This window comes from Streptomyces sp. DSM 116793 (assembly GCF_057320905.1).
In genome coordinates this window covers 6269910-6385252 of record NZ_CM170494.1, presented here as the reverse complement: position 1 = coordinate 6385252, position 115343 = coordinate 6269910, and the positions used below count along the sequence as shown (strand labels likewise).

At 73.6% G+C, this 115343-nt stretch carries 94 protein-coding genes (2 of these 94 cut by a window edge); 43 read left to right on the top strand and 51 right to left on the bottom strand.

Annotated elements, in window-relative coordinates:
- The 7 genes from moeZ to ACSMXW_RS25070 form a co-directional block, all read right to left on the bottom strand.
- Positions 1 to 426: the 5' portion of an adenylyltransferase/sulfurtransferase MoeZ gene (gene moeZ / locus ACSMXW_RS25100; RefSeq protein WP_485799561.1), read on the bottom strand. It extends 753 nt beyond the left edge of the window; the window shows 426 of its 1179 coding nt (coding positions 1–426); the start codon lies at positions 424 to 426; its stop codon lies off the left edge, out of view.
- 163 nt (positions 427 to 589) lie between these two features.
- Positions 590 to 1336 (bottom strand): spherulation-specific family 4 protein, encoded by a 747-nt coding sequence (locus tag ACSMXW_RS25095; RefSeq protein ID WP_485799559.1) that lies wholly within the window; start codon positions 1334 to 1336, stop codon positions 590 to 592.
- On the bottom strand, positions 1324 to 2301 hold the full coding sequence (locus tag ACSMXW_RS25090) for an NAD-dependent epimerase/dehydratase family protein (protein WP_485799557.1): 978 nt from the start codon (positions 2299 to 2301) through the stop codon (positions 1324 to 1326). Before ACSMXW_RS25090 ends, ACSMXW_RS25095 begins: the two co-directional genes overlap by 13 nt.
- A gap of 102 nt (positions 2302 to 2403) precedes the next feature.
- Positions 2404 to 3696, bottom strand: a complete 1293-nt coding sequence (locus ACSMXW_RS25085) for a hypothetical protein (protein ID WP_485799555.1) — start codon at positions 3694 to 3696, stop codon at positions 2404 to 2406.
- Between the two features lie 313 nt (positions 3697 to 4009).
- Positions 4010 to 6280, bottom strand: a complete 2271-nt coding sequence (locus ACSMXW_RS25080) for a DUF3492 domain-containing protein (protein WP_485799553.1) — start codon at positions 6278 to 6280, stop codon at positions 4010 to 4012.
- Positions 6281 to 6545: 265 nt separating this feature from the next.
- Entirely contained in the window at positions 6546 to 7994 is a 1449-nt protein-coding gene (locus tag ACSMXW_RS25075) for a DUF3152 domain-containing protein (protein ID WP_485808289.1), read from the bottom strand.
- A 167-nt stretch (positions 7995 to 8161) separates the two neighbouring features.
- Positions 8162 to 9133 carry an alpha/beta fold hydrolase gene (locus ACSMXW_RS25070; protein WP_485799551.1) on the bottom strand — a complete coding sequence of 324 codons (972 nt, stop codon included), beginning with the start codon at positions 9131 to 9133 and terminating at the stop codon, positions 8162 to 8164.
- A 334-nt stretch (positions 9134 to 9467) separates the two neighbouring features.
- Between ACSMXW_RS25070 and ACSMXW_RS25065 the strand changes: the two genes are divergently transcribed.
- From ACSMXW_RS25065 to ACSMXW_RS25050, 4 genes are all read left to right on the top strand, one after another.
- Positions 9468 to 9710, top strand: coding sequence for a hypothetical protein (locus tag ACSMXW_RS25065; protein ID WP_485799549.1), 243 nt, complete (start codon positions 9468 to 9470; stop codon positions 9708 to 9710).
- A gap of 504 nt (positions 9711 to 10214) precedes the next feature.
- The gene (locus tag ACSMXW_RS25060) at positions 10215 to 10856 is read left to right on the top strand and encodes a TetR/AcrR family transcriptional regulator (protein WP_485799547.1); all 642 of its coding nucleotides are present in this window, start codon (positions 10215 to 10217) and stop codon (positions 10854 to 10856) included.
- A 538-nt stretch (positions 10857 to 11394) separates the two neighbouring features.
- The gene (locus tag ACSMXW_RS25055) at positions 11395 to 11622 is read left to right on the top strand and encodes a DUF3107 domain-containing protein (RefSeq protein WP_485799545.1); all 228 of its coding nucleotides are present in this window, start codon (positions 11395 to 11397) and stop codon (positions 11620 to 11622) included.
- A 350-nt stretch (positions 11623 to 11972) separates the two neighbouring features.
- Positions 11973 to 12236: a hypothetical protein gene (locus ACSMXW_RS25050; RefSeq protein ID WP_485799543.1), complete on the top strand. Its 264-nt coding sequence runs from the start codon at positions 11973 to 11975 to the stop codon at positions 12234 to 12236.
- Positions 12237 to 12486: 250 nt separating this feature from the next.
- Here the strand turns inward: ACSMXW_RS25050 and ACSMXW_RS25045 are convergent, their stop codons facing one another.
- A complete protein-coding gene (locus ACSMXW_RS25045) occupies positions 12487 to 13263 on the bottom strand; it encodes a ferritin-like fold-containing protein (protein ID WP_485799541.1) in 777 nt (258 codons plus the stop codon).
- Between the two features lie 504 nt (positions 13264 to 13767).
- On the opposite strand from ACSMXW_RS25045, the gene ACSMXW_RS25040 reads away from it, so the two are divergent.
- Positions 13768 to 15432, top strand: coding sequence for a DEAD/DEAH box helicase (locus ACSMXW_RS25040; RefSeq protein WP_485799539.1), 1665 nt, complete (start codon positions 13768 to 13770; stop codon positions 15430 to 15432).
- 475 nt (positions 15433 to 15907) lie between these two features.
- Positions 15908 to 16765, top strand: coding sequence for an alpha/beta fold hydrolase (locus ACSMXW_RS25035; RefSeq protein WP_485799537.1), 858 nt, complete (start codon positions 15908 to 15910; stop codon positions 16763 to 16765).
- 161 nt (positions 16766 to 16926) lie between these two features.
- Here the strand turns inward: ACSMXW_RS25035 and ACSMXW_RS25030 are convergent, their stop codons facing one another.
- Positions 16927 to 17871, bottom strand: coding sequence for an NYN domain-containing protein (locus ACSMXW_RS25030; RefSeq protein ID WP_485799535.1), 945 nt, complete (start codon positions 17869 to 17871; stop codon positions 16927 to 16929).
- A gap of 402 nt (positions 17872 to 18273) precedes the next feature.
- Here ACSMXW_RS25030 and ACSMXW_RS25025 point away from each other — a divergent pair, with 402 nt between their 5' ends.
- Positions 18274 to 18432 (top strand): hypothetical protein, encoded by a 159-nt coding sequence (locus ACSMXW_RS25025; protein ID WP_189933753.1) that lies wholly within the window; start codon positions 18274 to 18276, stop codon positions 18430 to 18432.
- Between the two features lie 158 nt (positions 18433 to 18590).
- Here ACSMXW_RS25025 and ACSMXW_RS25020 read toward each other — a convergent pair whose 3' ends face one another.
- Together ACSMXW_RS25020 and ACSMXW_RS25015 are read right to left on the bottom strand one after the other, a co-directional pair.
- On the bottom strand, positions 18591 to 19451 hold the full coding sequence (locus ACSMXW_RS25020) for a PHP domain-containing protein (protein WP_485808288.1): 861 nt from the start codon (positions 19449 to 19451) through the stop codon (positions 18591 to 18593).
- 376 nt (positions 19452 to 19827) lie between these two features.
- Positions 19828 to 20478 (bottom strand): DUF6758 family protein, encoded by a 651-nt coding sequence (locus tag ACSMXW_RS25015; RefSeq protein ID WP_485799533.1) that lies wholly within the window; start codon positions 20476 to 20478, stop codon positions 19828 to 19830.
- A gap of 168 nt (positions 20479 to 20646) precedes the next feature.
- On the opposite strand from ACSMXW_RS25015, the gene ACSMXW_RS25010 reads away from it, so the two are divergent.
- Positions 20647 to 22041 carry an MFS transporter gene (locus ACSMXW_RS25010; RefSeq protein ID WP_485799531.1) on the top strand — a complete coding sequence of 465 codons (1395 nt, stop codon included), beginning with the start codon at positions 20647 to 20649 and terminating at the stop codon, positions 22039 to 22041.
- 370 nt (positions 22042 to 22411) lie between these two features.
- On the opposite strand, the gene ACSMXW_RS25005 is transcribed toward ACSMXW_RS25010, so the two are convergent.
- Positions 22412 to 23122, bottom strand: a complete 711-nt coding sequence (locus ACSMXW_RS25005; protein ID WP_485799529.1) for a suppressor of fused domain protein — start codon at positions 23120 to 23122, stop codon at positions 22412 to 22414.
- Positions 23123 to 23849: 727 nt separating this feature from the next.
- Here ACSMXW_RS25005 and ACSMXW_RS25000 point away from each other — a divergent pair.
- The gene (locus tag ACSMXW_RS25000) at positions 23850 to 24980 is read left to right on the top strand and encodes a magnesium and cobalt transport protein CorA (protein ID WP_485799527.1); all 1131 of its coding nucleotides are present in this window, start codon (positions 23850 to 23852) and stop codon (positions 24978 to 24980) included.
- 149 nt (positions 24981 to 25129) lie between these two features.
- Entirely contained in the window at positions 25130 to 25645 is a 516-nt protein-coding gene (locus ACSMXW_RS24995) for a hypothetical protein (protein WP_485799525.1), read from the top strand.
- Between the two features lie 156 nt (positions 25646 to 25801).
- Here ACSMXW_RS24995 and ACSMXW_RS24990 read toward each other — a convergent pair whose 3' ends face one another.
- Positions 25802 to 26557 (bottom strand): hypothetical protein, encoded by a 756-nt coding sequence (locus ACSMXW_RS24990; RefSeq protein ID WP_485799524.1) that lies wholly within the window; start codon positions 26555 to 26557, stop codon positions 25802 to 25804.
- Positions 26558 to 27089: 532 nt separating this feature from the next.
- On the opposite strand from ACSMXW_RS24990, the gene ACSMXW_RS24985 reads away from it, so the two are divergent.
- The 3 genes from ACSMXW_RS24985 to ACSMXW_RS24975 all read left to right on the top strand — a co-directional run bounded on the left by ACSMXW_RS24985 (position 27090) and on the right by ACSMXW_RS24975 (position 30389).
- A complete protein-coding gene (locus tag ACSMXW_RS24985; RefSeq protein WP_485799522.1) occupies positions 27090 to 28424 on the top strand; it encodes a magnesium transporter MgtE N-terminal domain-containing protein in 1335 nt (444 codons plus the stop codon).
- Positions 28408 to 29013, top strand: coding sequence for a DUF1003 domain-containing protein (locus ACSMXW_RS24980; RefSeq protein ID WP_485799520.1), 606 nt, complete (start codon positions 28408 to 28410; stop codon positions 29011 to 29013). The genes ACSMXW_RS24985 and ACSMXW_RS24980 overlap by 17 nt, the downstream gene beginning before the upstream one ends.
- A 242-nt stretch (positions 29014 to 29255) precedes the next feature.
- Positions 29256 to 30389, top strand: coding sequence for an Mrp/NBP35 family ATP-binding protein (locus ACSMXW_RS24975; RefSeq protein WP_485799518.1), 1134 nt, complete (start codon positions 29256 to 29258; stop codon positions 30387 to 30389).
- Positions 30390 to 30496: 107 nt separating this feature from the next.
- Here the strand turns inward: ACSMXW_RS24975 and ACSMXW_RS24970 are convergent, their stop codons facing one another.
- From ACSMXW_RS24970 to sigE, 5 genes are all read right to left on the bottom strand, one after another.
- Positions 30497 to 31162 carry a hypothetical protein gene (locus ACSMXW_RS24970; RefSeq protein WP_485799516.1) on the bottom strand — a complete coding sequence of 222 codons (666 nt, stop codon included), beginning with the start codon at positions 31160 to 31162 and terminating at the stop codon, positions 30497 to 30499.
- Positions 31163 to 31559: 397 nt separating this feature from the next.
- Complete coding sequence (locus ACSMXW_RS24965; protein ID WP_485808287.1) at positions 31560 to 32021, bottom strand: sec-independent translocase; 462 nt, start codon at positions 32019 to 32021, stop codon at positions 31560 to 31562.
- A 172-nt stretch (positions 32022 to 32193) separates the two neighbouring features.
- On the bottom strand, positions 32194 to 34155 hold the full coding sequence (locus tag ACSMXW_RS24960) for a S1C family serine protease (protein WP_485799514.1): 1962 nt from the start codon (positions 34153 to 34155) through the stop codon (positions 32194 to 32196).
- A 563-nt stretch (positions 34156 to 34718) separates the two neighbouring features.
- Positions 34719 to 35654, bottom strand: a complete 936-nt coding sequence (locus ACSMXW_RS24955; RefSeq protein WP_485799512.1) for an anti-sigma factor family protein — start codon at positions 35652 to 35654, stop codon at positions 34719 to 34721.
- Positions 35651 to 36361 (bottom strand): RNA polymerase sigma factor SigE, encoded by a 711-nt coding sequence (gene sigE / locus ACSMXW_RS24950; protein ID WP_485799510.1) that lies wholly within the window; start codon positions 36359 to 36361, stop codon positions 35651 to 35653. The genes ACSMXW_RS24955 and sigE overlap by 4 nt, the downstream gene beginning before the upstream one ends.
- Positions 36362 to 36595: 234 nt before the next feature.
- On the opposite strand from sigE, the gene ACSMXW_RS24945 reads away from it, so the two are divergent.
- Positions 36596 to 37312, top strand: coding sequence for an O-methyltransferase (locus tag ACSMXW_RS24945; protein ID WP_485799508.1), 717 nt, complete (start codon positions 36596 to 36598; stop codon positions 37310 to 37312).
- Positions 37313 to 37540: 228 nt separating this feature from the next.
- Here ACSMXW_RS24945 and ACSMXW_RS24940 read toward each other — a convergent pair whose 3' ends face one another.
- The gene (locus tag ACSMXW_RS24940; protein ID WP_003966491.1) at positions 37541 to 37708 is read right to left on the bottom strand and encodes a DUF3117 domain-containing protein; all 168 of its coding nucleotides are present in this window, start codon (positions 37706 to 37708) and stop codon (positions 37541 to 37543) included.
- Positions 37709 to 38069: 361 nt separating this feature from the next.
- On the opposite strand from ACSMXW_RS24940, the gene chcB reads away from it, so the two are divergent.
- Positions 38070 to 38906: a 2-cyclohexenylcarbonyl CoA isomerase gene (gene chcB / locus ACSMXW_RS24935; RefSeq protein ID WP_485799506.1), complete on the top strand. Its 837-nt coding sequence runs from the start codon at positions 38070 to 38072 to the stop codon at positions 38904 to 38906.
- A gap of 167 nt (positions 38907 to 39073) precedes the next feature.
- Here the strand turns inward: chcB and ACSMXW_RS24930 are convergent, their stop codons facing one another.
- Both ACSMXW_RS24930 and ACSMXW_RS24925 read right to left on the bottom strand, forming a co-directional pair.
- On the bottom strand, positions 39074 to 39748 hold the full coding sequence (locus ACSMXW_RS24930; protein ID WP_485799505.1) for a DNA-3-methyladenine glycosylase I: 675 nt from the start codon (positions 39746 to 39748) through the stop codon (positions 39074 to 39076).
- Positions 39745 to 40101: a DivIVA domain-containing protein gene (locus tag ACSMXW_RS24925; protein ID WP_485799504.1), complete on the bottom strand. Its 357-nt coding sequence runs from the start codon at positions 40099 to 40101 to the stop codon at positions 39745 to 39747. Before ACSMXW_RS24925 ends, ACSMXW_RS24930 begins: the two co-directional genes overlap by 4 nt.
- 267 nt (positions 40102 to 40368) lie before the next feature.
- Here ACSMXW_RS24925 and folP point away from each other — a divergent pair, with 267 nt between their 5' ends.
- Positions 40369 to 41241, top strand: coding sequence for a dihydropteroate synthase (gene folP / locus ACSMXW_RS24920; RefSeq protein WP_485799503.1), 873 nt, complete (start codon positions 40369 to 40371; stop codon positions 41239 to 41241).
- A 245-nt stretch (positions 41242 to 41486) separates the two neighbouring features.
- On the opposite strand, the gene ACSMXW_RS24915 is transcribed toward folP, so the two are convergent.
- Positions 41487 to 42236, bottom strand: coding sequence for an LOG family protein (locus ACSMXW_RS24915; RefSeq protein ID WP_485799502.1), 750 nt, complete (start codon positions 42234 to 42236; stop codon positions 41487 to 41489).
- Positions 42237 to 42438: 202 nt separating this feature from the next.
- Complete coding sequence (gene dapE, locus ACSMXW_RS24910) at positions 42439 to 43524, bottom strand: succinyl-diaminopimelate desuccinylase (RefSeq protein ID WP_485799501.1); 1086 nt, start codon at positions 43522 to 43524, stop codon at positions 42439 to 42441.
- Positions 43525 to 43640: 116 nt separating this feature from the next.
- Between dapE and ACSMXW_RS24905 the strand changes: the two genes are divergently transcribed.
- Positions 43641 to 44624, top strand: a complete 984-nt coding sequence (locus ACSMXW_RS24905; protein WP_485808285.1) for a heavy metal transporter — start codon at positions 43641 to 43643, stop codon at positions 44622 to 44624.
- Positions 44625 to 45085: 461 nt separating this feature from the next.
- The gene (locus ACSMXW_RS24900; RefSeq protein ID WP_485799499.1) at positions 45086 to 45424 is read left to right on the top strand and encodes a hypothetical protein; all 339 of its coding nucleotides are present in this window, start codon (positions 45086 to 45088) and stop codon (positions 45422 to 45424) included.
- A 142-nt stretch (positions 45425 to 45566) separates the two neighbouring features.
- Here ACSMXW_RS24900 and dapC read toward each other — a convergent pair whose 3' ends face one another.
- Together dapC and fdxA are read right to left on the bottom strand one after the other, a co-directional pair.
- Entirely contained in the window at positions 45567 to 46673 is a 1107-nt protein-coding gene (dapC, locus tag ACSMXW_RS24895; protein WP_485799498.1) for a succinyldiaminopimelate transaminase, read from the bottom strand.
- Positions 46674 to 46846: 173 nt separating this feature from the next.
- Positions 46847 to 47167, bottom strand: coding sequence for a ferredoxin (fdxA, locus tag ACSMXW_RS24890; RefSeq protein ID WP_212908730.1), 321 nt, complete (start codon positions 47165 to 47167; stop codon positions 46847 to 46849).
- 140 nt (positions 47168 to 47307) lie between these two features.
- Between fdxA and ACSMXW_RS24885 the strand changes: the two genes are divergently transcribed.
- Together ACSMXW_RS24885 and ACSMXW_RS24880 are read left to right on the top strand one after the other, a co-directional pair.
- Complete coding sequence (locus ACSMXW_RS24885) at positions 47308 to 48582, top strand: GNAT family N-acetyltransferase (protein WP_485799495.1); 1275 nt, start codon at positions 47308 to 47310, stop codon at positions 48580 to 48582.
- Positions 48583 to 48681: 99 nt separating this feature from the next.
- The gene (locus ACSMXW_RS24880; protein WP_485799493.1) at positions 48682 to 49611 is read left to right on the top strand and encodes a transglutaminase family protein; all 930 of its coding nucleotides are present in this window, start codon (positions 48682 to 48684) and stop codon (positions 49609 to 49611) included.
- Positions 49612 to 49812: 201 nt separating this feature from the next.
- Here the strand turns inward: ACSMXW_RS24880 and ACSMXW_RS24875 are convergent, their stop codons facing one another.
- The 9 genes from ACSMXW_RS24875 to ACSMXW_RS24835 form a co-directional block, all read right to left on the bottom strand.
- Positions 49813 to 50427 (bottom strand): response regulator transcription factor, encoded by a 615-nt coding sequence (locus tag ACSMXW_RS24875; RefSeq protein ID WP_485799491.1) that lies wholly within the window; start codon positions 50425 to 50427, stop codon positions 49813 to 49815.
- On the bottom strand, positions 50424 to 51596 hold the full coding sequence (locus tag ACSMXW_RS24870; protein ID WP_485808283.1) for a sensor histidine kinase: 1173 nt from the start codon (positions 51594 to 51596) through the stop codon (positions 50424 to 50426). The genes ACSMXW_RS24875 and ACSMXW_RS24870 overlap by 4 nt, the downstream gene beginning before the upstream one ends.
- Positions 51597 to 51727: 131 nt before the next feature.
- Entirely contained in the window at positions 51728 to 52468 is a 741-nt protein-coding gene (locus tag ACSMXW_RS24865) for an ABC transporter permease (RefSeq protein ID WP_485799490.1), read from the bottom strand.
- On the bottom strand, positions 52465 to 53418 hold the full coding sequence (locus ACSMXW_RS24860; protein ID WP_485799488.1) for an ABC transporter ATP-binding protein: 954 nt from the start codon (positions 53416 to 53418) through the stop codon (positions 52465 to 52467). The genes ACSMXW_RS24865 and ACSMXW_RS24860 overlap by 4 nt, the downstream gene beginning before the upstream one ends.
- 327 nt (positions 53419 to 53745) lie before the next feature.
- Positions 53746 to 54648: an ABC transporter substrate-binding protein gene (locus ACSMXW_RS24855; RefSeq protein WP_485799486.1), complete on the bottom strand. Its 903-nt coding sequence runs from the start codon at positions 54646 to 54648 to the stop codon at positions 53746 to 53748.
- Positions 54649 to 55195: 547 nt separating this feature from the next.
- On the bottom strand, positions 55196 to 57859 hold the full coding sequence (locus ACSMXW_RS24850) for a hypothetical protein (RefSeq protein WP_485799484.1): 2664 nt from the start codon (positions 57857 to 57859) through the stop codon (positions 55196 to 55198).
- Positions 57860 to 58065: 206 nt separating this feature from the next.
- A complete protein-coding gene (locus tag ACSMXW_RS24845; RefSeq protein WP_485799482.1) occupies positions 58066 to 58533 on the bottom strand; it encodes a DUF6113 family protein in 468 nt (155 codons plus the stop codon).
- A gap of 115 nt (positions 58534 to 58648) precedes the next feature.
- Positions 58649 to 59533: an N-acetyl-1-D-myo-inositol-2-amino-2-deoxy-alpha-D-glucopyranoside deacetylase gene (gene mshB / locus ACSMXW_RS24840; RefSeq protein ID WP_485799480.1), complete on the bottom strand. Its 885-nt coding sequence runs from the start codon at positions 59531 to 59533 to the stop codon at positions 58649 to 58651.
- A 149-nt stretch (positions 59534 to 59682) separates the two neighbouring features.
- Entirely contained in the window at positions 59683 to 59877 is a 195-nt protein-coding gene (locus ACSMXW_RS24835; protein ID WP_212908723.1) for a hypothetical protein, read from the bottom strand.
- 474 nt (positions 59878 to 60351) lie between these two features.
- On the opposite strand from ACSMXW_RS24835, the gene ACSMXW_RS24830 reads away from it, so the two are divergent.
- The 9 genes from ACSMXW_RS24830 to ACSMXW_RS24790 all read left to right on the top strand — a co-directional run bounded on the left by ACSMXW_RS24830 (position 60352) and on the right by ACSMXW_RS24790 (position 74785).
- The gene (locus tag ACSMXW_RS24830) at positions 60352 to 62727 is read left to right on the top strand and encodes a S9 family peptidase (protein ID WP_485799476.1); all 2376 of its coding nucleotides are present in this window, start codon (positions 60352 to 60354) and stop codon (positions 62725 to 62727) included.
- Between the two features lie 801 nt (positions 62728 to 63528).
- The gene (locus tag ACSMXW_RS24825) at positions 63529 to 64500 is read left to right on the top strand and encodes an ABC transporter permease (protein ID WP_485799475.1); all 972 of its coding nucleotides are present in this window, start codon (positions 63529 to 63531) and stop codon (positions 64498 to 64500) included.
- An 84-nt stretch (positions 64501 to 64584) separates the two neighbouring features.
- Positions 64585 to 66363 (top strand): ABC transporter substrate-binding protein, encoded by a 1779-nt coding sequence (locus ACSMXW_RS24820; RefSeq protein ID WP_485799473.1) that lies wholly within the window; start codon positions 64585 to 64587, stop codon positions 66361 to 66363.
- A gap of 181 nt (positions 66364 to 66544) precedes the next feature.
- Positions 66545 to 68323: an ABC transporter substrate-binding protein gene (locus tag ACSMXW_RS24815; protein ID WP_485799471.1), complete on the top strand. Its 1779-nt coding sequence runs from the start codon at positions 66545 to 66547 to the stop codon at positions 68321 to 68323.
- Positions 68324 to 68438: 115 nt separating this feature from the next.
- Complete coding sequence (locus tag ACSMXW_RS24810) at positions 68439 to 69419, top strand: ABC transporter permease (RefSeq protein ID WP_485799470.1); 981 nt, start codon at positions 68439 to 68441, stop codon at positions 69417 to 69419.
- A gap of 14 nt (positions 69420 to 69433) precedes the next feature.
- The gene (locus ACSMXW_RS24805; protein ID WP_485799469.1) at positions 69434 to 70462 is read left to right on the top strand and encodes an ABC transporter ATP-binding protein; all 1029 of its coding nucleotides are present in this window, start codon (positions 69434 to 69436) and stop codon (positions 70460 to 70462) included.
- 26 nt (positions 70463 to 70488) lie between these two features.
- Positions 70489 to 71574: an ABC transporter ATP-binding protein gene (locus ACSMXW_RS24800; RefSeq protein WP_485799468.1), complete on the top strand. Its 1086-nt coding sequence runs from the start codon at positions 70489 to 70491 to the stop codon at positions 71572 to 71574.
- Between the two features lie 576 nt (positions 71575 to 72150).
- Complete coding sequence (locus ACSMXW_RS24795) at positions 72151 to 72921, top strand: polysaccharide lyase family 7 protein (protein ID WP_485799466.1); 771 nt, start codon at positions 72151 to 72153, stop codon at positions 72919 to 72921.
- 163 nt (positions 72922 to 73084) lie between these two features.
- Complete coding sequence (locus tag ACSMXW_RS24790) at positions 73085 to 74785, top strand: amidohydrolase (RefSeq protein ID WP_485799463.1); 1701 nt, start codon at positions 73085 to 73087, stop codon at positions 74783 to 74785.
- Positions 74786 to 74954: 169 nt separating this feature from the next.
- Here ACSMXW_RS24790 and typA read toward each other — a convergent pair whose 3' ends face one another.
- The gene (gene typA / locus ACSMXW_RS24785) at positions 74955 to 76871 is read right to left on the bottom strand and encodes a translational GTPase TypA (protein WP_485799461.1); all 1917 of its coding nucleotides are present in this window, start codon (positions 76869 to 76871) and stop codon (positions 74955 to 74957) included.
- 416 nt (positions 76872 to 77287) lie between these two features.
- Positions 77288 to 77521 carry a hypothetical protein gene (locus ACSMXW_RS24780; RefSeq protein ID WP_485799460.1) on the bottom strand — a complete coding sequence of 78 codons (234 nt, stop codon included), beginning with the start codon at positions 77519 to 77521 and terminating at the stop codon, positions 77288 to 77290.
- A 92-nt stretch (positions 77522 to 77613) separates the two neighbouring features.
- Between ACSMXW_RS24780 and ACSMXW_RS24775 the strand changes: the two genes are divergently transcribed.
- Positions 77614 to 77904: a trypco2 family protein gene (locus tag ACSMXW_RS24775; protein ID WP_485799459.1), complete on the top strand. Its 291-nt coding sequence runs from the start codon at positions 77614 to 77616 to the stop codon at positions 77902 to 77904.
- Between the two features lie 318 nt (positions 77905 to 78222).
- Here the strand turns inward: ACSMXW_RS24775 and ACSMXW_RS24770 are convergent, their stop codons facing one another.
- On the bottom strand, positions 78223 to 80529 hold the full coding sequence (locus ACSMXW_RS24770; protein ID WP_485799457.1) for an ABC transporter family substrate-binding protein: 2307 nt from the start codon (positions 80527 to 80529) through the stop codon (positions 78223 to 78225).
- A 640-nt stretch (positions 80530 to 81169) separates the two neighbouring features.
- Between ACSMXW_RS24770 and ACSMXW_RS24765 the strand changes: the two genes are divergently transcribed.
- From ACSMXW_RS24765 to ACSMXW_RS24750, 4 genes are all read left to right on the top strand, one after another.
- Complete coding sequence (locus ACSMXW_RS24765; RefSeq protein ID WP_485799456.1) at positions 81170 to 81484, top strand: hypothetical protein; 315 nt, start codon at positions 81170 to 81172, stop codon at positions 81482 to 81484.
- Positions 81485 to 81498: 14 nt separating this feature from the next.
- Positions 81499 to 82323, top strand: a complete 825-nt coding sequence (locus ACSMXW_RS24760; protein ID WP_485799455.1) for a hypothetical protein — start codon at positions 81499 to 81501, stop codon at positions 82321 to 82323.
- Between the two features lie 71 nt (positions 82324 to 82394).
- The gene (locus ACSMXW_RS24755) at positions 82395 to 84350 is read left to right on the top strand and encodes a fumarate reductase/succinate dehydrogenase flavoprotein subunit (protein ID WP_485799454.1); all 1956 of its coding nucleotides are present in this window, start codon (positions 82395 to 82397) and stop codon (positions 84348 to 84350) included.
- Positions 84347 to 85216, top strand: a complete 870-nt coding sequence (locus tag ACSMXW_RS24750; RefSeq protein ID WP_485799452.1) for a succinate dehydrogenase/fumarate reductase iron-sulfur subunit — start codon at positions 84347 to 84349, stop codon at positions 85214 to 85216. Before ACSMXW_RS24755 ends, ACSMXW_RS24750 begins: the two co-directional genes overlap by 4 nt.
- A 172-nt stretch (positions 85217 to 85388) precedes the next feature.
- On the opposite strand, the gene ACSMXW_RS24745 is transcribed toward ACSMXW_RS24750, so the two are convergent.
- Positions 85389 to 86303, bottom strand: a complete 915-nt coding sequence (locus ACSMXW_RS24745; protein ID WP_485799450.1) for an SDR family oxidoreductase — start codon at positions 86301 to 86303, stop codon at positions 85389 to 85391.
- 544 nt (positions 86304 to 86847) lie between these two features.
- Here ACSMXW_RS24745 and ACSMXW_RS24740 point away from each other — a divergent pair.
- From ACSMXW_RS24740 to ACSMXW_RS24725, 4 genes are all read left to right on the top strand, one after another.
- Positions 86848 to 86991 (top strand): lasso RiPP family leader peptide-containing protein, encoded by a 144-nt coding sequence (locus ACSMXW_RS24740; protein WP_485799448.1) that lies wholly within the window; start codon positions 86848 to 86850, stop codon positions 86989 to 86991.
- Between the two features lie 9 nt (positions 86992 to 87000).
- The gene (locus ACSMXW_RS24735; protein WP_485799446.1) at positions 87001 to 89469 is read left to right on the top strand and encodes an asparagine synthase-related protein; all 2469 of its coding nucleotides are present in this window, start codon (positions 87001 to 87003) and stop codon (positions 89467 to 89469) included.
- 183 nt (positions 89470 to 89652) lie between these two features.
- Complete coding sequence (locus ACSMXW_RS24730) at positions 89653 to 89910, top strand: lasso peptide biosynthesis PqqD family chaperone (RefSeq protein WP_485799444.1); 258 nt, start codon at positions 89653 to 89655, stop codon at positions 89908 to 89910.
- Positions 89907 to 90323 (top strand): lasso peptide biosynthesis B2 protein, encoded by a 417-nt coding sequence (locus tag ACSMXW_RS24725; protein ID WP_485799442.1) that lies wholly within the window; start codon positions 89907 to 89909, stop codon positions 90321 to 90323. The genes ACSMXW_RS24730 and ACSMXW_RS24725 overlap by 4 nt, the downstream gene beginning before the upstream one ends.
- A 4-nt stretch (positions 90324 to 90327) precedes the next feature.
- On the opposite strand, the gene ACSMXW_RS24720 is transcribed toward ACSMXW_RS24725, so the two are convergent.
- The 7 genes from ACSMXW_RS24720 to ACSMXW_RS24690 form a co-directional block, all read right to left on the bottom strand.
- A complete protein-coding gene (locus ACSMXW_RS24720; RefSeq protein ID WP_485808281.1) occupies positions 90328 to 91389 on the bottom strand; it encodes a glycoside hydrolase family 18 protein in 1062 nt (353 codons plus the stop codon).
- Between the two features lie 319 nt (positions 91390 to 91708).
- A complete protein-coding gene (locus ACSMXW_RS24715; RefSeq protein ID WP_485808280.1) occupies positions 91709 to 94417 on the bottom strand; it encodes a SpoIIE family protein phosphatase in 2709 nt (902 codons plus the stop codon).
- A 482-nt stretch (positions 94418 to 94899) separates the two neighbouring features.
- Positions 94900 to 95307 (bottom strand): ATP-binding protein, encoded by a 408-nt coding sequence (locus ACSMXW_RS24710; RefSeq protein ID WP_485799441.1) that lies wholly within the window; start codon positions 95305 to 95307, stop codon positions 94900 to 94902.
- Between the two features lie 109 nt (positions 95308 to 95416).
- Entirely contained in the window at positions 95417 to 95896 is a 480-nt protein-coding gene (locus tag ACSMXW_RS24705) for a (deoxy)nucleoside triphosphate pyrophosphohydrolase (protein WP_485799439.1), read from the bottom strand.
- Between the two features lie 54 nt (positions 95897 to 95950).
- Positions 95951 to 96133, bottom strand: coding sequence for an SPOR domain-containing protein (locus ACSMXW_RS24700; RefSeq protein ID WP_485799438.1), 183 nt, complete (start codon positions 96131 to 96133; stop codon positions 95951 to 95953).
- Positions 96134 to 96746: 613 nt separating this feature from the next.
- Positions 96747 to 97628 (bottom strand): SigB/SigF/SigG family RNA polymerase sigma factor, encoded by an 882-nt coding sequence (locus ACSMXW_RS24695; RefSeq protein WP_485799437.1) that lies wholly within the window; start codon positions 97626 to 97628, stop codon positions 96747 to 96749.
- Positions 97629 to 97761: 133 nt separating this feature from the next.
- Complete coding sequence (locus ACSMXW_RS24690; protein WP_485799436.1) at positions 97762 to 98514, bottom strand: GntR family transcriptional regulator; 753 nt, start codon at positions 98512 to 98514, stop codon at positions 97762 to 97764.
- A gap of 250 nt (positions 98515 to 98764) precedes the next feature.
- Here ACSMXW_RS24690 and ACSMXW_RS24685 point away from each other — a divergent pair, with 250 nt between their 5' ends.
- Positions 98765 to 99895, top strand: a complete 1131-nt coding sequence (locus ACSMXW_RS24685) for a threonine synthase (protein WP_485799434.1) — start codon at positions 98765 to 98767, stop codon at positions 99893 to 99895.
- A gap of 248 nt (positions 99896 to 100143) precedes the next feature.
- Here the strand turns inward: ACSMXW_RS24685 and ACSMXW_RS24680 are convergent, their stop codons facing one another.
- Both ACSMXW_RS24680 and ACSMXW_RS24675 read right to left on the bottom strand, forming a co-directional pair.
- Entirely contained in the window at positions 100144 to 102666 is a 2523-nt protein-coding gene (locus tag ACSMXW_RS24680; RefSeq protein ID WP_485808279.1) for a DEAD/DEAH box helicase, read from the bottom strand.
- 302 nt (positions 102667 to 102968) lie between these two features.
- A complete protein-coding gene (locus ACSMXW_RS24675; protein ID WP_485799432.1) occupies positions 102969 to 103796 on the bottom strand; it encodes an oxidoreductase in 828 nt (275 codons plus the stop codon).
- Between the two features lie 165 nt (positions 103797 to 103961).
- Here ACSMXW_RS24675 and ACSMXW_RS24670 point away from each other — a divergent pair, with 165 nt between their 5' ends.
- The gene (locus ACSMXW_RS24670) at positions 103962 to 104942 is read left to right on the top strand and encodes a LysR family transcriptional regulator (protein ID WP_485799430.1); all 981 of its coding nucleotides are present in this window, start codon (positions 103962 to 103964) and stop codon (positions 104940 to 104942) included.
- Positions 104943 to 104959: 17 nt separating this feature from the next.
- On the opposite strand, the gene ACSMXW_RS24665 is transcribed toward ACSMXW_RS24670, so the two are convergent.
- Positions 104960 to 106573 (bottom strand): MFS transporter, encoded by a 1614-nt coding sequence (locus ACSMXW_RS24665; RefSeq protein WP_485799428.1) that lies wholly within the window; start codon positions 106571 to 106573, stop codon positions 104960 to 104962.
- A gap of 503 nt (positions 106574 to 107076) precedes the next feature.
- Between ACSMXW_RS24665 and ACSMXW_RS24660 the strand changes: the two genes are divergently transcribed.
- Complete coding sequence (locus ACSMXW_RS24660; RefSeq protein WP_485799426.1) at positions 107077 to 107763, top strand: response regulator transcription factor; 687 nt, start codon at positions 107077 to 107079, stop codon at positions 107761 to 107763.
- A gap of 413 nt (positions 107764 to 108176) precedes the next feature.
- The gene (locus ACSMXW_RS24655; RefSeq protein WP_485799424.1) at positions 108177 to 109463 is read left to right on the top strand and encodes a sensor histidine kinase; all 1287 of its coding nucleotides are present in this window, start codon (positions 108177 to 108179) and stop codon (positions 109461 to 109463) included.
- Between the two features lie 309 nt (positions 109464 to 109772).
- Here the strand turns inward: ACSMXW_RS24655 and ACSMXW_RS24650 are convergent, their stop codons facing one another.
- Entirely contained in the window at positions 109773 to 110780 is a 1008-nt protein-coding gene (locus tag ACSMXW_RS24650; protein ID WP_485799422.1) for a chitinase, read from the bottom strand.
- 265 nt (positions 110781 to 111045) lie between these two features.
- Complete coding sequence (locus ACSMXW_RS24645) at positions 111046 to 111195, bottom strand: hypothetical protein (RefSeq protein WP_485799420.1); 150 nt, start codon at positions 111193 to 111195, stop codon at positions 111046 to 111048.
- Between the two features lie 316 nt (positions 111196 to 111511).
- On the opposite strand from ACSMXW_RS24645, the gene ACSMXW_RS24640 reads away from it, so the two are divergent.
- The gene (locus ACSMXW_RS24640; protein ID WP_485799419.1) at positions 111512 to 113365 is read left to right on the top strand and encodes an AMP-binding protein; all 1854 of its coding nucleotides are present in this window, start codon (positions 111512 to 111514) and stop codon (positions 113363 to 113365) included.
- A gap of 217 nt (positions 113366 to 113582) precedes the next feature.
- On the opposite strand, the gene ACSMXW_RS24635 is transcribed toward ACSMXW_RS24640, so the two are convergent.
- A protein-coding gene (locus ACSMXW_RS24635) for a GNAT family N-acetyltransferase (RefSeq protein ID WP_485799417.1) crosses the window boundary here: on the bottom strand, positions 113583 to 115343 show its 3' portion. The gene runs 201 nt beyond the window's last position; 1761 of the gene's 1962 nt are visible here — the last part of the coding sequence; its start codon lies beyond the right edge, outside the window; it ends in the stop codon at positions 113583 to 113585.

Below are 115343 nucleotides of genomic sequence, written 5' to 3'. Positions count from 1 at the left end.
GGCGAAGTTGTCGGTGCCGTCCACGATCAGGTCGTACTGGGCGAAGATCTCCATCACGTTGGAGGAGTCGAGCCGCTCCTCGTGCAGGACGACCTTCGTGTAGGGGTTGATGCCCTGCACGGTGTCCCGGGCGGACTCCGCCTTGGAGCGGCCGACGTCCGCCTGGCTGTGGATGATCTGCCGCTGCAGATTGGACTCGTCGACCTCGTCGAACTCCACGATGCCGAGCGTGCCCACCCCCGCCGCGGCGAGGTACATCAGGGCCGGCGAGCCGAGGCCGCCGGCGCCGACACAGAGCACCTTCGCGTTCTTCAGCCGTTTCTGCCCGTCCATTCCCACGTCGGGGATGATCAGATGACGGGAGTACCTGCGGACCTCGTCTACGGTGAGCTCATCTGCTGGCTCTACCAAGGGTGGCAGCGACACGGAGACCTCGTTCGGGGGCTGGTCGGGCGTATCGGTACGTCGATACTTCGGCTTCAGTGCTTCATCTCTTCATTGCTGCGGTGCCTCAATGAAGTCCCCCGCTCGGCCGTGACCGACTGAGCCGGGGAAATTGTCATATCCGACAACACTGCCACGCCCCGGTTCATTCCGAGACACCTCGTCCGATGAGCGAGACGAGCTCATCCCAGTACCCGGGCATCGCCTCCCAGGGTGACGCGCCGCCCCTGAGCTGGGTGCGGTCGGTGAAGAACACCGTGGCCGCGCCCTGCCAGCGCGCGATGCGCAGCGCCTCCTCCAGGTGACCGCGCGGGAGCCCGTACACAAAGTGGCAGAACCTGCGGGCCGGGTGGGCGGCGGTCCACTCCGCCGCCTGTGACCAGCGATAGTCTCCCCAGGACCCCGTGAACGTCACCAGCTGGTCGGCGATCTCCGCATAGCCGGGGCTGGGGTGCCGGCCATGCCCGAGGACCACATGCGCGCCGGGCACCAGCGCGCGCAGGGCGCCCGCCAGGCGCCGCACGCCGGGCAGCGCGGCGGGCTCGCCCGGACAGCGGTCCAGCAGGAAGCCCCCGACGCGGTACCAGTCGGCGTAGCGGTGCACATCGCGGACGAGCTCCGCGAAGGGCCGGGTGCCCTGGGCGAGGTCGAGGTGGCCCAGCACGTCCACGCCGGTGTTCCTGAGCCGGCCCGCCGCGTCCAGGCAGTGCGGGTCGGGCCGGACGCCCGGGCCGTTCGACACGTTCAGCGCGACCCAGTGCAGCGGGATGCCGGGGCGGGTCAGCTCGGCCCACTCGACGGGGGCGACCAGGGGGTGCGCATAGCCGGGGACACCGACGCCGAGGGTGACGGCGCTCGCGGTGCCCGGCGCCGAGCGGCTCAGATGCGGCATGCCGCCTCCATCCAGATGTCGGCGAGGGACTCCTCCAGGCTGATCCGGGGCCGCCAGCCGAGCCGGTCGCGTGCGGTGCGCACATCGGCCTGCTGCCAGCTGCCGCAGCCGTCCGGGTAGGGGAAGGCGGGCGGCAGGGGATGGTCGTGCTCGGTGCGGGGGTGGCCGATGACGGGGCGCATGGGGCCGTGGCCCGGGTGGACGTGGCCGTGGGTGTCCAGCTCGTGCAGGGCGCCGCCGTAGCCGGCGACCCGGGCGAGCACGGCGGCGGCGTCGCGCAGCCGTACCGCCCGCCCGGAGCCGATGTTGATGATGCCCTGCGCCGCGGAGAGGGAGGCGGCGTGGACGGCGCGGGCGACGTCGCGGACGTCGACGAAGTCCCGCTGCACGCCCAGGCCGCCGAGTTTCAGCTCGCCGTCGCCGGACTGCATGGCGCGGCGCATGGCCTCGGCGAGCCGGCCGAGCGGGGAGCCGGCCGGGGTGCCGGGTCCGGCCGGCGAGAACACCCGCAGCACGACCGCGTCGAGGCCGGAACCGAGCACCAGTTCCGTCGCGGCGAGCTTGCTCACCCCGTAGGGGCCGCCGGGCCGGGGCACCGCGTCCTCGGCCGTGGAGGAGCCCTGCTGGCTGGGGCCGTACTCGGCGCCGCAGCCGAGCTGCACGAGGCGGGCGCCGCAGCCGCTGCGGCGCAGGGCCTCGCAGACGGTGGCGACGGCGACCGTGTTGTGCCGGATGAGGTCGCGCGCGCCGCCCCGGGTGGCGCCGGCGCAGTTGACGACGACGCCGGGGTGGACGGCGTCCAGGAAGCGGGTGAGCGCGCCGGGGCTGCCGGTGGCGAGGTCGAACCGTACGTCCGCGTCGTCGCCGCGGCCGAGTGCGGTGAGCTGGACGGCGGGGTCGGCGAGCAGCCGGTCGGCGACGAATCTGCCGAGGTATCCGCCCGCTCCGATCAACAGCACCCTCATAGGGCAACCCTCCGGGCGAGCTCTCGGGCGAGGGTGGTGGTCATCTGCTGTACTCCTTCAGGGGTGGTGCGGTGATCGTGGGGGGAAGCCCGCTGTGTCGGGTCACGCGGGCTCCGTCGGGGAGTGGGCCGAGGCCCGGGTGAGGGTGCGGCCGGCGTGCACCAGCAGCACCAGGGCCGCGGTGCCGCAGGCCACGGCGGGCACGGCGCCGGGCCCCGCGACGGCGGCCGCCTTCGCGACGGGGACGGCCAGCAGGGCGCAGCCGGGCATACGGGCCGCCAGGACGGCGGCGAGCGCGAGGACTTCGGTACTCCCGGCGGCGGCGAGCAGCAGGGCGGGAGCGCGGGTGAAGCCGTACACCGTGAGCAGCCGGGCCAGCATCAGCAACGCGCCCAGGGCGACCGCGCCGGCGTACCCGGGGTGCTGGTGGAGGGCTGCCGCGGTCAGCGCGAGCAGCAGGCCGAGGGCGCACAGGTACAGGGCGAGGACGGCCAGGAGCAGGGGCCGCGACCGGGCGGTGAACTCCGCCAGGTCACGGCTGCGGTCGATCCGGCGGGTGGCTCCGGCGGCGAAGAGGCGTGCGCAGCAGGCCGCCGGGAGCACGGCGAGCGCCAGGGCGAGCACGGCCGCGGTGGCCGGGCCGGGGGCGCCCGGGGGCAGGCGCCAGGGCTCGGGGACGGGCGAGCCGTGCGCGAGCGCGGCCAGCGCGTGGGGCAGCGTCCTGCGTGCCGCGTCCAGGTCCGGGCCGCCCGCCAGGGCGGTGTCCAGCAGCGCGTCGCCGAGCAGTGCGTAGCCGATGAGGAAGCAGGTCCACGCGCGCGTGGACCACCCCGGGCGGTGCCGGGCGCGCAGGGGCCCGCGGCGGAGGGCCGTCCCGAGCGAGAACGCCGCGGCGAGGGCGCCGCCCGCTGCCACGGCGAGCTGTGCCCGGCCGCCGGTCAGGCGGAGCGCGGCCAGGGTGAGCGCACAGGCCCCCGCGGGGAGCAGCGCCGCGGTCAGCCAGGCGACGTAGGCGGCGGTGGTGCGCACCCAGGCGGGAGCCGTCCAGGCGAGTCGGCGCCGGGCGCGCGCGCCGGGCGTGGCGGCGTTCCGCAGCGCCGGGTCCGGCTCGCTGCCGCGTGCCACGCGCGCGTACATCTCCTCCGCGAGGGAGAAGACGTCCCGGTGCCGGAAGCGCACGGCCATGCGGTCGGTGATCCCGGCCGCCTCCAGCCCGGCGGCGACCTCCAGAGGATCGACGGCACGCTCGCACAGGTCCCGGTGCCGGTGCAGCAGCGCCTTCACCGGGTCACCGGCGCCGCGCCGGGCCCGGGTGCCCCGCACCGGCGCGGTCGCCGGCGCGACCGCGGAGCCGGGCACCGGGGTACGCGCCGGGGTACGGGACTCGGGGGTCATCGCGCCGCCTCCGTCAGCCCGGCACTGCGGGCCCGCGCCCACCCGGCACTGCGGGCCCGCGCCCACCCGGCACGCCACGCCCGTCCCGCGCCCAAGGGGGCTGTCGGGGGCACCGCCCCACGGCCCGTGACGGCACCCCGCACGCCCATCACGGCCACGACCACGCCCACGGCCCGCCCGTCCCGCTCGCCCTCCGCGACATGGCCCTCGCCCACACGACCCTCGCCGACACGACCCTCGCCGGCATGGCCCGCTCCGGCACGGCCCGCCCCGTATGGCCGCGTCTCCGCCACGCACGGCCGGTTCGCACCGCTCACCGTGCCACCTCCCGGGTGGCCCCTGTCTCCGCACGTGCGTGCCTGGGCAGCGCCTGCTCCGCCGGCAGGGCTGTCCGGGGGCGCGCGGCCTCGGCCCGCGGCCTTTCCCCCTCCGGCGCCTGCGCGCGGACGGAGCCGACGTGGGCCGCCTGTGCCTGGGCGGATGCGGCCACGGCGACGCCGGAACGTGCCCGGGCCGACCGGGTCCGGTCCCACGGGCCCGGTGCCGGGGCCGGAGCGTCGGCCGCCTCCGCGCGGGACGAGGCTGCCGCGACGGGTCTTTGATGCCCGGCGTGCGCGCCCCTGAGCCCCGCGGGCTCGTCCGGCTCACGGGCCCAACTCGGCCGGTGGTGCCGGACCACCCCCTTCGGCACCGCGCCCGGCACCGTGCCCCGCCCTCCGTTCGGCGTCCCCGCAGGCGTCGTCGGCACCGTCCCCACGGGCGCTTCCGCGGGCACCACGGGAGACGTCCCCGCGCGTGTCCTCCGTGGCCAGTCGGCCGGTACGCGGGCCTCGGCCGGCACGGCGAAGGGGCGGGGCCGGGCGGGGCCGCCGGCGGTGCGGCGCCCCGGCGCGGTGCACTGGGCGACGATGTCGAGGTAGATGCCGTGGAAGGTGAGAACGTTCTGCTCGGTACTGAAGAGTTCGAGCGCCCGTGCACGCGCCGCGGCTCCCAGCAGCGCGCGCCGGGCCGGATTGCGCAGCAGCGAGACGCACGCCTCCGCGAGCGCCCGGGGGTTGCGCGGGGGTACCACCAGGCCGGTGCCGCCGATCACCTCGACGACCGCGCCGACATCCGTGGAGACCGTGGCGCGCCCGGCGAACATCGCCTCCACCAGCCCCACGGGGAAGCCCTCCACCGCGCTGGACAGCACGACGACGCTGCCAGCGGCGTAGGCCTCGGCGAGGTGCGCCGCACCGGGCCCGGCCGGCTCCTCGAAGGAGACCGGGTTCTCGCCGGCCGAGTGCCGGTCCTCCGCCTCGTCCGGAAAGAGCTGCGCGGCGAGCGCCTTGCAGTGGGCGGTGTACTCCGCGGCGCCCGGGGCCTCGGCGGGCCCGCCGACGATCCTCAGCCGGGCGCCCGGCTCGGCTCTGCGGACCTCGGCGAAGGCATGCAGCAAGGACACCAGGTCCTTGCCGGGCTCGATCCGGCCAATCCAGACGAGCGCCCCGGGCTCCCCGGCGTCGCCGCTCTCGCCCACCTCGGCGAACGGCGAGGCGTCGATGCCGGGATGCACGGTGCGCAGCTTGGCCCGCTGCGCACCGCAGCGCTCCTGCCAGCGCCGCACATGGGCGTTGCCCGGCGTGATGCAGGCGGCCTGCCGGTAGGCCTCCACGGCCAGCCGGCCGTGGAAGGCGGCACCCAGGGCGCGCACGGGAGCGCTGGCCGCTGCCCCGGCGAGGTACGTCTCGCGCAGCGCCACCCCGTACTCGGTGAGCAGCAGGGGCACGCCCGCGACGTACCGGGCCAGCAGGCCGGGCACGACGGCCGCGCCACCCGAGGCGGCGTGGCAGAGGTCGACCGCACCCAGGTCGCGGTCGCCGTACCAGTCGAGCGAAAGCGGTCTCAGAAGGCGCTCGATCCCGGCGACAGCAGTAAGGAGGTCGGTCACGCGCGCCGTGCGCGCCGCACGCAGTGCGCCGGGCGCACGGCAGGCGCGTTCCAGGGCGCGGACCGCGAGATCGGAGCGGAGCAGCCCGGCCGGGGCGCCCTCCTCACAGGCGAACGCGGCAAGGCCGTACAGGGCACCGGCGAAACGGTCCGCCTCGGTTTCGGTGGCGTCGCCTCCGAGGACCCCACCACGGGCTCCGCCGCGGACCCCGTGCCCTGCCGCAGCCCGTCCTGAGGCGGCGGTTCCGTGCCCCGGGGCGGGATCGGACACGCCCCCCGCCCCCGCCGGGCCGGCGACCGGACGCCCGGCGGAGGCCCGGGCACCGCCCTCCCGGGATGGTGCAGTCCCGGCCTGCCCCTCGGCGCAGACGGCCGCGACCAGTTCCGCGTAGCACTCGGCGAACCTGCGCCGGGCGCGGCGGCCGTGGCGCAGGGCGGGGAGTTCCTCCGGCGGGACCCACAGGGGAGCGGTACGCACCCGGTGGACGTTGCCGGGCAGGCGGAGCCGGCCCGCACCCTCCTGCGGGGCGCTCCGGCTGAGCGCGTAGACGTCGAACTCGTGCTGCCCGAGCCCGCGCACCAGCCGGTCGCACCAGAGCCCGGTGGTACCGCGCACATACGGATAGCCACTCTCCGTAAGGAGTCCGATACGCACGGATACACCCCGATCTTCCTCCTGATGAGCCGCCCTCGGTTCTGCGGCTCACGGCGCGACGAACGGTATGCGGACAAGCCGGTGGCGCGATGGACGGTTGTCCATCGCGCCACCGGAAGGGGTGAATGCGCGTAACTTTCCGGAGCGAACGGCGTTTCGCCGCATGAGCGGTTCCGAGCGGCGCCGCCGAGGCCGGCCCTCACTCACCGGGAGCGGCCCGGGTCCTCACGTGCCGGCCCGGGCCCTCACGCGCCGGGACGGGCCCTCACGCGCCGGGGAACGGCCAGGGGTTCGGCTTGCAGGTGATCCCGTCGTAGGTGAGGAACTTCGTCTGCTGCTGCATGACCGGTGCCAGCGAGCCGTTCTTCGTGCAGACCACGTGGTTGAAACCGAGCCGGTGACCGACCTCGTGGTTGATGAGCATCTGGCGGTAGGGGTGGATGGCGTTGCCGTACGTCTTGGCGCCCTGGGCCCACCGGTAGGCGTTGATCATCACGCGGTCGGTGGCCGCCGAGTCGCAGGAGACGTTGTCCTCCGTGGTGTCGAGGCCGGACTTGGCGCACCAGGTCGCGGTCGTCCCCGGACTGGCGAGGGTGATGACGAAGTCCGGCTTTCCGGAGGAGACGCGCTCGAAGGTGCGGCCGCCGCCGTGCGCCCAGCTGCGGTCGTCGTTGAGGGTCTTCTGGACGGCGTCCGCGAACAGCGCCCCGTCCAGGCCGAGGCCCTGCTCGACGTCGACGCGGTAGCGGTAGAGGCGCCCCTTGCCCGGGGCCTTGGCGAAGCCCGGGATGGCGGCGAACTTCCCGGACGCCTTCAGCGTCGCACCGAGCGGGTACTTCTTGCCCATCTTCTGGTCGTACGTCAGCGGGGCGGGCGCCGGGGCCGGCTGGGCACTCGCCCGGCGCTCCCTGGAGCGGGACGGGGAGTCGGCCGTCCCGCGTTCCTCGCCGGCCGACTGCGCGGTGGCCGAGCCGTCGTGCCGCCCCTCGGTGACCTGGCCCGCCACGATCATGGCGAGGACGGTGGTGACCGCGGCGGCGGCGACACCGGCGAACGCGCGCCCCTTGGCCGCCTTGGCCCCGCCGGCCGGCTCCGCGCCGTCCGCACTCCCGGTCCGCGCCGCCCCGGGGCCCGCCCCGGACGCGGACCCGGCGGACACCGCGGTGGCGTCGGCAACGGTCTCCGGGTCGGCACTCAGCGTCTTGGAGGCGGCGGTCTCGGTACCAGGCGTCCGGCGCGGTGTGACGGCATTCACATCATCATCATTGCCATGGGCCGCGGCACGATCATCGTCAAACGCGTCGATGTACTCCTGACGGGGGCCCGACGTCCGCGGCCCCGGGATGTGCGTGCCGACGATCCGCGGACCCGGTACACGAGGGCCGCCGCCCGCCCCTGGCTGCATGTCACCGGCCGCGGGCGGCCCGGCGGCGGGTCCCTGAAGGCCGGGGAAGGAGCCCGTGCCGTAGGTCGGGCTGCTGGCCGGTCGGGCGTCGTCCGGACGGCCTCCGCCGCCCGGGCGGCCTCCGGCGGGACTCCCCTCCGCGCCCGGCCGGGGGGACGGCTCGGGCGGCGCGGCGCCCGTCGCGCCCCAGCCGCCGCCCGGCTCCCTGTGCTCCGGGTGCCCGCCCCGGGCCTGCGCCGGGCCGCGCCACGGGGCGCCGGGGCCGGCGGGAAGCGGCGTCCCGCGCGCGGGAGTGGCGTTCGGGGGCACCTGCGGGATGCCGTGCTGGGGGGTGTCCTGGGGGTCGGTACCGGGCTGCCGGGTGCCGTCGGACCGCCTGCGCCGGCCGGAACCGGACGCGCCGGGGACCACGGGCGTGCTGCCGGTGTCGCCATTGTCTGCCGGTCCTCGGCGGCTGTGCCGTCCCACGCGTCGCTTCAGCTCCCCATTCCGCCACGCTCTTCGGTGTCCGCGAGGAACTCACGGACGGCCCGCGCGACCGTGTGCGGGTACTCCATCATCGCCACATGCCCGGCGTCGGGCAGCGTCAGCAGCCGTGAGTCACGGAACGCCCGCGCCGCCTTGCTCGCCATACGGTACGCCACCAGGCGATCTCTTCCGCCGTAGATCAGCAGCGTCGGGGCGAGCACGCGTTCGGCCTGGCGCCACAGGCCGTGCTGGCCGCCCAGCGTGTAGGCGTCGACGATGCCGCGTGCCGAGCGGGTCATCGCATCCCAGAAATAGGGCAGTTCGAGTCTGCGTTCAAGCTCCTGCACCGCGGCCCTGAACGCCTCCGGCGTCACCCGTGAGGGGTCTCCGTAGCAGAGCCCCATGACGCCGCGGACCCGCTGCTCGGGAGTCCAGTCCCGGCTCAGCCACCGGAAGAAGCGGGTCATGCCGGGAATCGCGAGCAGGGCGGTCGGCACGGCGTCGCGCTGTACGCGCAGCTCCGGAAGCGCCGGTGAGACCAGGGTGAGCGTACGGACGAGATCGGGGCGGAGGGCGGCGACTCTCGTGGTGATCGAGCCGCCCATGGAGTTGCCGAAGAGGTGCACGGGGCCGCGGCCCTGGGAGTCCAGGTAGCGGATCACGGCGCGGGCATGCCCGGTGATGGAGTAGTTGCCGTCGTCCGGTGGGGGCGAGTCGCCGAAGCCCGGGAGGTCGATCGCCTCGCCGTCCACCGCCTCGTCGAGGAGGGGCATCAGCGCGGACCAGTTCTGCGAGGAGCCGCCGAGCCCGTGCACGTACAGCGCGGGCGGCAGGCCCGTGGTCGCGGGCGGGCGGGAGCGCACCGCGAGCGTGAGCCCGACCAGGCCGACCGAGCGCATCCGCTCACCATCGGCGACCGTGCCCACGACGGGAGCGGCAGCGGCGGCGGCAGGCGCGGAAGGCAGCTCGGTCGAAGACATGCCGCAATGTTACGAGACGATCACACCGCTGTTCGTGCGTTCGCCGTCACAGACCGGCATGGCATTGCGGGAAGGCGTCTCCTAGGCTCGAAGGGAAGACCGCACGGAGGCGGAGCGGGCAGCGGCGAACAGCCGCGGGCCCGCGAAGAGAGCAGCTTTAGGCTCGTCCGCGCATCATCGGCGAGCTGAGCGGGCACCCGGTGAGAACGGGTCGTACGGGCACCCGGTCAGGGCACGCTCCACGGCGCGCGCTCACGACAACAGGAAACGGCAAGGACACGCACCGGGCACGCGCACGGCAGGAAGCGCGTTCACCCGCCGGGGAAGAGGAGAGATGACGGTCGATCCAACCGACCCCGAGATCTTCGAGGACGACATCGATATCAGCGAGGACGAGGACGAGGAGCCCGGCGAGGTCTCCCTGGAGGCCCCTGAGGCCGACGCCGCGGAGCAGTATGCCGATCTCGCGCCCGGCGAGGAGTTCGTGCGGCCGGAAGGGATCCCGCTCGACGCCGACGAGGCCGATCTGGCGGAGCAGTCCCGGATCGTCGACCTCGACGAGGACGACTACCGCTAGGGCGCGCCCGCTCACGGCGCGTGCGACGGCAGACGGGTGCGCGCCACCGGGCGTGCGCGGGCTCGGGTCTCGGGCGTGCGCGGCTGGTAGGCGCGGCGCGGGTCGGGTGTGCGGCGCTCGAAGGCTCGTGCGTCGCGCACCCCATGGGCGTAGCGCGCGGAAGACGCGTGTGGCGCGCACGGAGCACGGCCGGGCACGGCAGGACCGGCCTCCCGGGCCGTGACGGACAGTGCGAGAGGCGTGTGCGGGGCGTGACCGACCGGTCGGTCGCCGGCGGGCGGCGATCGGAGGCGATCTGCGTCACACGCCGCTCACAGCTTCCCCACAGACCCCGACTGAAAGCGCTTCCGGACAGTCTGACCTGCCCGTGTTTGATGCTCTCTATCCGTGTTTCGCTGCTGTCCGATCCGTGAAATTCTGCGCTCGCACCGCGCACACCACGGTTACCGAAAAGTACGATGGCGACGTGGCGCACACGGCGCTGGGACGATTTTGGGAGGCGGCGTGACAGCCATCGAGCAGACAGAGGCGGCTCGCCCGCGGGGCACCCGCCTACCGCGCCGCGCGCGGCGCAATCAACTGCTGGGCGCCGCACAGGAAGTCTTCGTCGCCCAGGGATACCACGCGGCCGCCATGGACGACATCGCCGAGCGCGCGGGCGTCAGCAAGCCGGTGCTCTACCAGCACTTCCCCGGCAAGCTCGACCTCTACCTGGCGCTGCTCGATCAGCACTGCGACGCGCTGCTGGAGTCGGTGCGGACCGCTCTGGGGTCGACGACCGACAACAAGCAGCGGGTGGCGGCCACCATGGACGCCTATTTCGCGTACGTGGAGGACGAGGGCGGCGCGTTCCGCCTGGTCTTCGAGTCGGACCTGACCAACGAGCCCGCGGTGCGCGAGCGCGTCGACCGGGTCAGCCTGCAGTGCGCGGAGGCCATCTCCGAGGTGATCGCCGAGGACACCGGCCTCTCCAAGGACGAGTCCATGCTGCTCGCCGTGGGCCTGGGCGGCGTCTCCCAGGTGGTGGCGCGCTACTGGCTGTCGAGCGAGAGCAGCATGCCGCGCGACAAGGCGGTGCAGTTGCTGACGTCTCTGGCCTGGCGCGGCATCGCGGGCTTCCCGCTGCACGGGGAGCAGCACCACTGACGGGACCGGTTCGGCCCCGGCCGGTTTCGGGTCCGTCACGGGTCCGGTCCGCCCCGGGGCGGGTCCCGACCTCCGGGCGGCCGGGGCCGTCCGCGGCCAGCGGCCCTTGCGGGCCGGGTTCGCCCCTTGCGGGCGGATCCGTCCCCCTGCGGGCGGGGGCCCCGGCGGGCCGGGCAGCCCCTTTCGGGCAGTGGCGATCCGCGGCTTTCGCCGGGGCTGGTCGCGCAGTGCCCCGCACCCCTTCCAGGCGGGGCCGCGCCCCGACAGCGGCGTGCACGGCGCGCACCCACGGCTTGGTCTCCTCCGGCAATCCCCGCTTTCGTCGGGACCGATCACGCACTTCCCAGCGCCCCTTCCGGGCAGGACTGCGCCCCGACAGGGGCGTGCGGTCGTCGCTGCGCGCACCCGCCGTTTGTTCCCGTCCGTTGTTCGCTACCGGCGTTCCGGGGCAGGGGCTTCCGGTGTCTGCGCCGGGCTAGTGTGTGCTGGTACGGCGCGGACGGCCGCGCACATCACTGACCGTCGGAGGGACAAAGCCGTGGAGGTCAAGATCGGCGTGCAGTACGCGCCCCGCGAGATCGTTCTGGAGAGCGACCAGAGCGCCGAAGAGGTCGAGAACGCGGTGGCGGAGGCGCTGTCCGGCAAGGCACAGCTTCTGAGCCTCGTGGATGAACACGGCCGCAAGGTCCTGGTCCCGGCCGAACGCCTCGCCTACGTGGAGATCGGCGAGCAGGCGGCACGCAAGGTGGGCTTCAGCGCCCTGTGAGCCCAGGGCGTGCGGCGCCCGTGCGCGCCCGGCGTGCGGCGTCTCCGGAAGGCCGGCGCGCGGCACCTTTACGCGACTCGGGGTGCGCCTCGGGCTCCGACGCCGTCAGGCGTCCCCAGACATCCACCGGAACGGTCCGGCGGTCCCAACCGCCGGGCCGTTCCGCTGTGTTGGGCATGGTCGCTGGACGGGCGCGAGGCGCGGGATCCACGTCTCCCCCACCGCATCCGCGTTCGACTCCATGGCGGAAGCGCACATTCCGCACAGGGAGGATTGCGCTCCGCAGCGTCGGGGTAGACCGGCTAGGACCGATTTGCACCTTGGCCGCAACCGTGGTGAAAGGACGACGGATGATCTTGGAAGCGCTGGCCTCCGGACTTCTCGGCCTCGCCCTGGCCTGGGCAGCCGTCCGGCGCCTGCCGCACCGCCTGCCGTCCCGCACACTCGTGCTGCCGACCGGCACGGCCGGCGGTCTCTTCGGGGCGTTCGTGATGCGCTCGGCCCTCGGACCCGGCCATGCGATGGCCACTCTCATCGGGGCGGTCGCCGTCGCCGCGGCGCTGCTCTCGCTCCTGCTGCGCACCGGCCGACTGCGCCCCTCGGCTTCGGCGTAACGGTCCGGCACACGCGCCGGCACGGGGCGTCCGCCCCCGGGATGCCCGCCCCCCGCCGGCACGGGGTCCCCCGCCGGCACGGGGTCCCCCACCGGCACGGGGTCCCCCACCGGCACGGGGTCCCCCACCGGGCACGCGGTCATCCACCGGGCACGCGGTCATCCACCGGGCACGCGGTTCACCCGCCGGCCACGGGTGTCCACCGGCCCCGCGCCGCGCGTCCCGCGCGCAACGGAGACCGGTACCGGCACTACGCCGCGAGCCCCAGCGCGGCCATCCTCTTGGTGTGCGCCTCCGTGATGCGGGAGAACATACGGCCGACCTCCGCCAGGTCGAACCCGTCCGCGACGCCGCCGACCAGCATGGTCGACAGGGCGTCGCGGTCCGCGACCACCCGTTGCGACTGCGACAGCGCCTCGCCCATCAGCCGCCGCGCCCACAGTGCGAGACGCCCGCCGACCCGCGGCTCCGCCTCGATCGCCGCGCGTACCTTCTCGACGGCGAAGCTGGCGTGCCCGGTGTCGTCGAGCACCGCGAGCACCAGGGAGCGGGTGTCCGCGTCCAGCCGGGCCGCGACCTCGCGGTAGAAGTCGCTCGCGATCGAGTCGCCGACATAGGCCTTGACCAGGCCCTCCAGCCAGTCCGACGGTGCCGTCTGGCGGTGGAAGCCGTCCAGCGCGGCGACGAACGGCTCCATCGCCTCCGTGGGCTGCGCGCCGATCGCCGCGAGACGGTCCCTGAGCTGCTCGAAGTGGTGGAACTCCGCCGATGCCATCTTCGCCAGCGCCGCCTTGTCGGCGAGCGTCGGCGCCAGCTTGGCGTCCTCGGCCAACCGCTCGAACGCCGCCAGCTCCCCGTAGGCGAGCGCACCGAGGAGGTCGACGACGGCGGCGCGGTACTGCGGATCGGCCGAGGCACGGTCCCAGTCCTGGGCGGCGACCGCGGTGGGTTCTTCGGGCGCGCCCGCGGGCTCGGCGGGCGTGTCGGCGGAGGTCTCGGGGTGCTCGGGCGTGGTCATAAACCGCACAATAGCCCGCCTGCCGCACCGTGGAAGGGCCTGGTCAAGCACTGTGATAACGGCGACGTGCCGCATTCGGCCATGGCGCATGCGGCATTACGGGGTATGGTGTATGAAGCCTGCGGTGCACTCCGTGGGCGAAAAGAGTATCCGCAGCTCGATTCACAGCATGGGGATGCGCACAGAACGAGGATGCCCGGTCGGTGGCCCGATCGGCTCCGACCAGACAGCCCTCCGGGCCGGAGGCCACGCGGCAGCCGGCAGAGGAGGGGCCCTCAGCGGTACGAGCGCTAGAGCGTCGGCAGTGGTCCCGTGTCACCCGGCCAGCCTCGTAGGCGGCCGGCGGTTCTACGGCACGGTCACGACCCCCAGCGTTCGCCTCGCACCGCTTCTCACAGAAGAGGCAGCACCCTGATTACCGAGCACAAGACGTTTCGAGACCTCGGGATCCTTCCCGAGACGGCCGAGGCCCTGGAGGCCGTCGGCATCGTTCATCCCTTTCCGATCCAGGAGATGACGCTCCCGGTCGCCCTCTCCGGCACCGACGTCATCGGCCAGGCCAAGACGGGCACGGGCAAGACGCTCGGCTTCGGCCTGCCGCTGCTGGAGAGCGTCACCGTCCCCGCCGACGTGGAGGCGGGCCGCGCACAGCCCGAGGAGCTCACCGACGCCCCGCAGGCCCTCGTCGTCGTCCCCACCCGCGAGCTGTGCACCCAGGTCACCAACGACCTGCTGACCGCCGGCAAGGTGCGCAACGTCCGCGTCACCGCGATCTACGGCGGCCGGTCCTACGAGCCTCAGGTGGAGGCCCTGAAGAAGGGCGTCGACGTGGTCGTCGGCACCCCCGGCCGGCTGCTCGACCTGGCCGGCCAGAAGAAGCTCAGCCTCCGGCACATCAAGTGCCTGGTGCTCGACGAGGCCGACGAGATGCTCGACCTGGGCTTCCTGCCGGATGTCGAGAAGATCATCGACATGCTGCCGGCGCGGCGGCAGACCATGCTCTTCTCGGCGACCATGCCCGGCGCGGTGATCGGCCTCGCCCGCCGCTACATGTCCCAGCCCACACACATCAGCGCCGCCGAGCCGGACGACCACGGGGCCACCGTCGCCAGCACCGAGCAGCACGTCTACCGCGCGCACTCCATGGACAAGCCGGAGATGGTGGCCCGCATCCTGCAGGCCGAGGGCCGCGGTCTCGCCATGATCTTCTGCCGCACCAAGCGGACGGCCGCGGACATCGCCGAGCAGTTGCAGCGCCGCGGGTTCGCGGCCGGTGCGGTGCACGGCGACCTCGGGCAGGGCGCCCGCGAGCAGGCGCTGCGCGCGTTCCGCAACGGCAAGGTGGACGTCCTCGTCTGCACCGACGTCGCCGCGCGCGGCATCGACGTCGAGGGCGTCACGCATGTGATCAACTACCAGACTCCCGAGGACGAGAAGACCTATCTGCACCGCATCGGGCGCACCGGGCGTGCGGGCGCGTCCGGCACGGCGATCACACTGGTTGACTGGGACGACATTCCCCGCTGGCATCTGATCAACAAGGCTCTCGACCTCTCGTTGAACGATCCGGTCGAGACCTACTCCACGTCTCCGCACCTCTACGAGGAGCTCGGCATTCCCGAGGGCACCAAGGGAGTGCTGCCGCGTTCCGAGCGGACTCGGGCCGGGCTGGAGGCGGAGGAGGTCGAGGACCTCGGCGAGACGGGTGGCCGTGGGCCGCGCGGCCGGGACCGGGGCCAGCGTCGTGAGCGCGACCAGGAGAGCGAGCGGCCGGCGCGGGCGCCGCGGCGGCGGCGTCGTACGCGCGCGGGCGCGCCGGTGGACCCCGGGGCGGACGGGTCCGGTACGGATGCGGGGGCTTCGGCTGCCGCGGACGCCGGGGCCCCGGATGCCCGGGCCTCGGACGCTCCGGCCACTCCGGCCGCTCCGGCCACTCCGGCCGCGGAGGCTTCCGTGGCGGCGGTCGCCGAACGGCCCCGGACGCCCCGGCGCCGGCGTCGGACCCGGGCGGGAGTGCCCGCCGAGGGCGAGGCCGGCGAGGCCGGTGAGTCGTCGGCGGCTCCGGGGGACGGTGCGGGGGCGGGCTCCGGGCCCTCGGAGGAGGGTAAGCCGCGGCGGCGGCGTACCCGTAGCAGGGTTCCGGTCTCCGACCGGGCGGCGGAGCCTACGGAGAGCTGACTCCGGTGGGCCGGTGAGGTCGGCGCGGAGGCGCCGTCGGCGGGCTCGGTCCCTCGCGCCGTCTCCGGCCACCGGCCCGCTGTGGTTGCCGGCGCAGTTCCCCGCACCCCCTCCAGGGCGCTCCGCGCCCCCGGCCCGCAGGCCCCGCCCCCTGCGGCAATCAACCGGCCACCCGCCCACTGTGGTTGCTCGCGCAGTTCCCCGCGCCCCTTTCCAGGGCGCTCCGCGCCCCCGGCCCATAGGCCCAGGCCCCCTGCGGCAATCGGCCGGCCACCCGCCGGTGGGAGCTGAGCGCGCAGTTCCCCGCGCCCCCGGGCCGCGGGTTCTTGCCGTTGGTGCCGGCCGTCGGGCCGCTGTGGCTGAGTGCGCGGGTCCCCGCGTCCCTGTGGCGAACCGTGCCCTCGGCGTGGGTGCGCCGTGGTGTGCCCCGTGCGCGCCCTGCGCGGTGTGGCCGTACGGGGCTACGCTCAAGGTCATGAGCAGGCCCCCTACATTCGTTCCGCCGCCCGGCGCCCGGGCGGACATGTTGCGTACCGAGCGCGGTGACTTCGCGGTGATCGACGCGCCCGCGCGCACCGCGTCGTCCAAGGGGACCGTGCTGCTGCTGCCGGGGTTCACCGGCAGCAAGGAGGACTTCATCGCGCTGCACGAGCCGATCGCCGCGGCCGGCTACCGCAGTGTCGCCGTGGACGGCCGCGGCCAGTACGAGACGAAGGGGCCCGCCGACGACGAGGCCCCGTACGCACAGGAGGAGCTGGCGCGGGACGTGCTCGCGCAGGCCGCGGCCCTCGGGGAGCCGGTCCACCTGCTGGGACACTCGCTGGGCGGCCTGGTCGCCCGCGCCGCCGTGCTGCGCGCCCCGGCCCCGTTCCGCTCGCTCACCCTCGTCGCCTGCGGACCCGGCGCGATCTCGGCGGCCCAGCAGCACCGCGTCAAGGTGCTGCGGGACCTCCTCGCCGTGCAGACCATGGCCGAGGTCTGGGAGACCATACAGCGCGTGGAGCCGCCCGAGGAGCTGGACGTCGACGGCCGCGCGGGCACCCCCGGCGTGCTGCGCCGCCGCTGGCTGCGGAACAGCCCCGCCCAGCTCACCGCCACCGGGCGCCAGCTCTGCGGCGAGCCCGACCGCACGGACGAGCTGGCCGCCGTGCTCCTTCCCAAGCATGTGCTCTCGGGCGAGCGCGACGACGCCTGGCCGGTGCCCGACCTGGACCGCATGGCCCGCCGCCTCGCCGCCCACCGCACCGTCCTCCGCGGCGCCGAGCACTCCCCCAACACCGAGCGTCCCGAGGAGATGGCCGCCGCCCTGGTGACGTTCTGGGACGGCTGCTGACACCGCCGCCCGCCCCCGGCGCCGTCCCCCGGCGGTCACCCTTCGCGGCGCCGTGCGCCCGGCGCCGTCCGACGGCTGCTGACGGGTGTCCGGCTGCTGACGGGTGCTCAGGACTCTTCTGAAGCTCAGGACTGGACTGGAACTCAGGACCGGGCTGGAACTCAGAACTGAGCGTGCAGGTGCTCCCAGAAACCGTCCCGCAGCGCCCGGCGCAGGTCCGACTGGCCGCGCAGCGAGTACTGGAGCAGTCCCTCGGCCTCCACCAGCAGGTCCTGGTCGACCGATCCGGGCAGGTAGGGGTGGCCGGGCAGCAGGTCGGAGAGGGCCTCGTGGCCCCGCGAGCCCAGCCACGTCGCGGCGATGCGGGCGCCCACGAACCAGACGTCCTCCCGGCTCGGCCGGGGACCGCCCGAGCCGTCCGCCGGCACGACCGCGCGCCGGGTCAGATACGGCTTGAAGAAGTCGAGGTCGAAGGTGCGCTGGCTGTCGACCTCCCAGAGCAGCGGCTCCGCCTGGTTGCGGCCCTCCGGGGCCTCGATGCCCCACAGGTGGACGCGGGCGCCGTACCCCTGGGCCGCCTCCACCGCCGAGACCAGGTCCTCGTCGCCCCCGATGAGCGCCGCGTCGCTGATCGCGCGGTGCCTGGCCAGCGACTCCAGGTCGGACCTGATCAGTGAGTCGACGCCCTTCTGCTGGTTGTTGGCGTTGAGGTTGCCCAGCCGGACCTTCACGTCCGGCAACTCGGCGATGGACTGCTGCTCGGCGGTGTGGATACGGCGCCGGGCGCCGTCGTACCAGTAGACCCGCAGCAGCCGGCTGTCCGCGAAGATCGTGCGCGCCCTGTCGATCAGCGCGTCGATCAGGCCCTCGGCGTCCAGGTCGAAGGCGCGGCGGTCCTCCGTCCCCGCGACGAGCCGGCCGGCGGCGGCGTAGAGATAGCCCGCGTCGACGAAGATCGCGTGGGTGGACGGCGTCTTGGCCACCTCGGCGAGCATGCGTTCGAGCAGCGCGTTGGTGCGATCCAGCCGCGCTTCCAGCGCCGCCGTCGCCGCTGTCACCGCTGTGGCGGCTGCCGCCGCCTCCGGTCCGATCCGTTCGTCGTTCATATGGAAGCCATTGTCCGGGGCCCGGCGCGGGGCGCACAAGCCATGACGGTCGGCCGAGGGAACGGTGGCGGCCACCGGGCCCACCCCGGCCCCGCGCGGGCTCACCGCCCCACCGCGGCCCCACCGCGGCTCCACCGCCCCGCCACAGGCCCACCGCGGGCACCACCGGTCGGAGCCTCATGGCACGTGTCAGTAATTAGATACTCGAAAAATTTCCTTAGTGTAGGGAATGACTGCATGGGACAATCCGTTGTACAGGTACGGATGGCAGGGCACGCTAGTCACGCAATCCAGACTTAACGGACGGGAAACCACCCGGCCGCACTTGTGGACAACACTTTTGTCCTATCTCGTACCAGTAGTTCTCCTTCAGGAGGATCACCCAGACGAAGGGAGAAGCCTGTGCGCTTCGAGATCATGCGCCTGGACGACGTCGACGGCACCGCTGTGGACTCCACCGTGGTCGACGCCGACTCCGTCAACCGGATAGTTCAGCAGGCCGCCGCCACCGGGCAGCGCCTCTACATCCGGCCCGCCGAATCTCCCGCCACCGCCTCGTAACAGTCACTGCGCACCACTCGATCGGGCCCCCGCACGCAGCATGGCGTGCGGGGGCCTGTGCGTGCTGCCGTGCGCGCGAGGGGACGTAGGGCATGCGCGCGAGAAGACGCGGCGCATGCGGGCGCGGAGACGCGGGGCACGCGCGCGAGAAGACGCGGCTACGCGCGCGAGGAGACGGGCCTGGCGCCGGTGGCCCGGCGGACCAGCTCCTCGTACACCTCGGGAGCCGTGGTGTGCTCACCGAGGACACAGGTCTTCCGGCTGCCGTGGTAGTCGCTGGAGCCGGTGACCAGCAGACCGAGGTCGCCGGCGAGTGCGCGCAACCGCTCGCGGGCGTCCTGGTCGTGGTCCATATGGTCGGCCTCCAGGCCGTCCAGCCCCGCCTCGGCGAGCTTGGCGATCGACTCCTCCGGCACCGTCAGGCCGCGCTTGGCGGCGGCGGGGTGCGCGAAGACGGTGACGCCGCCCGCGGCCTTGACCAGCCGGATCGCCTCGAAGGGGTCCGTTTCGTGCTTCTCGACGTAGGCGCGGCCGCCGTCCGCCAGCCACTCCTGCGTGAAGGCGTCCGAGACGGTCCGCACGACCCCGTGCTCGACCAGCGCCTCCGCGATGTGCGGCCGGCCCACCGAGCCCTCGCCCGCTATCCGTGAGACCTGCTCCCAGGTGACCGGCACCCCGAGACCCTGGAGCTTCTCGATGATCGCGTGTGCCCGCGGGGTGCGGTCGTCGCGCACCAGCTCGCGCTCCGCCAGCAGCGCGGGCTCCTCGGCGTCGAAGAGGTAGGCCAGCATGTGCATGCTCACGCCGTCCAGGCGGCAGGAGAGCTCGGCACCGGTGACCAGCGTGAGCCGCCGGTCCAGACCGGCGAGCGCGTCGATGGCCTCGGCGTGCCCCCGGGTGGTGTCGTGGTCGGTGAGCGCCACGACGTCGAGCCCGCCCGCCGCGGCGTTGCGCACCAGCTCGGCCGGGCTGTCCGTGCCGTCGGAGGCGGCGGAGTGAGTGTGCAGGTCGATGAGCACGGCGGGCGCTCCAGCTTTGGTGGGGTCCACGGGCCCCTGAAGGATAGCGACCGGTGCGGGCGGGAGCAGGCCGGGTCCGCCGCGGCCGCCGGGACCTCGGGTCGTCCGACCGAAGGGATCCGTCCGGGCCCGGCGGCCCCGCACACCTCGGGGGGTCCATCCGACCCAGCGCCCCGGACGCCTCAGGGGATCCGTCCGGACCCAGCGCCCCCGCACGCCTCAGAGGACGCACCCAGGCCTGGCACCCCCACACGCCTCAGAGGACCCACCCGGCCCCAGCACCCCCGCACGCCTCAGAGGACCCACCCGACTCGGGGCATTCGGAGTCGGTCGGGCGCGTCCGGGGCTTGGGGCTGCTCGGGGCTGCTCGGGGCTGTCAGAGTCGGTCCGGGGCCAGCATTCGGGGGCTGAGGGCGCCGCACGGCAGGAGGTCGACCTCGGCGCCAGCGTCCCGCAGATCCGTGAGCACCATCTCGTCGTACATCAGCAGCCCCGACTGCTCCGGCCACACGATCGCCCAGAGCCACAGCCCGCGGGCCTCGCCGGCGAACACGGCGCGATCCTGCGGGGAGCCGGAGACCGTCCAGAGCGGGGTGGGCCGGCCGGCCGCCAGGACCTTCGCCTGTGGCGGCTTCTCGACACGGAGGTCACCGCCCGGGTCGGGCCCGCGTATGCCCGCATACCGCGCACCGAGCCCCACGCCCAGTTCCTCGGCGACCAGGACCAGTTCCCCGACGCCGCCGAGCGGGCCGGGCCCCGAGCAGGCGACGGCGGTGGCCCGGCCGCCGCTCCTGTCGTCGCCCGCGCAGGCGACGCCTGTGAACAGCCAGCCGACCGGAAGGGGCCAGGGCATCCACACGGGCACGCGGGCCCGGTGCACGACCACGCTCAGGGCCTCGACGCTCGGCGGGATCACGGGCTGCAACGGATGCACCGTCCCGTGCACATCGCACTGCCAGGAGTCGGCGAAGAGTCCGGGAGCCCTGACGCTGCCCCCGCACTTCGGGCAACTGGGTTCGCCCCTCATACCCGCCAACGGTCCTCTCCGGCCGTCGCCGCGTCAAGGACGATCAAACGAATGGCCACTCGTCTGGTGGAGTGATGAGCCGACCAGTTTACATGTAGCTTGCATCTATTAGTGCACCTAACTTATTATATGTAAAGACCAACCATTCGGAGGCGCTGGAGGCCGCGGATGAGCATCAGCACGGAACGAGGCACGGGGCCGGCCGGCGGCGTCGCGCACCACGGACGACAGCCGGCGGAAGAGCCCGTCGCGGCACGCGAACGGCGGTCGGCGGAGGAGCCCGCCGCGGCCGGCGGGCACGGAGCCGCAGAGGATCCCGCCCGCGGGCACAGAGCCGCGGAAGACCCCTTCGACGCCGGGGCCGGCGGGCTGCTGCGGCAGCCGAAGGCGGTGTGGGCGACCGCGGGGGCGTCCGTCGTGGCCTTCATGGGCATCGGTCTCGTCGACCCGATCCTGCCGTCGATCGCCAAGGGGCTCAAGGCGACGCCGAGCCAGGTGTCCCTGCTCTTCACCTCGTACTTCCTGATCACCGCGCTGGCGATGCTGGTCACCGGCTTCGTCTCCAGCCGGATCGGCGGCCGCAGGACACTGCTGGCCGGGCTCGCGCTGGTCGTGGTCTTCGCCGGGCTCGCCGGCACCTCGGGCTCCGTGGGCGCGCTGGTCGGCTTCCGGGCCGGCTGGGGGCTCGGCAACGCCCTGTTCGTCTCCACCGCGCTCGCCGTGATCGTGGGCGCCGCCGCCGGTGGCAGCGCGGCCGCGATCCTGCTCTACGAGTCGGCCCTCGGACTCGGCATGGCCTGCGGGCCGCTGGTGGGGGCGCTGCTCGGTGATGCGAGCTGGCGTTACCCGTTCTTCGGGACGGCGGCACTGATGGCGATCGGCTTCGTGTGCATCACCGCGTTCCTGAAGGAGCAGCCGCGGCCCGCACAGAAGACGTCCCTGCTGGCGCCGCTCAAGGCGCTCGGCCACGGCGGTCTCGCCTCGGCCGCCGCCTCGGCCTTCTTCTACAACTACACGTTCTTCACGGTGCTGGCCTTCACGCCGTTCGTGCTGAACATGAGCCCGTACGGGTCCGGCGCGGTGTTCTTCGCCTGGGGTGTGCTGCTCGCGGTCTTCTCGGTGCTGGTCGCGCCGCGGATGCAGCGGCGGTTCGGATCGCTGCGGGTGCTGGGCGGCTCGCTGGTGCTGCTCGCGGTGGACGTCCTGGTGCTCGGCTACGGCAGCCATACCACGGCCGTCGTCTGCACGATCCTCTCGGGCGCCCTCATCGGCGTGAACAACACCGTCTACACGGAGCTCGCGCTGGGCGTCTCGGACGCGCCACGGCCGGTGGCCAGCGCCGGGTACAACTTCGTGCGGTGGTTCGCGGCCGCAGCGGCGCCCTACCTCGCGCCAAAGATCGAGGAGTGGACCGACATCCACATCCCGTTCGTGGTCGCCGCGGCGACGGCGGCGGTCGGTGCGGTGGTGGTCGTCGCCCGCAGGCGCGCCCTCACCCACGAGGCGGAGGAACGGGCTCCCCGACACGCGACGGAGGACGGAGTCTCGGCCTTCACCGACTGACTCCACCGACCCCCGAACGGCGCCCCGGGGGCCCACCGAACACCCGGCGGGACCCCGGGTTCCGCCGAACGCCCGGCAATGCCCCGGGGGCCCGCCGATCGCCTGGCGGCGCCCCGGAGGGGCGCGGGGAACTGCGCGCCCGGCCCCCGACGAAGCCCGCAGACCGCCACCGCCACACAGGGGCACCCCCGACCCTTCCGGGCCACTACCCGAACAAGGCCACACGCGGCGGAAGCCGCAAGATCCCCCATACACCCGGAGGAGATCCGGGAACACTCCCGAAGGAGCCGGGGACACACCCCGAAACGAGCCGGCCCCGAAAGAGACCGCAAGACGCACCCGCGGCAAGGGTTCGGAGGGAACGCCACGTTCAGTCCAGCCGAACCCCCCGGCGCAGCGGATCCCGCAGATCCGTCCCACCGGTGAGCCACCGCTCCTGGAGCGCCTGCGCCCCATGCACCCGCTTCCACGCCGCCTCGGCCCGCGTCATGGGCAGCAGCGGCAGGAACCGCACGGGTTCCAGGGGCGGGTCCAGCTCAAGGTCCTCGACCAGACCGCCCGGCTCGGCCACCAGCACCGAGCTGAACCGCGCGCCCGGCCACAGCGGCTCCCCCAGGTCCAGCGAGCCGCCGGGCGCCACGACCACCCCCTCCACCTGCGGGGAGGCGGCCAGGACGGCAAGCGGCCTGAGCACCTTGTCGGTGTCGGCGAGGCCCGCACGCACCGACAGCAGCAGCTCGGCGCGCGGACCCCGCACCGGGTCGGCGAGCGCGGCGGTGGGGTCGGTCATCGGCTGGGCGGACATGCCGAGTGTGGCGTAGCGCACAATGCCCCGGCCGCCCACCGGGCCCCGGCCCACCGCCGAGTCCGGACCGCCCACCGGGCCCCGACCCGCCGAGCCCGGGCCGCCTGCTGACCCCGTGTGAGATTGGACACCCTCACCGGGATCGGCCTCGGCGTGGAAGCGCAGCACCTCGATGCGGTCCGCTCCCACGAACGTCACCGCCGCACGCGCGTCGGGCTCCCCGAGAGCGGCCACCAAACGGGCCTCCACCAGCGCCAGAACATCAGCCGTTGCCATGGCGCGAGCATAAGCAGCCCTGCCGGCCACCCCAGCGGCGCCCGGCCGCGCGGCCGTTCGTGTGGCCATCCGGGCGGCCGGGCGCCACCGGTTCACCCCGGCCGGCCGACGGGCGCGCCCCGGTCGCCCGGCCAGCCCCGGCCAGCCCCGGCCAGCCCCGGCCAGCCCCGGCCACCGCGGACCCGCACGCTCCGCGCACCGCAGGACCGGGGCTCCGCCCGTCGCAGTACGCAAGTCCCGGCCGTCGTAGGTATGCAAAACGTCAAAGCGGGTCTTGACACCCCGGCCTGCTGATAGACTCGGTCGCTGGTCGGGGCAGCACGCAGAAGCGTCGCTCTCAGCCCCGACGCTGTGGACATCCCCCATGGGGGACCGGCCGGAGGAGGTGGGACTGCAGTGGACCGAAGTCGACCGTGCAGTACCACCCGCTCTTCCGACCGCTAGTCACGTAGCTCCGTAGTACCGGAAGCTGCCCCCCTGCGTCAGCGTCATGATCATCCGGCGCGTCACGGAAGAGCGCTTCGTGCCCCTCCGATCCTTGTGATCGCCTCCGTCTGCACCAGCAGCGAAGCTGCCACCGCGACGGTGCGGTGCTCCCCGCTTTGTGGACGTGCCAAACTCCCCCCGGTGCAAAAAGTCCCGGCGGGAGGCAACCAGCACGCCGGACGTCCTCATTCCGGGTAGTTCCAGCCGTTGTCGGAGGCCCCGCCCGCGAAGGAGCCTGCCCATGTCGATGATCCGCGACCTGCGTGCCGCCGTCCGCCCCTCGATCCGCAAGGACGGCAGCGACAACGGCCCGTACGACACCGTCCGCGACACCGCGCCGCGTGTCCCGTCCTGCGTGGTGGACTGCGCCGTGTACCGCGAGGGACACCGCGTGGACTCCTCCGGAACCCTCACCCCGCACCAGGCGATGCTGCACGTGCGCAGCAGCGGCGGCTTCGCCTGGATCGGGCTGCACGAGCCGACCGAGGAGGAATTCGCGGGCATCGCCGCCGAGTTCGGGCTGCACCCGCTCGCGGTGGAGGACGCCGTCCACGCCCACCAGCGGCCCAAGCTGGAGCGCTACGACGACACCCTCTTCACCGTCTTCAAGACGATCCACTACGTGGAGCACGCCGAACTCACCGACAGCAGCGAGGTCGTGGAGACCGGCGAGGTGATGTGCTTCACCGGCAAGGACTTCTTCATCACCGTCCGGCACGGCGGCCAGGGCTCCCTGCGCGCGCTGCGGCACCGGTTGCAGGAGGAGCCGGAACTGCTGGCCAAGGGCCCCTCCGCGGTGCTGCACGCCATCGCCGACCATGTCGTCGACGGGTACCTGGCGGTCGCCGACGCCATGCAGGACGACATCGACGACGTGGAGACCGAGGTCTTCTCCGCCCCCGGCAAGAACGGCCGGGGCACCTCGCGCGGTGTGGACGCCGGCCGGATCTACCAGCTCAAGCGTGAGGTACTGGAGTTCAAGCGCGCGGTGGCGCCGCTGGCGCGGCCCATGCAGCTGCTCAGCGAGCGGCCGATGCGGCTGGTCGACCCGGACATCCAGAAGTACTTCCGTGACGTCGCCGACCACCTCGCGCGCGTCCAGGAGCAGGTCGTCGGCTTCGACGAGCTGCTGAACTCCATCCTCCAGGCCAACCTCGCCCAGGCCTCCGTCGCGCAGAACGAGGACATGCGGAAGATCACGTCCTGGGCGGCGATCATCGCGGTGCCGACGATGGTCTGCGGCGTCTACGGCATGAACTTCGACCACATGCCCGAGCTGCACTGGCGGTTCGGGTATCCGCTGGTGATGGGGATCACGGTCGCGATCTGCTTCGGGATCCACCGGACGCTGAAGCGGAACGGCTGGCTGTGAGCCCTCCGCCCGGCGGCTGCCCCGGTCCGGTCCGCTTCCGTTGATCCGGTGACCGGACCGGGCCACGGCGCGGGGTGCCGGGGCACGCGCCCCTGACGTGCCCGGGCTCCGGCACCCCGGACCCGGGCGCGTCTCACTACGCTGGGCCCATGACAAGCGAGCTGCTCGGCCGGGCCCTCGTCGAGGAGGCCACGAAGAAGTCAGGGCTGATCTGGGTGCAGGGCACCGGGCCGGTGCGGGCGCTGTGGCACGTCTGGCACGACGGCGCCGTACACCTGGTCGGCGACGGCCCCGGTGAGCAGCCGCTGCCCGGGCTCGCCGACGGCGGCGAGGCACGGGTGACGGTGCGCAGCAAGGACAAGGGCGGGCGGCTGGTCGTCTGGAGTGCGCGGGTCACCGAGCTGGCGCCCGGATCCGACGCGTGGCAGGCCGCGGCGGACGACCTCAAGGGCAAGCGGCTCAACGCACCGGACGGGGAGGCCGCGGTCGAGCGGTGGGCCAGGGAGTGCCGGGTGCTGCGGCTGGATCCGGTCTCGGCCACGGTGGAGTTCCCGGCGGAGTCGGGGGCCGCACCGCCGGTTCCCACTCCCGCGACCACCCGGGACGCGGTGCCCGCCGCGCTGCCACGGTTGCTGCTGCGGCGTCTACGACGCCGACGGCCCTGAGGGGGCGCGGGCCTTCGGGCCGCCCTTCCTTCCAGGGCTGGTGCGGTCCCGTCCCCTCTCCCGGGCCAGGCCCAGGGGTCCCTTCCCGGGGGTGAGGGTGGTTCGGTACCGTCGGAACGGCTTGTGGGGGTCGCTCGCCGCTGCGGTGAACCGTCCCTATGACGTCGGGAGTGCCTTGCCGTAGTCGACCGTGTCGCCCTTGGCCGGCTCCCGGAGGGTGAACTGCTTGTCCCAGTCCGTGAAGGTCAGCGAGCCCGCGCCGCCCGCGCGCTCCAGGCGCACCGGGCACGGGTGGCCCTCCAGCGAGACCTTGAGCGTGCCGCCCGCGCCGTCGTCCCCCGTGATCGCGACCGTGCGTATGCCGTCCGTCGTGCCGTGGTCGCCCTTGCCCAGCTTGCCGTGCAGCGTGAGCAGCCCGTCCAGCAGGACGTTCTTGTCGGTGAACCCGCTGAGCTGCTGGTATGAGGGGTCCCCCGTCGGCACCCGCACATACTTGCCGCTCAGCTTCGCCGCGGCCGCGGAGTCCGAGTTCCCCTGGCCGCCCTTGCCCCGCCAGAAGGACGCCCCCGCCTTGAGGTAGAGGTGGTCGCCGACCCGCAGCAGCTGGAGCGTGCTGCCCTTGGTGGTGACCGAGCCCACGCCGCCGTTCGTCCTGAGCCGCATGTCGAGCCTGTACGTGCCGCCCTTGCTGACCACCGTGCCCGCCAGCCGCACCGTCTGCGCCGCCCCCGCGGCCTTGCGGGTGTCGGCCTGGATCCGCTGCGGGGACAGCTTGCCCTCGCCGTTGGTGCCCTCGTCCGGATCCCCGCCGCACCCCACGAGGCCCACCCCCGCCACGACCAGCCCCGCCGCCACCATGACCGCCCTGACCGGTACGGCTCGACGGGCACGGCGCAGGGAAAGAGCGATCACGGGGAGGGCTGCCTCTCGTCCGAAGCGGTCAGGGGCGCCGCCGTCGACCATCGTCGCGGGGTCACGCGTCCGGCGGCAGTACGGCAGCGTACCCGTGCCTGAACAGCGGGACGGCCCGAGTCCCGCGGCACCGCCCGCCCCTCCCCGGTGCACCGCCCGCCGAGGCATACCCGACCGGGACGGACTAGCCTGAACCGCATATTGATGGATTGAAATGATGTGACGGACTCACTCGTACGCCGGCACCGCTACCGGTACGCACCGGACTCAGCACCCACCGGGACGCACGAGGACCGGCCACCACCGCGCACCCACCAGAACCGGTCACCACGAAGAGAACACGACAACCGGCCCCCACCGCGAAAGCACGAGAACCAGCCGACTCCACGGAGACAGCCGACACCAGAGAAGCAGCGGACCCCACAGAACCAGCCGACCCCGTAGAACCAGCCGACTCCACGGAACCGGCCGCCCCCGCAGAAGACGCCACGAACACCAGCAGACGCTCCGAACGACCAAGGAGGCGCACAGCATGGCCGCAGGCGCCCCCCGGATCTTTGTCTCCCACCTCTCCGGCGTCGCCGTCTTCGACCCGAACGGCGACCAGGTCGGCCGCGTCCGTGACCTGGTCGTCATGCTGCGCAACCAGGAGACCCGCGCCGAGCGGACCAGCGACGGCATGCGCCTGGAGACCCTGGCGCGCCGCCCGCCCCGGGTGCTCGGTCTGGTCGTCGAAATGGCCACCCGGCGGCGGGTCTTCCTGCCCATGACCCGGGTCACCGGCATCGAGTCCGGCCAGGTGATCACCACCGGTGTCCTGAACATGCAGCGGTTCGAGCAGCGCCCCGCGGAGCGCCTCGTCTTCGGCGAGCTGCTCGACCGCCGGGTGCGCCTGGTGGAGACGGGCGAGGAGGTGACCGTCCTGGACGTGTCCGTCCAGCAGCTGCCCGCCCGCCGCGACTGGGAGATCGACCGCGTCTTCGTCCGCAAGGGCAGGAGCCGGACCTTCCGGCGGCACAAGGGCGAGACGCTCACCGTCGAGTGGTCGGCCGTGACCGGGTTCACCCTGGAGGAGCAGGGCCAGGGCGCCGAGAACCTGCTCGCCACCTTCGAGCAGCTCCGCCCCGCCGACCTGGCGAACGTCCTCCACCACCTCTCCTCCAAGCGGCGCACCGAGGTGGCCGCGGCCCTCGACGACGACCGGCTCGCCGACGTCCTGGAGGAGCTGCCCGAGGACGACCAGATCGAGATCCTCGGCAAGCTCAAGGACGAGCGGGCCGCGGACGTCCTGGAGGCGATGGACCCGGACGACGCGGCCGACCTGCTGGGCGAGCTGCCCGAGGACGACGTGGAGCGCCTGCTGGACCTGATGCGGCCCTCCGACGCGGCCGGCATGCGGCGGCTGATGGCCTACGAGGAGCGCACGGCCGGCGGCCTGATGACCACGGAGCCGATCGTGCTGCGCCCGGACGCCACGGTCGCCGACGCGCTGGCCCGGGTCCGCAACCCCGACCTCTCCCCCGCGCTCGCCGCCCAGGTGTACGTCTGCCGGCCGCCCGAAGAGACGCCGACCGGCAAGTACCTCGGCACCGTGCACTTCCAGCGGCTGCTGCGCGACCCGCCGTTCTCACTGGTCGGCTCGCTGCTCACCAACGACCTCCAGGCGCTTGCGCCCGAGACCTCGCTGCCCGCGGTGGCCGGCTTCTTCGCGGCCTACGACATGGTGGCCGCGCCCGTCGTCGACGAGAGCGGGGCCCTGCTCGGCGCCATCACCGTGGACGACGTCCTGGACCACATGCTGCCGGAGGACTGGCGCGAGACGGACTTCCAGACGGCCGCGGAGGTGACCGATGGCCGCCGAGCGTGACCGCAGGGAGCCCCGCGAGCACCGCGGCCATCGGGAGTACCGGGAGTACCGGGAGCGTGAGCAGCGTGTCGAGCCCGCCGCCCGCCCCGCACGCGCCCGCCTGGACCAGCCGCTCACACCGCGCCGCCGGCTGTTTCCCGAGTACGACCCGGACGCGTTCGGCCGGCTCTCCGAGCGGATCGCCCGGTTCCTCGGCACCGGGCGGTTCCTCGTCTGGATGACGGTCACCGTCGTCCTGTGGATCGGCTGGAACGTGCTCGCCCCGAAGGACGCCCGCTTCGACGAATACCCGTTCATCTTCCTCACGCTGGCCCTGTCCCTCCAGGCCTCGTACGCAGCCCCGCTGATCCTGCTGGCGCAGAACCGCCAGGACGACCGGGACCGGGTCAACCTGGAGCAGGACCGCAAGCGGAACGAGCGGTCGATCGCGGACACCGAGTACCTCAGCCGCGAGGTGGCGGCCCTGCGCAGCGGTCTCGGCGAGGTCGCCACCCGGGACTGGATACGCTCCGAACTGGAGGACCTGGTCAGGACGCTGGAGGAGGCGCGCCCGCCGCAGCGGCCCGACGGCAGCGGCGAGCAGCACTGACTGAGACCCGCCTCACAGCGGCGCGGGCAGCCCACCACCACCCTCAAAGGAACGCGCCTTCGGCGCCGTACCGCCCACCCGTCACCCACCACCACCCTCAAAGGAAAGCGCCTTCGGCGCCGTACCGCCCACCCGTCGCCCACCACCACCCTCAAGGGAATGCGCCTTCGGCGCCGTACCGCCCACCCGTCACCCACCACCACCCTCAAAGGAACGCGCCTTCGGCGCCGTACCATCTACTTATGCTTACGGAAGACGCGGTGCGCCAAGCGCTGGCGACGGTGAACGATCCCGAGATCCATCGGCCCATCACCGACCTGGGGATGGTCAAATCGGTGGAGGTCGGCGCGGACGGCGCGGTCGCGGTCACCGTCTACCTCACGATCTCCGGCTGCCCGATGCGCGAGACGATCACGCAGAGCGTGACGGACGCGGTCTCAGCGGTCGAGGGCGTCACCCGCGTCGACGTCTCCCTGGACGTGATGAGCGACGAGCAGCGCCGCGACCTCGCGACCGCGCTCCGCGGCGGCCAGGCCGAGCGCGAGATCCCGTTCGCCAAGCCGGGCTCGCTGACCAGGGTGTACGCGGTGGCCTCCGGCAAAGGCGGCGTCGGCAAGTCCTCGGTGACGGTCAACCTCGCCGCGGCGATGGCGGCCGACGGCCTCAAGGTCGGCGTGGTCGACGCGGACATCTACGGGCACAGCGTCCCCCGCATGCTGGGCGCCGACGGGCGGCCCACCCAGGTCGAGAACATGATCATGCCGCCGTCCGCGAACGGCGTGAAGGTCATCTCGATCGGCATGTTCACGCCGGGCAACGCCCCCGTGGTCTGGCGTGGCCCGATGCTGCACCGCGCCCTCCAGCAGTTCCTCGCCGACGTGTTCTGGGGCGACCTGGACGTGCTGCTGCTCGACCTGCCGCCCGGCACCGGCGACATCGCGATCTCGGTGGCCCAGCTCGTTCCGAACGCCGAGATCCTGGTCGTCACCACCCCGCAGCAGGCGGCCGCCGAGGTCGCCGAGCGGGCCGGCTCGATCGCCGTGCAGACCCACCAGAAGATCGTCGGCGTCGTCGAGAACATGTCCGGGCTGCCCTGCCCGCACTGCGGTGAGATGGTCGACGTCTTCGGCACCGGCGGCGGAAAGCTGGTCGCCGACGGGCTGACCAGGACGACGGGCGCCACCGTGCCCGTACTCGGCGCCATCCCGATCGACGTACGGCTCCGCGAGGGCGGCGACGAGGGGAAGCCGGTCGTGATCACCGACCCGGACTCCCCCGCGGGCACCGCGCTGCGCGACATCGCCGGCAAGCTGACCGCCCGGCAGCGGGGCCTGGCGGGCATGTCGCTGGGGATCACCCCCGCCAACAAGTTCTGACACCGGCGACGAGTCCTTCCACCGGCGACGAGTTCTGACACCGGCCGACGGTCCTGAGCCGCTGGGCCGGCGGCGGGCGGCCACCGTGCCGCCCGCCGGGGCGGCCGTCAGGCGTACGCCGTGATGTCCTCGATGGCCGAGAAGCCGACGCCGTACGCGCTCATGCCCCGCCCGTACGCCCCCAGGTGGACGCCCTGCGAGGTGGAGCCCGCCAGCACCCAGCCGAACTCGGACTCGCGGTAGTGGAACGGCGTCGCGACCCCGTCCACCGGCAGGGAGAGGACGGCCCAGTCGGGCCCGTCGAGGTCGTCCGCGAGCACCCAGGCGGTCTCGGTCTGCTGCTCCAGCCAGTCGTCCCGCAGGGTGTGGTCCATCTGCCCGGGCCAGGTGACGGAGAGCAGCCCGACGCCGGCGAGCCAGGCCGCGGAGGAGACCGAGGTGGCCTCCAGCACTCCGGAGCCGTCCGCACTGCGCCGCACAGGGCTGGCCCCCACGGTGACGACCACCGCGAACCGCTCCTTGCTGTCGCCGTCGGCGCCCTCGCTGCGCACCGAGGGCTCGTCGCCATGACCGATCGAGCCGTGCTCGACCGAACCGTCCGCCGAGGCGCCGATCTGCATCAGCCAGCGCGGCCCCGCGAACGCCTCGTCCAGGCCGTACCAGCGGAAAGGCGCCATGAGGAAGCCGTCGACCAGGCGGGGCGCGACCGTGGACAAGCCCGGCTCCCCCGGTGTCCTGGGCGGCTGATCACCCATACGGCTCGTCGTTTCCATCTGCCCGCGCGCCTCCTCGCTTCCGTGGGAGCCGGGCGGTCCGCCCCCTCGGGCGGCCCCATCTCGTGGTTCTCCCGGCTCCGCACACCAACAAGGCAGAATAACCACCCGGTCTGCGTGATCAAGGAGAACCAGCCGGTGACGGGAGCACGCCACAGAGATGGCGTAGTGAGGGTGGGCTGCTCGGGGCCACGCCCCGGCCCGGTTAACCCCTCAGGGCCGCGCTCCGTAGGGGCGCCGGGATGTCGGGCAGCTCCCACGCCCTTGAGGCAGTGGGGGAACGACCGGCCACGACGGAACAGTCAGCCCGCCCCTGCCCAAGGGGCCCCCTCGCGCCCGATCCGCGACCGGAAGGGAGACCGCGACCGGCACTGACGCCGGGACTGACCCGCGGCCGTCAGGTCGCGTCCGCGTCGAACGGCGGATGATCCCCGGAAGCAGGCTTCTCCGGCTTCTTGGTCATGTCCACACGCCCGCTCAACGAGGAGGACCCGGACGACGGCGAACCGCCGGAGGCGGAGCCCGAGGATTCGGTGTCGCGCCCGTGCACGGCATCCGCGACGTCCGCCATCTCCTTCTTCAGGTCGAACCCGTTACGGATCTCCTTGAGCCCCAGGTCGTCGTTGTCGAGCTGCTTGCGGATGAACGTCTTGGGGTTGAGGTCCTCGAACTCGAAGTCCTTGAACTCGGGGCCGAGCTCATTGCGGATGTCCTGCTTGGCGCTCTCCGAGAACTCCCGGATCTTGCGGATGGTGCGGGAGACGTCCTGAATGACCTTGGGCAGCTTGTCCGGGCCGAAGACGAGTACGGCGAGGACGACGAGCGTCACCAGCTCAAGTGGGCCTATGTCATTGAACACCTTGCAGCTCCTCGCGATGTCCTCGGCCCGCGGCAGGTCTTCGGCGGCGCTCTTCCGTGGCAGGACGTCCATGGTCGGGACCGGGTCCACGGTACCCGGGGACCCGGTCTGTCCGGTACTCTCCCGGGCCGCGGCCTTGGTCACCGCTCCGGCTTTCCCGGTGTGTTCGCCGTCAGTTTCCCTTTGCGGCGCCGAGCACCAGGGTCACCTTCCGCTGCTGTCCCTCGGTTTCGGGATCCCGGCCGTCGCCCTGAACGGGGGTGCCGCGCTCCAGGGTGAGGACGAGCCGGTCGCCGGGGCGGTGCGCGCGGACCTTCACGATCAGCTCCTCACCCGCGTGGACGCGCTGGCCGTCCACCCGGGTGATGACGTCCCCGGCGCGGATGCCCGCCTTGTCGGCGGGGCCACCCTGGGTGACCGCGGGCCCGGCGTCGTTGCCCCGGTCGGCGACGCGGGCGCCGTCGCCGGTGTACTCCATGTCGAGTGTGACGCCTATCACGGGATGCGTGGCCGTACCGGTGTTGATGAGCTCCTCGGCCACGCGCTTGGCCTGATTGACGGGGATGGCGAAGCCGAGGCCTATCGAGCCCGACTGGCCGCCGCCCAGGCCCTGTCCGTCGTCGGCGGAGCGTATGGCGCTGTTGATGCCGATGACTCGCGCCTTGCCATCGACCAGCGGACCACCCGAATTGCCCGGGTTTATCGGGGCGTCGGTCTGGAGGGCGTCGACATAGCTGACATCGCTCCCGCCGCTCTCCCCCTCGCCCGCGGTGGTGATGGGCCGCTCCTTGGCGCTGATGATCCCGGAGGTCACGGTGTTCGCCAGGTCGAAGGGCGCCCCTATGGCCACCACCGGGTCGCCGACCTGGACGTTGTCCGAGTTGCCGAGCGCCAGCGGCTTGAGTCCCGAGACATGGGAGACCTTGACGACCGCCAGGTCGTAGCCGGTGTCATGACCGACCACCGTCCCCTCGGCCGTCTGGCCGCCGCTGAACGTCACCGAGATGTCGCCCGTCGACCCGGCCGGCTCGATGACGTGATTGTTGGTCAGGATATGGCCCTCTTTGTCCAGGATGAAGCCGGTGCCGGTGCCCTCCTCCGAGGTGCCGCGGACGTGCAGGGTCACCACGCTGGGCAGTGCGCTGGCGGCGATGCCCGCGACGCTGTGCGGGTCCCGGCTCCTGGACTCGACGCCGGCCTGCGGTAGTTCGATGTCCGTGCCGCCGTCGTCGCGCTCCAGGTAGGAGCCCAGCGCCCCGCCGAGCAAGCCGGCGAGCAGCGCGACGAGCAGCACCCCGGCCAGGCCGCGGCGCCGGCCCGCACGCCGGGGCGCGGCCCCGGTCTGGTGCAGCGGCGCGGCCCACGGGTCGTAGGGCTGCCAGCGCCCGCCACCGCCCGGCGCGCCCCCGCCCCCGGGGTACGAGGCGGTCGCCGGTGCCGGGGTCCCCGGTGCGCCGGGGCCGGGGGCCGCCTGGAACCGCGGGTCCCCGGCGTACGGGGGCGTGGGTGCCTGGTACGGGGCGCCCGGGGGTGCCTGGACGGCACTGGGCGGCGTCGGGCCGTGGAGACCGCCCGCCACGGCGGTGCCGTGCGCGGGCGTGGCGCCCGTTGCGTAGGCCCCGTGGGTGAGGGGGCCGGCGGGCGGCTGCGGGCCTCCCAGGGGCGGCAGGGGGGTGCCCTGCGCGGGCGTGGCGCCGGGGTGCTGGACGGGCGGCGCGGGCGCCCAGGGCCCCGGCTCCCCGTACGGCGGTGTCCCGTAGGGGTCGGGGTCGTGCAGGGGCCGCGGACGGTCCTCTGCCGGGTGCTGGTCCCGCGTGGACCCGGCGGCGGGACTGGGGCCGGTGCCGGGGTCCTCCACGGGCACCTGGGCACCGGAGGCGTCGGCTCCGGTGTCATGTCCACCTGGGCCCTCGGTGGCGGGCACACCGGGGTCACCGGGGTCGCCAGGAGCACCGGGACCACCAGGACCACCAGGACCACCGGGAGCACCGGGAGCACCGGGCGCACCGGTCACAGCCCGACCGGAAGCGTCCGGGGCGTCAGCCCCGTCCGCGTCCGCTGTCGGGGCGGTGTCCGGCACATCAGGCCGGGGACGGCTCCACCACGTCGGCTTTGCGGGCTTCCCCTCGTCCATGCTCTCCCCAGACATGACCCCTGGTACGGCCCACGGCCGACCACGCGGCGATCACCGCACTACGACTGTCGACGCCCCGCCCGGAGTCCCGGGGGGCGCGTGCACCCAGGATTCAATCAGGTTCGCGCCCCGCCCCGCAGAGGTACATCGGGGCACGCCCCGTCAGGGCACCCGCCGGGTCCGCCCCGCCCGCGCGCCCCGGCAGGGGCGCGGGGACGGGGCATCTCCCAGCCCTTGAGGCAGTGGGGGAACGGCCAGTCACGACGGTTCCGCCAGGTCGCCACCGCCCTGAGGGGCATCCTCTGTCGCGCCCGGTCGGGGCTCCCACGAAACGAGCCCGACGCACCCGATGACCCTCGCCGCGGACATACGCGCACGCACGGAGCACCGCACACCGGGGCCTGAGCCGCCGTCCAGCGGGCACCTCGCACCGAGCACCGGACACGGAGCACCGAGCACCGAGCACCGAGCACCGAGCACCGAGCACCGAGCACCGAGCACCGAGCACCGAGGCAGGGAACACCGGCACCGGCACCGGCACCGGCACCGGCACCGAGGCAGGATCAGTGCGCCGTGCGCAAACCGGCCCCCGTCCTCTTGGGTGCCGGGTCGAGAAGCTCGCTGGTGATCTCCGGCGACGCACTGGGCGAGCCGACGGCGTCGGCGATGCCGGATGGGTAGGAGGACGTGGGCAGCGCCTGTATCAGGGGGGCGGCCGCGCCGAGGGGCGAGGGCGCCTTGAGCTCCGGGGAGCGGGACGGCGCGGGCATTCCGGGCAGCAGCGGCGCGGACGCGGCGATGGGCGCCGAGGGCAGGCCCGCGGTGGGGCGCTCGGAGGAGCGCGCCACGGGCTGTGGGGCGCTCCTGCGGCGGCCCGCCTCGGCGGACGTCACGGGGCCGCTGGCGCTCAGCGGGGTGGCGTTGCTGGGCGCACCGGCCCCTCCGCCGCTGCCGGCGGCGGTGGGCACGCCCGTCGAGACACCGCCGAGGGCGATGGCGGCCAGTGACACGGCACCGGCCGCGGCGAACGCGAACCGGCGGCCGCGGGACGCCGACCGCTCGGCCTCCTGCCGGCCCACCTCGTGGATGCGGAAGCCGTGCTCACCGTCGGGCAGCGCCGGGGCGGGGGGCTCGGACGGGTCGAGGGAGAACGGATTCCGGTGCCTCGGCCGCAGAGGGTTGAGCGGGTGGGGGGCCGTCACACTGAAGACTCCCCCGCCCCCGAGTCCTCCACCGCCATAGGGGTCTCCTTCGCTGTCATCGCCCCCGGGCAACCCCTGGAGGCGGGCGAGGAAACTCTCCGACGGCGGGGGCGGTGCGGCCTCCGCGAAGACGTTCTTCAGCCGGCGCTGGGCGTCGGCCTCCGCCTTGCACTTGGGACAGGTCGCCAGATGGGCGAGGACCCGCTCGCGGGCGTCATGGCCGAGCTCGCCGTCCACCAGGGCGGCGAGCCGGTCGCCGAGGTGCTGCTCGGCGGGGGTCGAATGCGATCCGCTCACGCGCCTGCGCCTCCTCCGCCCAGGGCGGGGGCGACCACGCCCACGGGCCTGAATCCGCGCCCGCCGGCCCGGCGCTCGGCGCGGGCCTCCGGGGACCGGTGCTGGAGGGCCTTGCGCAGCTGGGAGCGGCCGCGGTGGATACGGCTGCGGACCGTGCCGAGCTTGACGCCGAGGGTGGCGGCGATCTCCTCGTACGACAGGCCCTCGATGTCGCAGAGGACGACGGCGGCGCGGAACTCGGGCGCGAGGGTGTCCAGCGCCTGCTGGACGTCCGCGTCGAAGTGGGTGTCCTGGAAGACCTGCTGCGGGGAGGGCTCACGGCTGGGCAGCCGCTCCGCGGCGTCGTCGCCCAGGGTGTCGAAGCGGATACGCTGCTTGCGGCGGACCATGTCCAGGAAGAGGTTGGTCGTGATGCGGTGCAGCCAGCCCTCGAACGTGCCCGGGGTGTAGGTGGACAGGGAGCGGAAGACGCGGACGAAGACCTCCTGGGTGAGGTCCTCGGCGTCGTGCTGGTTCCCGGTGAGGCGGTAGGCCAGGCGGTACACCCGACCGCTGTGCATGCTGACGATCTCCTCCCAGGAAGGAGGAGTCCACGCCTGTGAATCCGCGTCGGCGGCAAAGGTCGCGGTCTGTGCGGACTCGGCGGTGTCAGCGTTCTTGGTCACGGATTTCGGCTCGCCGGAGGGCCTGAGCAGACGCCTCAGCACTCCTGCCCGGTCTCCGGTCTCAGCCGCACCTCCCCTGTCGGCTCTGGTGGTGTCCACTAGAGCCCCTACCATAGCCACCTCGCCCGTTAGCTCCGAATAAGCGTTCTTACGCGACATTGGTACGCGCTTCTGGTCTTGCGTCTCGACTTGCTCGCGGCTTCCGTCCACCCGAACCCCCCGCTTTTCTTCACCACCCCCTAACAACGTCCGGTCCCGGCTGCGCGTTCCCACCGGGTGGCGGAACCTCCCGGCCGAGCGGAGCCGAGGGCGGGGGAGGATACAGTCACGGCCAGGCAACTACGGGGACGGGAGAGGGCCATTACCGGCAAGCGGCAGACGAGCTGGGCGTTCGCCGACGCCTTTGTCGCCGAGGACGACGCGCTGCGCTGGGCCCGTGACCGGGCCCGGGAGGCGGGGTTGCGCCCGGTGTCGCCCGGTACCGGTGCCGCGCTGCGGCTGCTCGCCGCCACGGTGGCCGCGAAGGCGGTGGCCGAGATCGGCACCGGCACCGGCGTCTCCGGAATCCATCTGCTGCACGGTATGCGCGCGGACGGCGTGCTGACGACCGTGGATCCCGAGCCGGAGCGGCAGCAGTTCGCGCGCCAGGCCTTCCGTGCCGCGGGATTTGCAAGCAATCGCGCCCGTTTCATTCCCGGCCGCGCCCTGGACGTCCTGCCGCGACTCGCGGACAGTGGCTATGACCTCGTGTTCTGTGACGGTGACCGTTCGGAGTGCCTCGATTACCTAGACGAATCGTTGCGTCTGCTACGGCCCGGTGGGCTGGTCTGCTTCGAGGGGGTCTTCGCCGACGGCCGCACGATCGGCTCGGGACCGCAGCCCGCCGAGGTGGTGCGGCTGCGAGAGCTGGTGCGGGCGGTGCGCGAGAATCCGGAGCTGGTGCCGTCTCTGCTGCCGGTGGGGGACGGTCTGCTCTGCGCGGTCAAGCGCTAGCCCGGCGCCGGAGCCGCCGGGCCGCGCTGCGCCGGAGCCGCCGGGCCGCGCTGCGCCGGAGCCGCCGGGCCGCGCTGCGCCGGAGCCGCCGGGCCGCGGGTGCAGGGGGACACGCGCGGCCGGGGCGGGGATCGGGCGGGCACGGAGTGCGGTCACATGGTGCGGACACCAGTGCCCCAGCGCGCAGCGGGCGCCGGGGCACTGGGCGGGTATCGGGCTGCTTCCGCGTCAGCCGACGACCTTCTTGAGGGCGTCACCAAGGGCGTCTGCCTCGTCCGGGGTCAGCTCGACCACGAGCCGACCGCCGCCTTCGAGCGGAACGCGCATGACGATGCCCCGCCCCTCCTTGGTCACCTCGAGCGGGCCGTCGCCCGTCCGCGGCTTCATGGCCGCCATGCTCGTTCCCCTTCCTGAAACCAGCTCATCTCAGCCGACGGCCCCCTGCAGGGCGCGCACCGCCCGTCACGGGCAGGCGTCACCGGCATCGAACACATTGCTTCCTGGCCATTATCCCGCATCGCACGACCCAATGAACAACATCGTTCGGCATCGCTTAGGCAACGCGCTTCCGCAAAACCACTCAATTCGGCGATGTGGTCGCGAAGGCCGCCGTGATGCCCTCTCCCCGCGCCTTCTTCACGTGGTTTTTCTTTGACGCAGGTCACATGTTGCGCACTCTTCCGGTGCGGCGCTCTCCGCCATGCTGTGCGGGGAATGCCGAAGCAGAGGGCTGAGCCGCGAACCGAAGGGACCCGCCATGGCCGATACCGTGCTGTACGAGGTGCACGACGGACTCGCCACCATCACGCTGAACCGCCCCGCGGCGATGAACGCCATGAACACCGAGGCCAAGGCCGCGCTGCGGGACGCCGTCCGGGCCGCCGCGGCGGATTCGGGGGTACGGGCCGTGCTGCTCACGGCGGCCGGGGACCGGGCCTTCTGCGTGGGGCAGGACCTCAAGGAGCACGTGGGGCTGCTGACCGCGGCCCGCGAGGGGGACGGCGGTGAGCACGCCGCCGTCGGCGGGGGCGCGCGCGGGAACGTCATGAGCACGGTGCGTGAGCACTACAACCCGATCGTGCGGGCCCTGGCGGGCATGCCGAAGCCCGTGGTGGCGGGCGTGAACGGCGTCGCGGCGGGCGCGGGATTCGGCTTCGCGCTCGCTGCGGACTACCGCGTCGTGGCGGACACGGCGGCCTTCAACACCTCCTTCGCCGGGGTGGCGCTGACCGCGGACTCGGGGCTCTCCTGGACGCTGCCGCGGGTGGTGGGGCCCGGGCGGGCCGCCGACCTGCTGCTGTTCCCGCGCAGCATCTCGGCGCAGGAGGCGTACGAGCTGGGGATCGCCGGTCGTGTGGTGCCCGCCGCCGATCTCGCCGCCGAGGCGCGGACGGTGGCCCGGACGCTGGCCGAGGGGCCGACGCTCGGGTATGCCGCGATCAAGGAGTCGCTTGCCTTCGCGGCCGGGCACACGCTGGAGGAGACATTGGAGAAGGAGGACGAGTTGCAGACGCGGGCCGGGGCGTCCGAGGACCACGCGATCGCCGTGCAGGCGTTCCTGGCGAAGGCCCGGCCGAGGTTCCTGGGCCGCTGAGGGCGGGCGCCCGCGTCGGGCCGGTGCGGGCGCCCTTCGGGCGGGTTCGCCGGCGGGGTGAGGCGGGTCGGCACCGCCGGGACCGACCGTCGTGGTTCCTCGCCATCGCGGCGGGGGTGTGCGGGCGCCCCGCAGACGGCTCAGCATCGCGGCGGAGCGGACGTGGCTCAGTCAGTGGGCGCCGTGCGGGATGCGCAGTCCTTCAGGTGGTCGTCGACCAGGCCGCACGCCTGCATCAGGGCGTAGGCCGTGGTGGGGCCGACGAAGCGGAGGCCGCGGGACTTGAGAGCCTTGGAGAGGGCCCTGGACTCGTCCGTGGTCGCGGGGATGTCGGACAGGGTGCGCGGGACCGGGCGCGCCGCCGGGTCGGGGGCGAACGACCAGATCAGCTCGTCCAGCTCACCGGGGGTCCAGGTGGCGAGCACGCGGGCGTTGGCGAGCGTCGCGTCGATCTTGGCGCGATTGCGGATGATCCCGGGATCGGCGAGCAGCCGCTCGCGGTCGGCCTCCGTGAAGGCCGCCACCGATGTGATCTTGAAGTCCGCGAAGGCGGCGCGGAAACCCTCCCTGCGGCGCAGGATGGTGATCCAGGACAGGCCCGACTGGAACGCCTCCAGGGAGATGCGCTCGAAGAGCGGGTCATCGCCGTGCACCGGGCGGCCCCACTCCTCGTCGTGGTAGACGGCGTAGTCCTCCGTGGAGAGCGCCCAGGGGCAGCGGAGCACGCCGTCGGGCCCCGGCAGCGCGGCGCCCGCGGCGGGAGAGCCCTCGGCCGCGGGCCCGCTCCCGGCCGCCGGTCCCTCCCCGGCGGCCGGACCGCCGCCCACCGCTTCACTGCTCATCGGGTCTCCTCCGGGAAGTCGTAGGGCGGGCGGGAGCCGCCGGCCTGGTGGGCATGGGCGCCCGCGAGGGCGGATTCGAGCTGGGCGATCCGGGCGTCGCGCTCGGCCAGCTCCGCGCCGAGCCTGCCCAGCGCGTCGTCCACGTCCGCCATCCGGTAGCCGCGCACGGCCACCGGGAAACGGAGGGCCTCCACATCGTCCCGGTGGACGGGACGGTCCTGGGGCAGCGGGTCCTGGAGCCGCTCGGGCGGCGCCTCGGGCAGCACACCGCTCTCGCCGCCGCCCACCACGGCGAGCGTCACCGCCGCGACCACGACGACGAGGGCGACGACCAGGAACAAGAACACGACCATCTTCGGGAGGTCCCCACGCTCGGATGCCGACTCGATGCCACTGCGCTGCCGCCGCACGCCCGGCGCGCGGCGCCGACGGCGGGCCGCCGGGTGGCCGGCGGGCACCGCCGCCGGCCACGGCGGGCGTGGCACGCACGGCGGCCCGCGCCGGCCACTCGGTCGGCCACACGAACCGTCGGACTCCGATCGTGCCATGCCCCTGTGACAATGAGGGCACGGACAGGATCGGCGAGCGCGGAGCGCTCGGCAGCGAGGAGGCAGAACGGGATGCCGCAGGGGACGCTCAGGCTGGGCCACCGTGAGTTCGGCCCGCACGAGCCGGTCATCATGGCGATCGTCAACAGGACCCCTGACTCGTTCTACGACCGGGGCGCCACCTTCCGCGACGAGCCCGCCCTGACCCGGGTCGAGCAGGCGGTCTCCGAGGGGGCGGCCATCATCGACGTCGGCGGCGTCAAGGCGGGCCCCGGGGACGAGGTGACGGCCGAGGAGGAGGCGCGCCGCACGGTCGGCTTCGTGGCGGAGGTGCGCCGCAGGTTCCCCGACGTCGTGATCAGCGTGGACACCTGGCGGCACGAGGTCGGCGAGGCGGTCTGCGCGGCGGGCGCGGACCTGCTGAACGACGCATGGGGCGGCGTCGACCCCAGGCTCGCGGAGGTCGCGGCACGGCACGGCGCCGGCCTGGTGTGCACGCACGCGGGCGGTGCCCGGCCGCGCACCCGGCCGCACCGGATCGCCTACGAGGACGTGATGGCCGACATCCTGCGGGTCACCGTCGGCCTCGCGGAGCGCGCGGTGGCGCTGGGCGTGCCGCGCGAGTCCGTGCTGATCGACCCGGGGCACGACTTCGGCAAGAACACCCGGCACAGCCTGGAGGCCACCCGCCGGCTGGGCGAGATGACGGACACCGGCTGGCCGGTGCTCGTCTCGCTCTCGAACAAGGACTTCGTCGGCGAGACGCTCGACCGGCCGGTCAAGGAGCGCCTGCTGGGGACGCTGGCGACGACCGCCGTGTCGGCGTGGCTCGGGGCGCGGGTCTACCGCGTGCACGAGGTCGCCGAGACCCGGCAGGTGCTGGACATGGTGGCGTCGATCGCCGGCCACCGGGCCCCGGCCGTGGCCCGCCGGGGGCTTGCGTGACGCCTGCCCGCCGTGCGCGGAGCAGGGGGCCTGCGCGGCCCGCGGCGAGCGGAACCCGGCCGCCCGTGAGCTGCCCCGCGGCGAGCGGAGCCGGGAGGCCTGCGTGAGCCGCCCCGCGGCGAGCCGAGCCGGGCGCCGGTCTCCGCGGACGGTCGCGTCAGCGCCCGCCGACGGCCAGGTCGGCACCCGCCGACGTCGGCGTCCCGCAGGCGGTCAGTGCGGACACGTGGTCCGCAGGCAGGCGGTCAGCGGGCGACTTCCTTGGAGACCAGCGCGACCGCCTCGTCCACGTCGTCGGTGACGTGGAACAGCAGCAGGTCCTTCTCGGAGGCCTTGCCCTGGGCGACCACCGTGCCGCGCAGCCAGTCGACGAGGCCGCCCCAGTAGGCGGAGCCGAACAGGACGATCGGGAAGCGGGTCACCTTGCGGGTCTGCACCAGGGTGAGCGCCTCGAACAGTTCGTCCAGCGTGCCCAGGCCACCGGGCAGCACCACGAAGCCCTGGGCGTACTTCACGAACATGGTCTTCCGGACGAAGAAGTACCGGAAGTTCACGCCGAAGTCGACATGGGGATTCAGGCCCTGCTCGAAAGGCAGCTCGATGCCGAGGCCGACGGAGATGCCCCTGGCCTCCCGCGCGCCCTTGTTGGCCGCCTCCATGGCCCCGGGGCCACCGCCCGTGATCACCGCGAACCCGGCCTCGACGAGCGCCCTGCCGAGCCGCACCCCCGCCTCGTACTCCTCGGAGCCCGGGGGCGTGCGGGCCGAGCCGAAGACGCTGATCGCGCTGGGGAGCTCGGCGAGGGCGCCGAAGCCCTCCACGAACTCCGACTGGATGCGCATCACCCGCCAGGGGTCGGTGTGCACCCACTGGGAGTCGCCCTCGGTGTCCAGCAGCCGCTGGTCGGTGGTGCCCGGCTGGATCTGCTCCCGCCGGCGCACCACGGGGCCCAGGTACTGCTCCTCCGGAGGTCCCCCTGCTTCCGGACTATCCATGTACATCCCCTTCCGCTGACGGTACGAACACTTCAGCGTAGAACCACGGACGTGGCCGGGGCCGTAACTCCCGATGACCTCCCCTTGCCCCTGCCCTGAAGGCGCGGAAGCGCCTTCAGGGCGCACGGCTCGCACGCCGGGGCATGGCGGCGCGCCCAAGGACCGTCGGCGGCCTGGACGCCCTCGGCGCCCCCGGCCCGCGTCAGGCCGTCGCCGTCAGCCAGGCCCGCAGCCGCTCCTCCGCCGCGAGGATCCTGGCGGTGTCGACATGCTCGTCCCGCCGGTGGGCCAGGTGCGGATTCCCGGGGCCGTAGTTCACCGCCGGCACGCCGAGGGCGCTGAACCGGGAGACGTCGGTCCAGCCGAACTTGGGCTGCGGAGTGCCGCCGACGGCCTCGATGAACGCGGCGGCGGCCGGATGCCCGAGGCCGGGCAGCGCACCGCCGCTGTGGTCGGTGACCACGAACTCCCGCACGCCGCAGTCCGCGAACACCTTCCTGACGTGCGCCACCGCCTCGTTCTCGGTGCGGTCGGGGGCGTACCGGAAGTTGACGGTGACCGTACAGGCGTCGGGGATGACGTTGCCGGCGACGCCGCCCTCGATGCCGACCGCGTTCAGGCCCTCCCGGTACTCCAGGCCGTCGATCACCGGGCGGCGCGGTTCGTAGGCGGCGAGGCGCTGCAGGATCGGGGCGGCGGCGTGGATGGCGTTGGCGCCCATCCACGCGCGCGCGGAGTGCGCGCGTTCACCGGTGGTGTGCAGTTGCACGCGCAGGGTGCCCTGGCAGCCGCCCTCGACCTGTCCGTCGGAGGGTTCGAGCAGTACCGCGAAGTCGCCCGCCAGCCAGTCGGGGTGGGCGGCGGCGAGCAGGCCGAGGCCGTTGAGGTGGGCCTCCACCTCCTCGTTGTCGTAGAAGACGAAGGTCAGGTCGCGTCCCGGCGCCGGGACGGTCGCGGCGAGGCGGAGCTGTACGGCGACGCCCGACTTCATGTCGCAGGTGCCGCAGCCCCACAGGATGCCGTTCTCGTCGAGGCGGGAGGGCACATTGTCCGCGATGGGCACGGTGTCCAGGTGTCCGGCGAGGATCACCCGCTCGGGGCGGCCCAGGGCGGTGCGGGCCACGACGGTGTTGCCGTGCCGGTCGACCGTGAGGTGCGGCAGGGCGCGCAGGGCCGTCTCCACCGCGTCCGCGAGCGGCTTCTCGGTGCCGCTCTCCGAGGGGAAGTCGACGAGCTGCGCGGTGAGCTGCGCCGCGTCCGACGTCAGGTCAAGGGGGCTGCGGTCCATGCCGACGACCCTAACGCGGTGCTCGCGTCCTCCAGTACCTTGGACCCGTGCTCCAGCAGTCCAAACCCCCCTCCCGTGTCAGGCCCGGTCGCCCACTGCGCTTAGGCGCGGCGTTCATGGTGCTGCTGGCGCTCGCCGGTTACCTGGTGGTGCGGTACGTCACCGGCGGCAGGGCGGGGCCGCGCTGCACGGTGGTGTCCGGCAAGGGCGACGGCGCGGAGTACCGCTTCTCGCCCGAGCAGGCCGGCAACGCCGCGGCCATCTCCGCCGTGGGCACCTCGCGCGGCATGCCGGAGCGCGCGGTGACGATCGCGCTGGCCACCGCCCTGCAGGAGTCCGACCTGCACAATCTGGACCACGGCGACCGGGACTCGCTGGGCCTGTTCCAGCAGCGGCCCTCGCAGGGCTGGGGCACCGCCGACGAGATCATGGACCCGGCGTACGCGGCGAGCGCGTTCTACGCCCGGCTGGCCAAGGTGCCCGACTACGCGCGGCTGCCGCTCACGGTCGCCGCGCAGCGCGTCCAGCGCAGCGCCTACCCGGAGGCGTACGCGAAGCACGAGCCGGACGCGACGCTGCTCGCCGCGGCCCTCACCGGCCGTGCCGCGGCCACCCTGACCTGCGAGGGCGACCCGACCCGGACCCCCGGTGACCCGGCCCGGGTGCGCAGGGCGCTCGTCCACGACTTCGGCAGCGACGTGCTCGCGACGGCCGCGTCCTCGGTGCCGCGGCACGGGACGGCGTCCGCGGGGAGCGGGACGGGACCGGGCGGGACGGCGACCGGGAAGCGGGCCGGCACCCCCGGCACCCCCGCCACCGCCAGCGCGTCCGCGTCCGCGGCGGCGGGCGGCCGGCGCACGGTGACCGTGCCCGTGCGGGCCGCCACGGGGAGGGCCGGCGGCGACGCCCGGCGGCGCGGCTGGGAGCTGGCCCACTGGGCGGTGGCGAACTCCGCGGCCCTGCACATCGCTCAGGTCAGCTATGGCGGCCGGCGGTGGAGCGCGGACTCGGGCGCGGAGTGGCGGAGGACGGGCGGCGACGACAAGGCCGGCACCTCGGCCGGCGGCGCCGACCGGGTCCTCATCGTCACGGCCCGCTGATCACCGCCCACCGCGAGAGGCCGGTTGCCCCGAGCGGGCCGGCCATCCGCCGGCAGAGGCACCCCGCCCCTGAGGCCCGGCCCCGCGCCCAGTCCCCGGCGCCCCGGTCCCTGGCGCCGCCCCTGACGCACCGGCCCCATGGCACCCCCGTGCGTCCGGGCACCCGTTCCCCTCTTCGCCCGCAGGAGGGACGGAGCCGGCCGCGCCGGGAGCCGGGAAGGGTGGTCCCGCACAGGCCGCGGCGGCCGCCGAAATCCGCGGATAGACCTGGACGTAAGGATTCCGCATTCACCGGTCACACATCGCTTTTGGCCGTTTTTATCCGGAGCGGATAATGCGTCGCATTACCGACTCTTTACCCACGGCTCCCGCAACCTTCAGGGCCTTCGAGCGGTAGTCACTGCGTCCGAGCGCGCATCGGCACCGATCTCTTCTCCGTCTTCCCGTCCTGAAGGAGCATCATGTCCCTCCCCCTGACCCGCCGGATCGCCCGTGCCGCGCTGCTCATCGCCGCGGGAGCGGCTCCCGTGGTCGGTGCGGCCGGTGCCGCGAGCGCCGCCCCCGCGGCCGGTCCGGCCGGGCTCAGCAGCCTGGACACCGCGCACGTGGGCGGCACGGTCGAGGACGCCTCGCAGCAGGTCGGCAAGACCGCGGGCGTGACCGGTGTGCACCCCGTGCGGACCGTCAAGAACGCCGTCCCTGACGTCACCGGCACCCTCGGCAAGGGCACGGGCGCCGTCGCCCCCGCCGCCGGTCAGGTCGCGAGCGGGGCCGCCACCGGCGGGCTGCCGGTGCGGTGACCGTGCGGCGTCCAGCCGCGCGCCGAGTGAGGTGAGGGGCCCGGGAAGCGGTTGCTTCCCGGGCCCCTGCCTTCCAGTTCCCCGCGTCCCCGCACCTCTCCCGGGGCACCGTATGGCGATGTGCTCCCCGTGGGCGCCGGGCTCAGCCGAGGCGGGACACCGCGGCCTCGATGCGCTCGTCCGTGGCGGTCAGCGCCACACGCACGAACCGCTCGCCCGCCGGGCCGTAGAAGTCCCCCGGCGCCACCAGGATGCCCAGCTCGGCCAGCCGGCCGACGGTCTCCCAGCAGGTTTCGTCGCGGGTGGCCCACAGATAGAGGCTGGCCTCGCTGTGCTCGATACGGAAACCGTGCTTCAGCAGCGCGTCCCGCATCGCCGCGCGCCGGGCCGCATAGCGCTCGCGCTGCACACGGACGTGCTCGTCGTCGCCGAGCGCCGCGATCACGGCGGCCTGAGTCGGAGACGGGCTCATCATGCCGCCGTGCTTGCGCACCTCCAGCAGCTCGCCGAGGACCCGCTCGTCACCGGCGAGGAACGCGGCGCGGTAGCCGGCCAGGTTGGACCGCTTGGACAGGGAGTGCACGGCGACCAGGCCCTCGTAGGACCCGCCGCACACCTCCGGGTGCAGCACCGAGACCGGCTCGGCCTCCCAGCCCAGCTCCAGGTAGCACTCGTCGCTGAAGACGAGGATCCCGTGCTCGCGCGCCCAGGCCACGATGCGCGCCAGCTCGTCCTTGGCCAGCACCTGCCCGGTGGGGTTCGACGGGGAGTTGAGCCAGAGCAGCTTGAGGCCCGCCGGGTCGAGCATGGTCGGGTCCGCGAACCCGACGGGTTCGGCGCGCGCCAGCCGGGCGCCCACCTCGTACGTCGGATAGGCCAGCCGGGGATGGGCGACCCGGTCGCCGGGGCCCAGGCCGAGCTGGGTGGGCAGCCAGGCGACCAGTTCCTTGGAGCCGACGACCGGCAGCACATTGCGGTGCCCGATGCCGGCCGCGCCCAGGCGCCGCTCGCACCAGCCGCTGATCGCGTCCCTCAGCTGCGGGGTGCCCCACACCGTCGGATAGCCCGGCGAGTCGGCGGCCGCGGCGAGGGCCTTCTGGATGACGTCGGGCACGGGGTCGACCGGGGTCCCGATGGACAGGTCGACGATGCCGCCCGGGTGGGCGGCCGCCGTGGCCTTGTGCGGCTCCAGCCTGTCCCACGGGAAGTCGGGGAGCCTGCTGGAGACTGCGCGCGCTGAGCTGGACACGGTGCTCACTCTCTCGTACGTACGGCACGGGCGCCTCCCGACGGGGCCGGGGCACCCGGTGCGGCGGCGCGGGCGGGCCGCCGCGGCAAACGCCTCGGTCCCGTACGGCGCTGGGGCCGTACGGGACCGAGGCGGCACGCTGGGCGCGCCGCGCACTGGTGGTGCGGTCCGCCTCAGTGCTCCTGGGGCGGCAGCGCGGCGATGAACGGGTGGTCGCGCTCGATCAGGCCGAGCTTGCTGGCCCCGCCGGGCGAGCCGAGCTCGTCGAAGAACTCGACGTTCGCCTTGTAGTAGTCCTTCCACTCCTCCGGAGTGTCGTCTTCGTAGAAGATCGCCTCGACCGGGCAGACCGGCTCGCAGGCACCGCAGTCGACGCATTCATCCGGGTGGATGTAGAGGGACCGCTGGCCCTCATAGATGCAGTCGACCGGGCACTCCTCGATGCACGCCTTGTCCTTCAGGTCAACACAAGGCTGCGCGATGACGTAGGTCACGCTGTCGTTCCTCCTCGGTAGGGCGCTGGCGGGCCTCCTCAGGCCCTGCCGCCTGGCGCGCTGGAGCGCGGCGTCGTCGATGCCCGCACCTAGTATCTCCGTTCCAGGACCGGATCCGAACACGAGGGGTGGGCAGTGCTGTGGAATTTGCCGCCATGGGGCGTCTCGAAGTCCGAGTGGGCCCCGATGACGTGGGCAAACGCGTCTCCATCCGCCGACTGGCCCAAGCCGGGGAGTCGGGCGGCAGGTTCACGGACACGGTCGGAATTCTCACATCGTGGGACGACGGGGTGGTGGTCGTGACCCGCCGGTCGGGCGAGCGGGTCCGGATGGCGGAATCCTCGCTCGTCGCGGGCAAGGTCGTACCGGCGGCGCCGGCCCGGCGCCGGGGGCCCTCCGCATCGTACGAGGAGCTGGCGCACGTCACGGCGCGGGCCTGGCAGCCGGTGGAGAGCGAACGGCTCGGGGACTGGCTCCTGCGGGCGGCCGTCCAGGGCGTCCCGGCGCCGGACGGGGGGCGGTTCGGCGGTGAGCGCGGTGGTGCGGCCACCGGCGTACCGGATCCCCGCCGCGCGGGCGCCGAGCGATCGGGCGCGGGGCGCGCGGACGCCGGCCGGGCGAGCGTGGATCGGACGGGCGCGGGGGGCGCGGACGCCGGTCGCCCGGGCGGCGCCGGGGACGCGGAGGGAAACCCGGGCGCCGGCGCAGCGCCGACGGCTCCACGGACCGGCTTCACGCGGCGGGCGAACTCGGTGCTGCCGCTGGGCGATCCGGGCCTGCCGCTGCCCGAGGCGCTCGCCCGCGTACGCGCCTGGTACGCGCGCCGTGGACTGCCCGCGTACATCCAGACGGCCACGGGCGCCGAGGGCACACAGGAACTGCTCTGCGCGGACCTGGAGGCGCACGGCTGGCGGCGGGAGGTGACCGCGGAGTTGCGGATCGCCCCGCTCGCCCCGGTGGCCGACCCACCCGGCGACCGGGCGGCCGGTGCGGAGCGGGTCCGGCTGGCCAGGGACGTCGACGACGGCTGGCTGCGCCGCTACCACCGTTCGGGCGGCGCCGGGGGGCCGGGCGGCGGCGTGGCGCGCGCGGTGCTCACAGCCGGGCCCTCGGTGTGGTTCGCCTCGGTGCCGGGTGAGGCGCCGCTGCCGGGTGAGGCGCCCGGGGTGCCCGCGGCGATCGGGCGCTGTGTGGTGGACGGCCGGTGGGCGGGGTTCATGGCGGTCGAGGTGGCGCCGGCCGCCCGCCGCCGGGGCCTGGCGACGGCCGTGATGGCGGCCCTGGCCCGGCGCGCCCTGGAGGAGGGGGCCTCGGCTGCCTGGCTCCAGGTCGAGTCGGACAACGCGGCCGGGCGGGCCCTGTACGACGGAATGGGATTCGACGTGCACCACTCCTACCACCACTATCGGGGGTGACGGCCCGTGCCGGACAGCGGCCGTACGGCCGTACGGCCGCACCCGTCTCCGTCCGCCGCTTGCCGCCCTTGCCGCCCCGGGATGAAAGGCCCCGCTCCGATGCCTGTGCCCCAGCCCCAGTCCCCGCCCCCACCGCGGCCCCCGGACCCGGCGCGCACCGCTCAGGTGCGGCGGGCCTTCGCCGAGGAGGCCCGCTCCGAGCGGCCCGACCTGGCGCTGCTCTGCCTGCTGGTGGGCGCGCAGGCGGACGGCGCACTGGACGAGGCCGGGATCGACGCGGCGCAGGTGGAGCTGGACCGGCTCGCGGGTGAGCTGCCGTTCCGGCCGGGCGGCCCGGAGGCCTGGGGCTCCGCGCTTGCCGAGCTGCTCGGCCAGCGGTACGGCTTCCACGGCACGCCCGCGGACTACCGCCGGCTGGACGCCTCGCTGCTCCACACCGTCCTGCGGCGCCGCCGGGGGCTGCCCATCCTGCTCTCCGTCGTCTGGATCGAGGTGGCGCGGCGGGCCGGGGCGCCGGTGTACGGGGTGGCGCTGCCCGGGCACTTCGTGGTGGGCCTCGGCGCGTTCGGGGAACGGCTGGCGCGGGGCGCGGAGGCCGGCGGGCCTGAAAAGGAGGCGCTCGCGGGGCAGGTGCTGGTCGATCCGTTCGACGGCGGGCGGGTGCTGGCGGGCGAGGACGCCGAACTGCTGGTCGCGGGGGCGACGGGCATGGCGTTCCACCCGTCGATGCTGACGCCCGCGGAGCCGCTGGGCGTGCTGATGCGCATCCTCAACAACATCCGCGCCTGGGCCGCGGCCCGCCCCGAGCACTCGGACGTCGCCCTGTGGGCGCTGGACCTCCAGCTCCTGCTGCCCGCGCATCCCGCGCGGCTGCGCCACGAGCGTGCGGAGTTGCTGGTGCAGCGCGGGGACTATCTCGGCGGGGCCGCCGAGCTTGAGGCGTACGCGGAGGTGGTGGCCGCGGTGGACGAGCGCGCCGCGGAGCGCGTGCGCCACCAGGCGCGCACGGCACGCGCCATGCTCAACTGACGCAACGGGGGCCTTCCGGCCCTGCCCGCCCCGGTGCCTGGGGCGCGGGGAGGGGGCGCCTCCCACGCCCTTGCGGCAGTGGGGGAGCGCCCAGCAGGTTGCTCGCGCAGTTCCCCGCGCCCCCTGGGGGCGCGCCGGCGCCCCGCCACCCCCAGGGGCAGCCGGGGCCGGCCCCGGCTCACCCGTCAGTTGGGGTGGGGGTCAGAGCCAGCCCTTTTCGCGGGCGATCCGGACCGCCTCCGCCCGGTTCCGTACCGCGAGCTTCTGAATGGCCGTGGACAGATAGTTCCGTACGGTGCCCTGGGAGAGGTTCAGGGTCCGGGCCAGCTCGGCGTTGGTCGAGCCGTCCGCCGCGGCGCGCAGCACATGCCGCTCGCGGTCGGTCAGCGGATTCGCCCCGTCCGCCAGCGCCGCCGCGGCCAGGCTCGGATCGATGACCCGCTCCCCCGCGAGGACCTTCCGCACCGCCGCCGCTAGCTGCGCGGCGGGCGCGTCCTTGACGAGGAAGGCCTCCGCGCCGGCCTCCATGGCGCTGCGCAGGTAGCCGGGCCTGCCGAAGGTGGTGAGGATGACGAGCTTCAGGCGCGGCAGTGCCCTGCGCACCTCCGCGGCGGCCTCGATCCCGGTCATGCCGGGCATCTCGATGTCCAGGAGCGCCACGTCCACCTCGTGCTCCCGTGCCGCGGCCAGCACCTCGTCGCCCCGTGCGACCTGGGCGACGACCTCTATGTCCGGCTCCAGGCCGAGCAGCGCGGCGAGGGCCTCGCGGACCATCGACTGGTCCTCGGCGAGCAGGACCCTGATCGTGTCGCTCATGCGCCGGATCCTACGGGGTCCGGGCGATCGGGCAGCGGGGTCAGCGGAACCCGGGCCAGCAGCCGGAAACCGCCCCTGCGTCCCGACACCGCCTCCAGGGTGCCGCCGACGGCCGTCAGGCGCTCGGTGAGGCCCGTGAGCCCGTTGCCGGGGGTCGCGGCGCCGCCCGTGCCGTCGTCCTCCACGGTCAGTTCGAGGAAGGCGCCGTCCAGGGTCTGGCGCTTCGTCAGCTCGATGCCGCACCGCCGTGCGCCGCTGTGCCGCACGACGTTGGTGACCGCCTCCCGCAGCGCCCACGCGAGCACCGACTCCCCCTCCTCGGGCAGCCCTTCGGGCAGCGCCGGCTCGCCCTCGGCGGGCATCACCGGGACGATGCCCGCGGCGGTCAGCGCGACCTGGGCGCCGGCCAGCTCGCCGAGCAGCCGGGGCCGGCGGTAGCCGGAGACCGCCTCGCGGACGTCGACGAGGGCCTGCCTGCTGACGCTCTCGATGTCCTGGACCTGCCGCGCGGCCTGCTCCGGCTCTGCGGGCAGCATCCGGCCCGCCAGCTCGCTCTTCAGCGTGATCAGCGACAGGGAGTGCCCGAGCAGGTCGTGCAGGTCGCGGGCGAGCCGCAGGCGCTCCTCGTTGGCGGCGAGCTGGGCGACCGTGGCGCGTGCCCTGCGCAGTTCGACGGTCGTCAGGACGAGCTGGCGCACGCCCGTCATCGCGAAGCCGCCGATCAGGGCGGGCACGAGCAGGCCGAGGTCGGAGCCGAGCGCGGTGCCGCCCGTGACCAGGCCGACCGTCGCCATCACGGCCGTGACGCCGAGGATGGACCAGCGGGCCACCCGCAGCGGCAGCGTGGCGCCGCAGGCCACCGCGACGTAGACGTAGAGCACCAGCCAGGCGGTGCTGAGCGCGAAGGACAGCGTGGTCGCGACGGCGAACAGGGCGGCGAGGATCGTCCAGACGACGTTGCCCTGGAGGGCCTTGCTGGTGTGCCGGAAGACCAGGGCGAGGTACATGGCCACGAAGGCCACCAGGCCGGTCCAGCCCCACACGTGGAACCCGGAGGTCCCGCCACCGCGCAGCAGGTCCTCCACCGGGTCACGGAGGAAGACCAGCCAGATGCCGATCCACAGCAGCTTGCTGTAGGCCTCGCGGCGGTTGCCGGACGGGCGGCCCATCGTGAACCACCGGTTGCCCTCCGGGGCGTGCCCGGGGGCCGGGAGCGCGGCGGCCGGGGCCCCGCCGGCTGCGGAGCCCCGGCCCGTCGGAACGGCCCGGGCGGTGTCGTCGCGGTCCCTGTCCATGACGCTCACGCCGTCTTGGTGTCCTTGCGGTACAGCCAGGCGGCGCCGCCGGTGAAGATGATGAAGTAGGCGACGAGGATGCCGAAGTCCTTCAGCTGCGGGTCGTGCCCCAGCTCGATGGCCTGACCGATGCCGGAGTAGGCGTGCGTGGGCAGCCACTGCACGATGTCCTGGAGCCAGTCCGGGAAGCCGGTGGTGGGGATCCACAGGCCGCCGAGGAGCGACAGCGCGAAGTACGTGATCATGGTGATGGGACGCACCGCGTCGCCGGTGGCCAGGTAGCCGATGGCGACGCCGAGCGCCGCGAAGACCAGGCTGCCGGCCCAGATGGAGCCGGTCAGCGCCAGCCACTGCGCGGCGCTCAGGCTGACGCCCTTGAGCAGCGCGGCGAGCACGAAGACGATCACGATGGACGGCAGGCTGACCACGGCGGCGCTGGAGATCTTGCCGAGCACGTAGCCGCGGCCGGGCAGCGAGGTGAGCCGGAGCTGCCGCACCCAGCCGTTCTCGCGCTCCTTCGCGATCCGCTCGCTGTTGCCCATCAGGACGGCGGTCAGCGCGCCGAACGACGCCATGGCGACCATGTAGTACGTCGGCAGGGTCAGGCTGGTGCCCGCCACCTTGCTGTCCTTGGACGCGGTGCCGGCGAGGATCAGGTACAGCGCGGCGGGGTAGACCACCGAGAAGAACAGGAACTTCTTGTTGCGCAGGGCCCGGACGAGTTCGAGCCTGATCAGGCTGGTCATGCGGTCTTGGCCTCCTCGGCGGCGGTGATGGCGACGAAGGCCTGCTCCAGACCGAGCCCGGCGACTTCGAGGTTACGGGGGTACAGGCCCTGCCCGTAGACGGCGTGCACGGTCGCGTCGGCGTCGGTGGACTGGATGCGGACGGTCTCCGCGGAGATGTCGATGCTGCTGAGGGACGGCAGCTTCGCGAGCTTGTGCCGCACCTGGTCGTCGATGGTCTCCAGGTCGAACGAGATCCGCCGCTGGCCCGCGCGGGCCTTGATCTCGGTGGAGCTGCCGTCGGCGAGCAGCCGGCCGCGGTGCAGGACCAGCACGCGGTCCGCGACCTCGTCGGCCTCCTCCAGGTAGTGCGTGGCGAACAGGACGGCACGGCCCTGGTCGGCCTGCTCGCGCATGGTGGCCCAGAACGCCTGCCGGGCGGAGACGTCCATGCCGGTGGTGGGCTCGTCCAGCACGATCAGGTCGTTGGCGCCGGCGGTGGCCAGCGCGAAGCGGACGCGCTGCTCCTGGCCGCCGGAGAGCTTGTTGACCTTGCGGTCGGCGAGGGAGTCGATGCCGGCGCGGGTGAGCACGTCGTTCACCGGGTACGCCCTCGGGTGCAGGTCGCAGCCGAGCTTCACCAGTTCGCGGACCGTGATCTCGTCCATCAGGCCGCCGCTCTGCAGCATGGCGCCGACGCGTCCGGCGACGATGGCGTCCCTCGGGTTCATCCCGAAGACCTTGACGGAGCCCTTGTCCGGGTGCCGCAGGCCGAGCAGGAGGTCGAGCGTGGTGGACTTGCCCGCGCCGTTCGGCCCGAGCAGCGCCACGGTCTCGCCGGGGCGCAGCTCCAGTGAGAGCCCGTCCACTGCTCGTACGGTGCCGTAGGTCTTGGTCACCTGGTCGAAGCGGACCGCGGCCGTGGTGGTCCCGGCGGTGCCGGCCGCGCCGGCCTCAACAGTCGTCGTCATGCACCCATCGTGGCGGAGCGCGTGCGTTCGACGGCAGTGCCGTCGGTCGTGAGTATGGGGTGACAGATGTCATGCCGTCCGGGATGACAACCGAACAAGCGAACCTGGCGGTTCGGGTGAGCCGGAGGGGTGCCCGTGGGGTGCCTGGGGCACGGGCCCGCCCCGGCGGTGGGTCGGGCACGGCCCCGGCTGCCCCCTTGGGACCGTGGCGACCTGCCGGCATCGACTCGGCTGAGCACGCAGTTCCCCCCGCCCCTTTCCAACCGGGCTGCGCCCCGAGCTGCCCGGACTGCCCCCTTGGGGCAGTGGCGACGTGGTGCCGTTGGGTTAGGGGGTGCTGTGGAGGTGGGCGGAGGTGAGGGCTGTGGCGACCTTGCGGAAGAAGGCGGCGCAGGCGGGGGTGCTGACGGGGAGTTCGGGGTTCCAGGGGGCCACGACCGCGCCGTCGGAGAGGGTGGCCCAGCCGGGGACGCCGTCCAGGTCCCGGGGCTGGACGGCATTGCCCCGGCTGTCGACCAGGATCACGTCCGCCCCGAGCCCGGCGGCGTCCTCCCAGGTCGTGGTGGACCAGTTGACGCCGCCCGCCCCGGGCTCGACGAACCGTACGCCGAGGTCCGCGAGGTGCCGCAGTTCGGGCCAGGTCCGCGGCCGGGCCAGATGTACCTGTTCGGGCCCGGCGGCGGAGAGCGCGAGCACCCGCGGCCCGGGCGTGCCCTGCGCCGCGCCCCGCACCGCCTCCTCCGCGGCGGCGAGCCCCTCCGCAGGGGTGCCGTCCGCGTCCCCGGCGACGTCCACGGAGCGGTGCCCGCCGCGCCCGCCGAGGGCCCGGCCCAGCTCGGCGAACCGGCTCAGGATGCGGCCGAGGGAGACGTCCCCGGAGACGGCGAGCGCCAGCACCGGGACGCCGGCCCGCGCGGCGACCGCGTCGTCCACCGCGTACGCGTGCTCCCGGTCGTACGTCACGTCCACGATCAGATCGGGGCGCACCGAGCGGAGCGCGGCCTCGTCGAGCGCGCCGCCGGCGCCGAGGTAGGGCACGTCCTGCCCGCGCAGGCCGCCCGACTTGGCCGGGTCGGGACGCTCACCGTCGTGCCCGGAGCCGTAGACGCCGACGGGACGTATCCCTAGATCCCACAGGCCGGCTCCGGTCCGGAGATAGGCCGCTATGCGCTCCGGCCGCCCGGCCGCCCGCACGGTGACCTCACGGTCGTCGGTGAACTCCCACGTCATACGGCCCCACCCGTCCTGTCGTTCCCAACCCGGCATCCGATGTGTGGCCACCTTGAAACGAATCCCGGTGCCCCGCAAGCCCGCTCCCGGCCATGCCCACCGGCACCTGGCCGTTCCCGCGCCGGCCACACCCGACGGGCGTCGGCCACGTCGCTGACGGGCACCGGCCCCGCGGGCCTCTGGTGCCCGGGACGGGATGAGCTGAGGCGCACACCCCCCTGCCCCAGCCCGTCCCAACGCGCACCACACGCCCCTCGGGCGCCGTCCGCCCCAGGCGCCACCATTCCACGCGACGCCACCCCCGGCCGCCACCGGACCAGCCCCGGCCCCGTCCAGCCCACGAGCTGCCACCGGCGCCCTCCCCCGGGTACCGCCCGGTCCACGGGCGCCCGTCGGTTCCGTTCACCCCTTGGGTGGATGGGTGGATGGGTGGAAAAGTTCCGGTCGCGCGCGCCCGCAGCGCCACCCGGAGACAGGGGGAGCGGGGGCGCCCCGTCCGCACGGAGCGGACCGGGGGCGCCCCCGCATCGGGCCGGAGCCCGAACCGCTAGCTGGGGTTCGTCTCGATGACCCCCACCCGCTCGGCCGGCGTCCTGCCCAGCAGCGCCTTGCGCATCGCCCCGATGACGTCCTCGGGCGTGACGGGCGTCTTCCTGCCGTCGCCCCGGGTGATGAGGACCCCGTCGAAGGTCGTGCCGTAGAGCTTCTTGACGGCGGCCCGGTCGTACGTGTCGACGAGCTTGCCGTCGACCGCCTGCACGCCCAGGATCTGCGGCAGCGACTTCTCCGGCCCGAACGGGATGGACGCGGAGCCCGCCTTGATGGTGACGATCCCGGACATCGCGGGCTTCGCGAACTCCCGCATCATCCGGTCCACCTCGGCATTGCTGACGGTGGGCCGCCGCTCCGTGAGCGGCATCGGCACCGGGTCGCTGTGGCCGGTCTCGACCAGCCTGCGGTACGCCGCCTGCACGGCCGCCGCGGCCCTGTCGACGTCGAGCGCCTTGCCCGCCTTGCCGTACACGGCGACCGCCCTGCCCGGCTCGAACTTGATGGTGCCCTCGGTCGCCGAGCCGGCGCCGCCGGCCGCGCGCTCCAGGGCGGCGTGCAGCTTCTCCTCGTCGACGGGCATCACCGGCTGCACGACGCGCTTGCCGCCGAAGAGCGAGCCGACGACCGTCATGGGGTTGTAGTCGCTGCCCGCGGCGGCCTGCACGGTCGCGTCGGTGTCCAGGGCGAGGCCCGCCTGGTCGGGCCGCAGCGGCACGCTCCTGCCGGCCACGGAGAGCCTGAGCGTCATGCCGGTGTGGTCGCCGAAGGCCGCGTCGAGCTTCTTGACGGCCTCGTCCCGGGTGCCGCCGCCGATGTCGACGCCGAGGACGGTGGTGCCCTTGGCCACGTCGGCGTGGTTCACCAGCAGCCCGGCGCCGTAGACGCCGCCGGCCAGCACGACCAGCACCGCCACGAGCAGCACCAGCTTGCTGCGGCCCTTCTTCTTCGGCGCGGGTGCCGCGGGGGCGCTGCGCGGCTCCGGGTCGGGCAGCTTCGGCGGGGTGTGCGGGACACCGGCCTCGGGCTCCTGCGCGGGGGCGCCGAACGGGGAGTTCTGCGGGGACGGCACGACCCGGATGCCGCTGGTGACGGTGTGGCCCGCGACGTTGTCCTCGGGGCTGCCCGGGTCCGGTGCGGGCTTCTGCGGCGTGAGGACAGCGGTGTCGTCGCTCATCCGCGGCCGTGCGCCGCCGGCCTCGCCGGGGCCGCCGGCCGCGCCCGGTCCGCGGTCGCCGCCGAGCGGGCCGCCGCCGGCCTCGTCCGCGCCCCGGGGGGCCGCCAGCGGACTGTCACCGGTCACGGGGCCGCCGGTCGGTCCCGTGGGCCGCCGCGGCAGCACGTTCTTGCCGCCCGTGCCGTCGGGGGACGGCTCCGAGGAGGCGCCCGGAGAGGTCTCGTTGAAGAACGACAGGTCCGAGGCGCGCGGCCCACCGGCGGAGCCACCGGGACCGCCGGAGCCCCCGGCGCCGCCGGGACCACCGCTGCCGAGCGGCCCGGAGGCGACCGCGCCGGACACGTCGAACGTGCCGCTGCTGCGCTCCGACCCGGATGCGTCGCCGGGGCCGCCGGGAGCGGCCGGGCCGTCCCCCAGCACGGCGTAGGTGCCGCTGCTGCGCTCGCCGGCGGAGCCCGCCGGGGCCGCGGCGCCCGGCGCGGGCTCGCCGAACAGGTCGTACAGGCCGCTGCGGTTGCCGCCGGTGGAGCCGCCGAGCGCCTTGGGGTCGATACCGCCGGGTGAGTGCGGCCCGGCCGTGCCGGAGGCGCCGCCCGCGCCGGGGCCCTCGGGGTGCTCCGCGAAGCCGCTGAACTCCGAGCGGTCCGTGAAGGGGTCCCCGCCGAAGGTGTCGCCGGGTCCGCTCTGTCCGTGTTCCGAGAGGTCCCCGCCCAGGGGGCCGGAGCCCGCCCCGGTGCCGGCACCGGGGCCGAGGCCGGCACGGGCACCGGTGTCGAAGGCGGAGCCGGCGCCGTCGTCCGCGCCGAAATCGGAGCCGGGGCGCCGCACGGACCCGGTGCTGTCGTCGCCCAACGGGTCACGGCCGCCGAGGGGATCACCCAACGGGTCACCGCCGCCGAGACGGTCGCCCAACGGGTCACCGCCGCCCAGACGGTCGCCCAACGGGTCACCGCCGAGGGTGTCGCCGGAGGCCCGGCCGCCGGGTGGGGTGGCGCCACTGCGGGGCGCGGCCGGCTTGCGGGGCGCGAACCAGTCGCTCGTGCGCTCCTTCGCCGGGGCGTCCGCCGCGCCGGAGCCGCCCTCCCGGGAGCTCCTGGCGCCGGAGCCGCCGCGGGAGCCGCCCTGGCCGGAGCCGCCCGCCGGGCCCTCCGCGGGCGTTCCCGCGCCGTCGCCGACCGGGTCCGCGGCACTCGCGGTGGCCCCGCCGGCACCCTTGGCCGCCTCGGTCAGGTCGGACATCGGGGTCCGCATGACCAGGGGCGGGATCGGCCGGGAGCCCGGGATGCTGATGCGGACCCGGGTGGTGAGCGTGGTCTCGGTCCTGCGCTCCTCCGCCGGGGCGTCCGGGGCCTGCCGCCCTGCGTCCGTGCCCGCTTCGGCAGCGGCGCCCGGTGCCGGGATGCCGTACGGAGGCGTCCCCGAGGGGTACGCGGCTCCGCCGCGGCCCTGGGACCCGGGGGACGAATTGTCAGTTTCACGACTCAAGGCAGGTTCTCCTGTTTGGCTCCACCGCCCGTTCCTTCCCCAGTGCCCCTAGGCGTGGGAGGTGCCCCGGATGCCGGGGCCCCCACCGCGGGCAGGAGGAGGCTCGGCGGCGCGCACCACCATACTGGCCGCCCCCCTTCCGGTTCCGGAGACGGTGACGGAATCCCGGCGGTGCAAGGTCGCGCATCGCACGGTGGAGTGGTGCATCACTTACCAAGACGGGCGCCGCCTCCGCCCGATCGCCCGGGGCTCGGGGGTTCTCCCTGCCCCTTTGGAGCTGGGGGGAGGGTGGCACAGATCACCGCGACTGCCAAACCTCCGAGGAGGAAGAGGTACGAACCGGCGCCGGCGCCGAAGAGGAAGTCACCCTCGGGCCGGGTGGCCGTGAGCAGCAGGACCGCGATCAGCCAGCCCCCCGCGGGCGCGATGGTGCCGGGCCGGGTGCCGGTGACCAGGCCGCCGCCCCGGAACAGGCCCGCCGCCGCGATCAGGGCAAGGAACAGGCCACCGGGGAACCATGCGGCCTGGAGCAGCGCACCCGCGACGCCGATCACCGCGCCGAGGACGAAAAGTCCGGAACAGGCGGCGATACGGCCGGGGTCCGGGGGCCGGGTGAGGTAACTGCCGGGCCCCGGCGGGAGACCGGCCGCGGCGGCTCTTTTCGTTGCGCTCATAAGACTCTCACTCATTCCGTCCGTACGTGTGTGCCGTGGGGTCCGTCACAACGGCCCGCCCGGCCCCTCGGCCCCCACCGGGTCCGCCGCCCCGCATCCGCCGTGGTGGCCCGCGTCACGGCGTCACGCCCTCGAAGAGGTCCGTCTCGCGTCCCGTGCCGCGGGGGGTGGTGCCCTGGGCCAGCTCGTAGTACTCGACGGGGAAGAGCGGCTGTGCGCGGTTGTTGGAGAGCGCGAACCAGGGCGGGGCGACCTGGACCTGGGTGGCGTGGGCGCGCATCGCCAGGGCCTTGGCGGTGGCGTGCGCGGTGCCGTCGATCTCGGTGGTGACGGCGGCGTCGTCGGTCACGCCGGGCACGTCGTCCACCGTGCCGGCGAGCGGGAACGGCAGCCGGGGCAGCTCGGCGCCGAGCCGGGCGAAGCCGGCCTCGGCCACGGAGCGCGGCACACGGCTGTAGTAGACCTTCTGGACGGTGTGCGGGGCGCCCGGGCGGCCGCCGGGCCGGCCGGCGAGCTCTACGGCGCGCAGGGCCACGCGGTGGGCCTGGATGTGGTCGGGGTGACCGTAGCCGCCCTGCGGGTCGTAGGTGACGAGGACCTGCGGGCGCAGCTCCCTGATGACGTCGACGAGCAGGGCCGCGGCCTCGTCGACGTCCGCGGACCAGAAGGCGCCCGGCCGGGTGTTCTGCTCGGTGCCCATCATGCCGGAGTCCCGGAAGCGTCCGGGACCGCCGAGGAAGCGGTGGTCGGTGACGCCCAGCTCCCGCATGGCCGCGGCCAGCTCCGTGGCGCGGTACGGGCCGAGCCGGTCCTCGTGGTCCGGCCCGAGGTGGGCGAGACCGGGCGGGATGACCTCGCCCTCCTCGCCGAGGGTGCAGGTGACCAGGGCGACATGGGCGCCCTCGGCGGCGTACTTGGCCATGGTGGCGCCGTTGATGATCGACTCGTCGTCCGGGTGGGCGTGGACGAGCAGCAGACGCCGGGCGGGCAGTTCCGTCATGCGCCCACCCTACGAGGGCGGGGCGGCGGGATGTCCGGATCCCCGCGGGCCGCCGGGCGTGGCTGCCCGGCGCACCCGTGCCGGGGCTCCCGGGCGCGGTCAGCGGTGCGGGCCGCGGCCGGGCGTGGCCCGGCTCGCGGACCCCCGGATCAGAACTTGAGGTTGCCGATCATGCCTGCGACGTTGCTGGTGAGTTCGGTGATGGTGGGCGCGATGGAGGAGCTGGCCAAGTAGAAGCCGAGCAATATGCAGACGATGGCGTGTACTGCGTTCAGGCCCGACTTCTTGATCAAGATGAAGACGATGACCAGCAGCAGCACCACCGCTGAAATCGAGAGTGCCACGGCGGCCCACCTCCAGGGGGATCGGTCGTAACGCAGGCAACATGACGGGCCGAGCGGGGAATTGCCCACGGGAAGTGCCCCTGGGGCTTACCCACCCAGCGCGACTGATCATAACTTTCCGTTGGCTGTGCTTGGATCGCACATACTTGGTGCACGGCAGCACGAGGGGCGCATGCCGTGCGCCCCTTTCCGGCCGGGCCCTGACGCCGGGCACGCCCCGGAAGGAACGGGGCCTGTGTGCCGGGGCACTCCGACGCAGGCGTGCGCCGTCCGGGGGCGCTGTCGATCCGCCCCGGACCGGGCGGCCCCTGGGGCCTGCCTGACGCTTCCGGCCGGGCCCGCGTCCCCACTGCCGTGAAGGCGTGGGAGGCGCCCCTCATACGTATGAGGGCGACCCTCCGCCCTGCGATGCACCGCACCGGACGACCCCGGCTGATCCGACGCGAACTGTCGGACAGGCCCTAGTCTCGGGGGATGAGCAGCCACCCTGACTCCTTTCCGCGCCGCCACGCACGCACCCAGCGCTTCACGCTCGGGGCCCCCAAGGCGTTCCGCGTCGCGCCGGACGGCGGCCGCGTCGCGTTCCTGCGGTCCCGGTCCGGCACCGACCGCGCGCATCTGCTGTGGGTCCTGGATCTCGACGACGGGCCGCAGGGCGTGGAGCGGATCGCGGCCGACCCCGTGGTGCTGCTGGGCGGCGGCGAGGAGCGCCTGTCCGCGCACGAGCGGGCCCGGCGGGAGCGCGCCCGCGAGGGCGGCGCGGGCATCGTGGGCTTCGCGACGGACCTGGCCGTGGAGTTGGCGGCCTTCACGCTCTCCGGCCGGCTGTTCACGGCGGAGCTGCGGGCCGGCACGGCACGCGAACTGCCCGTGCCCGGGCCGGTGCTCGACCCCCGGCCGTCGCCCGACGGCCGGCACGTGGCCTATGCCGCGCGGGGCGCGCTGCGGGTGGTGACGGTGGCGCGGGAGCCGCGGGAGGCCGCCGCCGAGCCGCTGGACCGGGCGCTGGCCGAGCCGGAGTCGGAGGGCGTGGCCTACGGCCTCGCGGAGTTCATCGCGGCCGAGGAGATGGACCGGCTGCGGGGCTTCTGGTGGTCCCCGGCGTCCGACCGGCTGTTGGTGGCCCGGGTCGACGACACCCCCGTGCGGCGGTGGTGGATCGCCGACCCGGCGCGGCCCGAGCAGGAGCCCGCGCGGGTGGCGTATCCGGCGGCGGGCACGCCCAACGCTGACGTGCGGCTCTTCGTGCTGGGCCTGGACGGCTCCCGCACGGAGGTGGCGTGGGACCGCGAGCGGTACCCGTACCTGGCGCGGGTGCACTGGTCGGCGGACGGGCCGCCGCTGCTCCAGGTGCAGGCCCGCGACCAGCGCAGCCAGCTGTTCCTCGCGGTGGACCCGGACGACGGCGGCACGCGGCTGGTGCACGCGGACGAGGACCCGCAGTGGCTGGAGCTGTTCTCCGGGGTGCCGTGCTGGTCGCCGAGCGGCCATCTGGTGCGGATCGCGGACGAGGGCGGGGCACGGGTGCTGTCGGTGGGCGACCGGCCGCTGACGGGGCCGCAGCTGCACGTACGGGCGGTGCTGGACGTCTCGGACGACGACGTGCTCGTCTCGGCGTCCGCGGGCGCGGCCGCCGAGGAGGCCCAGCCGGGCGAGGTGCATGTGTACCGCGTCAACGAGCTGGGGGTGGAGCGCGTCTCGCAGGAGCCCGGGGTGCATGCCGCCGTGCGGTCCGGAGCGGTGACGGTGCTGTCCTCCGCGGTGCTGGACCGGCCGGGCAGGCTGGTGCAGGTGCTGCGCGACGGCAAACGTCTGGCGACCGTCGCCTCGGTGGCCGAACAGCCCGGTTTCTCGCCCCGGGTGACGCTCACGCAGGTGCTCGCGGGGCCGGACGCGGCTGCCGGGCCCGCGGCCCCCGGGGAACCGGACACGGGAGCGGCCGGCACCCGGCCGGGTCAGGGCACCGCGGGGTCCGCCGAGGTTGCCCACGCCCCGTCCGGCGCCCAGGGCACCCCCTTCGACCAGGGCGGACGCACTTCCGCGCGATCCAATCATGGCGGGGGAGGCGCACGTGATCACGAGGGCGCACGCCGGATCCCGTGTGCCGTCGTACTGCCCCGGAACCACCGTGAGACGGACGGGCCGCTGCCCGTGCTGCTGGATCCGTACGGCGGTCCGCACAGCCAGCGGGCGTTGGCCGCGCACGACGCGTACCTCACCTCGCAGTGGTTCGCGGACCAGGGCTTCGCTGTCGTGATCGCCGACAACCGCGGCACGCCGGGGCACTCACCCGCCTGGGAGAAGGCGGTCAAGGACGACTTCACGGTGGTCCTCGACGACCAGGTCGCCGCGGTGCGGGCGCTCGCCGGGCGGTTCCCGCTGGATCTGGAGAGGGTCGCGGTGCGGGGCTGGTCGTTCGGCGGCTACCTGGCGGCGCTCGCGGTGCTGCGCAGGCCGGATGTGTTCCACGCGGCCGTCGCCGGGGCCCCGGTGACGGACTGGCGGCTGTACGACACCCACTACACCGAGCGCTACCTGGGCGACCCGGAGCGGTCTCCCGAGGTGTACGCGCGCAGTTCGCTCGTGGACGACGCCGGTCTCTCGTCGTCCGCCGGGCCGCACCGTCCGCTGATGGTCATCCACGGCCTCGCCGACGACAACGTGGTCGTCGCCCACTCCCTGCGGCTGTCCTCCGCCCTGCTGGCCGCGGGCCGTCCGCACGAGGTGCTGCCGCTGTCCGGGGTGACGCACATGACGCCGCAGGAGCAGGTGGCCGAGAACCTGTTGCTGCTTCAGGTGGACTTCCTGAAGCGAGCGCTGGGTCTTCCGGCCGGCGGCCCGGCCGAGTAGGGCCGCCTCGGCCGGCGGGCGGGGCCGGCCCCGGGCCCAGGCTCAGCCCAGGGCCCCCGACTCAGCCCCCGGCCCCCAGGCTCAGCCCCCGGCCCCCGGCTCGGCACCGGCCTGCCTGTCTGTCCGCCTGTCCGCCTGTCCGCCTGTCCGCCTGTCCGCCTGTCCGCCTGTCCGCCTGTCCGCCTGCACAGGCGAAACGGCCGGGGTGTGCCCATCGGCCGGGACATGCCGCGCCTTGGCATGAGCGTCCCGGCCGATCCACGGCACCCGCACGGCCGTACGTCTTCAAGAGTGGCCGTCGCGTATATCGCCGTCGCGTCGGGCGAGTTGCCTGTTTGTTAACGGTTTCGGGGCGGTCGGCGCCCCCACCCCGCGCCCTTCCGGCACGCCCCCACCGGAAGGGCGCGCCCAACGGGCCCACGACCCAGACCAGTACACCATTTTCAGCCAACCGGCGACCGGCCACCGGAACAGCTCCCACCCCCTGTACGGAATCCGAGACAAGGCTGCCCGGTTATCGAACTCAATGCCAGAACCTCCCGGTAAGTCCATAAACGTCCAAATAATCTACTCCCGTAGATGTAATCTCTCCGGGGAGGTTTGGTCATGTAATCACCAAAAGATTAAAGAGAAGGTCAAGGCAGACAACGATTCATTGACCCTGGACGAACAGGGTTGAAAAGGTCCGCGTAGCCCGTGGGCGCGTCCTGCGGAGTGTTACGACCCCTCCGGGCCAGGAGTGCCATGACCTCCCCAACTCCATCTGCCGCCGCCCCGCTCGAGGTAGTGGCCGATAAAGACATGCTCACGCCCGACACATCCGGGCCGAAGGGCGGCGAAGGCCGCTCCCCCGGACAACTGGCGTGGCGGCGCTTCAGGCGCGACCGCACGGGCGTCGTCTCCGCCTATGTGGTGATCGGTTACTTCGTGGTGGCGCTCTGCGCTCCGCTGATAGCCAAGCTGTACGGCAAGGACCCGTACACGACCTACGGGCAGAACCAGCCCGGCCTGCTGAACGACTTCGGCTTTCCGATCAAGCCCAACGGCGGTATCAGCAGCGACTTCTGGTTCGGCATCGAACCGCAGCTCGGGCGTGACCTGTTCACGTTCCTGCTGTACGGGATCCGGAACTCGCTGTTCATCGCGGGCGCGGTCACCCTGCTGGTGACGCTGCTCGGCATCACCATCGGCATCACGGCCGGCTACCTCGGCGGCAAGACGGACTACTTCATCGGCCGGGTCATCGACATCCTGCTGGCCTTCCCGCAGACGCTCTTCTTCATCGCGTTCTGGCCGGTGATGATCACGATCTTGGTCGCCCCGGACGATGCCGTTCCCACGTGGCTCACGGTCACCAGCCTCATCACGGTCATGGCGGCGTTCGGCTGGGCGCCCATCGCGCGTCTGCTCCGCGGTGAAGTGCTGGCGCTGCGGGAGCGCGAGTTCGTCGAAGCCGCCAAGGTGACCGGGGCCTCGCCGGCCCGCATCATCTTCAAGGAACTGCTCCCGAACCTTTGGACGCCGATCCTCATCCAGGCCACGCTGGCACTGCCGCTCTATGTGACCGCGGAGGCCGGACTCGCGTTCCTCGGTGTCGGGCTCACGGCGAAGACCCCGGACTGGGGCGTGATGCTCCAGCGTGGTGCCGACGTCTACCAGGACGACATCACCTTCATGCTGTTCCCCGGGCTCACGATGGTGATCTTCGTGCTGGCCTTCAACCTCCTCGGCGACTCGGTCCGCGATGCACTCGACCCGAAGACCAGGCGCTGATCCACTCCGTGCCATCACCGGCCGGGCGACGGGGCCCCGCCGGAGCACCACCCACGCTCTCACAGACTCTCAGGGCAGGTAGGCATGTCGTTCTCGCGGAGAAACTTCCTCATCGCCACATCAGTTGCGGCCGGCAGCTCGATGGCGCTGTCGGCCTGCAGCAGCGGCAACGCGGGCGGCGGCAGTGACGGCTCACCGGCCCCCGGCGCCACCGAGTACGCGTCTGTGACGATCGGCACCAAGGAGGACTCCGTCGGCCCCGCCCCCGCGGTACCCGGCGCCCAGAAGGGCGGGACGATCTACGGTGTCTCCGAGGACGACTTCTCGCACCTCGACCCGCAGCGGGTCTACTACGCGCTGAACTACACGGCCACGCGGCTCTTCGCCCGCAGCCTGACCAGCTACAAGATCGCCCAGGACGGCAGCCAGAAGCTGGTCGGCGACCTCGCCACCGACATCGGCACCGCTTCCGATGACTACAGGACCTGGACCTTCACGCTGAAGGACGGGATCAAGTGGCAGGACGGCAAGGACGTCACCGTCGACGACGTCCGGCACGGCATCGAGCGCTGCTGGGCGCCGTTCATCACCGAGGGCCCCGTCTACGTCCAGCAGATGCTGACCGGCAGGGGCGACTGGCGCAAGGGCTACGAGGGCCCCTACGGCGGCAAGCACCTGGACTCGATCGTCACCGACAAGGCAAAGAAGACGATCACCTTCAAGCTGAAGGTGTCCCGCCCGGACTTCAACTTCATCCTGGCCATGGCCTCGTACGCGCCGACCCCGGTGCACGCCGACACCAAGGAGAAGTACGACAAGCAGCCGTTCTCCAACGGCCCCTACCTCATCAAGCAGCACACCACCGACAAGTCGCTGACCTTCACCCGCAACAAGTACTGGGACCCGAAGACGGACCCGATCCGCAACGCCTACCCGGACTCCTTCGAGTTGCAGTTCGGCGTCACCGGTGTGGAACTCGCCGACCGCATCATCGCGGACCAGGGCACGGACCAGCAGACGGTCTCCATCGAGAGGGCCGTCCCGGCCGAGCGCTTGCAGAAGGTGCTCTCCACCCCGGACCTGAAGGCGCGCACGTTCAACGGCCTGGTCGGAGGCATCTACTTCTACTACATCAACTGCAAGCGGATCACGGACGTCGAGGTGCGCAAGGCCCTCAACATAGCCTGGCCGCTGGAGCAGATCCGCAAGATCTACGGCGGCCCCGCGGCGGGCGACTACGCCACCACGATCCTCAGCCCCGACATCCTGGGCCGCGAGAAGTTCGACCTGTACGGCAAGCTGAAGAAGCCGCGGGGTGACGCCGCAGCCGCCAAGGCCCTGCTGAAGAAGGCCGGCAAGCTGGGCCAGAAGATCGTCTACACCTACCCGCAGAGCCCGACGTACGACAAGACCGCCGTGGTCATCGAACAGGCACTCAAGGCCGCAGGGTTCTCACCGGTGATCAAGCCCACGGACTCCACGTCGTACTACGACCAGATCCAACAGGTGGACAACCGCTTCGACGTGATGTGGGGCGGCTGGCAGCCTGACTGGCCCGGCGCGTACCCGGTGATCCAGCCGGTCTTCGACAGCGCCAACATCGGCAACGGCCAGCAGAACGTCTCGCAGGTCAAGGTGCCGTGGATCGACGAGGGCATCAAGAAGAACGCCGAGATAGCCGACCAGAAGAAGGCCGGCGCGGCCTGGGCGGCTTTGGACAAGCGGATCATGAAGGAGGTCGTCCCGGTCATCCCGGAGACCTACCAGCGCCGCTACTACCTGCACGGCTCCAAGGTCGGCGGCGCCATAATGGACCCCCAGTTCGCGGCGACGCTGCTCTGGAACTGCTACGTCAAGGCCTGACGGTGATCTTCGTGCTGGCCTTAAGTCTCCGGGGCGGTCCGGACCGCGACGCACTCGACTCGGTCCCCGAGGCGCTCGCCCCGAAGACCCAGCGCTGATCCACTCCGTGCCATGACCGGCGGGGCGACGGGGCCCCGCCGATCACCACTTTCGCTCATCCAGACTCTCAGGGCAGGTAGCCATGTCGTTTTCCCGGAGAAACTTCCTCATCGCCACATCAGTTGCGGCCGGCAGCTCGATGGTGCTGTCCGCCTGCAGCAGCGGCAACGCAGGCGGTGACGACTCACCGGCCCCCGGCGCCACCTCGTACACCGGTGCAAAGGTGAAGATCGGCACCAAAGAGGACTCGACCGGCCCCGCGCCCGAGATACCGGGCGCGAAGAAGGGCGGGACGATCTACGGTGTCTCCGAGGACGACTTCTCGCACCTCGACCCGCAGCGCATCTACTTCGCGTTCAACTCCACCGCGGCGCTGCTCTTCGCCCGCTGCCTCACCAGCTACAAGATCGACCAGAATGGGCACCTGACCCTCGTCGGCGACCTGGCGACCGACGTCGGCACCGCCTCCGCCGACAACAAGACCTGGACCTTCACGCTGAAGGACGGGATCAAGTGGCAGGACGGCAAGGACGTCACCGTCGACGACGTCCGGCACGGCATCGAGCGCTGCTGGGCGCCGTTCATCACCGAGGGCGCCGCCTACGTCCAGCAGGCGCTGACCGGCAAGGGCGACTGGCGCAAGGGCTACGACGGCCCCTACGGCGGCAAGCACCTGGACTCGATCGTCACCGACAAGGCCAAGAAGACGATCACCTTCAAGCTGAAGGAAGCCCGTCCGGACTTCAACTTCACGCTCGCCATGCACTCGTACGCCCCGACTCCGGTGCACGCCGACACCAAGGAGAAGTACGACAAGCAGCCGTTCTCCAACGGCCCCTACATCGTCAAGCACCGCAGCATCGACAAGTCGATGACGATGACCCGCAACAAGTACTGGGACCCGAAGACGGACCCGATCCGCAACGCCTACCCGGACAGCTTCGAGTTCGAGTTCGGCCCGACCCAGCTGGAGTCCACGGACCGCTTCATCGCGGACCAGGGCACGGACCAGCAGATGGTCTCCATCTACAAGCAGGTCCCGGCCGAACGCTTGCAGAAGGTCCTCTCCACCCCGGACCTGAAGGCCCGCTCCTTCAACGGCCTGATCACGGGCACCTACTACTACGCGATCAACTGCAAGCGGATCACGGACGTCGAGGTGCGCAAGGCCCTCAACATGGCCTGGCCGCTGGAGCAGATCCGCACGATCTACGGCGGCCCCGCGGCGGGCGACTACGCCACCACGATCCTCAGCCCCGACATCCTGGGCCGCGAGAAGTTCGACCTGTACGGCAAGCTGAAGAAGCCGCGGGGTGACGCCGCAGCCGCCAAGGCCCTGCTGAAGAAGGCCGGCAAGCTGGGCCAGAAGATCGTCTACACCTACCCGCAGAGCCCGACGTACGACAAGACCGCCGTGGTCATCGAACAGGCACTCAAGGCCGCAGGGTTCTCACCGGTGATCAAGCCCACGGACTCCACGTCGTACTACGACCAGGTCCAACAGACCGACAACAACTTCGACGTGATGTGGTTCGCCTGGTCCGCGGACTGGCCCACCGCCTATACCATGCTCCAGCCGCTGTTCGACAGCTCCAGCATCGGCAACGGCCAGAACAACGTCTCTCAGACGAAGGTGCCGTGGATCGACGCCGCGATCAAGACGGACGTCACCATCGCGGACCAGAAGAAAGCCGGCGCGACCTGGGCTGAGCTGGACAAGCGGATCATGAAGGAGGTCGTGCCGATCATCCCGGAGACCTACCAGCGCCGCTACTACCTGTACGGCTCCAAGGTCGGCGGCGCCATGATGGATCCGCTCTTCTCGGCGACCCTGCTGTACAAGACGTACGTCAAGGCCTGACGACCGGCGCTCGTGGCCGTTTGGACCTCAGCGCGCTGAGGTCCAAACGCGCCCCCACACCCCCCCTCGGGTCCCCTTCCCGCCTCCTTCGGCATCCGTCAGGAAAACCACAGCCATGTTCCGCTTCCTCGTCCGCCGCATCGTCGGCGCCGCGGTGATCCTGCTGATCATCAGTGCTCTCGTCTTCGTCCTCTTCTACGCCGCGCCACGCGACCCCGCGCGCGTCGCCTGCGGCAAGGTCTGCACGCCCGAGACCCTGGCGCTGGTGCGGAAGAACCTGGGGATCGCCGACCCCGTACCGGTGCAGTACTGGCACTGGCTCCAAGCTGTCTTCGTGGGCCGCGACTTCCCGTCGTACGGGCACTGCCCGGCCCCGTGCCTCGGTTACTCGTTCCAGAACCGCGAGCCCGTCTTCGGCACCATCGTGGACCGCTTCCCGACCACCCTCTCACTCACCCTCGGCGGCGCCGTCGTCTTCCTGATCTTCGGCGTCGGTACCGGCATGATCGCGGCGGTCAAGCAGGGCAAGCCGCTGGACAAGATCGCCTCGTCGGCCTCGCTGGTCGGCTCCTCCCTGCAGATCTACATCCTGGGCCCGGTGGCGATGTACTTCCTCACCGACCAGCTCCACCTGCTGAAGCGGCCGGCCTACACACCGATCACGGACAACCCCGCCGCGTGGTTCTCCGGCCTGCTGCTGCCCTGGCTGGTGCTCTCGGTGATCTTCACCGCCAACTACACCAGGATGTCCCGCTCCCAGCTCGTCGAATCGCTGAGCGAGGACTACGTCCGCACCGCGCGCGCCAAGGGCCTGTCCCGGTGGACGGTCTTCTTCCGGTTCGCCTGGCGGGGCGCCATGGGGCCGATCATCACCATCTTCGGCCTGGACCTGGGCGTGCTGCTCGGCGGAGCGATCATCACCGAGAAGACCTTCAGCCTCCAGGGCATCGGTGCGCTGGCCGTGAAGGCCGTCTCCACCAACGACCTGCCGACGCTGCTGGGCGTGGTGATGGTGGCCGCGGGAGCCATCGTGGTCCTGAACATCGTCGTCGACGCCGTGTACGCCCTCATCGACCCGCGTATCCGCCTCGCCTAGGAGAGAGAGCCACCATGAGCAGCACCCCCTTCCTCTCCGTGCGTGACCTGCGCGTGCACTTCTCCACCGAGGACGGCATGGTCAAGGCCGTCGACGGGCTCTCGTTCGACCTGGCGCACGGCAGGACGCTCGGCATCGTCGGTGAGTCCGGCTCCGGCAAGTCCGTCACCAACCTGGCCATCCTCGGGCTGCACAACCCGGACCAGACCGAGGTCGGCGGGGAGATCCTGCTCGACGGGCAGGACCTGCTGACCGCGACGGAGCGCGAGCTGGAGCGGCTGCGCGGCAACAAGATGGCCATGATCTTCCAGGACGCGCTGGCCTCGCTGTCGCCGTACCACACCGTCGGCCGGCAGATCGCCGAGACGTACCGCAAACACACCGGCGCCTCCAAGCGGGAGGCCCGGGCGCGGGCCGTCGAGATGCTGAAGAAGGTCGGCATCCCGCAGCCCGACCTGCGGGTGGACGACTACCCGCACCAGTTCTCGGGCGGTATGCGGCAGCGCGCCATGATCGCGATGGCGCTGGTCTGCAACCCCGAGCTGCTGATCGCGGACGAGCCGACCACGGCGCTGGACGTCACCGTGCAGGCCCAGATCATGGACCTGCTCAAGGAGCTCCAGCAGGAGACCGGCACGTCGATCATCTTCATCACCCACGACCTCGGCGTGATCGCCGACATCGCGGACGACGTCCTGGTGATGTACGGCGGCAAGTGCGTGGAGCGCGGCTCCAAGCAGGAGGTGCTGCGGACGCCCCAGCACCCGTACACCTGGGGGCTCCTGGGGTCCATGCCGACCCTGGAGGGCGACGTGGACCAGCCCCTGACGCCGATCCCCGGCACCCCGCCGAGCCTGCTCAATCCGCCGACCGGCTGCCGGTTCCACCCGCGGTGCGGCTTCGTCGAGCAGGTCGGCGGCGGCCGCTGCACCACCGAGGAGCCGGCGCTCACGCTTCTCGACGGGCGCGGGGCGGCCTGTCACCTCACCGGCGAGCAGCGCGAGCGGTTCTCCGCCGACCGTGCCGCCGCGCGGGCCCACTGACGTACTCACGACGGGACTTCACGACCATGAGCAGCACCACTCCCCTCCTGGACGTAGCCGGGCTCACCAAGCACTTTCCGATCATGGGCGGCTTCCCCATCCGGCGGAAGGTCGGCGCGGTGCAGGCCGTGGACGGTCTGGACTTCAGCGTGTTCGAGGGCGAGAGCCTCGGCCTGGTCGGCGAGTCCGGCTGCGGCAAGTCGACGACCGGGCGGCTGATCACCCGTCTGCTGGAGCCGACGGGCGGCCGGATCACCTACCGGGGCAAGGACATCACCCATGCCTCGCGCCGCGAGCTGGCCCCGATCCGCTCCGAGATCCAGATGATCTTCCAGGACCCGTACGCCTCGCTGAACCCGCGGCAGACGGTCGGCAAGATCATCGCGGGGCCGATGGAGATCAACGGCGTCAACCCGCCGGGCGGCCGGGAGAAGCGGGTCCGCGAGCTGCTGGAGACCGTGGGCCTCAACCCGGAGCACTACAACCGCTTCCCGCACGAGTTCTCCGGCGGCCAGCGGCAGCGGATCGGCGTGGCGCGGGCGCTGGCCCTGCAGCCCAAGCTGATCGTGGCCGACGAGCCGGTCTCCGCGCTGGACGTCTCCATCCAGGCGCAGGTGGTCAACCTCCTGCAGAAGCTCCAGCAGGAGCTGGACATCGCGTTCGTGTTCATCGCGCACGACCTGGCGGTGGTCCGGCACTTCTCGCAGCGGGTCGCCGTGATGTACCTGGGCCGCATCGTGGAGATAGCGGACCGCGACGAGCTGTACGGCAACCCGCGCCACCCCTACACCCGGGCGCTGCTGTCCGCGGTGCCGGAGGTCAGCGCGGACGACGCCCCCGTCCGCGAACGCATCCGCCTCGCCGGCGACGTCCCCTCCCCCGTCAACCCGCCCTCCGGCTGCCGCTTCCGCACCCGCTGCTGGAAGGCGACGGAGAAGTGCGCGACCGAGACTCCGGCGCTCGCGCATGTGGAGGGCAGCCGCGAGGGGCACCTGACGGCGTGCCACTACCCGGAGGCGGCCGGGGAGCCGGGCGAGGAGATCATCCTGGATCCGGGCATCGCGGCGGCGGGCTCCGGCGCCGGCACAGACACGGTGACGGCGAAGGACTGAACCGGGCTGCCGGGGCCGGCACGGCCCTTCCGGCACGGCTCTCCAGCACGTCTTCCGGTACGGCTCCTCCGGTACGGCTCCTCCGGTACGGCTCCTCCGGTACGGCTCCTCCGGTACGCGCGAACGTTCCGTACGGCTCGGGGCGCTCCCTTGTGGGGGCGCCCCTCGTCTCGTTCTGCGGAGGCGTACGGGCCGGTGCACGACCGGCTCTGGCGAGCGCCGGGGGCGGGGAACCGGGGTGAGCGCCGGGGGCGGGGAACCGGGGAGCTCCGGTCCGGGGAGCCGCGGGGGCGCTGAACCGCCGGGCGGGCGCCGCGGGCCCGGGAACCGCCGGGGCGGGCGGCGAGCCGCGGGCCCGGGAGCCGCCGGGGCGGGCGGGGAGCCGCCGGGCGGAGGCCGCTTTGGCCCCGCCCAAACGCCGCGCCTCACCCCATAAGGCCCCGGTTGCCGCAGCCGGCCGACTTCCCACAGTGCCAGGACCGTTGACCACCGTCACGAAACCGTGTTACCCAAGCTCACGCACCTTTGGACTAGACCTGGCTCCTCCCCCACCACTTCGAGCCCCGAAGGACCCCCATGCGACTGAGTTCCAAGCTCCTCACGCTGGCCGCCGCCGCGGGCGTCGCCGCCTCGCTCAGCCTGCTGAGCAGCACCGCCAACGCCGCAGACCCGTCGAAGTCGCCCGGCGGCAACTTCGACCTGGGCATCTGGCAGCTCCAGGAGCCCGTGGGCAGCCCCGGCTCGCCGACCACCATCTCGTCGTCCCGACTGGAGGGCGGCTTCCAGGACTCGTACTTCTACACGGACACCCGGGACGGCGCGATGACCTTCTGGGCGCCGGAGAAGGGCGTCACGACGCCGAACTCGAACTACGCCCGCTCCGAGCTGCGGGAGATGAACCGCGACGGCAGCGCCGCGAACTGGTCGCTCAGCGGCAGCCACAAGCTGAGCGCCACGCTGCGCGTGGTGTCGGTGACGAAGAACGTCTGCGTGGGCCAGATCCACCTGGGCACGGGCGGCTCGTCCACCAAGCCGCTCGTCGAGCTGTACTACCACTCGAACGGCGACATCGTGCTCGGCACGGAGAACTCGCCCGACGGCGGCCAGACCCTGCACACCGTCGGCCATGTGTCGATCGGCAAGACGTGGCAATACACGATCGCCGTCTCCGGCGGCAACACCATCGACATGACGGTCAACGGAAGCACCACGCACTACGGCATCCCGTCGTCGTTCAACCAGTACAAGCAGTACTTCAAGGCCGGCTCGTACAACCAGTCGTCCTCGGACAGCACGACGAACGGCGCGCGGGTGGCCTTCTACGGCCTGACGGTGTCGCACGGCTGACCACACCCGTAAGGCGGCTCGGGCCCGACGGCACACCGTTCCGACGTCCGGCGGGCCCGGCGCACTGTGATCCTTCTGACACCCGCGGCTGACGGGGCGCCACGCCGTCAACTGGCAAGTGCACCGGTTACGTTGATCTCCCCCCAGAGGAAGAGAGCAACGCATGACTGACAGGCCCTCGGTCGGACGGCGTCAGATACTCAAGTCGGCCGGTGTCGCGGCCGCGGCCGGTGCGGCGGGATGGGCGACCGCCGATCCCGCCCTGGCGGCGACGCGCGGGTACGACCAGCGGCTGGCGGCGGAGAGCAGCTCGTACCAGGCGCCCGGCGACCTGGCCGACAACAGCGACGCCAAGGCCGCCGCCCTCGCCTGGATCGGCGACAACAGCGCCGAGCTCATCAAGCTCAACGACACCGTGTGGCAGCACGCGGAGCTCTCGCTGCGGGAGTGGAACTCCTCGCTGGCGGTGGCGGCCCTGTTGCAGAAGTACGGCTTCGACATCCGGTGGGGTGCCGCCGGCTTCCCCTCCGCCTTCGTGGCGACCTACGGGTCGGGCGGCCCCACCATCGGGTTCAACGCCGAGTACGACGCGCTCCCGGGGCTGTCGCAGAAGGCGGGCGTGGCCGTGCACGACCCGCTCGTGTACAACATCGACCCCTACGCCCCCACCTACGGGGCAGGCCACGGCGACGCCCACAACGCGCTCGGCACGGGTGCCGTCAGCGCGGCCATCGCCGTGAGCCAGGCCATCAAGGCCCAGGGGCTCACGGCCACCGTGAAGGTCTTCGGGACGACCGCCGAGGAACACCTCGTGGGCAAGCCCTACATGGTGAAGGCCGGGGTGTACGACGGCCTCGACGCCTTCGTCGACTGGCACCCCTTCAACGCCAACCTGGCCTTCTGGAACACCACCAGCGCCCTGATATCGGCGACCTTCAACTTCCTCGGGGCGACCGGTCACGGAGCCAACCCGCTGGGCAACAAGAGCGGGCTCGACGGCGCCGTCCTCATGGCGACCATGTCGGAGTTCCTGCGGGAGAAGAACGTGGCCCCCTCGGGCCGGTTCCACTACGCCATCGTCAACGGCGGCGGCGCCCCGAACGTGACCCCCGACTTCTGCTCCATCTGGTTCTTCGTACGGGAGGGCAGCCCGGAGCGGGCCAAGGTGCTGTACGGCAAGATCGTGGAGGCGGCGAAGGCTGCCGCCCAGGCCAGTCAGACGACACTCGTGCACCGGTTCAACTCGGGTTGCTGGAACCTGCTCCCCAACAAGGCCGGGGCGGAGCTGATGAACGACAACATGCGCACGATCGGGCCGCCGGTCTTCACCGACGCCGACCAGGACCTGGCCAAGTCCCTCCAGCGTGCCCTCGGCAAGCCGGAGACGGGCATGGCCACCTCCCTCGTTCCGCTGGCGCCGCCCCCGCCCACCTTCCCCGGCGGCATCTCCATCGACACGGCGGACGTGAGCTGGCAGACGCCGACCCTGGTCGCGCTGGTCGCGACGATTCCGGCCGGGCTGCCCAACCACAGCTGGGCGGTGACCTCCGCGGCGGCCACGAACATCGGCCACCAGGGCATGCTGTCCGCCGCGCGTTACCTCGCGGCGACGGCGGTGGACCTCATCACCCAGCCCGACCAGCTGGAGAAGATCCGGGCGGAGTTCGAGGACCGGAAGAAGGACGTCCAGTGGGCGACCATGATCCCGGAGGGGACGCAGCAGCCGCTGGTCGAGCCGCCCGCCGAGTTCCTGAAGCAGACGGGGCAGACGTGGCCGCCCGCGGGCATCTCCTGGCCGGAGAAGGAGATCATCTCCACGGAGCCCCTGGGTACCACGGGCCCCGACCTCCCGCCGGTGACCTGAGGCACCCGGCCCCCTGCCGGTGGGGGCCGCCCCGGTGCCTTCCAGGGGCGCGGGGAACTGCGCGACCAGCGCCCACCGGCCGGTGGGTGCAGACGAGACCGCAAGGGGCTCGCCCCGGTGGCCCGCCACCGGCGCATCGTCGCTGAGCGCGCAGTTCCCCGCGCCCCCTTCAGGGGCGCTTCGCGCGGGCCGCCGCACGCGCGCGCTCGCGTGCGTCCAAGTTGACCTTGCGGATCCGGACCGCCTCCGGAGTCACCTCCACGCACTCGTCGTCGCGGCAGAACTCCAGCGACTGCTCCAGGGAGAGCTTGCGCGGGGGCACGATCGACTCGGTGACGTCCGCGGTCGACGACCGCATGTTCGTGAGCTTCTTCTCCTTGGTGATGTTCACGTCCATGTCGTCTGAGCGGGAGTTCTCGCCGACGATCATGCCCTCGTACACCTCGGTGCCGGGCTCCACGAAGAGCACGCCGCGCTCCTGGAGGTTGGTCATCGCGAACGCGGTGACCGCGCCGGCGCGGTCCGCGACGAGGGAGCCGTTGTTGCGGGTGGTCAGGGTGCCGAACCAGGGCTCGTGGCCCTCGTGGATGGAGTGCGCGATGCCGGTGCCGCGGGTGCTCGTCAGGAACTCGGTGCGGAAGCCGATCAGGCCCCGCGAGGGCACCACGAACTCCATGCGGACCCAGCCGGAGCCGTGGTTGGACATGTTGTCCATGCGGCCCTTGCGGACGCCCATGAGCTGGGTGACCGCGCCCATGTGCTCCTCGGGCACGTCGATCGTCATCCGCTCCACCGGCTCGTGGACCTTGCCGTCGATCTCCTTGGTGACGACCTGCGGCTTGCCGACGGTCAGCTCGTAGCCCTCCCGGCGCATGGTCTCGACGAGGATGGCGAGGGCCAGCTCGCCGCGGCCCTGCACCTCCCAGGTGTCGGGGCGCTCGGTGTCCAGGACGCGCAGCGAGACGTTGCCGATCAGCTCGCGGTCCAGGCGGTCCTTGACCTGACGGGCCGTGACCTTGCGGTCCTTCACGGCGGTCTTGTTGTCGGCGCCCTTGCCGGTGCCGCCGCGCCCCACCAGCGGCGAGGTGTTGGTGCCGATGGTCATCGAGATGGCGGGCTCGTCGACGGTGATCAGCGGCAGCGCGACCGGGTTCTCCGGGTCCGCGAGCGTCTCGCCGATCATGATGTCGGGGATGCCCGCGACCGCGCAGATGTCACCGGGGCCGGCCTTCTCGGCGGGCCTGCGGGTGAGCGCCTCGGTCATCATCAGCTCGCTGATGCGGACGCTCGCCACGGATCCGTCCCGCTTGATCCAGGCCACCGTCTGCCCCTTGCGCAGCTCGCCCTGCTCGACGCGGAGCAGCGCGATACGGCCGAGGAAGTTGTCGGCGTCCAGGTTGGTGACATGGGCCTGGAGGGAGGCCTCCGGGTCGTAGGACGGGGCCGGGACGTGCTCGAGGAGGGTGGTGAAGAACGGCTCCAGGTTGCTGCTGTCCGCGGGCACCGTGCCGTCCTCGGGCTTGGTGAGCGAGGCGACGCCGTCCCGCGCGCAGGCGTAGACGATGGGGAACTCGATCTGCTCCTCGTCGGCGTCGAGATCGAGGAACAGCTCGTAGGTCTCGTTGACGACCTCGTCGATACGGGCGTCGGGCCGGTCGGTCTTGTTGATGCACAGGATGACCGGCATCCGGGCCTGGAGCGCCTTGCGGAGCACGAAACGGGTCTGCGGCAGCGGGCCCTCGGAGGCGTCCACGAGCAGCACCACCGCGTCGACCATGGACAGGCCGCGCTCGACCTCGCCGCCGAAGTCGGCGTGGCCGGGGGTGTCGATGATGTTGATGGTGACCGGGTCGCCGCCCTGCTTCGGGTGGTACTTCACGGCCGTGTTCTTCGCCAGGATCGTGATGCCCTTCTCACGCTCCAGGTCGTTCGAGTCCATGACCCGGTCGTCGACCTGGTCGAGCTGGTGCGCGGCGAAGGCACCGGCCTGCTTGAGCATGGCGTCTACGAGGGTGGTCTTGCCGTGATCGACGTGGGCGACGATGGCGACATTGCGGATGTCGTGACGCTCGACGGTACGAGCCATGGTGCGGCGCTTCTCCCGGGGTGAGTGATCGGCTGCGCGTACGGCTTCGTAGGCGCCCCTGCCGGGCTGGACACGCCTCGGCTCTCCCCCCATGGTACGGGGCGCGGAGCGCCTTCCCTGAAAGGGTGGTGGCGGGAGACGGGAAGGACAAAGGGCGCGGAGCGCCTTCCCTGGAAGGGTGGTGGCGGACGGTGCGGCCCCGAGGCTTCCCCCGGGGGCCCCGCACGGCGGCCCCTACCGTGCCCGGTCGCAGACCGACGTCCGGCGGGTACTCGCGGATGCGGGGCAGCAGGGCGGCCAGGATCAGTCCCATGAGCAGTACGGAGCCGAGGACGATCACATTGCCCAGCGCGGCGTGCGCCCCGGCGTCGTTCAGCCGGCCGGATACCACCCGGCCCGCGGACCTGATCGCCTCCTCAGTCGGGCAGGTGCCGGCCGCCTGCGGGCGGGGGCACGGGCTGGACCCGGGTACCGGGGAACTCCGCCACGTAGGCGCGTGCCTGGTCGACCACGTGCGCGCAGGTCAGTACCCGGTCGGGGCCGAGCAGCACGCCGGCGCCGACGATGTCCCCCTGGGTGTGCCTGATCCGGGCCGTCCAGGGCGGCCACCTTTCGAAGAGGCCGGCCCGTGACCCCCCGTAGGCCTCCATGACCGTCAGCATACGCGCGTACCGTGGTGAGCGCTCGCTCCAAGTGATGGCCGCGTTCAAGGGGGCGCGGGGAGGCGGATGGGTCCGGTTCCGTGAGTCTCGCCGAGGTGATCAGGCAGGTGCGCAACGAGCTGGGGCTCGCTCGGCGGGAGGGCGCCGGCGAGCGGCTGGGGCTCGCCGTGGACAAGGTCAGCCTGGAGTGCGGCATCCAGGTCCACCGCGCCGGCACGGCGGGGGGCGGCCTGCACATCGGGGTCGTCACCGCCGACCTCGGCGGCACGGTGGATCGTACGGCGATCCACCGGGTGACGGTGGAACTCACTCCCCAGTGGGACGGCAGCAGATTGGCGGTCCGCCGACCCGACACGACACAGGGCCGCTGACGGCGACATCCTGTGGGGCTCCGCCCCGGTGCCCCTGAGGGGCTCGTGCCCTGTGGGGCCCCGCCCCGGCCCACCCAGGGGCGCTGGGAACTGCGCGGGCAAGCCCCACCGGCCGATGGCCGAGAACGAGACCGCAAGGGGCAGCCACCCCCACGGGGCGCGGGGAACCGCGCCACCAGCCCCCACCACCCGACCGCCGGAGACAAGACCGCAAGGGGCTCGCCCCTGTGGCCCGCCGCAGGCGCGTCGTGGCTGGTCGCGCAGTTCCCCGCGCCCCGTGGGGGGACCGGGGCGCAGCCCCGCAAGAGGCGGCCGCTGCTAGTGGGTGGCCTCTCCCTCGGGGCGGCCGGCAGCCGGCGTCCCCGGGGTCCGGGGGGCGTCCGGGCGGTGGCCGGTCGAGCCCTTCGCGCCGGACTTCCGGTATCCGATGTCCTCGTAGTGCGGGTCCTCGAACCCGAAGGCGCCCACATTGGCGAGATTCCCCCGCACGGCCACCAGCTGAGGCCGCTGGTACAGCGGGATCGACCCGGCCTCCGCCCAGATCCGCGCGTCGGCCTTCCGGACGAGATCCTGCTCCTTGCCGCTGTCCAGCTCCGTCATCGCCTGGTCGAAGAGCTGGTCGATACGGTCCGTGCCGACCCGCGTGTAGTTCTGCTCGACGTTCAGCGAACCGTCCGCGCCGGGCACCGGTTTGGCGAAGATCGGGCGGGCGTCGGTGGCGGGGAACGCCGAGGCGGGCCACGAGTACAGCGCCAGGTCGTACTGTCCGGCGGCGATGTGGTCGTTGAAGTAGCTGTCGTCCGCGACCCTGGTCACTTCGGTGCGGATCCCGATGCGGTCCAGCATCCGCGCGATGCGGTCACCCACCGCGCGCAGCGCCTCGGACCCGGGCCCGGAGGGCAGCACGAAGCGCAGCAGCAGCGGCTTGCCGTTCTTGGCGAGCGGACCCGCGGGCGCGCCGGCGGGCGCGGCGGAGCCCTGCGGCGCGTACGCGCCGGGCGCACCGCCCACCGGGTGACGCCCCGCGTCCTGCCCGGCCTCCGCCTTGCCGTCCGCCCCGCCGGCCCCGTCCGCCCCGCCGGCCCCGTCCGCCCCGCCGGCCCCGTGCGCGGCATGCGCACCGCTGCCCGGCTTGTCGTCCCCCTGCTCGCCCCGCGCGTCCTGGTGCCCGCCCCGCGCGTCCTCGTGCGCGTGTGCCCCCGAACCGGGCTTCCCGTCGTCGCCCCCGTGCGCCCCCCTGCCGGTCCCGCCCGCCTCCGGCCGGGCGCCCTTCTGCGCGCCGGCCTCCCCGCCGCGCACCCACCCCGCGTCGGCGAGCAGTGCCTGTGCCTCCGCGGTGTTCTGCTCGCCGAGGGCGCCGCTGCCGTCGGCGTAGCCGTCCTGCCCGGCGAGCGCGAGGTGGCTGCCGACGGTCCTGGCGGGCAGGCCGAGCGGCTTGAGCACCAGCCGGGCCAGCTCGGCGCGGTCGATGGCGCGGGCCACGGCACGGCGCACCCGGTCGTCGGCGAGCGGGCCGGAGGAGCCGTTGAGGGCGAGCTGGGTGTAGGCGGGCTCCAGGGACTTGCGGATCACGAAGCGGCGCAGGCCCGCCTGCTCGGCCGCGTAGGCCTCCATCGCCCTGCGGTTCTTCCGGTGCGCCTCGGTCTCGTCGCCGGCGCCGTGCGCGCCCTCGCTCGCGCGTGGGGCGTCTTCCGAGCGCGCGGCGCCGGGGCGCTGCCCCAGCGGGCCCTTGCCGCCGCCGTCCCGGGCGGCCCGCGCGATGCGCTGGGCGTCGGCCGTGTCGACGTCCGCGACGTCGAGGCTGCCGGCGGCGAGGGCGGCGGCACGCTTGCCGCGCGGCACCGCCCTGAACACGATTCCGGACAGCTTGGCGCGCTCGCCCCACCAGCGGGGGTTGCGCCTGACGGTGACCTCGTCGCGCTCGCCGTCGAAGCGGGCCAGCGTGAAGGGGCCCGCGGTGACCTTGAGCTTGCGCCGTGCGCCGTCGTTGAAGGCGCCCGGGGAGCCCATGACCTCCTTCGGGTACAGCGGGGTGAACAGCGAGCGCCAGTCCGCGTAGGCCCTGCCGAAGGTGACCCGGACCTCCAGGTTGGTGCGGCCCCGTTCGATCTTCTCGATGCGGTCGTAGCCGGCGTTCCGCGCCGTCCAGTACGCGGCCTCCTTGCCGGACAGGGCGTGCCACTGGGCGGCGAAGTCCGCGGCGGAGATCTGCCGGCCGTTGCTCCACTCGGCCTCCTGGCTGAGCTTGTAGAGCACGACCTGCTTGGGCTTGGTGCCGATGACCTCGGCGGACTTCAGGTAGTCGGGGTCGGCCACCGGCCTGCCGCGCTCGTCGAGCCGGAACATCGACGGCAGGACGGTGCCGGCGATCCGGGCGGTGGCGGCGTCGGCGTCGGCCTGGAAGGTGTTGAGGGTCTGCGGCATCGTGTCGATGGCCCAGCGCACCGTGCCGCCGTCGGCGAGGCCGGCGCGGGCCGCGGGGGCGATGTCCTGGACGGCTGCCGGGCCGTCGGAGTCGTCGCCGGAGCCGCCGCAGCCGGCCAGTGCGGGCGCGGCCAGCACACCGGCCGTCAGGAACGCGACTGACCGCATGACCGACCGCAGTCGGACACCGTCGTGGGACATCTCTGGATACCTCCGGGGCCGGGCCGCCGGCCGCCCGTCAGTCGCCGGGCTCCGGCCGGTTCGATCGCCTTGGGGTGCTTTTCCCGCACCCTGGGGCGGTTATGGAGCTGATCACATCTATGGCCCCACTGAAGGCGATCCGGCCGTCCGCGAACCGCAGACACGCATCGGGCGGGCGTGAACCCACCCGGGCGGACCAATGTCGGCCCGACGAGTGATTCGCGCACCCCACGCCACACCGGACAGGAGTTCGATCCCTACTCCCTTTCGGTGGAAAGCGCTCGGCGAGGCCCTGTGACGACGCGATCCCCGGACCGTTCACCGGCCGGTCCACGGTGGGGCGCACGGGGCGCGAACGGGGCGTATGCGACGGCGGGGGACCGTGGAATTCCGGGAATCCGCGCAGATCCCTTCCCAATGCAGGAAGTGACGCGCAACACTCGCAGGCGCATGCTGGACCGTGCGAGGCCTGGGCCCCGCATACGCCATCCGCCGCACAGCGAACCGCCCGCAGAGCAGGGCCGCACCACCGGACGACGTCACCGGACAGAGAACAGCGACAAAGAGAAGAAAGGAGCACGAGACGGCACACGGGCGCTAAGGCGGGATATGGCGGAAATAGCCGGAGAGAGGGTACGTCATGGCTGTACATGATGACTTGGCTATAGTTCAGCGCTGCATCGACGACCTGTGCCGGACCGTGGGGCGACTGGAACAGGAGGTGGGTGGCGGCCTGGACGTACGGCGCGTCCGTACCGACGCCGACCACCTGCGCGAGAGCATCGCTCTGCTGCGCGAGTCGGCGGCCGCGCCCGGGGCCGCGCACAGGCCGGAGGTGGTCGCCGTCTCCGACGACCCGTACGACAGCTCTCTGTGGACGACCGCAGACGAAGCAGACGAACACGACGGCCTGGACGACGAAGGACTCGGCGCCCGGGACCGGCACGCACCCTGACCCGAGGAACCCTGTTGGCCACTGGTACCGAACCCCGACCGAGCACGACCGGCGGCGTACGCTCATCCGCCCGCGCCGCCATCGACGCCCCGCACCTGCGCATCGACCGATGGTGGCTGGCGCCCGCCGCGACCGCGGCCGGGCTGCTGGCCTTCATCGTCTACTCGACGTGGCGGGCCTTCTCCAACGCGGACTACTACGCGGCACCGTACGTCTCACCGTTCTACTCGCCCTGCCTCGCGGACAACTGCCGTGACATGGCGGGCGGCCCCAACTGGGACCTGTTCGGCAGCTGGTGGGGCATCTCGCCCGCCATCATCGTGCTGATCTTCCCGCTCAGCTTCCGGCTGACCTGCTACTACTACCGCAAGGCCTACTACCGGGGCTTCTGGGCGTCGCCGCCGGCCTGCGCGGTGGCCGAGCCCCACAAGTCGTACTCGGGCGAGACCCGTTTCCCGCTGATCCTGCAGAACATCCACCGCTACACGTTCTACGCGGCGCTGCTGGTGGCCGGGGTGCTCACCTACGACACCGTGCTCTCCTTCCGCGACGAACACCACCACTGGGGCCACATGGGCCTCGGCACCATCGTCTTCCTCGTCAACATCGTGCTGATCTGGGCGTACACGTTCTCGTGCCACTCCTGCCGGCACATCGTCGGCGGACGCCTGCGGCACTTCTCGAAGCATCCCGTGCGCTACCGCCTGTGGGGCTGGGTGGGGAAGCTCAACGCCCGGCACATGCAGCTCGCCTGGGCGTCGCTGATCAGCGTGGCGGTCGCCGACTTCTACGTCTTTCTGCTCGCGAGCGGCGCCTTCAGCGACCCGCGGCTCTTCTAGCCCCGCGACTGCCTGGGGGTCCACGATGACGGTGGACCCATGACTGCTCTGGATGGGATGCGACACAAGCGATGGCTCAAGTGGAACGGCAGCAGTGGGACGTGGTCGTGGTCGGCGCAGGAGGCGCCGGGCTGCGGGCCGCGATCGAGGCGCGCGAGCAGGGCGCACGGACGGCGGTGATCTGCAAGTCCCTGTTCGGCAAGGCGCACACGGTGATGGCGGAGGGCGGTATCGCCGCCTCCATGGGGAACGTGAACGCCGGTGACAACTGGCAGGTGCACTTCCGCGACACGATGCGCGGCGGCAAGTTCCTCAACCAGTGGCGGATGGCGGAGCTGCACGCCAAGGAGGCCCCGGACCGGGTCTGGGAGCTGGAGACCTGGGGCGCTCTCTTCGACCGCACCAAGGACGGCAGGATCTCCCAGCGGAACTTCGGCGGCCACGAGTACCCGCGCCTCGCCCACGTCGGCGACCGCACCGGGCTCGAACTGATCCGCACGCTCCAGCAGAAGGTCGTCTCGCTCCAGCAGGAGGACTTCAAGGAGCACGGGGACTACGAGGCCCGTATCAAGGTCTTCCAGGAGTGCACGGTCACCCGGATCCTGAAGGACGATGACGGCCGGGTCGCGGGCGTCTTCTGCTACGAGCGCGAGTCCGGCCGGTTCTTCGTGATCGAGGCGCCCTCGGTGGTGCTGGCCACCGGCGGCATCGGCAAGTCGTTCAAGGTGACCTCCAACTCCTGGGAGTACACGGGCGACGGCCACGCGCTGGCCCTGCTCGCCGGGGCGCCGCTGCTCAACATGGAGTTCGTGCAGTTCCACCCGACGGGCATGGTCTGGCCGCCGTCGGTGAAGGGCATCCTCGTCACGGAGTCGGTCCGCGGCGACGGCGGCGTGCTGCGCAACTCCGACGGCAAGCGGTTCATGTTCGACTACGTCCCCGACGTCTTCAAGGAGCAGTACGCGCAGACGGAGGAGGAGGGCGACCGCTGGTACGACGACCCGGACCACAACCGCCGCCCGCCCGAGCTGCTGCCCCGCGACGAGGTCGCCCGCGCCATCAACTCCGAGGTGAAGGCGGGCCGCGGCTCCCCGCACGGCGGCGTCTTCCTGGACGTCTCGACCCGGATGTCCCCGGACGTGGTGCGCCGCCGGCTGCCGTCCATGTACCACCAGTTCAAGGAGCTGGCGGACGTGGACATCACGGCCGAGCCGATGGAGGTCGGGCCGACCTGCCACTACGTCATGGGCGGCGTCGCCGTCGACTCGGACACCGCGGCGGCCCGCGGGGTGCCGGGCCTGTTCGCCGCGGGCGAGGTCGCCGGCGGTATGCACGGCTCCAACCGGCTCGGCGGCAACTCCCTCTCCGACCTGCTGGTGTTCGGGCGCCGGGCGGGTCTGTACGCGGCCGAGTACGCGGCGGCGGCCGAGGGCGGCCGGCCGGTCGTCGCCGACGCCCTGGTGGACACGGCGGCGGCCGAGGCGCTGCGGCCGTTCTCCGCGGAGGGCCCGAAGGGCGTGGCGGAGGAGGCCGCCGCCGGTCTGCCCCCGGAGAACCCGTACACCCTGCACCAGGAGCTCCAGCAGACCATGAACGACCTCGTCGGCATCATCCGCCGCGAGGGCGAGATGGAGAAGGCCCTGGAGAAGCTGGGCGAGCTGCGGGTGCGGGCCCGGCGCGCGGGCGTCGAGGGGCACCGGCAGTTCAACCCCGGCTGGCACCTCGCGCTCGACCTGCGGAACATGCTGCTGGTCAGCGAGTGCATCGCGCGTGCCGCCCTGGAGCGGACCGAGAGCCGCGGCGGCCACACCCGCGAGGACCACGCCGGCATGGACCGCTCGTGGCGCCGGGTGAACCTGATCTGCCGGCTCGCCGACCCCACCGGCGGCCTGGCCGCCACCGATCCGCAGCGCGGGCAGATCGACCTGACCCGCGAGGAGACCGAACCCATCCGTCCCGACCTGCTGGCCCTCTTCGAGAAGGAGGAGCTGGTCAAGTACCTCGCCGAAGAGGAGCTGTCCGAGTGACCACGGCACCATCCCAGAGCGCGCAGGGTTCCCCCTCCGAGGGCTCCCCGTCGAGCGGCCCCGCCTCGCCCGGCACCGCACCCGCCGGCGCCGCGGGCCAGTCCTACGAGGCGCACTTCCGGGTCTGGCGGGGTGACACCGACGGGGGCGGCCTTCAGGACTACCGCGTCGAGGTGAACGAGGGCGAGGTGGTGCTCGACATCATCCACCGCCTGCAGGCCACCCAGGCGCCGGACCTCGCGGTGCGCTGGAACTGCAAGGCGGGCAAGTGCGGTTCGTGCAGCGCCGAGATCAACGGCCGGCCGCGGCTGATGTGCATGACCCGGATGTCCGTCTTCGACCGCGAGCAGACGATCACGGTGACGCCGATGCGGACCTTCCCGGTGGTGCGGGACCTGGTCACGGACGTCGGGTTCAACTACACCAAGGCCCGTGAGGTGCCCGCGTTCGTCCCGCCGGAGGGGCTCGGCCCCGGCGAGTACCGGATGCAGCAGGAGGACGTGGACCGCTCGCAGGAGTTCCGCAAGTGCATCGAGTGCTTCCTGTGCCAGGACACCTGCCATGTGGTGCGTGACCACGAGGAGAACAAGACGGCGTTCGCCGGGCCGCGCTTCCTGATGCGGGTGGCCGAGCTGGACATGCACCCGCTGGACGCGGCCGAGGCGAGCGGCCTGGACCGCAAGCGCACCGCGCAGGAGGAGCACGGCCTCGGCTACTGCAACATCACCAAGTGCTGCACCGAGGTCTGCCCCGAGGGCATCCGGATCACCGACAACGCCCTCATCCCGCTGAAGGAGCGCGCGGTGGACCGCAAGTACGACCCGCTGGTGTGGCTGGGCAACAAGATCCGCCGCCGGGGTCAGTAGCCGGTCCCCGGTTCCCGGTCAGCCGGGCTCCCCGGCCCCGTCAAGGGCCCTCGCGGTGCGCGCGAGGGCCCTTGCCCGTACCCCGGGACACTGGCCCGTACCGCCGGGGCACTTGCCCGTGCCGCCGGGGCCCTATGCCCGTGCCGCCGGGGACCTTGCCCGTACCGGGGCCTCAGCGGTAGCCGGACGGGTCGGCGGGCAGCCCGGCGTCCTGGACCTCCACGACATACCGCCAGGCGTCGGGACGGCTGCCGTCGCGGTCGGTGAAGCCGTACACCTGCGCAAGGCCGCCGCTGGACAGCGACCGACCGTTCCAGCGCCGCACCTCGGGGTCGGCGGCCAGCGCGGCGACGGCGCGCCCGACGTAGTACGGCGTCTCGGAGATGCAGAAGTGCGGCTGGCGCGCCAGGGCGTCGCGCCAGGTCTCCTCGGTGACGCCGTAGTGGTCGAGCATCATCTCCGAGCGCAGCCAGCCGGGCGTCAGGGCCACCGCGGTGGCGCCCCGCGGCCCCAGCTCGTGCCCGAGCGCGAAGGCCATGCGGAGCACGGCGGTTTTGGCGAGGTCGTAGAAGAACGAGACCCGGTAGGTGTCCCGGTTGTACTCGGCGGTTCCGTCGGTCATCTCCACGACGAGACCGCCGGGCCAGCGCAGCAGCAGCGGCAGGGCGTGGTGGCTGGTGACGGCGTGGGTCTCCACCGCGAGTCTGAGCAGCCGCAGCCCCTTGTCGAGGTCGTGCTCCCACACGGGCGTGTCCCACGCGAAGAGGTGTTCGGCGCCCCAGACGTCGTTCACGAGCACGTCAAGCCGGCCGCTCTCCGCCGCGATGCGGTCCACCAGGGCCCTCACCTGGTCGGGCACCAGGTGGTCGGTCGGTACCGCGATCCCCCGGCCGCCCGCCTCCGTCACCAGGTCCGCGGTGTCCTCCAGGGTCTCCGGGCGGTCGTACTCCGAGCGCCGGCTCCGGGTGCTGCGGCCGGTCACGTAGACGGTGGCCCCGGCCGCGCCCAGCTCCACCGCGATGCCCCGCCCCGCTCCCCGCGTCGCCCCCGCGACGAGGGCGACCCTGCCGTCCAATGGTCCCGCCATGTCTTACCTGCCGTCCTTCCGTGGGCCTCCATGGCCCTCCGTGGGCCTGCGTGGGCCTGCGTGGGCCTCCGTGGGCCGTTGCGGCTCTTCGGGGCTACCGGTCTCAGGGAACCCGCCGTTGCGGGCCCGTGACGCCCCGTTGGGGCCTCCATGGGCCTTCATGGCCTCCATGGGCCCTCATGACCGTCATGAGTGCCCTCAGAGGCCCCCGGCGGTCCTCGTGGCCGGGGCCTGTGCACGCGCGCGCCGGGCTGGTTCGCCGGCGAGCGGCGGCGGAAGGATGCTCCCGCGGAAACCCGACAGGTTCTGTCGTCTTTGCCGGTATGACTTTCAGCGCCGTACGGATCCGCGGGCGGGCCGGGAGCCGACGGGTTACGGACGCCTCCATTTCGTGCCGGGCGCCGGGGCGGGGCGGCTCCGCTTCCCGCGCTCCTCGCGCTCCCCGCACACCAGAGCGCCGTTGCGGACCGTGTCCGTACGGCTACATGCTGCTGTCGGTGGTGTCGGCGACGGGCCGGCGCGCGGAGCGGGAGGCGGTGTTGTCGTGGAGCACACGCAGCGGGAGGAGTCCACGCAGGAGACGGGGTACGAGCCGCCGCAGCTCGTGGAGGTCGGCGGGTTCGCCGACCTCACCCTGGGCCTCGGATTCGTGTACATGGAGGGGGCCACCTACTTCGGCAATCCCTGAGGGCCCCTCGTGTCCGCAGCGACGACGTTCGTGGTGCTGCCCGACGGGGACGCCGCCGGGCCCGCGGCCCGCGTCCTTACCGCCCGGCCCGGCACGCGGGTGATTCCCCATGCGTCGGGGCGGCCGTGGCTGGTGGGCCGCTGGCCGGACGGCGCGGTCCGGGTGGCCGGCGTACGGCAGGCACGGGTGGCGGTGGCCGGGTTCTGCCCCGCCACCGTGAGCCTCCTCGCCGCCTGCGCCGCCGGGCTGAGCGATGTGCGCGACCTGGACGGCCCGGCCCGCGGGCTGGGCGGAAGCGCCCACCTGATCGCCTCGGCGGCCGGCCGGGTGCGGGTCCAGGGCACGGCCTCCGGAGTGCGCGCGGTCTGCCACACCCGCCTCGCCGGGGCCACCGTGGCCGCCGACCGGGCCGACGCACTGGCCGGCCCGGCCGGTGCCGCCGTGGACGAGACGGCTCTGGCGCTGCGCCTGCTCACCCCCTTCGTGCCCTTCCCCCTCGCGCAGCGCCCCGTGTGGCAGGGCGTGGCGCAGGTCCCGCCGGACCACTGGCTCCTGCTGGAGCCGGACGGGACGGCGAGCACGCACCGCTGGTGGGCACCGCCGGCCCCGGAGCTGACGGTGCGCCAGGGCGCCGCGGCCGTGCGTGCGGCGCTCACCGAGGCGGTACGCGGGCGCGTCGCCGGCCATGACGTGGTGAGCACGGACCTGTCCGGCGGCATGGACTCCGGCACCGTCACCCACCTCGCGGCCGCCGCCGGCGCCCACCTGATCACCGTCCGCACACCCCAGCTCGACCCGGGCGGGGACGACGCCCTGTGGGCGGGACGCGTCACAGAGCGGCTCCCGACCGCCGAGCACCTGGTACTCGGGTACGAGGAGGCCCCCACCATGTTCGCGGGGGTGGGAGGCGGGGACGGGGGTTCCGCGGCAGACGGTGCGGGGGCCACGGTGCGCGACGGCACCTTCGCGGCGCCGGGTGCGGGTGCCGCCTTGCCCGGCGCGGATCTCGCGGGGGCGGGTGCGGGTTCTGCCTTGCCCGGAGCGGATCTCGCAGGGGCGGGTGCCGGAGCTGCGGCACCGGGCCCGGGTGCGCCCGGTGCCGGTGCTCCGGTGCGAGACGCGGAACTCACAAGGCCGGATGCCGTTTCCGCCTTGCCCGGAGCGGATCTCGCAGGGGCGGCTGCCGGAGCTGCGGCACCAGGCCCGGGTGCGCCCGGTGCCGGTGCTCCGGTGCGAGACGCGGAACTCACAAGGCCGGGCGCCGTTTCCGCCTTGCCCGGAGCGGATCTCGCAGGGGCGGCTGCCGGAGCTGCGGCACCAGGCCCGGGTGCGCCCGGTGCCGGTGCTCCGGTGCGAGACGCGGAACTCACAAGGCCGGGCGCCGTTTCCGCCTTGCCCGGAGCGGGACTCCCGGCGCCGGGTACGGGAGCTGCGGTGCACGGGACGGGGTGCACAGCGCCAGGTGCGGGCACTGTGGTGGGCCGGGGTGGGTGCGGGGCGGCCGGGGCGGGGTTCACGGTGTCGGAGGAGCCGCCGTTCTGGGTGCGTGCGGGGGCGCGGTTCGCCGACGTCGGGCGGCGCGTCGCCGCACACGGGTCCCGCCTGCATCTGTGCGGGCACGGCGGCGACGAGCTCTTCCTGCTCCCCGCGGCCCACCTGCACACCCTGGTCCGTACCCGGCCCCGGGCCGCCGTCCGGCAGGTCCGCGGCCGCGCGGCCATGAGCCACTGGCCGCTCGGTGCGACCTGGCGCGCGCTCGCCGAGTCACGCTGTTTCCCGGCCTGGCTGGCCCACTGCGCCACCCGGCTCGGCGATCCGGCCCCGTCCCCGCGTCTGCCGCACCTGGGCTGGACACCCGCGCTGCGCATGCCCCCGTGGGCGACCGGTGACGCCGTGGCGGCCGTCCGCGGCCTGCTCGTCGAGACGGCCCGCCGGCGGCCCGAGCCGCTGGCGCCCGGCCGGGGCCCGCACACCGTCCTGGAGGCCGTGCGCCGGGCGGGCGCCATGATCCGTTACGCCGAACACCTGATGGCCGCGGACGGAGTGCACTTCGCCGCGCCGTACCTCGACGACCGCGTCATCGAGGCCGCCCTCGCCGTACGCCCGGAGGAGCGCGGCACCCCTCGCCGCTACAAGCCCCTGCTCGCCGAGGCGATGCGCGGCCTCGTCCCCGGCGACCTCCTCGGCCGCGTCACCAAGGGCGACTACGCCGAGGACGGCTACGACGGGCTGCGCCGCCACCGTGCCGCCCTGCTCGCCCTGTTCGACGGCTCGGAGCTGGCCCGCCGCGGGCTGGTCGACGACGCCGCGGTGCGCGCCGCGCTGACCGCCACGCACACCACCGTCGCGCCGCTGGTGGCCCTGGAGACCACCCTCGCCTGCGAGGTCTGGCTCCGCTCCCTGCCGTCCACACCCGTGCGGGCCCCGGGCACCGCCTCCGCGGCGGTCCCCTCCCCCACCCCGGGCGCCGCCCCGTGAAAGCCGCACGACCGGTAGGGCGTCACCCGCCGAGGACCCCGACGACCACCGACCACCCCGCGGGACCCTGACCACCCGAGGACCGCAGGCCACCCGAGGACCGCAGGCCACCCGAAGACCGCAGACCGCCCCTGACCCGGGGGTCGCCGCCCCCGGAGGACCGCCGACCACCCGGAGGCCCCTGTGCCGTTCGCACTCAAGCCCGATGTGACCGCCACCGACACCGACCACGGCACCGTCCTGCTCGACCAGCGCCGCGGCCGCTACTTCCAGCTCAACCCGTCCGGGGCGCTGATCCTCCGCACGCTCCTCGCCGGCGGCACGCCGGAACGGGCCGCGCACGTCCTCCACGCGCGCTACGGCATCGGCACAGCACGCGCGACGGCCGACGTCGAGGCCCTGCTCACCGCGCTCCGCACCGCACGGCTGACGACGGCATGAGCAGCCCCCTCACCCTCGGCGAGGGCCGTACCCCGCTCACCCGGAGCCGCCGCCGCACGGCCCGGCTGGCCGTCGCGGCGGCCCGGCTCCTGGCCGCACTGCCGCCGCGCCGCATCCGTGCCGCCCTGTACCTCGCCCGCCGCGGCGCCACTCCCGCGACCGCCGCCCAGGCGCGGGCCGCCCGGGACGCCGTCGTCGCCGTCAGCACCCGCTGCGCCGGCCAGGGCTGTCTGCAACGCTCTCTGGCCACCGCCCTGCTGTGCCGCCTCGGTGGCACCTGGCCCACCTGGTGCACCGGCGTGCGCACCGCCCCCTTCCGCGCCCACGCCTGGGTCGAGGCCGAGGGCGGCCCCATCGGCGAGCCCACACCCCCGGGCTACTACACGCCGACTCTGACGGTGCCGCCCCGCTGAGGGACTACGGGAGCCAGCCCGCCCGGTAGGCGGCCCAGTCCTCCTCGCGGGCCGCGAAGTCGACGTAGAGGGCCACCCCGAAGTGGTCGCGGCCGGGGTCCGTGCGGGACAGGCCGAGCCTGGTGCCGCGGACCGCGGCCGCGACCGTCTCGGCGAAGCCCCAGTGGCTGGGGTTGTTCTCCTGGTAGAACGGCAGCCCCATCAGCAGGTCCGTGGTGGGCGGCGTGACCTCCAGGGCGAGCGTGGTCTGCTCGGCGACATAACCGCCGTACAGGCTCTCCAGGGGCATCGCGGTGTCGTACGACATGACGGCGATCTGGTCGACGCGCCGGGCCACCTGCCCGAAGAACTCCTGCGACCACCACTTCGGGTGCCCGCTGAAGGCGCCGGCGAAGGAGTGCAGATGGGGCAGCGGATCGATCTGGTGCGCGGCGACCGACAGGACCGCCCCCTGGGAGCGCGTCAGATGCCGCAGCCGGTCCAGCAGTCCGAGGTAGGCGCGGTCCCCCGAGTGCAGCGGCTCCAGGTCGAAGTGGACACCGTCGAATCCGGCGCCCAGGATCTGCCGGGTGGCGCGCACCATGCGGTCGCGGGTGGCGGCGCTCTCCAGGTGCAGCCCGGTGGGCCCCTCGGTGGCCAGTTCGTCGCCCAGCCAGGCCTGCACCCGCACCCCGGGCAGGGCCCGGTGCACCGCCGCGACCAGCCACCCGGCCCTCGGGTGGGCGGAGGCCGGCAGCGAGCCGTCGTGCTCCAACGGGCCCGCGTGCACGAAGAGGTCGTGGATGCCGGTACCGCGCAGCCGCTCGCCGAGGGCCCGCACGTCGGCGTCGTCCTTGCGGCCGTCCACCCAGGCGTGTCCGAGCCACAGGGCGTCACGGCCCCGGGTGGTGGTGCCGGCCGCGGGATCGCCCGCGTAGCCGATCCGCAGCGCCACGCCCACGACGACCACCGGGACGAGGAGCACCACCACCAGGGCGAGCGCGATGCGTCGGGCCCATTTCAGCCGCGGACTGCGCCACCCCCGTCCCCACCACCGCACCGCCCCGGCGCCCGCGCGAGCACCGATCCACTCGCGCGCCCCCGCACGCCCCCGTCTCGCACCATCCCGCACATCCCCCACCAGACCCCCCTGTCCCTCCCACCCACCCGGTGGGCAGAACGGACAGGCTATCCGGCGGCCCGCACGCACCCCCGCTTCCGGCCCCCAGGCCCCCAGGCAACCAGGCCGACCACCCCCTACCCAGGGGCGCGGGGAACTGCGCGCGCAACCACGACGAGACCAGCAGATCACCACCGCCCCGATACGGCAGCATCCACCGCCCCCGAACCACCGGCCGGCACATCGGCAAGGGGCGAAGGGGAGCGCCCCGCCCCCCAAGAACCCGTCAGAAGAGACTCAGCAACGCTTCTGACGGATCCGCACTCGTCTTGCCGTTCGGCAACGGCATCTCGAACCAGACCGTCTTGCCGCGCGGTGTGCGGCGCGATCCCCAGGAGGCGCTGAGGAGCTGGACGAGCTGGAGGCCGCGGCCGCCCTCGTCGGTGTCCCGCGCCCGCCGCCTGCGGGGCTGGACGAGGCCGGCGTCCCAGACCTCGCAGACCAGGGTGCGGTCCAGCAGCAGCCGGAGTCTGATCTCGCCCTCGCCGTACCGCAGCGCATTGGTGACCAGCTCGCTGACCAGCAGCTCGGTGGTGTCCGCGAGGGGTTCGAGGTGCCAGCCGAGCAGCTGGGCGCGGGCGTACTCGCGCGCCCGGCCGACGCTCAGCGCCTCGCGCGGCAGGGTCCAGTCGCCGACGGCCTCCGCGGGCAGCCCCTGGACGCGCGCCATCAGCAGCGCGACGTCGTCCTCGCCGTGGTGGGTGTTGAGGGTGTTGAGGACGTGGTCGCAGACGTCCTCAAGGGGCGCGGACGGCTCGGTGAGGGTGCTGACGAACGCCTGAAGGCCCTCGTCGAGCGGGTTGTCGCGCGACTCGACCAGGCCGTCCGTGTAGAGCGCGAGGAGGGCGCCCTCCGCGAGGTCGACCTCGACCTCCTCGAACGGCTCGCCGCCCACGCCCAGCGGCATGCCCGGCGGCACGTCCAGCATCAGCGCGGGCTCGCCGGGTTCGACGATCACCGGGGGCAGGTGGCCGGCGTTGGCGAAGGTGCAGCGCCGGGTGACGGGGTCGTAGACGGCGTAGATGCAGGTGGCGAGGTAGACCTCGGAGAGGTCGGCGTCGCGGGACTGGCGGGCGGTCCGGGTGGCCTGTTGGACGCCGCCGGGGGTACCGAGGCCGCGGGCGATCTCGTCCAGCGCGGAGAGCACCTCGGCGGGCTCCAGGTCGAGCAGCGCCAGCGTCCGCACCGCGGTGCGCAGTTCGCCCATGGCGACCGCGGCACGCAGTCCGCGGCCCATCACGTCGCCGACGACGAGGGCGGTGCGGTGCCCGGGCAGCTCGATGACGTCGAACCAGTCGCCGCCGACCTCGGTGGCGGCGTTGCCGGGCAGGTAGCGGCAGGCGATGTCGAGGCCGGAGGCCTCCGGGTCGCCGGGCGGCAGCAGGGACCTCTGGAGGATCAGGGCGCGCTCGTGCTCGCGGCGGTACAGCCGGGCGTTGTCGATGCAGACCGCGGCACGCGCGGCGAGCTCGACGGCCAGCGCGCGGTCCCGTTCGCCGAACGGCTCGCTGCCCTTGGTGCGGGAGAACTGCGCGAGGCCCACCACCGTGTCGTGGGCCACCATCGGCACCGCCAGGGTGGACTGGATGAGGCCGCCCCGGTCGCCGGGGATGTGCCGGGGGCGGCCGATCCGCAGGGCCTCGGCACAGGGCGAGGCGAACGGGTAGTGGTGGACGGCGCCCACCGCGACGGGCGCGGGACCGCCACTGCCCGTGAACGGTGCGTCGGAGACGGCGCTCGCGAAGGCGACGCGGCGCAGCTCGGCGCTGCCGGAGCCGGACTTGGCGCCGGCCGCCGCCCATTGGCCCGACGGGGACTCGTCCCCCTGGAGAAGGCCCTGGTAGAGGTCGACCGAGGCGAGGTCGCAGAAGCCGGGCACGGTGACGTCGAGCAGTTCCCTGGCGGTGGTCTCCAGGTCCAGGGAGTTGCCGATCCGGGCGCCGGCCTCGTTGAGCAGGGCGAGGTTGCGGCGGGCGTGCGCGGCCTCGCGGGCGGCGGCGTGCCTGCGGGTGACGTCGGTGCCGAGGCCCGCGACGCCGATGGGGGCGCCCGAGCCGCTGTGCACGCGGTAGAGGCTGACCGACCAGTGGCGGCGCTCGGCGGAGCCGGGGGCCGGCCCGACGAGCTGCATGTCGTTGACGGCCTCGCCGGTCTCCAGCACCCTGCGCAGCGCGGCGGCCAGCCGGTCCGCCTCGCCCCGCGGCAGGTAGTCGTGGACGGTGTGGCCCCGGTGGTCCTCGGACCTGCCGCCGAAGACATCGGCGAAACGGCGGTTGGTGCGCCGTACCCGCAGATCGCGGTCGAAGAGCAGGAAACCGAAGGGAGATTGACCGAAAATCGCCTGCGAGGCGGCGAGGTCGGTCTCGATGTGGCGGAGCACGTGGACGTCGAGGACGAGGCAGAGGGCGGCGTGTTCGCCGTCCGCGTTCTCGGTCGGCATCACATAGATCTCCGCGATGCCGTCGGCCCCCGCCTCCGTGGCCGCCGTGCCGCCGTCGGCCGCCGCGCCCGTGGCCCGCGCGGTCCCCGCCGCGCCTGCGGCCCCCTCGCTGCCACGGGCCTCACGGGCTTCGCCGGCGCCGGTGGCCCGACCTGCCTCACCAGCCACCTCAGCGGGGCCCACAGAGGGTATTTCCTGCTGGATGCCCGCCATGTCCTCGTCGTGGTCGCCGCCGGGGCGGGGCAGGCGGAAGGGGACGGAGCCGGTCCACTCACGGCCGTCCAGGATCTCCGTCATCTTGCGGCGGCCGTGCGGGCGGAGTTCGGCGGGGACGAAGGCCTCGACGGGGTCCTTGCCCAGGGCCTGTGGCGCGGGGACCCCGAAGAGCTGCTCGGCGCGGGTGCTCCACTGGTCGATCAGGCCGTCCGGGCCGATGGAGAACGAGGCGACCTTGAGGTGGTCGTAGAGGGAGCCGGGCGGGGTGCTCTGCCACATGCCGTCGCCGGGGGTGTCCGGATGCCCCGCCGGGTCCCCCGCGTCCGAAAGCGGCTCACCGGCACCCGCGACATGGGCCGTGAGGTGGGACGTCACCGCGTCCGCCACGGCGTGCCGCGGGCCGGGCGACGGCTCGTCCACAGCGCTTTGGGGGTGGCTCCGCGCCGCATCGCGGGCTGCCGGGCGCTCGCCGGGAGCGTTTTCGGCACGGCTCGCCGCGGCACCCCCCGTGCCGCCCGCGGCATCGTCGGGTACATTGCCGGGCTCGTCGTCCGAGGAACCGCCCGACCGCGGCTCGGACGTCCTGGCCCTCGCTGGTATCTCGCTCACGCGAACCGTCCCCTCCAGCTCACCGCGTCCGGTACCGGTCTCAAGGTGCGGCTGTCGGAAGTATCCAGCACTCCGGGCCCATGCGACACGGTGTTCACGATCACAGCACGGTCCCAACTCTTTCCCGCCGTGGACCGGCACCATCCTGTCTTCTAACCGGGCAGGGACAGCTCGAACCACACGGCCTTGCCGGTACCGGCCTGCCGGGCGCCCCAGCGGCGGGTCGCGCCGGCCACCAGTTGCAGTCCGCGCCCGGTCTCGTCCTCCAGGCCGGGGGCCCGGAAGGAGGGCAGGTCGGGGAGGGTGTCGGAGACCTCCACGAGCAGCGTGCCGGGGTGCGGCGAGGTACACACGAGGCGTACGCCGATGGGGCCGCGGGCATACCGCAGGGAATTGGTCACCAGCTCGCTGACCAGCAGCGCGGCGATGTCGGCGACGGATTCGGCCCCCCAGTCGCCGAGCTGCCCGCGGACCCGGGCGCGGGCGACGTGCACGGCACAGGGATCCGCGGGGAAGGTCCACTGGACGCAGTCACCCGCGACGTCGATCACGCCGATCACCTCGCGAAGCGAGCGGAGGGGAACACAAAGGGCCTATGGGTGGCATACCCCGCCCCTCACCCTCTGTATCCCCAGAGGCCCCCTGCATCCCCGGGGGCCCTCTCTGTTCTCAGGAGCCTGGATGGCCCTCGGGGGCCCGCACGTCCCTGGGGTCCTGACGTCCTCGCGAGCCCCGCACGCCGATGGAGGAAGCCGGCAGGAGGCCCGTGTGGCGGGCGGTCTCGCGGACCGCGGGGACGTCCTGGTCCAGCCACGGCACGTCCCACAGCTCGGCCGGGGTGAGCCAGCGCAGGGCGTCGTGGTCCTGGAGGGGCCGCGGCTCGCCCGTCACCGCCCGCGCCGTCCACACCTGGAGCGCCCAGCCGGGCTTCAGGGGCCACCGGCCGGGGACCCGGTCCAGCGCCCGGGCCTCGATGCCCAGCTCCTCACGGAGCTCGCGCACCAGTGCCTGCTCGGGCAGCTCGCCCGCTTCCACCTTGCCGCCGGGCAGCTCCCAGCGGCCGGCCAGCTCGGGGGGCGCGCTGCGGCGCGCCGCCAGCAGGCGCCCCCGGTCGAGCAGGGCGGCCGCCACCACGATCCGCTCCGTCATCGGCCCATGATCCGTACCGTCATGGGCGGAGCCTACGACAGGGGTCGGGGGCGGTCACGAGGCGCCGCTCCGGCCCACGCGCTCGACCGAGTAGAGCTGCTTCGTGCCCTGCCCGTCGAGCCGGTCCACCATCTGCTCGGCCTCCGCCCTGGTGGCATAGCTGCCGATCCGGTAGCGGTTGCCGTTGTCATCCCTGCGTATGACGAGCCAGACCAGCGGGGTCGTGCTCTCGCTCATCGCCCTCCTTCACCCCTTTCCTCTCTCCGTCCCCGGCCGGCGTCCGGTCCCGAGCGCCAAGGAAACCGCACAACGCATATGCCTGAGCCTACGCCCGACCTTCACTCAGCGGATACGGAATTACACAAGGAGGTACCCAACCAGCCACGGCCGGCTGGGCGGGGAGAGGGGTGGGGCCCGGCGCCCCAAGGCTCGCGGGCCGCCCGGCGCATTCGGGCGTGGAGGGAGCGCGTGGCTTTCTCTCACCACCCACCCTCCACCGGTCCGTGGCCCGAGGCGACAGAGCCGGCCCTGGGCCGGTGGCGACCTTGCGGTCCCGTCGGGCCGGTCGCTCCCCCACCGCCTCAAGGACGGGGGAGGTGGCCCCGGTTCTCCGCGCCCCTTGTCGGGGCGCAGCCCCGTCTTGAAGGGGCGCGGGGAACTGCGCGACCGGCAAGCACCAACCGACCGGTGGCCCGGACACGGCAGAAGCGGCTCCTTCAGGCCGTCCCCCACTGCCTGAAGGGCCTGGGGGTGTCCCCGGACCGGACCGTCTCGTCGGGGCCGGCCGCTCCCCCCACTGCCTCAAGGGCGTGGGCGGTGCCGCCGGTTCTCCGCGCCCTTGCCGGGGCGCTCAGTCGGCCGCCAGGATCCCCTCGCGGAGGCGCGCCGTAATGCGGGTCAGCAGCCGGGAGACGTGCATCTGGGAGACGCCCAGCTCGGCCCCGATCTCGGCCTGTGTCATCTCCTCGCCGAACCGCAGCCGGAGGATCCGGCGATCCCGCTCCCCCAGCTTCTCCACCAGCGGCTTGAGCGCCTGTACGTTCTCGACGATCTCCATGTCGTCGTCGGGCCCGCCGAGCACGTCGCCGAGGCTCTCGCCGCCCTCGTCGCTGCCGCTGTCCAGCGGGGCGTCCAGGGACGAGGCGGTGTAGGCGTTGGCCGCCACGATGCCCTCGACGATCTCCTCCTCCTCGCGGCCCAGGTGGGCCGCGAGTTCCGCGGGGGTGGGCGAGCGGTCCAGGCGCTGGAAGAGCGCCTCGGTGGCCTTGGCGAGGTCGATCCGCAGCTCCTGGAGCCGGCGCGGGACGTGCACGTCCCAACTGGTGTCACGGAAGAAGCGCTTGATCTCACCGATGATGCACGGCATGGCGAACGACGCGAACTCGACCTCGCGGCTGAGCTCGAAGCGGTCGATGGCCTTGATGAGGCCGATGGTGCCGACCTGGACGATGTCCTCCATCTGGTCGGACCGGGTGCGGAACCTGGTGGCGGCGAACTTCACCAGGGCGAGGTTCAGTTCGATGAGTGTGTTGCGGACGTCCTGGTACTCCTGTGTGCCTTCCTCCAGCTCCGCCATGCGGGCGAAGAAGACTCTGGACAGCTCCCGGGCGTCGTGCGGGGCGACGGCGAGCGCGTTCTCCACCTGCGGCAGCTCTCCGGCGCTCTCCTGGTGTCCGGCCTGCTCAACCTCCGCCTGCGCGAGTCCAGTCGGGACCCTGGTCGCCATGGACACTGCGTCCTCCCCTTCTCGTCGGTGGCGGCGCGCCCAACTGCTGTGCGCCACACCCTTCCGTGGTGGCTGTGCGCCTACCCAGCGGGTGCGCGGGCATACCCGTCGGTTCGCCGGCGCCGCCCCGACGTCCCGCTCAGCGCACCGGCAGGTGGTACGCGAGGCGGTACCGGTCGGCGGGAACGACCACGTCGGCCGTCTCGACCGCGCGGCCCGACGCGAAGTACGTGCGGCGGATGTCGATCACCACATGCCCGGGGACGCCACCGAGCGCCATCAACTCCTCGGCGAGGCCGGGGCGTGCGCCCACCTCCTCCGTGACGTTGTCCACGACGAGGTCGATGGCGGCCATCCGCTCGACGACGCCCATGCCGCCCAGCGGGCCCTCCTCGGGGAGCATCACGGGGGTGCGGCCCGTGAGGGCTAGGGGCTCCCAGGAGGTGGAGAGCATCAGTACGTCGCACGCGTCGCGGTACACATAGCGCGTGCACATCACCGGGTCGCCCGGGTCGATGCCGAGGCGCTCGGCGATTCCCGCGCTCGCCTCCGCCTGCTCGCTGCGGGACTCCCACGTGCCGCGCACCGCGGAATCCGCCTGCTCCTGCCGGAAGGGGGTGGCGCCGCCCGGCGGGCGGTACCCGGAGCGGGCGATGCGGCGCGGCACGGGCCGCTCGCGCACATAGGTCCCCGATCCCGACCGGCCCTCCACCAGCCCCTCGGCCATCAGCACCTTGCGCGCCTCAAGGGCGACGGTGTCCGAGACGCCGTACTGCTCGCGGATCCTGGCCTGCGACGGGAGGCGGGCGTGAGGCGGAAGCGAACCGTCGACGATCTTCTTGCGGAGATCACCTGCGACGCGCAGGTACGCCGGCTGTTCACCGAATGTCACGGGCCACTCCCATCAGATTGACAGACAGCAACAGCCTGGCAACCCAGGGTGGTTACCGCAAGTAAAGGCCAAAGAATCACCCGAAGTGGTTACAGGCCCTGCACCTGGGGGTTTGCCCTCTCCACAATCGTTCACCCGGAACGGGCCGTTCGCCCGTCCGGGCCGGTCGCCGCGCCGCCCGGTCACACGGCGACACCGGCCCTCCGGTTCACTCCGCACCACTGTCAGTGCCGGTGATTACGCTGCGCGTATGACAGCTCTGCCGGATCGCTACTGCCCCGATGACGGCACCCGGGTCCGCACCGGGTCGTTCGCCTGGTGCTGCCCGGTCTGCCGGGGCCCCCTGGACCTGGACTTCACGCCCACGCCCGCGCCTCTCGCGTCCCTCGGCGGCCGGGTCGGCTCGCTGTGGCGGTACGCGGAGTCGCTGCCGCTGCACGACCCGTCCGTCTCGCTGGGCGAGGGCCGTACGCCTCTGGTGCCGCTGCGGGACGGGATCTCCGCCAAGCTCGACTTCCTGATGCCCACGCTGTCCTTCAAGGACCGCGGCGCGGTGCTCCTCGCCGAGCTGGCGCTGCGCCTGGGGCCGCGCCGGGTGATCGCCGACAGCAGCGGCAATGCGGGCACGTCGATCGCGGCGTACTGCGCGCGTGCCGCACTGCCCTGCACCGTCTACGTCCCCCGGGGCACCTCGCCGAAGAAACTGGAGCAGATAGCGGCGCACGGGGCGCACATCGAGGTGGTGCCGGGCGACCGCGAGGCGACGGCGCAGGCCGCCCGCGAGGCGGCCGACGAGCCGGGGGTCTTCTACGCCAGCCATGTCCACAACCCCTACTTCCTGCACGGCACGAAGACCTACGTCCACGAGCTGTGGGAGGACATGGGCGGCCGGCTGCCCGACGTCCTGGTGGTGCCGGTCGGGAACGGCACCCTGCTGCTGGGCGCGGCGCTCGCGGTGGAGGAGCTGTTCACGGCGGGGCTGATCGGCCGGCGGCCGGCGCTGTACGCGGTGCAGGCGGCGGCCGTCGCGCCGCTCGCCGCGGCGTTCGCGCGGGGCTTGGAGGACCTGCCGGAGGCGGCCGCCCCGTCCGGGCCGACCCTCGCGGAGGGCATCGCCATCCCGCGCCCGCCGCGGGCCCGCCAGATCCTGCGCGCGGTGCGTGCCTCGGGCGGCACCTTCCTCACCGTGACGGAGGACCAGATCCGGTCCGCGCAGCGGGATCTCGCCGCCCGGGGCCTCTACGTGGAGTCGACGGGCGTGGCCTGCTGGGCGGCCGTTCGCGAGCACGACGCCTTCCGCGGCGAGGGCGCCCGCACTGCGGTCGTGCCGCTGTGCGGGGCCGGCCTGAAGACGGGCATGGCGCCGGAGGCGGGCGACTGACGCCCCCACGGCGCCGCGGTGGGCCTCAGCGAGCCGGGACGGCCGTCGGGCGGCGGCCGCCCCGGCTCGCGGGCGGTGCCCACCGCGGCGCCGTGGGGAGGGTCAGGGCGCCGTGAGGCGTCCGGGTGCCGTGAGACGTCCGGGTGCCGTGAGACGTCCGGGTGCCGTGAGACGTCCGGGTGCCGTGAGACGTCCGGGTGCCGTGAGACGTCCGGGTGCCGTGAGACGTCCGGGTGCCGTGGGGCGGGTCAGGGCGCCGTCCGCTCGCCCGTACCGGGCTCGGCCGCCGACGGGACCACCGGGCGGGGCACTGCCGCGGCGGCCGGGGCGCCGCCGTCCCCCTGCGCGGCCAGCCTGCGCTGCTCCTCCGCCACGATCCGCCGGGCCAGGGTGCCGTCGGAGATGTCGACGGCGTCCGGGCTGGCGTCGGCCATGACGCTGCGGCGGGCGTAGGCGTCGAAGAGCCGGGCCTTGTTCGCCAGGATGTCGAGCAGGCGCTCGTCCACGCTGCCCGCAGCCAGCAGCCGATGCACCTGCACGGTGCGCACCTGCCCCATGCGGTGCACGCGGGCCACCGCCTGGTGCTCCAGGGTGGGCTTCACCTGCGGCTCGCAGAGGATCACCACCGAGGCGGCCTGGAGGTTGAGCCCCACGCCGCCCGCCTCGATCTGGCAGAGCAGCACCGCGTGCCCGTCGGTGGCGCCGAACTCGTCGACCAGCCGCTGCCTGCGCGCCGCGGGCACCGCGCCGGAGACCGGCCCGAGAACCGGCCCCCGAGGGCTCCCGTCGAGCCGTGCCGCACCCGCCTGATGCCGCCCCGCGTCCCCCTCATGCCCTCCGGCACCCCCCTCGTGCCGTCCAGCATCCCCGTCATGCCGCGTCGCACCGCGCTCGTCCCGCACCGCACCCCCCTCGTGCCGCACTGCACCCCGCTCGTCCCGCACCACACCCCCCTGGTGCCGCACCACACCCCCCTCGTGCCGCACCGCACCGCTCTCCAGGGCCGTGCGGACGGCGGAGAGGACCTCGCGGAAGTAGGAGAAGACGACCACCTTCAGGCCGTTTCCCTCGGCGTCCGCCACGAGTTCGCACAGCCGGTGGAGCTTCGCGGACGAGGCCGGGTGGGCGTAGGCGGCCCTGCGCATCGCCATGAAGTTGCCGGCGGCCACCGCGTCCCGGTAGGCAGCCCGGTCGGCGGCTGCGAACTCCTCCCACTCGTCGACGTGCAGCAGTGCGGGCAGCTCCGTCAGCACGTCCTGCTGGTTGCGCCGCAGGTAGGCGGGGGCGACGGCCCGGCGGAACACCTGGGAGCCGGCCGCCGCGGAACCGCCCTGGAAGGTCGTCAGCAGCTCGGGCTTGAGGTGGCGCACCAGGCTGCGGAACTCCTCGACGCGGTTCTCCATCGGCGTGCCCGTCAGGAACAGCACCCGCTCGCAGCGTTCGGCCCAGGCGGCGACCGCGCGCGAGCGCCTGGCCTCCGGGTTCTTCACATAGTGGGCCTCGTCGACGACGAGCAGCGCCGGCACCGGGACCTGGACCGGCGCGCGCCCCGCCCCGTCCGCACGCCCCACCCCGTCCGCACAGTCCGCACCGTCCGCACGCCCCGCGCTGCCCGCGGCACCGCCGTGCCCCCCGGCCCCCGGCAGCGGAAGCCCGTGCAGGACGTCGAAGGTGGTGATCCCGACGCCGCCGCCCGCGCACCACTCGGCGTGCGCGTCGAGGCGCTCGGGGCCGTGCACGGGCACCGCCCTGAGCGTGCTGCGCGCTCTGACCTCCCGGGTCCAGTTGATGAGCACGCTCGCCGGGCAGACCACCAGGAAGTGGGTGTGCCCCTCGGCGGCGAGGTGCGCGAGCGCCGCGATGGCCTGCACGGTCTTGCCCAGGCCCATCTCGTCCCCCAGGATGACGCGGCGCTGCGCCAGGGCGAAGCGGGCGCCGAAGGCCTGGTAGCCGCGCAGGGAGACCCGGCAGTGGGTGTCGTCCAGGCGCTGGGCGTGGACGCGCTCGGCCACCTCGGAGGGCAGGAAGCCCTGGGCCGCGGCGAGGTCGCCGCCGTCGCCGGGTGCCTCGTCCAGCTCGGCGAGCAGGCTGTAGTACTCGGCGGGGCGCAGCTCGAAGTCGACCCAGGCCTCGATCTCCGAGACCGGCGGCCGCAGCAGGTCGACGGTGGCCTGTCCGATCAGCAGGGGCACCCGGCGCGCGGCGGCCTCGGCGGTCAGCTCCCGCAGCCCGGCCACCGCCGCGAGCGCCCGCTGCCGCCCGGCGCGCCCCGCCAGCAGCATCCGCAGCCGCCGCGCCGCGGGCCGCGCGGCCGGCAGCAGCTCCCCGAGACCGGTGTCGAGACGCTCGGCCGCGTGCACCGCCCTGCGCAGTTCGGGGCCCGCCCCGACCAGCGTCGCCAGGGCGGTGACCAGCGCGGTGGTGCCCGGCTCGGGGTGGTCCACATCGATCCGCACGGAGACCGTCTCGCCGACGGCGCGGGCGATTCCCCGGGCCGCGGCGAGGGCCTGGTCCGCGGTCTGCGCGCCGACGCCGGGGATCTGCCGCAACTCGTGCCTGCCGGCCTCGTGCACCCGGCGGACCGTGCCGAAGCCGGCCTCCTCCAGCGCGGCGAGCCGCAGCCGGCCCCCGGTGACGTCCTTCAGCCGGGAGACCGGGATGGACTGGAGCTCACGGGCGACGAGTTCGTCCCGCACGGGCGCGAGGGCGGCGCGCACGGCCGCGCGGGCGCGGGCGTGGTCGGAGAGCAGCGCGCGGGCGGCCGCGCACATCTGCTCGGCCGTGGCGCACAGCTCCCTGACCTGCCGTGCGCCCGGCCGGCCCGCGCCCTCCTCGCCGGCTGTGCCCACCGTGATGCCCCTTGCCCGGGGCGCCCACTCGGATGCGCCCCTCGCCCGGCCGCCGCCCGGCCGGCGGCGGTCCGCACATTTTTCCACGCACCACCGGCGCGGAACGCGGCCCGGACGGCGCGTCACGGGGGCTCACCCTGCGAACGCGGTGTCGCTCACCCGGCGAACGCCGTGTCGCTCACCCGGCGAACGCCGTGTCGCTCACCCGGCGAACGCGGAGTCGCTCACCCGGCGAACGCGGTGTCCCGCGCGGCCTTCTCCCAGCTCTCCACGTCGGTCCGGACGTCGGCGAGGTGGCCGAGCACCGCGTCGACGGCGTCGTCGCCGAGCGGCAGGTGCAGCGGGGTCCGCTCGGCATCCAGGGCCGCGATGATCACGGCGGCGGCCTTCGCGGGGTCGCCGGGCTGGGTGCCGTCGGCCTCCGCCATCATGGTGCGCGTGGCACCGACGGTGTCCGCGTAGTCCGGCAGGACGGCGCTGGCGGAGCCGCTGCCGTTGAGAGCGGTGCGGAACGCGCCGGGCTCGACGACGAGCACCTTGACACCGAACGGGCGGACCTCGTCCGCCAGCGCCTCCGACATGCCCTCCAGGGCGAACTTCGTTCCGCTGTAGGCCGCGAAGCCGGCGAACGACATCTGCCCACCCATGCTGCTCATCTGCACGATCGCGCCGGAGCGCCGGGCGCGCATGTGCGGCAGCACGGCCCGCACCAGGGCCGCGGGCCCGAAGACGTGCACGTCGAACAGCGCCCGCAGTTCGGTGTCCGTGGTCTCCTCGAAGGCGCCGACGTGGGTACGCCCGGCGTTGTTGACCAGGACGTCGATCCGGCCGTGCCGGGCGGCCACGTCGGCCACGACGGCGGCCGCGGCGGCGGTGTCGGTGACGTCCAGCCGGACCGCCTCCACCTGGTCGGGATGGGCGGCGACCAGGTCGTCCAGGGTCGCGGTGCGCCGGACCGCGCCGACCACCACGTCGCCGGCGGCGACGGCCGCCTCGGTGAGGGCTCGCCCGAAGCCGCTGTTGGCGCCGGTGATCAGCCAGACCCTGTTCATGCGTGTCTCCTTGATACGAGAGGTGCGCACGCATGACTCGTGCGGTGAGTGGGGTGGGTGCGGTGACCACCGCGCTCTCCTCCATGCGCGTCCGGGAAGGCCTCCCGGCGTCAGCAAGACTGCCAGGGGGACCGATTGCCCGTCCAAGACCTGTCGTGATAACCGATGGCTATGACCGATGTGCACGGCCGTGACCTCAGGTACTTCGTCGCGGTCGCCGAAGAGCTCCACTTCACCCGGGCCGCGGAGCGGCTGTTCGTGTCGCAGCCCGCGCTGAGCAAACAGATCCGCGCACTGGAACGGCAGCTGGACGCCGAGTTGTTCGCCCGCGACCCTGCGGGCGTCCGCCTCACCGCGGCGGGTGAGGCGCTGCTGCCGCACGCGCGGCGGGTGCTGGACGCCTGGGGAGAGGCCTTCGACGCGGTCGAGCGGGCGAGGGCGGCCGAGCGGAGCACGCTCGTGGTCGGCATGAGCACCAGCCCGGGCCGCGGCGGCCTGCTGCCCGCCGTCCGGTCCCGTTTCACCGCCGCCCGTCCGGAGGTCACGGTGCGGATGCGGCAGGTCAGTTGGGACGATCCCACGGCCGGTCTCGCGGACGGCGCGAGCGATGTGGCCTTCGTCTGGCTGCCGCTGCCCGACGAGGAACGCTACGCCTGGTCGGTGGTCGCCGAGGAGCCCCGCCTCGTCGCGCTCCCCGAGCGGCACCCGCTGGCGTCCCGTGCGAGCGTCCCCTTCGCGGCGTTGCTCGACGAGCCGTTCCTCGCGCTGCCCGCGAGCGCGGGCCGACTGCGCGACCACTGGCTCGCCACGGACGCACGCGGCGGCCGCCCGCCGCGCATCGGCGCGGAGGTCGCCGGCACGGAGGAGACCTACGAGGCGCTGGTCGCCGGTCTCGGCGTGGTGCTGCTCGCCGCCGGCAACGCCCCGCTGCTCACCCTGGGCGGCGTGGTGACCCGCCCGGTGACGGGTCTGGCGCCGAGCCGCTTCGCACTGGCCTGGCGCCGGGACGACCCCCGCGGCCTCGTCAGGGACTACGCACGGGCCTGCGCGGCAGTGACGGGAGCGACCAGCCCCGGCAAAACCCGCGGATCACCGCCGGCCCGAGGGCCCGAGGCGACGGCCCGGGCCGGGACGGGCCCCCGATAGACGTGGCACCGACGCCGCTACGTATCCGCCGGTGCCTCCAGCAGACCCGTCTTGACGGGCCCGGTCGTCTCGACCAGCGGCTTGCCGAGCGTCTCCGCGCCCCAGCGGGCGAGCACCACGCCCGCCGCGAGCAGCGGCACGGCGCAGACCACCGCAAGTCCCTCGATACCGGGGGCGGACGTGAGCAGCAGCGGCCCGAAGAGCCCGCCCGCCTTGCTGCCGGCGGCGGCCACCCCGCTGCCGGTGGCCCGCAGCGCGGTCGGGTACACCTCCGTCGCGTACGGCGCGAGCAGCGCGATCATGCCGCCCGCGGCGCTCAGCAGCAGGGCCGTCAGCACCACCAGCTCGGTGCCGTGCCCGGGCCGTTCGGGCCGCAGCACGGCGAAGCAGACCAGCACCACGGCGGTCGCGAGGGCATAGCCGGTCATCGCCTTCTTGCTGCTCCACCGCGCGTACAGCAGCGCCGCGAGGCCCGTGGCGGGCACGGCGAACACCGACGAGACGAAGAGCAGGGAGCTGGCGCGCGTCCCGGCCGAAGCGGCGCTCAGGAAGCTCGGCAGGAAGGTGATGAAGCCCCAGTTGACCAGGCCCCAGCTCACGCCGAAGAGCACGATGACACCGGTCTGCCGCCGGAAGGCCGCCGACAGCAGCGTGCGCAGCCGGTTCGGCACCGCCGCCTCGGCCGCCGGCTCCTCGGCCGGGACCGCCGCGTCCTCGGCGACCGCCTGGATGCCGTAACGGGCCATCACCTGTGCCGCCTCGTCCCCGCGTCCCGAGGCGATGAGGAAGCGCGGCGACTCGGGGATCCAACGGCGCAGGAGCAGCAGCAGAAGCCCGGTGGGCAGGTTCAGCAGCCACAGCACCCGCCAGCTGAGGTGCGGCACGAGCAGCGTCGCGCAGCCGCTCGCCACCAGGTAGCCCACGGCGGCGCTGAACCCGCTCTGCGCCACCACCAGCCACCCCCGGTGGCGGGCCGGCACCGACTCGGACATCAGCGAGTAGACGGTGGGCAGCATGCCGCCGGCCGCGGCGCCCATCAGGAAGCACATCACGAGGTTCCAGCCGAACGACGGCATGAACCCGCAGATGGACGTCGCCACGTACATCAGCGACGACATCAGCACCGTCGCGCGGCGCCCGTACAGGTCGGCCGCCCAGCCCCAGGCCAGGGACCCCACCACCGTGCCGACGATCGCGATCAGCGGCAGCAGCGAGCCCTGGTCGGCGCTCAGTCCGTACTCCGTGCGCATGCCGGGCACGGCGAAGCCGAGCGAGGCGGGCTTCATGGTGTCCACCACCAGGGCGACGGTCAGCACGGTCACCAGGGCGCGGTGCGCGCGGGTGAACCTGGCGCCGTCCAGGGCCGCGAAGCGCGCGGACGGCGCCTTTGCGGCCCTGGCCAGGGCCTGGGCGCGGGTCGGCAGCAGGCCCCAGGCCGCGGCCGCGAGGCCGATCAGGATGAGCACCATGCCGGTGGTCATGGCGGGGTCCATGCCCATGTCGGCCATCATGAAGTCGTCGTGCCGGACGCTGAGGTACGCCGGGACGTGCAGCATCACGCCCGCCACGACGAGCACCGAGCCGACCGCGAACGCGCCGCCCTTGACCAGGCGGGGCCGTGCGCTCAGCACGAGGTCTCCCGGACCGCGCCGGGGCGCACCCGTGTCCGAGTGGCCGCGCCGGCACACGCTCGCGGCGCCGGCCCGCCCGTGCCCACGGGCTCGTCCGGAGCCGTCGGGCCGGCTCCGGCCACCGATCTCTCCAGCGGTTCACGCGTCAAGGCGGCCTCCATGGGCTGCGGCGGGGGGATGGTGCAGATACGGTGCAGACGACGTGCGGGCGCGACGCTAGCGCGCGGATCTCAAAGCGATCTCAAGGATTCGGAACCTGACGGTCCGCGCAGCTCCGGCGGGGCCGGTGGGACGGGGCGTGCGCGGCGCGCACGGCGCTGCCTCGGGGGCTCAGGCGCACGGCGGGACTCGGGAACACCTTTGTGCGCCGGTGAGTTCACGGTGAGGGCAGCTCCCGGAGGGCGGGGGCCCGGGCCGTCCGGGAGGGGGCCGCAGGCCGCGCCGTGCCGCCCGCGGCCGTCCGGCCCGGCATGGGCGGCACAGCACACCTGGAGGCACGGGCGGTGTCAGACAGACCATCCGAAGCGGCGCAGGACCGGCGCCTGCTCCTCGTGGAGGACGACCCGGAGCAGGCCCGGATGCTCGCCGACCTGTTCACACAGGAGGGCTACCTGGTCGATGTGGCCCACGACGCGCAGCAGGGGCTGCACCTGGCGCTGGACCGGGTGCACCGGGTCCTGGTGGTGGACCGCGGGCTGCCCGCGGCCGACGGGCTCGACCTCGTCGCACGGCTGCGCCGGGTGGGCGTCACGGCCCGGATCCTGGTGCTGACCGCGCTGGGCGAGGCCGCGGAGCGGGTGGCGGGCCTGGACGCCGGCGCCGACGACTACCTGGGAAAGCCGTTCGACGTGGACGAGTTGCTGGCCCGGGTGCGCGCGCTGCTGCGGCGCCACCTCGACACGGCGGAGGTGCTGGCGGTCGGCGCCGGCGAACTGGACGTGGCGCGGCGTGAGGTGCGGCTGCCGGACGGCCGTCAGGTGCCGCTGTCGGGCCGCGAGTGCGAGCTGCTGCGGATGCTCGCCGCCCGTCCGCGCACCGTCCACAGCCGCCGCGACCTGCACCGCAGGCTCGCCGCGGGCACCTCCGCCGACTCCCTCGTGGACACCTACGTCTACCAGCTGCGGCGCAAGCTCGGCCGCGGCGTGATCCGCACGGTGTACGGCCTCGGCTACCGGCTGGGCACGCTGTGAGACGCGCCGCGACGCCGGAGGAGCGCGGGACGACGGCCGGGCGCCGGACGACGGACGGGCGGCCGACGACGGCCGGGCGCCGGACGCCGGACGAGCGACGGACGACGGACGGGCGGCCGACAACGGACCAGCGCCGGGCGGCGAAAGGGCGGCCGGCCACGGACGAACGGTGGACGCCGGACGAGGGGTGGACGCCGGACGGCCGCCGGACGACGGAGGAACGCCGAGCGCCGGACGAACGGTGGACGCCGGAGGAACGCCAAGCGCCGGACGAGGGGTGGACGCCGGACGAGGGGTGGACGCCGGAGGAACGCCAAGCGCCGGACGAACGGTGGACGCCGGACGGGGGGTGGCCGTCACACGAGCGGTGGTCGCCGGACGAGCACCGGACGCCGGACGGCGCGCAGGCCCGGATGCTGGCGCGTGCCCGGCGCGCGATCACCGCCTGGGTCACCGCCGTGGCCGCGGTCCTGCTGCTGGCGGTGGGCGGGGTGATCTACGGGGTGACCGGCGCCGGGCAGTCCTCGGACATCGGCCGCGACCTGCGCTACGCGGCCCGCCACGCCGACGTCGACGCACCGCCGGCCTGTGTCTCGCTGGTGGTCGTCCGCGGCGCCACCACCTACCGCTCGCCCGGCACCCCGGTGGGCTTCCCGCTGGCCGGGCCGCTGCGTGCGGTCGGGGCCGGGCACCCGGACATCGAGCGGGAGGTGACCGTGAGCGGCGGGCGGTACCGCGTGCTCACCACGCACCGCGGCCGGGACGTCGTGCAGGCGGTGCGCGACCTGCGGTACGCACGGCAGGACAGGCACCGGCTGCTGCTGGCCGTGGTGGTGGCCGAGGCCGCGGGACTGGCCGGTGCGGCCCTCGTCGGGGCGCTGCTGGCGCGCCGGGTCACCGCCCCGCTGGGCGAGGCGCTCTCCCGTCAGCACCGGTTCGTGGCCGACGCCAGCCATGAGCTGCGCACCCCGCTGACCCGGCTGCACACCCGCGCCCAGCTCCTGGCGCGGCTGGCCGGCACGCTGGCGCTGCCCGACAAGGTCGCCGCCGACCTGCGGCAACTGGTCGCCAACAGCCGGCAGATGGGCGATGTGATCGACGACCTGCTGCTGTCCGCGCGGCTTGCGTCGGCCCCCGGGGAGCGGACCACGGTGGACCTCGGGGCGCTGGCCGAGGAGATCTGCCGGGAGGAACAGGTGCGCGCCGAGCCGGCGGGGGTGTCTCTGACCGCGCACGTCGAGGCGGGCGCGGGCGGCCCCCACCTGGTGGCGGGCGTGCCGTCGGCGCTGCGCCGGGCCGTCTCCGCGCTGGTCGACAACGCCCTCGGGCACACCCCGCCGGGCGGCGCCGTCACCGTCGCCGTCGGCGCGGCCGGGGACGGCACCGTGGAGCTGACCGTGCGGGACACCGGGTCCGGCCTCGATCCCCGCGGGGCCGACCGGCTCTTCGAGCGGTTCACGCACGGGGAGGGCGGCCGGGGGCGGCGGTTCGGCATCGGTCTCGCGCTGGTGCGGGAGGTGGTGCACGGCCACGGCGGAACGGTCCGCGTGGCGGGCGCGCCCGGCTCGGGCGCGTGCTTCACGGTGCGGCTGCCCGCGCCGGACCCGGCGCCCCGCCCGCCGCGCACCCGGCCCTGCCGGGCGGCGCTGGCCCGCCGCACCGCGGACCGGGAAGCGGCCCGCGGCCCCGCCCCGAGGTGACCGGCGGCGGGCCCGTTGCGCCGGGCGGCGGGCCCGTCACGCCGACGGCGGGCCCGTCACCGGTGACTGTCCGGCGATCGGGTGGCGGTCCGGTGACCGGATGGCGGCCCGGTGACCGGATGGCGGCCCGGTGACCGGGTGGCGGTCCGGTGACCGGCGGCGGCCGAGTCGGCGCACGGCTGAACGGCCCGGCAGGGGCGTCCCATCCCAACGCCAAACCCCTGCCGGGCCGTTGCTCGGGGCGCGGACCGGCCCACGAGGCAACCTCCCGGGTCGGCCCCGAGGCGACCTCCCGGGTCACTCCACGCTTCAGCCGTTGAAGGCGTCGGCGAACGCGAGCTGGTCCTGCGGGACGCCGCTGCACGTCGACGAGGCGTCGGGCTTGTCGATGCTCTTCTTCGCCACGGAACCGCACGCGGTATCCCGGTTCACCGACCAGAACGACAGTCGCCCGACGCCCTTGCCCGCGGCCCAGCTCGCCACCGAGGAGGCGTTGTCCAGCGAGAACGTCGAGTTGTCGTCGTTGACGCCGATCATCGGGGTGATGCCCAGGTTGCCGTAGCCGTAGCCGGAGTCGACCGACTGCATCTGCTTGAGGGTGGCCTCGGCCGCGGAGATCGCCGCCTGGCCCATGTCCTGGTCGCCCTGGTAGTAGTCCATCGTCATGATGTTGACGACGTCGATCTTGACGCCGGCGTCCTTGGCGGCCTTGATGATGTTGACGCCGTCCGCGGTCAGCCCGTCCGGCAGCACGGGCAGGGTGACGGAGAACGTGAGGTCGGGGTTGGCGGCCTTGAGGCTCTTCATCGCCTGCATGTTGCGGGTCGCGGCGGCGGTGTCCGCGATGGCGCCGCCCTCGATGTCGAAGTCCAGCGACGTCACGCCGTAGGAGTCGATGATCTTCTGGTAGCCGGCCTCGATCTGGCTCTGCTCCGTACAGGTCCAGGCGAGCGGCAGGCCGGCCGCGCCGCCGGAGGACACGATCACCGAGGCGCCCGCGTCCTGCGCCTTCTTGATCAGCGGGTCGGTGTTCGGGTCGTCGCCGACCGGCAGCGTGTCGCCCCAGATCTGGTTGCAGCCGGAGCCCAGCACGAAGGCGGCGGTGAAGGACTTGACGCCGTGGTCGCTGATGGCGGTGTCGAGCAGACCCTGGTTGGAGTTGGACATGTCCGTGTACGGCGCGAAGGTGCCGGCCGCCAGCCTGGGTGCCGGTTCCGCGGACGCGGAGGGGACCACCACGGCCGCCGTGCCGACCGCGAGGGCGGCCGCCGCCGCTCCCATCGCGGCCCGAGTGGTCGGCTTTCCGGATGTGGGCATGCCAAAGAGGCGGCGCATAGTCGTGTGTCCTTCCATGACAGCGTGGGGGGCCACCGGCTCCGGCGGATCAGGCTCGCGAAGAGCCTGTATGGGGCACCGAACCGGCGGCGGTGCGTACATATTTGGACTAGACCAAAGCCGCCGTCAAGGCCGCGGCCGAACTTTCAGGAATCCGCCACCACGGCACCACCGCGCCACGGCTCCACCGCCCCACCGCGCCGCCGGACCGCCCACCGGGCCGGCCCACGGTGGTGGGCCGGCCCCGCTACCGTCCGCGTAGCCGCTGATCCGCTCGCCCCGACAGGTTGCCCGGCATGGCGAACCGCTCGGCCGGTGCGTGGGTGTTCGGCGTGACCTGCCGGCCGAACTGCGCCAGGCTCGGGTCGCCGTCGCCGCGCGGGTCGTCGCCGAGCACCCGGCCACTGACACACCGCGCACACAGGGACTGACCTGCCTTCGGCTGTCCCGCCTGCGCATTGCCCGGTGCGGCCGGCGGCCCGGCCGCGACGGCGGCTGCCCCTTTCGGGGCGGTGACGACCCGAGCCGCATATCGACACGGCCCCGCGCCCCTGCGAGGCCGGGTCTGCGGGCACAGCCCCGCGCCCCGGGGCGCCCCGGGGCGCCCCGGGGCGGGCCGGGGCCGGCCGGCATCCACGGCGTCCCGACAAGGGGCGCGAGGACGTCGTGGGCGCTCTCTACCGTCAGGGCGCAGCATCTGAGAGTATCTGCACATGAACGGGGGGTTACTGCACGAAATCGTGGCCGACCATGCACGGCGGGCGCCGGAGGCGGCCGCCGTCGTCAGTGGGGCAGGCACACTGACGTACGCCCAGCTGACCGCGGCGGCCGGCCGGCTCACGGCCCGGCTCACCGCCCGCCTCGGCGCACCACCCGGCACCGGCCCCGTCGCGATCTGCACGGACCGGCTGCCGGAGGCCGTGGTGGCGATGCTGGCGGTCCTCGCCGCCGGCCGTGCCTACACCGTCGTGCCGCCGACGCTGCCCGCCCAGGAGCAGCGCCGCCTGCTGGGCGCCGCCGACGCCGCGGCCGTCCTCGCCTACCGCCGGGACCTGCCGCGCCTCGACGACGGCAAGCACCGCACGGCGATCCCGCTCGACGCGGACGCGTCCGACGGCCCGCACCCCGAGCCCGCGGACGCGGCGCGCACCGGGGGCACGGCCACCGTCCTGTTCACCGCCGGCACCTCCGGCGAGCGCCGCGCCGTGCACCTGGACCACCACCGCTGGACGGCCGCCCGGGACGCCTGGTCCGGCCTGTACGCCCTCTCCCCCGACGACCATGTGCTGGTGACGGCGCCGCCGGACAGCACGGCGTTCACGGCGGGCTGGGTGCGTGCGCTGTGCGCGGGCGCCACCCTGGAGCCGGCGCCGCGTCCGGCGGACCCCGCGGTCGTCACGGTGGCGGACGCCAACCCGGCGTCGGCGGCCCGGCTGCTGGCGGGCCCCGGCCTGCCCGCCCTGCGCCTGCTGGCCGTCTCCGGCGAGCCGCTGCGGCTGGCCGAGCACCTGCGCCTCCAGGGGCTCGCGGCCCCGGGCGCCCGGGTGGTGAGCCTGTACGGCACCGCCGAGACCGCCGGGTGCGGAACGTGGTTCGAGCCCGAGCAGTTGCCCGGCCCGCAGGAGCACCCGGAGCGAGCGGTGTTCCTCGGGACGCCGCTGCCCGGCTGCACGGTGACGCTGCGCAAGGGCCGGATATGGCTGGCGCCGCCCGGCGGCGGGGACCCGGTCTCCACCGGTGACCTGGCCCGGCGCCACGAGAAGGGGCTGCTGGAGTTCCGCGGCCGTACCGCCCACCTGGTGAAGGTCGCCGGCCGCGTCGTCGACCCCTACCCGGTGGAGGCCGCGCTGGCGGCGGACCCCTGGGTGGGCGCCGCCGTCGTCACCGCGGACGGGGGTCGCACCGGCAAGAAGCTCATCGCGTTCGTGGTGCCCGCCGAGGACGCCCCGCGGTCGGACGCCGGCTCGGTACGCGCCGCACTGACCGGCCTCGTCCCCGCCGCGCACATACCCGGCACGGTGGTGACGCTGAAGGAGCTGCCGAGGAACGCCGGCGGGAAGGTGGACCGCGACGCCCTGCCGCTGCCCGCCCTCAGGGGCGCCACGGCGAACTCCGGCAAGGGCGGCGACCTCTCACCCGAGGAGTTCGCCGCCTTCGCCCGCGGCTGTCTCGTGCCGGGGCTGGCGGCCGTCGCCTCCTGGCCGCTGACCGACGTCTTCTGGCCCGGCTCGACCGACCTCACGGGCGTTCCGGGGCCGTGGAGCGGGCTGTTCTTCCTGCTGTACGTCGCGGAGAGCCTGGCGTTCGGGGCGGGGGTGGCGTTCCTGCTGACCGGCCGCCGCCGGATGGTCGCACGGGGCGGGCGCGGCGCCCTCACCACGGCGGCCCACCTCTCCCTCGGCTACCTGCTGGTGGCGTGGTGGCCGCAGGACAACTTCTACCGGCTGGCGACGAAGACCGACTGGCCGCGGCAGGCCGCCCTCGTCTACGTCTTCAACGTGGCACTGATGGTCGCCGCGGGGGTCGTGTGCCTGTGGGCGGTGCGGCGGCGAGCGGTGCACCACTGAGGTCCTGTCCCGGACCGGTCGGCGGGCACGTCCGGGTGCCGGGGCCCCGAGGTGCGTTGCGTGGCGGGCCCCGGGGTGCGTTGCGGGCCGGCCGTGGGGTGCGCAGGCGGGCCCCGGGGGGTGCGCTGCGGGTCGGCCGTGGGGGCGCAGGCGGCGCTGCGGGTCGGCCGTGGGGTGCGCAGGCGGGCCCTGGGGGTGCGCTGCGGGGCCGCCGCCGTCAGCCGCCGCCCGCCACCGTCCCGAAGATCCGGCCCGTGTCGGCGGCCGCGCTGCGCACCGCCGTCTCCGCGGCATCGAGGGCGGCGAGCGTACGGGCCGCGAGCAGCACACCGAGGAACGGGGCCGGTTCGAACGCGGCCGTGGGGATCGACGGCACGAGCACCGCCCCCGCCGCCGCGCACCGCTCGGTCAGCTCCCGCAGGAACGCCATCAGCTGGGCGTCCGGCAGCCGCGCGCCCAGCGGAACGGAGTCGAGCGAGCGCACCACGTGCTCGCCGCCGCGCAGTTCGTCCAGCCGGGCCTTCACCATGAACGCCGCCGCGGGCCCCGTCAGCCGCAGGTTGATCTCGGTCGGCGCGAGCCGGCCGGACCCGGCGGCCACGAAGTCGACGTCGAACCAGCCCCGGTAGCCGCACTCCGCCAGCTCCCGGCCCACGGCACGTCCGAAGTCCAGGGCCACGGCCACCGCGTGCGCGGGGACGGCGCCCGGACCGACGGTCGCGCCCCGGTACGCCGTGCCGGCCACGTCCATGGCGGCCACGCCGACGTCGTACACGATCCCGGAGGAGGCCACGATGCCGTCGTAGGTGAGGTCCGCACGGTCGCCCGGCGTCCCGTACCCGTTCGTCCCGTCGCCCGGCGTCCCGTCACCACGTGTCCCGTCGCCCGGCGTTCCGCAACCCCGTGTCCCCTCGGCGTGCGTCCCCTCGGCCGTGACGTACTCCTCCACCAGCAGCGGCCCGGCCGGCAGCGCCCGCAGCGCGCCGGGCAGGTCGCGCATCCGGGTGACCGCACGGGTGCCCGAACCGCCCACACCGTGCTCGGTCTTGAGCACCGCGCCGCCGGCCCCGAGCAGCGTCAGCGCCCGCAGCGCGGCCGGGCCCCGGCCCGCCACCGCCCACTGCGCGGGCACCACGATGCCGGGGTGCCGGGGGGCGAGCCGGGCGAAGAGGCGGTGTGCGGCGCGCTTGGACTCGTGGCGCAGCGCACCGGGCCGGAACGGCTGCCCGCTCAGCGCCGCCGAGGCCGCGGTCTGCCCCCACGGAACGACGGGCCCCAGGCCGCGCAGCCGTTCGGCGAGCGCCGGGCGGGCCAGCACCCCGGCGCTCAGACCGTCCGGCGCGCCCCCGCCCCCGGCGCCGAGCCCGTCACCGAGCCCGTCACCAACCCCGCCCCCACCCCAGTCAGCGATCCCACCACCGGGTCCGCGCCCGGTTCTCTCACCGGTCCCGCCGTCCGTCCCGCCCCCGAGCACGTCGTCGAGCCCGTCGTCGAGCCCGTCGTGGACCTCCACCTCCGACCAGCCCAGCCGGTGCCGCAGCAGGGTGATCCAGCCGTCGGGCACCGTGCGCGGCAGGACGAGCGCGGCGGGGTGCGGTCCCGCGAAGGCGGTGAGGCACGCGTAGTGGCCGCCCGCGCGGCGGCCCGCGGCGCCGACCGGGCCGAACTGCGCCTGGAACTCGGTGACGTTGCCGAGGTGCACCGCCCGCCGGCCGCCCGTCCACGCCTGCGCCCAGGGGGCCCGCTCACCGAGGTGCGCATGGAGTCTGGGCAGCGGGCCGTCCGCGGCCAAGCGGGCCCCGTACGCCTGGTAGAAGCCGACGGCGTGCGGGTCGGAGTCGATGGCGAGCCGCCGGAAGCCCAGGCCTCGGGCGGTCTCCAGCAGGTGGCCGTAGAGCAGCCCGCCGATGCCGCTGCGGATCAGGTCGGGCTCGACGAAGAGCATCCCTATGGCGCCGTGTGGGGGCTCGCCCTCCAG

Excerpts from the sequence above, each read along its gene's own strand:
- ACSMXW_RS25095 (WP_485799559.1), bottom strand. The coding sequence starts at position 1,336 with ATGCCGCATCTGAGCCGCTCGGCGCCGGGCACCGCGAGCGCCGTCACC.
- ACSMXW_RS25090 (WP_485799557.1), bottom strand. The coding sequence starts at position 2,301 with ATGAGGGTGCTGTTGATCGGAGCGGGCGGATACCTCGGCAGATTCGTC.
- ACSMXW_RS25085 (WP_485799555.1), bottom strand. The coding sequence starts at position 3,696 with ATGACCCCCGAGTCCCGTACCCCGGCGCGTACCCCGGTGCCCGGCTCC.
- ACSMXW_RS25070 (WP_485799551.1), bottom strand. The coding sequence starts at position 9,133 with ATGTCTTCGACCGAGCTGCCTTCCGCGCCTGCCGCCGCCGCTGCCGCT.
- ACSMXW_RS25065 (WP_485799549.1), top strand. The coding sequence starts at position 9,468 with ATGACGGTCGATCCAACCGACCCCGAGATCTTCGAGGACGACATCGAT.
- ACSMXW_RS25050 (WP_485799543.1), top strand. The coding sequence starts at position 11,973 with ATGATCTTGGAAGCGCTGGCCTCCGGACTTCTCGGCCTCGCCCTGGCC.
- ACSMXW_RS25040 (WP_485799539.1), top strand. The coding sequence starts at position 13,768 with ATGACGCTCCCGGTCGCCCTCTCCGGCACCGACGTCATCGGCCAGGCC.
- ACSMXW_RS25035 (WP_485799537.1), top strand. The coding sequence starts at position 15,908 with ATGAGCAGGCCCCCTACATTCGTTCCGCCGCCCGGCGCCCGGGCGGAC.
- ACSMXW_RS25030 (WP_485799535.1), bottom strand. The coding sequence starts at position 17,871 with ATGAACGACGAACGGATCGGACCGGAGGCGGCGGCAGCCGCCACAGCG.
- ACSMXW_RS25015 (WP_485799533.1), bottom strand. The coding sequence starts at position 20,478 with ATGAGGGGCGAACCCAGTTGCCCGAAGTGCGGGGGCAGCGTCAGGGCT.
- ACSMXW_RS25010 (WP_485799531.1), top strand. The coding sequence starts at position 20,647 with ATGAGCATCAGCACGGAACGAGGCACGGGGCCGGCCGGCGGCGTCGCG.
- ACSMXW_RS25005 (WP_485799529.1), bottom strand. The coding sequence starts at position 23,122 with ATGGCAACGGCTGATGTTCTGGCGCTGGTGGAGGCCCGTTTGGTGGCC.
- ACSMXW_RS25000 (WP_485799527.1), top strand. The coding sequence starts at position 23,850 with ATGTCGATGATCCGCGACCTGCGTGCCGCCGTCCGCCCCTCGATCCGC.
- ACSMXW_RS24995 (WP_485799525.1), top strand. The coding sequence starts at position 25,130 with ATGACAAGCGAGCTGCTCGGCCGGGCCCTCGTCGAGGAGGCCACGAAG.
- ACSMXW_RS24985 (WP_485799522.1), top strand. The coding sequence starts at position 27,090 with ATGGCCGCAGGCGCCCCCCGGATCTTTGTCTCCCACCTCTCCGGCGTC.
- ACSMXW_RS24980 (WP_485799520.1), top strand. The coding sequence starts at position 28,408 with ATGGCCGCCGAGCGTGACCGCAGGGAGCCCCGCGAGCACCGCGGCCAT.
- ACSMXW_RS24975 (WP_485799518.1), top strand. The coding sequence starts at position 29,256 with ATGCTTACGGAAGACGCGGTGCGCCAAGCGCTGGCGACGGTGAACGAT.
- ACSMXW_RS24970 (WP_485799516.1), bottom strand. The coding sequence starts at position 31,162 with ATGGAAACGACGAGCCGTATGGGTGATCAGCCGCCCAGGACACCGGGG.
- ACSMXW_RS24960 (WP_485799514.1), bottom strand. The coding sequence starts at position 34,155 with ATGGACGAGGGGAAGCCCGCAAAGCCGACGTGGTGGAGCCGTCCCCGG.
- ACSMXW_RS24940 (WP_003966491.1), bottom strand. The coding sequence starts at position 37,708 with ATGGCGGCCATGAAGCCGCGGACGGGCGACGGCCCGCTCGAGGTGACC.
- chcB (WP_485799506.1), top strand. The coding sequence starts at position 38,070 with ATGGCCGATACCGTGCTGTACGAGGTGCACGACGGACTCGCCACCATC.
- ACSMXW_RS24930 (WP_485799505.1), bottom strand. The coding sequence starts at position 39,748 with ATGAGCAGTGAAGCGGTGGGCGGCGGTCCGGCCGCCGGGGAGGGACCG.
- ACSMXW_RS24925 (WP_485799504.1), bottom strand. The coding sequence starts at position 40,101 with ATGGTCGTGTTCTTGTTCCTGGTCGTCGCCCTCGTCGTCGTGGTCGCG.
- folP (WP_485799503.1), top strand. The coding sequence starts at position 40,369 with ATGCCGCAGGGGACGCTCAGGCTGGGCCACCGTGAGTTCGGCCCGCAC.
- ACSMXW_RS24915 (WP_485799502.1), bottom strand. The coding sequence starts at position 42,236 with ATGGATAGTCCGGAAGCAGGGGGACCTCCGGAGGAGCAGTACCTGGGC.
- dapE (WP_485799501.1), bottom strand. The coding sequence starts at position 43,524 with ATGGACCGCAGCCCCCTTGACCTGACGTCGGACGCGGCGCAGCTCACC.
- ACSMXW_RS24905 (WP_485808285.1), top strand. The coding sequence starts at position 43,641 with ATGGTGCTGCTGGCGCTCGCCGGTTACCTGGTGGTGCGGTACGTCACC.
- ACSMXW_RS24900 (WP_485799499.1), top strand. The coding sequence starts at position 45,086 with ATGTCCCTCCCCCTGACCCGCCGGATCGCCCGTGCCGCGCTGCTCATC.
- ACSMXW_RS24880 (WP_485799493.1), top strand. The coding sequence starts at position 48,682 with ATGCCTGTGCCCCAGCCCCAGTCCCCGCCCCCACCGCGGCCCCCGGAC.
- ACSMXW_RS24875 (WP_485799491.1), bottom strand. The coding sequence starts at position 50,427 with ATGAGCGACACGATCAGGGTCCTGCTCGCCGAGGACCAGTCGATGGTC.
- ACSMXW_RS24870 (WP_485808283.1), bottom strand. The coding sequence starts at position 51,596 with ATGGGCCGCCCGTCCGGCAACCGCCGCGAGGCCTACAGCAAGCTGCTG.
- ACSMXW_RS24865 (WP_485799490.1), bottom strand. The coding sequence starts at position 52,468 with ATGACCAGCCTGATCAGGCTCGAACTCGTCCGGGCCCTGCGCAACAAG.
- ACSMXW_RS24860 (WP_485799488.1), bottom strand. The coding sequence starts at position 53,418 with ATGACGACGACTGTTGAGGCCGGCGCGGCCGGCACCGCCGGGACCACC.
- ACSMXW_RS24855 (WP_485799486.1), bottom strand. The coding sequence starts at position 54,648 with ATGACGTGGGAGTTCACCGACGACCGTGAGGTCACCGTGCGGGCGGCC.
- ACSMXW_RS24845 (WP_485799482.1), bottom strand. The coding sequence starts at position 58,533 with ATGAGCGCAACGAAAAGAGCCGCCGCGGCCGGTCTCCCGCCGGGGCCC.
- mshB (WP_485799480.1), bottom strand. The coding sequence starts at position 59,533 with ATGACGGAACTGCCCGCCCGGCGTCTGCTGCTCGTCCACGCCCACCCG.
- ACSMXW_RS24830 (WP_485799476.1), top strand. The coding sequence starts at position 60,352 with ATGAGCAGCCACCCTGACTCCTTTCCGCGCCGCCACGCACGCACCCAG.
- ACSMXW_RS24825 (WP_485799475.1), top strand. The coding sequence starts at position 63,529 with ATGCTCACGCCCGACACATCCGGGCCGAAGGGCGGCGAAGGCCGCTCC.
- ACSMXW_RS24820 (WP_485799473.1), top strand. The coding sequence starts at position 64,585 with ATGTCGTTCTCGCGGAGAAACTTCCTCATCGCCACATCAGTTGCGGCC.
- ACSMXW_RS24815 (WP_485799471.1), top strand. The coding sequence starts at position 66,545 with ATGTCGTTTTCCCGGAGAAACTTCCTCATCGCCACATCAGTTGCGGCC.
- ACSMXW_RS24810 (WP_485799470.1), top strand. The coding sequence starts at position 68,439 with ATGTTCCGCTTCCTCGTCCGCCGCATCGTCGGCGCCGCGGTGATCCTG.
- ACSMXW_RS24805 (WP_485799469.1), top strand. The coding sequence starts at position 69,434 with ATGAGCAGCACCCCCTTCCTCTCCGTGCGTGACCTGCGCGTGCACTTC.
- ACSMXW_RS24800 (WP_485799468.1), top strand. The coding sequence starts at position 70,489 with ATGAGCAGCACCACTCCCCTCCTGGACGTAGCCGGGCTCACCAAGCAC.
- ACSMXW_RS24795 (WP_485799466.1), top strand. The coding sequence starts at position 72,151 with ATGCGACTGAGTTCCAAGCTCCTCACGCTGGCCGCCGCCGCGGGCGTC.
- ACSMXW_RS24790 (WP_485799463.1), top strand. The coding sequence starts at position 73,085 with ATGACTGACAGGCCCTCGGTCGGACGGCGTCAGATACTCAAGTCGGCC.
- typA (WP_485799461.1), bottom strand. The coding sequence starts at position 76,871 with ATGGCTCGTACCGTCGAGCGTCACGACATCCGCAATGTCGCCATCGTC.
- ACSMXW_RS24780 (WP_485799460.1), bottom strand. The coding sequence starts at position 77,521 with ATGGAGGCCTACGGGGGGTCACGGGCCGGCCTCTTCGAAAGGTGGCCG.
- ACSMXW_RS24770 (WP_485799457.1), bottom strand. The coding sequence starts at position 80,529 with ATGTCCCACGACGGTGTCCGACTGCGGTCGGTCATGCGGTCAGTCGCG.
- ACSMXW_RS24765 (WP_485799456.1), top strand. The coding sequence starts at position 81,170 with ATGGCTGTACATGATGACTTGGCTATAGTTCAGCGCTGCATCGACGAC.
- ACSMXW_RS24755 (WP_485799454.1), top strand. The coding sequence starts at position 82,395 with ATGGCTCAAGTGGAACGGCAGCAGTGGGACGTGGTCGTGGTCGGCGCA.
- ACSMXW_RS24745 (WP_485799450.1), bottom strand. The coding sequence starts at position 86,303 with ATGGCGGGACCATTGGACGGCAGGGTCGCCCTCGTCGCGGGGGCGACG.
- ACSMXW_RS24725 (WP_485799442.1), top strand. The coding sequence starts at position 89,907 with ATGAGCAGCCCCCTCACCCTCGGCGAGGGCCGTACCCCGCTCACCCGG.
- ACSMXW_RS24715 (WP_485808280.1), bottom strand. The coding sequence starts at position 94,417 with ATGTGGCAGAGCACCCCGCCCGGCTCCCTCTACGACCACCTCAAGGTC.
- ACSMXW_RS24705 (WP_485799439.1), bottom strand. The coding sequence starts at position 95,896 with ATGACGGAGCGGATCGTGGTGGCGGCCGCCCTGCTCGACCGGGGGCGC.
- ACSMXW_RS24700 (WP_485799438.1), bottom strand. The coding sequence starts at position 96,133 with ATGAGCGAGAGCACGACCCCGCTGGTCTGGCTCGTCATACGCAGGGAT.
- ACSMXW_RS24685 (WP_485799434.1), top strand. The coding sequence starts at position 98,765 with ATGACAGCTCTGCCGGATCGCTACTGCCCCGATGACGGCACCCGGGTC.
- ACSMXW_RS24680 (WP_485808279.1), bottom strand. The coding sequence starts at position 102,666 with ATGTGCGCGGCCGCCCGCGCGCTGCTCTCCGACCACGCCCGCGCCCGC.
- ACSMXW_RS24675 (WP_485799432.1), bottom strand. The coding sequence starts at position 103,796 with ATGAACAGGGTCTGGCTGATCACCGGCGCCAACAGCGGCTTCGGGCGA.
- ACSMXW_RS24670 (WP_485799430.1), top strand. The coding sequence starts at position 103,962 with ATGGCTATGACCGATGTGCACGGCCGTGACCTCAGGTACTTCGTCGCG.
- ACSMXW_RS24655 (WP_485799424.1), top strand. The coding sequence starts at position 108,177 with ATGCTGGCGCGTGCCCGGCGCGCGATCACCGCCTGGGTCACCGCCGTG.
- ACSMXW_RS24650 (WP_485799422.1), bottom strand. The coding sequence starts at position 110,780 with ATGCCCACATCCGGAAAGCCGACCACTCGGGCCGCGATGGGAGCGGCG.
- ACSMXW_RS24640 (WP_485799419.1), top strand. The coding sequence starts at position 111,512 with ATGAACGGGGGGTTACTGCACGAAATCGTGGCCGACCATGCACGGCGG.